The 111,579-nt window shown below is 70.3% G+C and carries 113 protein-coding genes and 1 pseudogene (1 of these 114 only partly in view); 49 read left to right on the plus strand and 65 right to left on the minus strand.

Going from position 1 to position 111,579, the window contains the following annotated elements:
* The 3 genes from FB557_RS11025 to FB557_RS11035 form a co-directional block, all read right to left on the minus strand.
* Positions 1–1,015 (minus strand): DUF222 domain-containing protein (locus FB557_RS11025; protein ID WP_170236278.1); only part of this gene is annotated, 1,015 nt, incomplete at its 3' end.
* A 67-nt stretch (positions 1,016–1,082) separates the two neighbouring features.
* Positions 1,083–1,697 (minus strand): hypothetical protein, encoded by a 615-nt coding sequence (locus FB557_RS11030; RefSeq protein ID WP_144857696.1) that lies wholly within the window; start codon positions 1,695–1,697, stop codon positions 1,083–1,085.
* A gap of 3 nt (positions 1,698–1,700) precedes the next feature.
* Entirely contained in the window at positions 1,701–3,089 is a 1,389-nt protein-coding gene (locus FB557_RS11035) for a dipeptidase (RefSeq protein ID WP_144857697.1), read from the minus strand.
* Between the two features lie 89 nt (positions 3,090–3,178).
* Here FB557_RS11035 and FB557_RS11040 point away from each other — a divergent pair, with 89 nt between their 5' ends.
* Positions 3,179–3,763, plus strand: coding sequence for a DUF3043 domain-containing protein (locus FB557_RS11040; RefSeq protein ID WP_144857698.1), 585 nt, complete (start codon positions 3,179–3,181; stop codon positions 3,761–3,763).
* A gap of 12 nt (positions 3,764–3,775) precedes the next feature.
* Here FB557_RS11040 and gcvT read toward each other — a convergent pair whose 3' ends face one another.
* The gene (gene gcvT / locus FB557_RS11045; protein ID WP_144857699.1) at positions 3,776–4,876 is read right to left on the minus strand and encodes a glycine cleavage system aminomethyltransferase GcvT; all 1,101 of its coding nucleotides are present in this window, start codon (positions 4,874–4,876) and stop codon (positions 3,776–3,778) included.
* 81 nt (positions 4,877–4,957) lie between these two features.
* On the opposite strand from gcvT, the gene FB557_RS11050 reads away from it, so the two are divergent.
* The 4 genes from FB557_RS11050 (at position 4,958) to FB557_RS11065 (ending at position 11,062) form a co-directional block, all read left to right on the plus strand.
* Complete coding sequence (locus FB557_RS11050) at positions 4,958–6,511, plus strand: leucyl aminopeptidase (RefSeq protein WP_144857700.1); 1,554 nt, start codon at positions 4,958–4,960, stop codon at positions 6,509–6,511.
* Between the two features lie 47 nt (positions 6,512–6,558).
* Entirely contained in the window at positions 6,559–7,941 is a 1,383-nt protein-coding gene (lpdA, locus tag FB557_RS11055; protein ID WP_144857701.1) for a dihydrolipoyl dehydrogenase, read from the plus strand.
* A 98-nt stretch (positions 7,942–8,039) separates the two neighbouring features.
* Complete coding sequence (gene sucB / locus FB557_RS11060) at positions 8,040–10,157, plus strand: 2-oxoglutarate dehydrogenase, E2 component, dihydrolipoamide succinyltransferase (protein ID WP_144857702.1); 2,118 nt, start codon at positions 8,040–8,042, stop codon at positions 10,155–10,157.
* A gap of 14 nt (positions 10,158–10,171) precedes the next feature.
* Positions 10,172–11,062, plus strand: coding sequence for a TIGR01777 family oxidoreductase (locus tag FB557_RS11065; RefSeq protein ID WP_246074739.1), 891 nt, complete (start codon positions 10,172–10,174; stop codon positions 11,060–11,062).
* 97 nt (positions 11,063–11,159) lie between these two features.
* Here FB557_RS11065 and FB557_RS11070 read toward each other — a convergent pair whose 3' ends face one another.
* Complete coding sequence (locus FB557_RS11070; RefSeq protein ID WP_144857704.1) at positions 11,160–12,812, minus strand: serine/threonine-protein kinase; 1,653 nt, start codon at positions 12,810–12,812, stop codon at positions 11,160–11,162.
* 119 nt (positions 12,813–12,931) lie between these two features.
* On the opposite strand from FB557_RS11070, the gene lipB reads away from it, so the two are divergent.
* The 5 genes from lipB to FB557_RS11095 are packed head-to-tail and all read left to right on the plus strand — an operon-like array spanning position 12,932 to position 19,193.
* The gene (gene lipB / locus FB557_RS11075; protein WP_144857705.1) at positions 12,932–13,609 is read left to right on the plus strand and encodes a lipoyl(octanoyl) transferase LipB; all 678 of its coding nucleotides are present in this window, start codon (positions 12,932–12,934) and stop codon (positions 13,607–13,609) included.
* On the plus strand, positions 13,606–16,113 hold the full coding sequence (gene treY, locus FB557_RS11080) for a malto-oligosyltrehalose synthase (protein ID WP_144857706.1): 2,508 nt from the start codon (positions 13,606–13,608) through the stop codon (positions 16,111–16,113). The genes lipB and treY overlap by 4 nt, the downstream gene beginning before the upstream one ends.
* Positions 16,100–17,914, plus strand: coding sequence for a malto-oligosyltrehalose trehalohydrolase (gene treZ / locus FB557_RS11085; RefSeq protein ID WP_144857707.1), 1,815 nt, complete (start codon positions 16,100–16,102; stop codon positions 17,912–17,914). The genes treY and treZ overlap by 14 nt, the downstream gene beginning before the upstream one ends.
* On the plus strand, positions 17,911–18,513 hold the full coding sequence (locus tag FB557_RS11090) for a sigma-70 family RNA polymerase sigma factor (RefSeq protein ID WP_144857708.1): 603 nt from the start codon (positions 17,911–17,913) through the stop codon (positions 18,511–18,513). The genes treZ and FB557_RS11090 overlap by 4 nt, the downstream gene beginning before the upstream one ends.
* Positions 18,510–19,193, plus strand: coding sequence for an anti-sigma factor (locus FB557_RS11095; RefSeq protein WP_144857709.1), 684 nt, complete (start codon positions 18,510–18,512; stop codon positions 19,191–19,193). Before FB557_RS11090 ends, FB557_RS11095 begins: the two co-directional genes overlap by 4 nt.
* A 3-nt stretch (positions 19,194–19,196) precedes the next feature.
* On the opposite strand, the gene FB557_RS11100 is transcribed toward FB557_RS11095, so the two are convergent.
* From FB557_RS11100 to FB557_RS11115, 4 genes are all read right to left on the minus strand, one after another.
* Entirely contained in the window at positions 19,197–19,952 is a 756-nt protein-coding gene (locus FB557_RS11100) for a class F sortase (RefSeq protein ID WP_144857710.1), read from the minus strand.
* A 2-nt stretch (positions 19,953–19,954) separates the two neighbouring features.
* The gene (locus tag FB557_RS11105) at positions 19,955–20,719 is read right to left on the minus strand and encodes a CHRD domain-containing protein (protein WP_144857711.1); all 765 of its coding nucleotides are present in this window, start codon (positions 20,717–20,719) and stop codon (positions 19,955–19,957) included.
* 144 nt (positions 20,720–20,863) lie between these two features.
* Complete coding sequence (locus FB557_RS11110; protein ID WP_144857712.1) at positions 20,864–22,390, minus strand: ATP-dependent DNA ligase; 1,527 nt, start codon at positions 22,388–22,390, stop codon at positions 20,864–20,866.
* Positions 22,391–22,419: 29 nt separating this feature from the next.
* Positions 22,420–22,833, minus strand: coding sequence for a pyridoxamine 5'-phosphate oxidase family protein (locus FB557_RS11115; protein ID WP_144857713.1), 414 nt, complete (start codon positions 22,831–22,833; stop codon positions 22,420–22,422).
* Positions 22,834–23,014: 181 nt separating this feature from the next.
* Between FB557_RS11115 and lipA the strand changes: the two genes are divergently transcribed.
* Positions 23,015–24,043, plus strand: coding sequence for a lipoyl synthase (gene lipA, locus FB557_RS11120; RefSeq protein WP_144857714.1), 1,029 nt, complete (start codon positions 23,015–23,017; stop codon positions 24,041–24,043).
* 13 nt (positions 24,044–24,056) lie between these two features.
* Positions 24,057–24,785 carry a DUF4191 domain-containing protein gene (locus tag FB557_RS11125; protein WP_144857715.1) on the plus strand — a complete coding sequence of 243 codons (729 nt, stop codon included), beginning with the start codon at positions 24,057–24,059 and terminating at the stop codon, positions 24,783–24,785.
* Between the two features lie 65 nt (positions 24,786–24,850).
* Here the strand turns inward: FB557_RS11125 and FB557_RS14360 are convergent, their stop codons facing one another.
* Positions 24,851–25,246, minus strand: coding sequence for an RDD family protein (locus FB557_RS14360; protein WP_211356554.1), 396 nt, complete (start codon positions 25,244–25,246; stop codon positions 24,851–24,853).
* A 220-nt stretch (positions 25,247–25,466) separates the two neighbouring features.
* On the opposite strand from FB557_RS14360, the gene glnA reads away from it, so the two are divergent.
* The 6 genes from glnA (at position 25,467) to FB557_RS11160 (ending at position 31,591) form a co-directional block, all read left to right on the plus strand.
* Entirely contained in the window at positions 25,467–26,891 is a 1,425-nt protein-coding gene (gene glnA, locus FB557_RS11135; protein WP_144857982.1) for a type I glutamate--ammonia ligase, read from the plus strand.
* Positions 26,892–27,046: 155 nt separating this feature from the next.
* A complete protein-coding gene (locus tag FB557_RS11140; protein ID WP_144857716.1) occupies positions 27,047–28,015 on the plus strand; it encodes an SdpI family protein in 969 nt (322 codons plus the stop codon).
* Between the two features lie 128 nt (positions 28,016–28,143).
* Positions 28,144–28,794, plus strand: a complete 651-nt coding sequence (locus FB557_RS11145) for a GntR family transcriptional regulator (RefSeq protein ID WP_342778934.1) — start codon at positions 28,144–28,146, stop codon at positions 28,792–28,794.
* A 21-nt stretch (positions 28,795–28,815) separates the two neighbouring features.
* A complete protein-coding gene (locus FB557_RS11150; protein ID WP_144857717.1) occupies positions 28,816–29,871 on the plus strand; it encodes a 1-aminocyclopropane-1-carboxylate deaminase in 1,056 nt (351 codons plus the stop codon).
* Between the two features lie 167 nt (positions 29,872–30,038).
* Positions 30,039–30,668, plus strand: coding sequence for a DUF6318 family protein (locus tag FB557_RS11155; RefSeq protein ID WP_144857718.1), 630 nt, complete (start codon positions 30,039–30,041; stop codon positions 30,666–30,668).
* Complete coding sequence (locus tag FB557_RS11160; RefSeq protein ID WP_246074741.1) at positions 30,665–31,591, plus strand: hypothetical protein; 927 nt, start codon at positions 30,665–30,667, stop codon at positions 31,589–31,591. Before FB557_RS11155 ends, FB557_RS11160 begins: the two co-directional genes overlap by 4 nt.
* Positions 31,592–31,610: 19 nt before the next feature.
* Here FB557_RS11160 and katG read toward each other — a convergent pair whose 3' ends face one another.
* The 3 genes from katG to FB557_RS11175 all read right to left on the minus strand — a co-directional run bounded on the left by katG (position 31,611) and on the right by FB557_RS11175 (position 34,947).
* Positions 31,611–33,878, minus strand: coding sequence for a catalase/peroxidase HPI (gene katG / locus FB557_RS11165; protein WP_144857719.1), 2,268 nt, complete (start codon positions 33,876–33,878; stop codon positions 31,611–31,613).
* Positions 33,879–34,036: 158 nt separating this feature from the next.
* On the minus strand, positions 34,037–34,417 hold the full coding sequence (locus FB557_RS11170) for a hypothetical protein (protein WP_144857720.1): 381 nt from the start codon (positions 34,415–34,417) through the stop codon (positions 34,037–34,039).
* The gene (locus tag FB557_RS11175; protein WP_144857721.1) at positions 34,414–34,947 is read right to left on the minus strand and encodes a hypothetical protein; all 534 of its coding nucleotides are present in this window, start codon (positions 34,945–34,947) and stop codon (positions 34,414–34,416) included. The genes FB557_RS11170 and FB557_RS11175 overlap by 4 nt, the downstream gene beginning before the upstream one ends.
* A gap of 233 nt (positions 34,948–35,180) precedes the next feature.
* Between FB557_RS11175 and FB557_RS11180 the strand changes: the two genes are divergently transcribed.
* Positions 35,181–35,804: a DUF6318 family protein gene (locus FB557_RS11180; RefSeq protein ID WP_144857722.1), complete on the plus strand. Its 624-nt coding sequence runs from the start codon at positions 35,181–35,183 to the stop codon at positions 35,802–35,804.
* Positions 35,805–35,894: 90 nt separating this feature from the next.
* Here the strand turns inward: FB557_RS11180 and FB557_RS11185 are convergent, their stop codons facing one another.
* Both FB557_RS11185 and FB557_RS11190 read right to left on the minus strand, forming a co-directional pair.
* Positions 35,895–36,527 carry an IMPACT family protein gene (locus FB557_RS11185; protein ID WP_144857723.1) on the minus strand — a complete coding sequence of 211 codons (633 nt, stop codon included), beginning with the start codon at positions 36,525–36,527 and terminating at the stop codon, positions 35,895–35,897.
* Between the two features lie 97 nt (positions 36,528–36,624).
* Positions 36,625–37,056 (minus strand): Lrp/AsnC family transcriptional regulator, encoded by a 432-nt coding sequence (locus tag FB557_RS11190; RefSeq protein ID WP_144857724.1) that lies wholly within the window; start codon positions 37,054–37,056, stop codon positions 36,625–36,627.
* Between the two features lie 155 nt (positions 37,057–37,211).
* On the opposite strand from FB557_RS11190, the gene FB557_RS11195 reads away from it, so the two are divergent.
* Positions 37,212–38,252, plus strand: a complete 1,041-nt coding sequence (locus FB557_RS11195; protein ID WP_144857725.1) for an ornithine cyclodeaminase — start codon at positions 37,212–37,214, stop codon at positions 38,250–38,252.
* Between the two features lie 2 nt (positions 38,253–38,254).
* Complete coding sequence (gene ctlX, locus FB557_RS11200; RefSeq protein WP_211356557.1) at positions 38,255–39,220, plus strand: citrulline utilization hydrolase CtlX; 966 nt, start codon at positions 38,255–38,257, stop codon at positions 39,218–39,220.
* On the opposite strand, the gene FB557_RS11205 is transcribed toward ctlX, so the two are convergent.
* The 5 genes from FB557_RS11205 to FB557_RS11220 form a co-directional block, all read right to left on the minus strand.
* Positions 39,171–39,683, minus strand: coding sequence for a type II toxin-antitoxin system VapC family toxin (locus FB557_RS11205; RefSeq protein ID WP_211356558.1), 513 nt, complete (start codon positions 39,681–39,683; stop codon positions 39,171–39,173). The two genes, ctlX and FB557_RS11205, sit on opposite strands and share 50 nt — an antisense overlap.
* 2 nt (positions 39,684–39,685) lie before the next feature.
* A complete protein-coding gene (locus FB557_RS14735; RefSeq protein WP_281290062.1) occupies positions 39,686–39,817 on the minus strand; it encodes an AbrB/MazE/SpoVT family DNA-binding domain-containing protein in 132 nt (43 codons plus the stop codon).
* A gap of 278 nt (positions 39,818–40,095) precedes the next feature.
* Positions 40,096–40,539, minus strand: a complete 444-nt coding sequence (locus FB557_RS11210; RefSeq protein ID WP_144857727.1) for a hypothetical protein — start codon at positions 40,537–40,539, stop codon at positions 40,096–40,098.
* Positions 40,536–41,192, minus strand: a complete 657-nt coding sequence (locus FB557_RS11215; RefSeq protein WP_144857728.1) for a DUF4145 domain-containing protein — start codon at positions 41,190–41,192, stop codon at positions 40,536–40,538. Before FB557_RS11215 ends, FB557_RS11210 begins: the two co-directional genes overlap by 4 nt.
* A gap of 79 nt (positions 41,193–41,271) precedes the next feature.
* Positions 41,272–41,859 carry a hypothetical protein gene (locus FB557_RS11220; RefSeq protein WP_144857729.1) on the minus strand — a complete coding sequence of 196 codons (588 nt, stop codon included), beginning with the start codon at positions 41,857–41,859 and terminating at the stop codon, positions 41,272–41,274.
* Positions 41,860–42,045: 186 nt separating this feature from the next.
* On the opposite strand from FB557_RS11220, the gene FB557_RS11225 reads away from it, so the two are divergent.
* Positions 42,046–42,387, plus strand: coding sequence for an SDR family oxidoreductase (locus tag FB557_RS11225; protein WP_144857730.1), 342 nt, complete (start codon positions 42,046–42,048; stop codon positions 42,385–42,387).
* A 12-nt stretch (positions 42,388–42,399) separates the two neighbouring features.
* Here FB557_RS11225 and FB557_RS11230 read toward each other — a convergent pair whose 3' ends face one another.
* The 11 genes from FB557_RS11230 to FB557_RS14365 all read right to left on the minus strand — a co-directional run bounded on the left by FB557_RS11230 (position 42,400) and on the right by FB557_RS14365 (position 49,370).
* On the minus strand, positions 42,400–43,011 hold the full coding sequence (locus tag FB557_RS11230) for a methyltransferase family protein (RefSeq protein ID WP_144857731.1): 612 nt from the start codon (positions 43,009–43,011) through the stop codon (positions 42,400–42,402).
* Positions 43,008–43,373: an ArsR/SmtB family transcription factor gene (locus tag FB557_RS11235; protein ID WP_144857732.1), complete on the minus strand. Its 366-nt coding sequence runs from the start codon at positions 43,371–43,373 to the stop codon at positions 43,008–43,010. Before FB557_RS11235 ends, FB557_RS11230 begins: the two co-directional genes overlap by 4 nt.
* 964 nt (positions 43,374–44,337) lie before the next feature.
* Positions 44,338–44,979: an alpha/beta hydrolase gene (locus FB557_RS11240; protein WP_144857733.1), complete on the minus strand. Its 642-nt coding sequence runs from the start codon at positions 44,977–44,979 to the stop codon at positions 44,338–44,340.
* Between the two features lie 22 nt (positions 44,980–45,001).
* The gene (locus tag FB557_RS11245; protein WP_144857734.1) at positions 45,002–45,604 is read right to left on the minus strand and encodes a hypothetical protein; all 603 of its coding nucleotides are present in this window, start codon (positions 45,602–45,604) and stop codon (positions 45,002–45,004) included.
* A 127-nt stretch (positions 45,605–45,731) separates the two neighbouring features.
* Positions 45,732–46,010, minus strand: coding sequence for a hypothetical protein (locus tag FB557_RS11250; RefSeq protein ID WP_144857735.1), 279 nt, complete (start codon positions 46,008–46,010; stop codon positions 45,732–45,734).
* Positions 46,007–46,609 carry a recombinase family protein gene (locus FB557_RS11255; RefSeq protein WP_144857736.1) on the minus strand — a complete coding sequence of 201 codons (603 nt, stop codon included), beginning with the start codon at positions 46,607–46,609 and terminating at the stop codon, positions 46,007–46,009. Before FB557_RS11255 ends, FB557_RS11250 begins: the two co-directional genes overlap by 4 nt.
* Positions 46,610–46,644: 35 nt before the next feature.
* Entirely contained in the window at positions 46,645–46,788 is a 144-nt protein-coding gene (locus FB557_RS14225; protein ID WP_170236280.1) for an AbrB/MazE/SpoVT family DNA-binding domain-containing protein, read from the minus strand.
* Positions 46,789–46,855: 67 nt separating this feature from the next.
* The gene (locus tag FB557_RS11260; RefSeq protein ID WP_144857737.1) at positions 46,856–47,650 is read right to left on the minus strand and encodes an SGNH/GDSL hydrolase family protein; all 795 of its coding nucleotides are present in this window, start codon (positions 47,648–47,650) and stop codon (positions 46,856–46,858) included.
* Positions 47,647–48,252, minus strand: a complete 606-nt coding sequence (locus FB557_RS11265) for a pyridoxine/pyridoxamine 5'-phosphate oxidase (protein ID WP_211356559.1) — start codon at positions 48,250–48,252, stop codon at positions 47,647–47,649. Before FB557_RS11265 ends, FB557_RS11260 begins: the two co-directional genes overlap by 4 nt.
* 4 nt (positions 48,253–48,256) lie before the next feature.
* The gene (locus FB557_RS11270; RefSeq protein WP_144857738.1) at positions 48,257–48,649 is read right to left on the minus strand and encodes a hypothetical protein; all 393 of its coding nucleotides are present in this window, start codon (positions 48,647–48,649) and stop codon (positions 48,257–48,259) included.
* A 205-nt stretch (positions 48,650–48,854) separates the two neighbouring features.
* Entirely contained in the window at positions 48,855–49,370 is a 516-nt protein-coding gene (locus FB557_RS14365) for a DUF3320 domain-containing protein (protein WP_211356560.1), read from the minus strand.
* Between the two features lie 160 nt (positions 49,371–49,530).
* Between FB557_RS14365 and FB557_RS14370 the strand changes: the two genes are divergently transcribed.
* On the plus strand, positions 49,531–49,938 hold the full coding sequence (locus FB557_RS14370; protein WP_211356561.1) for a hypothetical protein: 408 nt from the start codon (positions 49,531–49,533) through the stop codon (positions 49,936–49,938).
* A 24-nt stretch (positions 49,939–49,962) separates the two neighbouring features.
* Here FB557_RS14370 and FB557_RS11280 read toward each other — a convergent pair whose 3' ends face one another.
* A complete protein-coding gene (locus FB557_RS11280) occupies positions 49,963–52,551 on the minus strand; it encodes a type ISP restriction/modification enzyme (protein ID WP_170236281.1) in 2,589 nt (862 codons plus the stop codon).
* Positions 52,552–52,587: 36 nt separating this feature from the next.
* On the opposite strand from FB557_RS11280, the gene FB557_RS14230 reads away from it, so the two are divergent.
* Positions 52,588–53,253: a hypothetical protein gene (locus tag FB557_RS14230; protein ID WP_170236282.1), complete on the plus strand. Its 666-nt coding sequence runs from the start codon at positions 52,588–52,590 to the stop codon at positions 53,251–53,253.
* Positions 53,254–53,409: 156 nt separating this feature from the next.
* On the opposite strand, the gene FB557_RS11285 is transcribed toward FB557_RS14230, so the two are convergent.
* The 3 genes from FB557_RS11285 to FB557_RS11295 form a co-directional block, all read right to left on the minus strand.
* The gene (locus FB557_RS11285) at positions 53,410–56,514 is read right to left on the minus strand and encodes a helicase-related protein (protein WP_170236283.1); all 3,105 of its coding nucleotides are present in this window, start codon (positions 56,512–56,514) and stop codon (positions 53,410–53,412) included.
* 93 nt (positions 56,515–56,607) lie between these two features.
* On the minus strand, positions 56,608–57,729 hold the full coding sequence (locus FB557_RS11290; protein ID WP_144857741.1) for a DNA sulfur modification protein DndB: 1,122 nt from the start codon (positions 57,727–57,729) through the stop codon (positions 56,608–56,610).
* Positions 57,730–58,140: 411 nt separating this feature from the next.
* Positions 58,141–58,395, minus strand: coding sequence for a protein-tyrosine phosphatase family protein (locus FB557_RS11295; protein ID WP_211356562.1), 255 nt, complete (start codon positions 58,393–58,395; stop codon positions 58,141–58,143).
* 126 nt (positions 58,396–58,521) lie between these two features.
* Between FB557_RS11295 and FB557_RS11300 the strand changes: the two genes are divergently transcribed.
* From FB557_RS11300 to FB557_RS11320, 5 genes and pseudogenes are all read left to right on the plus strand, one after another.
* Positions 58,522–59,589 (plus strand): EcsC family protein, encoded by a 1,068-nt coding sequence (locus FB557_RS11300; protein WP_144857743.1) that lies wholly within the window; start codon positions 58,522–58,524, stop codon positions 59,587–59,589.
* 454 nt (positions 59,590–60,043) lie between these two features.
* Positions 60,044–60,505, plus strand: a pseudogene (locus FB557_RS14895) (DUF222 domain-containing protein); the annotation flags it as partial.
* A gap of 142 nt (positions 60,506–60,647) precedes the next feature.
* Entirely contained in the window at positions 60,648–61,439 is a 792-nt protein-coding gene (locus FB557_RS14745; protein ID WP_144857744.1) for an HNH endonuclease signature motif containing protein, read from the plus strand.
* A gap of 339 nt (positions 61,440–61,778) precedes the next feature.
* Positions 61,779–62,369 (plus strand): sigma factor-like helix-turn-helix DNA-binding protein, encoded by a 591-nt coding sequence (locus FB557_RS14750; RefSeq protein WP_281290065.1) that lies wholly within the window; start codon positions 61,779–61,781, stop codon positions 62,367–62,369.
* Between the two features lie 62 nt (positions 62,370–62,431).
* Positions 62,432–62,668 (plus strand): DUF1059 domain-containing protein, encoded by a 237-nt coding sequence (locus FB557_RS11320; RefSeq protein WP_144857745.1) that lies wholly within the window; start codon positions 62,432–62,434, stop codon positions 62,666–62,668.
* Between the two features lie 20 nt (positions 62,669–62,688).
* Here FB557_RS11320 and FB557_RS11325 read toward each other — a convergent pair whose 3' ends face one another.
* From FB557_RS11325 to FB557_RS11340, 4 genes are all read right to left on the minus strand, one after another.
* On the minus strand, positions 62,689–63,714 hold the full coding sequence (locus FB557_RS11325; protein ID WP_211356563.1) for an NADP-dependent oxidoreductase: 1,026 nt from the start codon (positions 63,712–63,714) through the stop codon (positions 62,689–62,691).
* A 91-nt stretch (positions 63,715–63,805) separates the two neighbouring features.
* Positions 63,806–64,489 (minus strand): type 1 glutamine amidotransferase domain-containing protein, encoded by a 684-nt coding sequence (locus tag FB557_RS11330; RefSeq protein ID WP_144857746.1) that lies wholly within the window; start codon positions 64,487–64,489, stop codon positions 63,806–63,808.
* Between the two features lie 80 nt (positions 64,490–64,569).
* Complete coding sequence (locus tag FB557_RS11335) at positions 64,570–65,100, minus strand: MarR family winged helix-turn-helix transcriptional regulator (protein ID WP_246074743.1); 531 nt, start codon at positions 65,098–65,100, stop codon at positions 64,570–64,572.
* 3 nt (positions 65,101–65,103) lie between these two features.
* Positions 65,104–65,484, minus strand: coding sequence for a DoxX family protein (locus FB557_RS11340; RefSeq protein WP_144857747.1), 381 nt, complete (start codon positions 65,482–65,484; stop codon positions 65,104–65,106).
* Between the two features lie 167 nt (positions 65,485–65,651).
* Here FB557_RS11340 and FB557_RS11345 point away from each other — a divergent pair, with 167 nt between their 5' ends.
* The 4 genes from FB557_RS11345 (at position 65,652) to FB557_RS11360 (ending at position 70,101) form a co-directional block, all read left to right on the plus strand.
* Positions 65,652–66,446: a hypothetical protein gene (locus FB557_RS11345; protein ID WP_144857748.1), complete on the plus strand. Its 795-nt coding sequence runs from the start codon at positions 65,652–65,654 to the stop codon at positions 66,444–66,446.
* Positions 66,447–66,575: 129 nt separating this feature from the next.
* Positions 66,576–66,893, plus strand: a complete 318-nt coding sequence (locus FB557_RS14820) for an FAD-binding protein (RefSeq protein ID WP_342778935.1) — start codon at positions 66,576–66,578, stop codon at positions 66,891–66,893.
* A gap of 99 nt (positions 66,894–66,992) precedes the next feature.
* Entirely contained in the window at positions 66,993–68,738 is a 1,746-nt protein-coding gene (locus FB557_RS11355) for an HNH endonuclease signature motif containing protein (RefSeq protein ID WP_144857749.1), read from the plus strand.
* Positions 68,739–68,775: 37 nt separating this feature from the next.
* A complete protein-coding gene (locus FB557_RS11360) occupies positions 68,776–70,101 on the plus strand; it encodes a cytochrome P450 (protein ID WP_144857750.1) in 1,326 nt (441 codons plus the stop codon).
* A 115-nt stretch (positions 70,102–70,216) separates the two neighbouring features.
* Here FB557_RS11360 and FB557_RS11365 read toward each other — a convergent pair whose 3' ends face one another.
* Both FB557_RS11365 and FB557_RS11370 read right to left on the minus strand, forming a co-directional pair.
* Positions 70,217–70,699, minus strand: a complete 483-nt coding sequence (locus FB557_RS11365) for a hypothetical protein (RefSeq protein WP_144857751.1) — start codon at positions 70,697–70,699, stop codon at positions 70,217–70,219.
* A gap of 438 nt (positions 70,700–71,137) precedes the next feature.
* Entirely contained in the window at positions 71,138–71,551 is a 414-nt protein-coding gene (locus FB557_RS11370) for a DUF6318 family protein (RefSeq protein WP_144857752.1), read from the minus strand.
* Between FB557_RS11370 and FB557_RS11375 the strand changes: the two genes are divergently transcribed.
* The 5 genes from FB557_RS11375 to FB557_RS11395 all read left to right on the plus strand — a co-directional run bounded on the left by FB557_RS11375 (position 71,535) and on the right by FB557_RS11395 (position 76,815).
* Entirely contained in the window at positions 71,535–71,852 is a 318-nt protein-coding gene (locus FB557_RS11375) for a hypothetical protein (RefSeq protein ID WP_144857753.1), read from the plus strand. The genes FB557_RS11370 and FB557_RS11375 overlap by 17 nt on opposite strands.
* An 83-nt stretch (positions 71,853–71,935) precedes the next feature.
* Entirely contained in the window at positions 71,936–73,348 is a 1,413-nt protein-coding gene (locus tag FB557_RS11380; RefSeq protein ID WP_211356565.1) for an amidase, read from the plus strand.
* A gap of 66 nt (positions 73,349–73,414) precedes the next feature.
* Positions 73,415–74,626, plus strand: coding sequence for an MFS transporter (locus FB557_RS11385; RefSeq protein WP_246074745.1), 1,212 nt, complete (start codon positions 73,415–73,417; stop codon positions 74,624–74,626).
* Positions 74,627–74,677: 51 nt separating this feature from the next.
* Entirely contained in the window at positions 74,678–75,577 is a 900-nt protein-coding gene (locus tag FB557_RS11390) for an ABC transporter substrate-binding protein (RefSeq protein ID WP_144857754.1), read from the plus strand.
* Between the two features lie 71 nt (positions 75,578–75,648).
* Positions 75,649–76,815 carry an MFS transporter gene (locus FB557_RS11395; RefSeq protein ID WP_144857991.1) on the plus strand — a complete coding sequence of 389 codons (1,167 nt, stop codon included), beginning with the start codon at positions 75,649–75,651 and terminating at the stop codon, positions 76,813–76,815.
* 46 nt (positions 76,816–76,861) lie between these two features.
* Here the strand turns inward: FB557_RS11395 and FB557_RS11400 are convergent, their stop codons facing one another.
* From FB557_RS11400 to FB557_RS11435, 8 genes are all read right to left on the minus strand, one after another.
* Positions 76,862–78,523, minus strand: coding sequence for a sodium:solute symporter family transporter (locus FB557_RS11400; protein WP_144857755.1), 1,662 nt, complete (start codon positions 78,521–78,523; stop codon positions 76,862–76,864).
* Positions 78,520–78,969 carry a universal stress protein gene (locus FB557_RS11405; RefSeq protein ID WP_144857756.1) on the minus strand — a complete coding sequence of 150 codons (450 nt, stop codon included), beginning with the start codon at positions 78,967–78,969 and terminating at the stop codon, positions 78,520–78,522. Before FB557_RS11405 ends, FB557_RS11400 begins: the two co-directional genes overlap by 4 nt.
* 208 nt (positions 78,970–79,177) lie before the next feature.
* Positions 79,178–79,474: a helix-turn-helix domain-containing protein gene (locus FB557_RS11410; RefSeq protein ID WP_144857757.1), complete on the minus strand. Its 297-nt coding sequence runs from the start codon at positions 79,472–79,474 to the stop codon at positions 79,178–79,180.
* 84 nt (positions 79,475–79,558) lie between these two features.
* Positions 79,559–80,044, minus strand: a complete 486-nt coding sequence (locus FB557_RS11415) for a CinA family protein (RefSeq protein WP_246074747.1) — start codon at positions 80,042–80,044, stop codon at positions 79,559–79,561.
* A gap of 3 nt (positions 80,045–80,047) precedes the next feature.
* Positions 80,048–80,671, minus strand: coding sequence for a CDP-diacylglycerol--glycerol-3-phosphate 3-phosphatidyltransferase (gene pgsA, locus FB557_RS11420; protein ID WP_144857758.1), 624 nt, complete (start codon positions 80,669–80,671; stop codon positions 80,048–80,050).
* A complete protein-coding gene (gene rimO / locus FB557_RS11425; RefSeq protein ID WP_144857759.1) occupies positions 80,668–82,191 on the minus strand; it encodes a 30S ribosomal protein S12 methylthiotransferase RimO in 1,524 nt (507 codons plus the stop codon). The genes pgsA and rimO overlap by 4 nt, the downstream gene beginning before the upstream one ends.
* Before the next feature lie 41 nt (positions 82,192–82,232).
* Entirely contained in the window at positions 82,233–82,934 is a 702-nt protein-coding gene (locus FB557_RS11430; protein WP_144857760.1) for a two pore domain potassium channel family protein, read from the minus strand.
* A gap of 36 nt (positions 82,935–82,970) precedes the next feature.
* Positions 82,971–85,955 (minus strand): FtsK/SpoIIIE family DNA translocase, encoded by a 2,985-nt coding sequence (locus FB557_RS11435; RefSeq protein ID WP_144857761.1) that lies wholly within the window; start codon positions 85,953–85,955, stop codon positions 82,971–82,973.
* A gap of 145 nt (positions 85,956–86,100) precedes the next feature.
* On the opposite strand from FB557_RS11435, the gene FB557_RS11440 reads away from it, so the two are divergent.
* Complete coding sequence (locus FB557_RS11440) at positions 86,101–86,760, plus strand: prepilin peptidase (protein WP_144857762.1); 660 nt, start codon at positions 86,101–86,103, stop codon at positions 86,758–86,760.
* 95 nt (positions 86,761–86,855) lie between these two features.
* On the opposite strand, the gene FB557_RS11445 is transcribed toward FB557_RS11440, so the two are convergent.
* The gene (locus FB557_RS11445) at positions 86,856–88,544 is read right to left on the minus strand and encodes a ribonuclease J (protein ID WP_144857763.1); all 1,689 of its coding nucleotides are present in this window, start codon (positions 88,542–88,544) and stop codon (positions 86,856–86,858) included.
* The gene (dapA, locus tag FB557_RS11450) at positions 88,541–89,443 is read right to left on the minus strand and encodes a 4-hydroxy-tetrahydrodipicolinate synthase (RefSeq protein WP_144857764.1); all 903 of its coding nucleotides are present in this window, start codon (positions 89,441–89,443) and stop codon (positions 88,541–88,543) included. Before dapA ends, FB557_RS11445 begins: the two co-directional genes overlap by 4 nt.
* A 43-nt stretch (positions 89,444–89,486) precedes the next feature.
* Between dapA and FB557_RS11455 the strand changes: the two genes are divergently transcribed.
* From FB557_RS11455 to FB557_RS11480, 6 genes are all read left to right on the plus strand, one after another.
* Positions 89,487–90,296 carry a thymidylate synthase gene (locus FB557_RS11455; RefSeq protein WP_144857765.1) on the plus strand — a complete coding sequence of 270 codons (810 nt, stop codon included), beginning with the start codon at positions 89,487–89,489 and terminating at the stop codon, positions 90,294–90,296.
* Complete coding sequence (locus FB557_RS11460) at positions 90,293–91,333, plus strand: dihydrofolate reductase (RefSeq protein WP_144857766.1); 1,041 nt, start codon at positions 90,293–90,295, stop codon at positions 91,331–91,333. The genes FB557_RS11455 and FB557_RS11460 overlap by 4 nt, the downstream gene beginning before the upstream one ends.
* Before the next feature lie 98 nt (positions 91,334–91,431).
* Complete coding sequence (locus FB557_RS11465; protein ID WP_144857767.1) at positions 91,432–92,082, plus strand: SatD family protein; 651 nt, start codon at positions 91,432–91,434, stop codon at positions 92,080–92,082.
* Complete coding sequence (locus FB557_RS11470; RefSeq protein ID WP_144857768.1) at positions 92,079–92,837, plus strand: hypothetical protein; 759 nt, start codon at positions 92,079–92,081, stop codon at positions 92,835–92,837. Before FB557_RS11465 ends, FB557_RS11470 begins: the two co-directional genes overlap by 4 nt.
* A gap of 16 nt (positions 92,838–92,853) precedes the next feature.
* Complete coding sequence (locus FB557_RS11475) at positions 92,854–93,579, plus strand: enoyl-CoA hydratase-related protein (protein ID WP_144857769.1); 726 nt, start codon at positions 92,854–92,856, stop codon at positions 93,577–93,579.
* Complete coding sequence (locus FB557_RS11480) at positions 93,579–94,139, plus strand: GNAT family N-acetyltransferase (protein ID WP_144857770.1); 561 nt, start codon at positions 93,579–93,581, stop codon at positions 94,137–94,139. Before FB557_RS11475 ends, FB557_RS11480 begins: the two co-directional genes overlap by 1 nt.
* Before the next feature lie 197 nt (positions 94,140–94,336).
* On the opposite strand, the gene dapB is transcribed toward FB557_RS11480, so the two are convergent.
* Positions 94,337–95,104 (minus strand): 4-hydroxy-tetrahydrodipicolinate reductase, encoded by a 768-nt coding sequence (gene dapB, locus FB557_RS11485; protein WP_144857771.1) that lies wholly within the window; start codon positions 95,102–95,104, stop codon positions 94,337–94,339.
* 176 nt (positions 95,105–95,280) lie between these two features.
* Between dapB and FB557_RS14240 the strand changes: the two genes are divergently transcribed.
* Positions 95,281–95,427 carry a hypothetical protein gene (locus tag FB557_RS14240; protein ID WP_170236277.1) on the plus strand — a complete coding sequence of 49 codons (147 nt, stop codon included), beginning with the start codon at positions 95,281–95,283 and terminating at the stop codon, positions 95,425–95,427.
* Positions 95,428–95,515: 88 nt separating this feature from the next.
* On the opposite strand, the gene FB557_RS11490 is transcribed toward FB557_RS14240, so the two are convergent.
* The 4 genes from FB557_RS11490 to FB557_RS11505 form a co-directional block, all read right to left on the minus strand.
* Positions 95,516–96,880 carry a hypothetical protein gene (locus tag FB557_RS11490; protein ID WP_144857772.1) on the minus strand — a complete coding sequence of 455 codons (1,365 nt, stop codon included), beginning with the start codon at positions 96,878–96,880 and terminating at the stop codon, positions 95,516–95,518.
* Positions 96,881–97,129: 249 nt separating this feature from the next.
* The gene (locus FB557_RS11495) at positions 97,130–99,568 is read right to left on the minus strand and encodes a polyribonucleotide nucleotidyltransferase (protein WP_144857773.1); all 2,439 of its coding nucleotides are present in this window, start codon (positions 99,566–99,568) and stop codon (positions 97,130–97,132) included.
* Positions 99,569–99,728: 160 nt separating this feature from the next.
* Positions 99,729–99,998, minus strand: a complete 270-nt coding sequence (rpsO, locus tag FB557_RS11500) for a 30S ribosomal protein S15 (protein WP_144857774.1) — start codon at positions 99,996–99,998, stop codon at positions 99,729–99,731.
* A 271-nt stretch (positions 99,999–100,269) separates the two neighbouring features.
* The gene (locus tag FB557_RS11505; RefSeq protein WP_144857775.1) at positions 100,270–100,944 is read right to left on the minus strand and encodes a hypothetical protein; all 675 of its coding nucleotides are present in this window, start codon (positions 100,942–100,944) and stop codon (positions 100,270–100,272) included.
* 209 nt (positions 100,945–101,153) lie between these two features.
* On the opposite strand from FB557_RS11505, the gene FB557_RS11510 reads away from it, so the two are divergent.
* On the plus strand, positions 101,154–101,975 hold the full coding sequence (locus FB557_RS11510; RefSeq protein WP_170236285.1) for a universal stress protein: 822 nt from the start codon (positions 101,154–101,156) through the stop codon (positions 101,973–101,975).
* A 25-nt stretch (positions 101,976–102,000) separates the two neighbouring features.
* Here FB557_RS11510 and FB557_RS11515 read toward each other — a convergent pair whose 3' ends face one another.
* From FB557_RS11515 to FB557_RS11550, 8 genes are all read right to left on the minus strand, one after another.
* The gene (locus FB557_RS11515; RefSeq protein WP_144857777.1) at positions 102,001–102,231 is read right to left on the minus strand and encodes a hypothetical protein; all 231 of its coding nucleotides are present in this window, start codon (positions 102,229–102,231) and stop codon (positions 102,001–102,003) included.
* A 321-nt stretch (positions 102,232–102,552) separates the two neighbouring features.
* Positions 102,553–103,944 carry a dihydrolipoyl dehydrogenase gene (gene lpdA, locus FB557_RS11520; RefSeq protein ID WP_144857778.1) on the minus strand — a complete coding sequence of 464 codons (1,392 nt, stop codon included), beginning with the start codon at positions 103,942–103,944 and terminating at the stop codon, positions 102,553–102,555.
* Between the two features lie 119 nt (positions 103,945–104,063).
* Positions 104,064–106,046 carry a penicillin-binding protein 2 gene (gene mrdA, locus FB557_RS11525; protein ID WP_144857779.1) on the minus strand — a complete coding sequence of 661 codons (1,983 nt, stop codon included), beginning with the start codon at positions 106,044–106,046 and terminating at the stop codon, positions 104,064–104,066.
* Positions 106,043–106,534 (minus strand): rod shape-determining protein MreD, encoded by a 492-nt coding sequence (locus tag FB557_RS11530; RefSeq protein WP_144857780.1) that lies wholly within the window; start codon positions 106,532–106,534, stop codon positions 106,043–106,045. The genes mrdA and FB557_RS11530 overlap by 4 nt, the downstream gene beginning before the upstream one ends.
* Entirely contained in the window at positions 106,531–107,301 is a 771-nt protein-coding gene (mreC, locus tag FB557_RS11535; RefSeq protein WP_144857781.1) for a rod shape-determining protein MreC, read from the minus strand. Before mreC ends, FB557_RS11530 begins: the two co-directional genes overlap by 4 nt.
* On the minus strand, positions 107,301–108,338 hold the full coding sequence (gene mreB, locus FB557_RS11540) for a rod shape-determining protein (protein WP_281290066.1): 1,038 nt from the start codon (positions 108,336–108,338) through the stop codon (positions 107,301–107,303). Before mreB ends, mreC begins: the two co-directional genes overlap by 1 nt.
* A gap of 33 nt (positions 108,339–108,371) precedes the next feature.
* Positions 108,372–108,797: a nucleoside-diphosphate kinase gene (ndk, locus tag FB557_RS11545; RefSeq protein WP_144857782.1), complete on the minus strand. Its 426-nt coding sequence runs from the start codon at positions 108,795–108,797 to the stop codon at positions 108,372–108,374.
* A gap of 10 nt (positions 108,798–108,807) precedes the next feature.
* Positions 108,808–109,209 carry a DUF4233 domain-containing protein gene (locus FB557_RS11550; RefSeq protein ID WP_144857783.1) on the minus strand — a complete coding sequence of 134 codons (402 nt, stop codon included), beginning with the start codon at positions 109,207–109,209 and terminating at the stop codon, positions 108,808–108,810.
* 84 nt (positions 109,210–109,293) lie between these two features.
* Here FB557_RS11550 and FB557_RS11555 point away from each other — a divergent pair, with 84 nt between their 5' ends.
* Positions 109,294–109,944, plus strand: a complete 651-nt coding sequence (locus tag FB557_RS11555; protein ID WP_144857784.1) for a cation efflux transmembrane domain-containing protein — start codon at positions 109,294–109,296, stop codon at positions 109,942–109,944.
* Here the strand turns inward: FB557_RS11555 and FB557_RS11560 are convergent.
* Complete coding sequence (locus tag FB557_RS11560; RefSeq protein WP_144857785.1) at positions 109,941–111,335, minus strand: bifunctional folylpolyglutamate synthase/dihydrofolate synthase; 1,395 nt, start codon at positions 111,333–111,335, stop codon at positions 109,941–109,943. The genes FB557_RS11555 and FB557_RS11560 overlap by 4 nt on opposite strands.
* A 161-nt stretch (positions 111,336–111,496) precedes the next feature.
* On the opposite strand from FB557_RS11560, the gene FB557_RS11565 reads away from it, so the two are divergent.
* Positions 111,497–111,579, plus strand: the 5' portion of a protein-coding gene (locus FB557_RS11565; protein WP_144857786.1) for an ArsR/SmtB family transcription factor. 250 nt of this gene lie beyond the right edge of the window; the window shows 83 of its 333 coding nt (coding positions 1–83); its start codon is at positions 111,497–111,499; its stop codon lies beyond the right edge, outside the window.

Here is a 111,579-nt window from a genome sequence, read left to right on the forward strand (position 1 = left end):
GCTCAAGCACCTCACCGGCTCCGCCGAGGGTCACCGGGATCAGCTCGGCGTCGCACGACAGGCGGCGCACCGTCGTCGGGTCGAGCAGCGTGCCCGCGTCGAGGCCACCGAGGGTGCGGCCGGCGCCGAGGCCGGCGCGCAGCTGGTCGAGCCCCATGGTCACGAGCAGCGATGCCTTGGCGCCCCGCCCGGCTCGGGTGTCCATCACCGAGGTCGCGCCCCGGACCAGGTCGATCAACGCGTCCGCCCGGCGCTGGTCGCTGCTGCGCAGGTCACGCTCCACGACCCCGGTCTGCGGGTCCTCGCACGGTGCCGGGCTCGACAGCGCCTCGAGGGCCGCCTCAAGCACGGCGGCACCCTCGGGGTCGAGCACCAGGCGGTACTCGTGCAGGCCGTCGTCGACGACGGGTCGCGAGAGCGCCCGCCCACGCCGTAACCGGTCCTGCTCGCGCTCGAGCTCGCCCGCGATGCCATAGCGGGCCAGCAGCTCGGGTCGGACCCGGCGCACTCCCCGCGCCCCCTCGATCTCGCCCATGGTGATCATCCCGCCGAGGACGGCGTCGCGTGCACCCTCGGCCAGGCGCGACTCGATCTTGGTGATCTCGGCGATGACCACGTTGGCCACCGACACCGAGATGCGTCCCGACTCGACGGCCTCGCGGACGAGCGCGTTGATCTCGCGCTCCAGGCTGGTGACCGCCCGGGCGATGCCGCCTCCACCCGCCTGCCGGGCGCCCATCGACCGATCGATCACCCACGCGGTGAGGGAGGCCACGTCGGACTCGGCGACCAGGCCGCGCTCGTGGGCCTCCCGCACCAGACTGAACCGGGCGGCCTCCGCCCGACGCACCAGCTCGTCGGTGAGGGCCAGCAGCTCGTCGATCTCTGCCGTGCCGGCCTCGAAGAGCCGCTCCTCGACGCCGTCGAGAGCACGCACCGCGCCCTCCATCGCGACCCGGCGGTCTCGCAGCGCGAGCACCGCCGCCGGGGGCGCGAAGGGGGAGGTCGTCTCCATGAAGCAACCCTGCCACTGACCACTGACAACGCTCTGACCTGGGAGAACGCCCGCCGCCTTCCCTCGGTCAGGACGGTACGAGCACCTCACCATCACCGCCGGCAGCCATCGCGGCGGCTACCTGCGCGACCTCGGCCTCCCAGACCTCGATCGGGATCACCGGGAGCAGGTCGTCCCACTCCACGGCGAAGCTGCCGATCACCTGGGCCAGCCGCTCGGGGCGGACCATGAGCAGCACGTGCAGGTGGGCTGAGCCGTCACCCCACTTGCCGATGTGCACCCTCCCGGCATTGGGCAGGGCGAGCATCGCGTTGTGGCAGCGGAGCACCAGCCGACCGAGCTCGCCGGCGAGCTCCTCGGTCATCTCCCCGAAGTCCATGTGCTCCCGGGTCTGCAGCCAGAAGGACAGCAGGCCGCCCCGCCCCTCGCACGAAGAGGCGAGCAACCATCGGTCATCCCGCCAGACCACCCCTTCGTCCGGGTGGGTGCACCGGAAGCACGGCCGCCCCCCTTCGCCGTCCCGGACCCGATCGGTCGCCACGGGCGGGTCGAGCGGTCGTGGAAGGACCTCCCCTTCCCCTGCCACCCATGGGAAGGCCGGCCACGACCGGAAGCCGAGGTCGTCCTCCCCGCGAGGCTCGAGGCGCGCGAGCTCGAAGATCTCCTCCGCCGACTGCGGCACGACTCAGTCCCGACCGGTGGCGCCCATCGCGCCGAGACGCGCGAGGAGCAGCGCCTCGGCGATGCACACCCGCTCGAACTCCCCGAGGTGCAGCGACTCGTTCGCCCCGTGGGCCCGGGTGTCGGGGTCCTCGACCCCGGTGACGAGGATCGCCGCGTCCGGGAACCGCTCGGCGAAGGCCTGGACGAAGGGGATCGACCCGCCGATGCCGACGTCGACCGGCTCGGTCCCCCACGCGTCGGCGAAGGCGGCCCGCGCCTGGTCGTAGACCGGCCCTTCGGCATCGGCCGCGAAGCCCCAGCCCTGCTCGTCCAGCTCGACCTCGACGGTGGCCCCCCACGGGGCGTGGTCGGCGAGGTGCCGCTGCAGCGCAGCCCAGGCGTCCTGCGGGTCCTGGGTGGGGTTGAGCCGCAGGTTGATCTTCGCGCTCGCCGAGGCGTTGAGGACGTTGCCGGCCTCCTCGACGCTCGGGCAGGTGATGCCGATGACCACGGCCGCGGGCTTGGTCCAGAGCCGGGAGAGCAGCGAGCCGGTTCCGATGAGCTCGGTGCCGGGCAGCAGACCGGACTCCTCGCGCAGCCGGGCCTCGTCGAAGCCGAGCTCCTCGTCGCTGCTCGCCGCGTCCTCGTGGACCAGGCCCTCGATCGCGACGTCGCCCTGGTCGTCGTGCAGGGTGGCGAGCAGGCGGGTCAGGCTGGTGATCGCCTCGGGGCAGGCCCCGCCGAACATCCCCGAGTGCACGCCGTGGTCGAGGGTGCGCACGGTGACGACGGCGCGCAGCGACCCGCGCAGCGTCGTCGTCAGGGCCGGGGTGCCGATCGCCCAGTTCAGCGAGTCGGCGAGGACGATCGCGTCGGCCTGCAGCTTCTCGCCGTGGCGCTCCAGGATCCGCGGGAGGGACTCGCTGGCGATCTCCTCCTCCCCCTCGACGAAGACGGTCACCGAGCACGGGAGCCGGCCGGCGTGGGCGCGCAGCGCCGCGACGTGGGCCATGACGCCCGCCTTGTCGTCGGCCGCGCCGCGGCCGTAGAGCCGCCCGTCACGCTCGGTGGGCTCGAAGGGCTCGCTGTCCCAGTCCGCCCGGTCCCCCGGGGGCTGCACGTCGTGGTGGGCGTAGAGCAGCACGGTCGGCGCGCCCTCCGGTCCGGCGAGGTGACCGATGACGGCCGGCCGCCCCCCTTCGCTGACGATCTCGACCTCAAGACCCTCGGCGCGCAGCAGCTCGGCGGTCGCCTCGGCGCTGCGCTGCACCTCGGCCTGGTCGAAGGAGTCCAGGCTCACGCTCGGGATCCGGGTCAGCGCCTCGAGGTCGCTGCGCACCCCGGGCATCAGCCCCTGGACCCGGGTCCGGACGTCGTCGATCTGGTCTGCGGTCAGCACGTCGTCAGTCACGTCCGTGACGGTATCGCGGGCCGGGGTCGAGCGCCTGCCACCGACGACGGCGAAGGGGGATGAGCCGGCGGGCACTAGAGTTGCCTCTCGTGTTCGGACGGAAGAAGCAGAGCGAGAACGAGCGGCAGGCGGCGACCGCCGAGGAGCGACCCCAGCGCGAGGGGGCCAAGAACCGTCCGACGCCCAAGCGCCGGGACCAGGAGGCCGCCCGCAAGCGCCCGCTCGTCGCCGACGACCGCAAGCAGGCGAGGGCCCGCGACAAGGAGAAGCGTCGCGAGTCCAATGCCAAGATGCGCCAGGCGATGGTCAGCGGCGACGACCGTCACCTGCCCGCCCGCGACAAGGGGCCGGTGCGCCGCTTCGTCCGGGACCGCGTCGACTCGACCTTCCAGCTGGGCGAGATCCTGCTCATCGTCATGCTCGCGGTGCTCGTGCTCTCCCTCTTCGCCCCGCGGCAGGCGACGCTGGTCTTCCTGTCGGTCTACATCATCTTCGCGATCGCGCTGGTCCAGGCGATCGCGACGTGGCGCAAGACCAAGCGGCTCATCCTCGAGAAGTTCGGCGAGGACACCGAGCTGCGCGGGCTGGCGCTCTACAGCGTGCTGCGCAGTTTCCAGATGAGGCGCACCCGGCTGCCGCGCCCGCAGGTCGAGCGCGGAGCCGAGGTCACCTGAGCGAGCAGCGCCTCAGGCCTGACGCACCTGGGTCTTGACGAAGGGGGGCTTGGTCACCGTCGCGGTCAGCTCGCGGCCGCGCACGTCGATGACGACCTCGTCGTCGACCTTGACCGAGCGCTCGACCAGCGCGAGGGCGATGCCCTCCTTGCGGGTCGGGCTGAAGGTGCCCGAGGTGACCACCCCGACGACCTGACCCTCGCCGTCCTTGACCTGGCAGCCCTTGCGCGGGATCCCGCGCCCGGTCACCAGCAGGCCCTTCATCACCCGCGAGGACTTGGCGACCCGCTGCGCGACGAGAGCCTCCTTGCCCCAGAACTCCGGCTTGTCCCAGCCCACGGCCCACGCCGAGGCGGCCATGACCGGGGTGATGTCCGGGCTGAGCTCGTTGCCGTGCAGCGGGTATCCCATCTCGGTCCGCAGGGTGTCGCGGGCACCCAGGCCGCACGGCAGGCCGCCGCGCTCGGTGACCTCCGCGAGCAGGCGGTCCCAGACCCCCTTCGCGCTGTCGGCGGGGACGATCAGCTCATACCCGCGCTCGCCGGTGTAGCCGGTGCGGCACACCGAGATCGTCGTGCCCTCGATCTCGGCCTCGTCGTAGGACATGTAGTCGTGGTCCACCGGCAGGTCCAGCGCCGTGAGCACCTCGTCCGAGAGCGGCCCCTGGACGGCGATGACGGCGAAGTCGTCGTGCTGCTCGGTGACGGTGACCCCCTCCGGCGCGGCGTCGCTGAGCATGCCGACCACCTCGGCGGTGTTGGCCGCGTTGGGCATGAGGAAGACGTCGTCGTCGGCGCGCAGGTAGAGGATGAGGTCGTCGACGACACCGCCGGACTCGTTGCAGCACAGGGTGTACTGCGCCTTGCCCGGCTCGATCCGGGTGATGTCGTTGGTCAGGCAGCGGTTGACGAAGTCGGCTGCGCCGGCGCCGGAGACGGTGGCCTTGCCGAGGTGGCTCACGTCGAAGATCCCGACCGCCTCGCGCACCGCCGTGTGCTCGGCGACGACCCCGCCGCCCGGGTACTCGATCGGCATGTCCCAGCCGCCGAAGTCGGCCATCTTCGCGCCGAGGTCGACATGGGCCTGGTGCAGGGGTGATGTGCGCTGCGTCATAGCCCGCAGGCTACTCGTCCACCCGCGGCGGCTAGCCTCGGCCAGGAACGACAACCTCGACCACCGTCGGAAGGATCGCCTGTGCCCACCCTGACCCTCGCAACGCGCTCGCTCGCCAGCTTCTCCGGAGACACCGTGATCATCGGTGTCCAGGCCGCCGGGCAGGAGAGCGGACGCTCCCGCAGCTCGCGCAAGGCCAAGGACGCGAAGGGGGCGGAGCAGCGCGCCGAGGTGGTCGCCTCGGTCGACCTGCCCAAGGACACCGCGAAGGCGCTGGGCGCCGCGGTCGAGGTCCTCTCCCCCAGCACCTCGGTCGGCTCGACCACCGTCGTCCCGGCCGTGGCCGGGCTCAAGGCGCGCAAGGTCCTGCTCGTCGGTGTCGGTGACGCCGACGTGAGCACCGACGACCTGCGCCGTGCTGCGGGTGCCGCCGTGCGGGCCTGCGCGAAGGACACCACGGTGCGCCTCGCCCTGCCGCACGCCGACGAGGCCCAGCTCGCCGCGATCGCCGAGGGCGCGCTGGCTGGCTCGTACAGCTTCACCGCCCACAAGTCGTCGCCGCAGGAGGCCAGCCTGGGCACGATCGAGGTGGCCTCGGCTCTGGGCCGCAAGGCCTCGCCGAAGGACGTGCTCGCCCGCGCCGAGGTCCTCGGCAAGGGCGTCGCCTGGGCGCGCGACCTGGTCAACACCGCGCCGAACCTGCTCTACCCGCAGTCCTTCGCCGACGAGGTCACCCAGGTCGCCAAGGCCTCCTCGGGCAAGCTGACCGTGAAGGTCCTCGACGACAAGGAGCTCGCCGAGGGCGGCTTCGGCGGGATCGTCGGTGTCGGTCAGGGCAGCTCCCGCCCGCCGCGCATCGTCGAGCTGAGCTACAAGCCGGCGCGCAGCCGCGGCGCGAAGAAGATCGGTCTGGTCGGCAAGGGCATCACCTTCGACACCGGTGGCGTGTGCATCAAGCCCGCCTCGGGGATGCTCACGATGAAGTCAGACATGGCCGGCGCCGCCGCGGTCGCCGCGACCGTCGTCGCTGCCGCCGAGCTGGCGCTGCCCGTCGCCGTCACCGGCTACCTCTGCCTCGCCGAGAACATGCCGGGCAGCAACGCCCAGCGTCCCGGTGACGTCGTGACGATGCGCAACGGCACCACCGTCGAGATCATCGACACCGACGCCGAGGGCCGGATGGTGCTTGCCGACGGCATGTGCCTCGCGGCCGAGCAGGGCGCCGAGACGATCATCGACGTCGCGACCCTCACCGGCGCCGCGGTCGTCGCGCTGGGCCCGGACATCTTCGCGGTGATGAGCAACGAGGACGCCCTGCGCGACACCGTTGGCGCCGCGTCGGCCGAGGTCGACGAGCCCTCCTGGCCGCTGCCGCTGCCGGTCGACCTGCGCAAGGGCCTGGACTCCCACGTCGCCGACCTCGCGCACAAGGCCGACCGCTGGGGCGGGACGCTGACGGCCGGGCTCTTCCTCCAGGAGTTCGCGAAGGGGGCCGACGGCGAGTCGATCCCGTGGGCGCACCTCGACATCGCCGGTCCCTCCTTCAACGAAGGGGGAGCCAAGGGCCACCTCGACAAGGGCGGCACCGGGGTCGCCGTGGCGACCCTGATCCGCTACCTCGAGCAGCTGGGCTGACCCCCCCTTCGCCCGCCACCCGATCGCCGGACCCGAAGGAGCGCTCCGTGACTGACAGCGACAGCACCGACACCTACGACCTCGTCATCCTCGGCGCCGGCAGCGGCGGCTACGCCTGCGCGCTGCGCGCCCGCCAGCTCGAGCTGAGCGTGGCGCTCGTCGAGGAGGACAAGGTCGGTGGCACCTGTCTGCACCGCGGCTGCATCCCGACCAAGGCGTGGCTGCACAGCGCCGAGGTGGCCGAGGCCGCGGCCCACGGCGCCACCTTCGGGCTGCGGACGAGCTTCGAGGGGGTCGACCTCGAAGCGCTGCACGGCTACAAGGACAAGGTCGTCGGGCAGCTGTACAAGGGGCTGCAGGGGCTGGTGAAGCAGTCCGGAGCCGAGGTCGTCCCCGGCCGGGGGCGCCTCGTCGACGCCAGCACCGTCGAGGTCGACGGGCGACGGCTCACCGGCCGCACCGTCGTGCTCGCCACCGGCAGTCATCCCAGGGTGCTCCCGGGCATCGAGCTCGGCCCGCGGGTCATGACGAGCGACCAGGCGCTGCGGCTCGAGGAGATGCCCGAGCGGGTCGCGGTGCTCGGCGGCGGGGTGATCGGGGTCGAGTTCGCCTCGATCTTCGCCGGGCTCGGGTGCGAGGTGACCGTCGTCGAGGCGCTCGACCGGCTCGTCGCGGCCGAGGAGCCGAGCATGAGCAAGGCGCTCGAGCGAGCCTTCCGCAAGCGCGGCATCGCGATGCGCACCGGCGCCCGGGTGTCCGGTGTCGAGGCCGAAGACGCCGGCGCGACGGTGCGGCTCGAGGAGGGCGACCCGATCGAGGTCGACCTCGTGCTCGTCGCGGTCGGCCGCGGGCCGAGCAGCGAGGGGCTGGGCTACGAGGAGGCCGGGGTGGCGATGGAGCGCGGCCTGGTCACCACCGACGAGCGGCTGCGCACGTCCGTCGATGGCGTGCGCGCGGTGGGTGACCTCGTGCCGGGGCTGCAGCTGGCGCATCGCGGCTTCGCCCACGGCATCTTCGTCGCCGAGGACGTCGCCGGGCTCGAGCCCGCTCCGGTGCGCGACGCGGTGATCCCGCGCGTGACGTACAGCGACCCCGAGATCGCCTCGGTCGGGCTGACCGCAGAGCAGGCCGGTGCGGCCGGCCACGACGTCGAGACGGTGAGCTATCCGTTGGGCGGCAACGGGCGCAGCCTGATCAAGGCCACGACCGGATCGATCACGATCGTCCGCGAGAAGGACGGAGCGGTGCTCGGGGTGCACATGGTGGGCGCGGGGGTGAGCGAGCTGGTCGGCGAGGCCCAGCTCATGGTCGGCTGGGAGGCCCACCCCGAGGAGGTCGCCTCCCTCGTGCACGCCCACCCGACCCAGGGCGAGGCGCTCGGCGAGGCGGCGATGCTCGCCGCGGGTCGGCCCTTGCACGCGCACGCCTGAGCCAAGCGGGTGTGACCTGCCTCGCCCATCGGCGGGCCGGTCGTGAGAGTCTGTGACCGAGCCCACGAGTGAGTTAAGTCCGAAGGAGATCCAAGCTCATGTCTGAACGCGTGACCATGCCGGCACTGGGGGAATCCGTCACCGAGGGCACCGTGACGCGGTGGCTGAAGAGCGTCGGCGACGAGGTCGAGGTCGACGAGCCGCTGCTCGAGGTCTCGACCGACAAGGTCGACACCGAGATCCCCTCCCCCGTCGCCGGGACGCTGCAGGAGATCCTCGTCGAGGAGGACGACACCGTCGAGGTCGGCGCCGACCTCGCCGTGATCGGCGACGGTGAGGGCTCTGGCGGCTCTGATGAGTCGGAGGACTCCGAGGACTCCGAGGACTCCGAGGACTCGACGGACTCCGACGAGGAGGCGAAGGGGGACGACGACGCCGCGGAGGCGGAGGGCTCCTCGTCCGAGGAGGAGGCCGAGGACTCGCAGGACTCTGAGGACGCGCAGGACTCTGAGGACGCGAAGGACTCTGAGGACGCGAAGGACGCGAAGGAGTCCAAGGGCTCCGGCTCTTCGGGTGGCTCGTCCGGTGGCTCCGACGACGGCGAGAAGGTCACGATGCCGGCCCTCGGCGAGTCGGTCACCGAGGGCACGATCACCCGGTGGCTCAAGGCCGAGGGTGACGAGGTCGAGGTCGACGAGCCGCTGCTCGAGGTCTCCACCGACAAGGTCGACACCGAGATCCCTTCGCCGGCCGCCGGCACCCTGACGAAGATCCTCGCCGACGAGGACGAGACCGTCGAGGTCGGCGCGGACCTAGCCGTCATCGGCGGCTCCGGCGGCGGGTCTGATGACTCCGAGGGCGACGAGTCCGGCTCCGACGAGTCCAAGGGCTCGAGCGACGACTCGAGCGAGGAGTCGGGCACCGACACCCCCGAGACCGAGGAGACCGCGGCCGAGGAGGACACCGACGACAGCGACCAGAAGGACGAGTCGCTGCCCGAGGACGGCGAGGGAGGCGACGTCGAGGACCAGCCGGCGGCCGACCACGACGAGGACGCCACGGACGAGAAGCAGTCCGCCAAGGACGACGACTCGAAGAAGTCCTCGGAGAGCAAGAAGTCCTCCGACAAGGGCGACTCCTCCGACAAGGGCGACAAGGGCGAGGACGACGGTCTGGCCGACTCCCCGACCGACCAGGGCGACGCCCAGGACGCTCGCGGTCCGGCGACGGCCTCGGCGCCCAAGGTCGACGGTCCCCCGCAGGACGCCTCGAAGTACGTCACCCCGCTCGTGCGCAAGCTCGCGGCGGACAACGAGATCGACCTCAGCACGGTCGAGGGCTCGGGCATCGGCGGACGCATCCGCAAGGAGGACGTCCTCGCTGCCGCCAAGGCCAAGAACCAGCCGGAGGAGTCCGCACCGGCCAAGGACTCCGGCAGCGGGTCCGGCGACTCCGCCGGCTCGGCGCCGTCCGGCCCGCCGAAGGGCATGGAGAGCTCGGTCCCGACCTCCAAGCGTGGCTCGCGCGAGAAGATGAGCCGCCTGCGCAAGGTCATCGCCGAGCGGATGGTCGAGTCGCTACAGGTCTCGGCGCAGCTCACCACGGTGGTCGAGGTCGACATGACCAAGGTCGCCCAGGTCCGCGCCCGGAGCAAGGACGACTTCCAGCGGCGCGAGGGCACCAAGCTCTCGTTCCTGCCCTTCATCGCGCTGGCGACCGCCGAGGCGCTCAAGCAGCACCCGGTGATCAACTCCAGCGTCGAGGGTGAGGAGATCGTCTACCACGGCGAGGAGAACCTCGCGATCGCCGTCGACACCGAGCGTGGCCTGCTCACCCCCGTGGTGAAGAAGGCCGGCGACCTCAACGTCGCCGGGCTGGCCCGCGCGATCGCCGATGTCGCCGAGCGGACCCGGGACTCCAAGATCACCCCGGACGACCTCTCCGGCGGCACCTTCACGATCACCAACACGGGTAGTCGAGGAGCCCTCTTCGACACCCCGATCCTCAACCAGCCGCAGGTGGCGATGCTCGGTACCGGTGCGATCGTCAAGCGCCCGGTCGTCGTCGGCGACGAGCTCGGTGGGGAGACGATCGCGATCCGCTCGATGATGTACCTCGCGCTCTCCTATGACCACCGGGTCGTCGACGGGGCCGACGCTGCCCGCTTCCTCGGGACGGTCAAGGCCCGTCTTGAGGAGGGCCACTTCGAGGCATGAGGGTGAGTGCAGGCATGAGCGCAGAGCGCGTTGTCGTCGCAGGCTCGACCGGCCTGATCGGCACCGCGCTCTGCGCGCACCTGCGTGAGCGAGGGACCGAGGTCGTCGAGCTGGTCCGGGGTGAGTCGGGCTCACCGCACCAGGTCCGATGGGATGCGGCGAAGGGGGTCCTCGACCCCGCCGCGCTCGAGGGCAGCGACGTCGTGGTCAACCTCGCCGGTGCCGGCGTCGGCGACAAGCGGTGGAGCCGGGAGTACAAGGAGACGATCCTGCGCTCCCGGGTCGACACGACGCGCCTGCTCGCCGAGCGGGCCGCGCAGGCCGGGGTCGCCCGGATGGTCGCCGGGTCCGCGGTCGGCTTCTACGGCGATCGCGGCGAGGAGGTGCTCACCGAGGCGTCGGCGGGTGGCACCGGCTTCCTTGCCGAGGTGGTCCGGGCCTGGGAGCAGGCGGCGGACCCCGCCCGCGAGGCCGGGATGAGCGTGGCGCATGCCCGCACCGGCATCGTCATGGCCCGCGAGGGCGGGGCGATGGACCAGGTGCTCACCCTCGCCCGGCTCGGGCTCGGCGGCCCGTTGGGCTCGGGTCGGCAGTTCTGGCCGCTCATCTCCCTCGTCGACGAGGTGCGGGCGTTGACCTGGCTGATCGACGGCGAGGTCGAAGGGCCGGTCAACCTCGGCGCGCCGCAGCCGACCCGCCAGGTCGACCTCGCCAAGGAGCTCGGCCGCCAGCTGCACCGGCCGGCGGTCCTGCCCGCGCCCAAGCCCGCGATGTACGCGGTCCTCGGCGAGTTCGCCGGAGAGATCCTCGGCTCGCAGCGGGTCCTGCCCCAGGTGCTCCGCGAGCAGGACTTCACCTGGGAGCACCCCGACCTCCCGGCGATGGTCCGCTGGGTCCTCTCCTGACCCATCCCCTCCTTCGCACCTGCCAAGGCAGGTGCGAGCTGAGCGGAGCGGAAAAGCGCCGGGACAGCGCCGGGACCGCGCTGGACGGCGAAGGGGGTCAGGGCCGGGTGATCGTCGCGATGCGCCACCGGTCGTCGAAGACGAGCTCGAGGTCGAGCGGCTCGCCCTCCACCGCGGGGTGCGGCGTGCCGTCCCCGTCGCCGTCCTCGACCACATAGGCGGACTGGTCGATCGCGGCGCGGACCACGACGGAGTCAGCCCCGTCGGTACGCACCACCTCGGCCGAGGCGACCGTGAAGCGCAGCCCCTCGTAGCTGCTCCCGGAGTCCGCCAGCTCGCGCAGCACCGCGGCATCGGCCCGGCGGGCCGAGGAGTCGCGCTCCGCGAGGTCCTCGAGCAGCTGCCGGTCCCGCTCGAGCAGCATCCGGGCCCGCAGCGAGGCGAGTGCCTGGGTCGTCGCCCTCGGGTCACGGCGCGGCGCCTGCCGGTCGGCGAGCAGTGTCTCGTCCACGCTCGGAGCAGCGGCCACGGCCTCAACCGCGGGTTCGACCGTGGCCGCCACCCCCTCTCCCCCCGGACTGGCCTGCGCGAGCCGCTCCCACGGCACGAGGACCGCGAGCACGAGCCCGACGATGCAGACCAGGGTCACAGGCGCGAGCCAAGGCCGTCCGGCCCGCTCGGCCGGGGCGGCATGGGCCGCCTTCCGCCGCGGGGCTCGCGTACCCCTTCGCCCCTCGGACGCCACCTCGACGGACTCGTCGTCCCGCCGCCGCTGCCACGGCCACCGCCGGCGAGGCGGATCGCCGAGGTCGAGCTCCCACACCGGTGGCTCCTCGAGCTCGCTCCGCTCCTGCTCGGCGGCTGAGCGGATCCGCCGGGTCAGCGAGGTCGCGATGTCCTCCGGCACGGTCATCCGAAGGGGGACCGCCGGGGCCGCGTCGAAGACGTCGGTGGCGAGCGGCTCGGCGTCGGGGCGTGCGGCCGGGTCGGGGTCGAGGCAGGACCGGATCACCTCGACCAGTCCGGCGGGGGCACCCGGGGCGAGCTGGTCAAGGTCGCCGCGGGTCGTCACGTGGCCTGGCGGCTTGCCGGTGAGGCAGAACCAGGCCAGCGCACCGAGCCCGTAGACGTCGGAGGCGGCGCTCGGCTCGCGCCCGAGGAGGACCTCGGGCGCGACGAAGCCGTCGGTCCCCCACGCATCCTCGGCCGCCCGGTCGAAGCCGACGAGGCGCGCGTACCCGAGGTCGCCCCACACCGGGCGCCCGGTGGAGTCGAGGAGGACGTTGCCGGGGGCGACGTCCCCGTGCACCACCCCGATCCGGTGCAGCCGGCCGAGCGCGGTCGCGAGCGGCGCGACGACGGTCACCGTCTCCCCGGCGTTGAGGAAGCCGCGCCCGGCCATGACGTCGCTCAGGCTGCCGCCGGCCATCCAGTCGAGGACGAGGACGGTGACTGGTCCCCCTTCGCCCTGCCCCGCGACGCAGTCGTGCACTCGCACGACGTGCTCACCGGCATCGGACTGCAGCACCGCGTGCTCCCGCAGCGCCTGCTCGTCGGCCTCGGCGTGCAGCACCTTGAGCGCCACGAGCGAGTCGTCGCTCACCCGCCGCGCCCGCCACACCGTCGCGGTGCTGCCCCGGCCAACCTGGGCCATCACCCGGTACCCGGGGACCTGCGGGGCGTCCGGGCGGGGCGCCCCGGCACCGCTCGCGGCCGTCGCGTGGTCTCTCGTGTCCTCGTCGAGCTCCATGCCCTCAAGGATGCCGAGATCCCCGGATTTGCCCGCGGACTTATCCACACCCCCCACGAAAGTGCTGCAGGCTCCCCGCTACCCGTGACCTGGCTCACGAGCGAACTACAGTAGGACCCATGCGTTTCGAGCACGTCGGCTTCGCCTCTGACGACCACGGCACGGTGGACTACATGGACGCGTGGGAGCTGCAGAAGCAGGTCCACGCCGGCGTTGTGTCCGGCGAGCGCGAGGACACCGTCCTGCTGCTCGAGCACACCGCGGTCTACACCGCCGGCAAGCGCACCGAGGCCCACGAGCGGCCCTTCGACGGCACCCCGGTCATCGACGTCGACCGCGGCGGCAAGATCACCTGGCACGGCCCGGGCCAGATCGTCGGCTACCCGATCGTCCACCTGCCCGACCCGATCGACGTCGTCGCCTACGTGCGCCGGCTTGAGGAGATGATGATTCGCGTCGCGCGCGACCTCGGCGTCGAGACGACCCGGGTCGAGGGCCGCTCGGGCATCTGGGTGCTCGGCGAGGACGGTGCGCGCGATCGCAAGCTGGGTCAGATCGGCATCCGGGTGAGCCGCGACGTGGCGATGCACGGCTTCGCGCTGAACTGCGACTGCGACCTCGGCTGGGCCACTTCGATCGTCCCGTGCGGCATCCCGGACGCCGATGTGTCCACGCTGAGCCAGGAGGCCGGCCGCGAGATCACCGTCGCCGAGGTGCTGCCCCTCGTCGAGCGCCACCTCACCGAGCTGCTCGACTTCACCACCCCGCTGCCCGACGAGCTGAGCACCGCCTCGTGAGCCGCCCGGTCACGGGCACCTACCGGCTGCAGCTGCACGAGGGGTTCGCCTTCGCCGACGCGCAGCGCCTCGTGCCGCGCCTCACCGAGCTCGGGGTCTCCCACCTCTACCTCTCGCCGATCCTCCAGGCCGCGCCCGGCAGCGAGCACGGCTACGACGTCGTGGACCACACGCGGGTGAGCGACCAGCTCGGTGGTCTCGACGGCTTCGAGTCGCTGGCGGCGGCGGCGCACGAGCACGGGCTGGGTCTGGTCGTCGACGTCGTGCCCAACCACATGGCCTTCGTCGCTCCGGAGCACCTCAACGCCCCCCTCTGGCGGGTGCTCAAGGAGGGGCGCGACGCCCCGACCGCGCACTGGTTCGACATCGACTGGAAGGCCGCCGGCGGTCGCCTCGCGGTCCCGATCCTCGGCGCGCCGCTGGCCGAGGTGCTCGACTCCGGTGAGATCACCCGCGACGAGGTGGCCGGCGAGCCGGTGATCCGCTACCACGAGCACGTCTTCCCCTTGGCTCTCGGGAGCGAAGGGGTGGATGAGCTGGCCGATCTGCTGGCCCGCCAGCACTACGTGCTGGCGCACTGGCGGGAGAAGGCGTCATGGCTGAACTACCGCCGGTTCTTCGAGGTAGACGAGCTGATCGGGGTGCGGGTCGAGGAGCCTGACGTCTTCGATGCGACGCACGCCGTGCTGCTCGAGCTGCACCATCGGGGGCTGATCGACGGCTTCCGGATCGACCACCCGGACGGCCTGAGCGACCCCACCGGGTATCTCGACCAGCTCGCCGCGGCATGCCGACCGGGCACCCCGATCTGGGTGGAGAAGATCCTCGAGGGCACCGAGCGGCTGCCCGCGGACTGGGCCTGCGCGGGCACGACCGGGTACGACGCGTTGCGGGTGGTCCAGGCGGCGCTGGTCGACCCGGCGTCGACGCCGGTGCTGCAGCAGACCTGGGTCGCGACCGGGGGTGAGCCCGACTACGAGGAGGCGGTGACCGAGGCCAAGCGGCACGTCGTGACGACCGGGCTCGGCCCCGAGGTGGAGCGGCTGACCCGCCGGGCCCGGGAGGCGCTGCCCGAGCTGGATCCCGAGCGGCTGCGCGAAGGGGTGGTCGAGCTCCTCGTCGCCGGCGAGGTCTACCGGGCCTACCTGCGCCCCGGTGAGTCCTTGACCGACCGTGACCGCGGCCGGCTCGAGGCGGCGACCCGCACGGCACAGGAGGCTCGCCCCGACCTCGCCGCCGAGCTCGACGCGCTGCACGAAACTGCTGCATGCAGCACTTCGGCGTCGGACGACCAGATACATGTGCTGCACGGACAAGAAGGTGCTGCACGCAGCAGTTTCGAGGCCGCCGCCGACTTCGCGATCCGGCTGCAGCAGACCTGGGGGCCGGTCATGGCCAAGGGCATCGAGGACACGACCTTCTACCGCTGGCACCGGCTCGTCGCGCTCAACGAGGTCGGCAGCGACCCCAGCGTGCTCGCCGACGCCGGACCGCACCTCATGCACGACTGGGCGGCGCACGCGCAGGCGCACTGGCCGGCGACGATGACGGCCCTGTCGACCCACGACACCAAGCGCAGCGAGGACGTGCGCGCCCGCATCCTCGCCGCCGCGGGCGACCCCGACACCTGGCGCAGCCTCTCCGAGGTCACCGCGCGCGCCGCGGACGACGCCGGCATCGACCGGCCGACCGCGCACCTCGTCTGGCAGACCCTCCTCGGCGTCGGCGAGGTGAGCGATCAGCGCCTGGCGGACTACCTCACCAAGGCGATGCGCGAGGGCAAGGAGCACACCGCCTGGGTCGACGGCGACGCAGACCACGAAGCCGAGGTCATCGCCTTCGCCACCGAGGTCAACCGGTCCGGCCCGGTCCGCGACGCGCTCGACCACGCCCAGCGCGACCTGACCAGCGACATCCGCGCACTGACCCTCTCGGCGAAGCTGCTCCAGCTCGCCCTCGTCGGCGTCCCCGACACCTACCAGGGGTGCGCCGGCCTGGACCGCTCGCTGGTCGACCCGGACAACCGGCGCCCGGTCGACTTCGACGCCCGGCTGGACGACCTCGCCGACCTCGACGCGAGCGAGGCCCACCCCGCCTCCTCGCTGCACCTCGAGAAGCTGCACCTCACCGCGACCACCTTGCGCCTGCGCCGCGAGCGACCCGAGCTCTTCGGCAAGGAAGCGACCTACGAGCCGCTGCCGACCGACACCGAGCACGCCACCGGCTTCGTCCGGTCCGGCCAGGTGGCGGTCGCGGTGACCCGGGCCCCGTCGCGTCTGCGGCGGGCCGGGGGATGGACCGGCGAAGGGGTGACCCTCTCCCCCGGTCGATGGGTGGACCGGCTGACCGGGCGTGCGCACGACGGCGGATCGGTCCGCTGCGCGGACCTCTTCGCGGACTCGCCCGTCGCACTGCTCGTGCGGGAGGACCCGTCGAGGCTCTCTGGCGCTCGTACCTCAGGGACCGAAGAAGCCGACGAAGGGGCCAGCGATGAGCGCGGGTGAGCCGTACCGGGTGTGGGCACCGACCGCGGAGCGGGTCGAGCTGGCTCTCGCCGACGACGAGTCGCCCACGACCGGCGCTGGGCCCACGGACTTCGCCGACGTCGAGACCACCGAGCCGATGACCCGGGGTGAGGACGGATGGTGGACCAGCTCCACCCTGCGCACACCGGGGTGCCGGTACGGCTTCGTCGTCGACGGCGGGGCGCCCCTTCCCGACCCGCGCTCCCTGCGTCAGCCCGACGGCCCCTTCGGGCTCTCCGAGGTCGTCGACCCGGCCGACTTCGTCTGGACCGACGACGACTGGGCGGGGGTCCCCCTTCGCGGTGCGGTCATCTACGAGCTGCACGTCGGGACCTTCACCGACGAGGGAACCCTCGACGCCGCCATCCATCGGCTGGACCATCTCGTCGACCTGGGGGTGACGATGGTCGAGCTGATGCCGGTCGCGACCTACCCGGGCCGGCGTGGCTGGGGCTACGACGGGGTGAACATCTGGGCGGTGCACCCGGCCATCGGCGGCCCGTACGCCCTTGCCCGTTTCGTCGACGCCGCGCACGCCAAGGGCCTGGCTGTCTGCCTCGACGTCGTGCACAACCACATGGGCCCGAGCGGCAACACCCTCATCGACTACGGCCCGTACTTCACCGACGCGCACACCACGCCGTGGGGGCCGGCGCTCAACCTCGACGGGCCCGGCGCGGACGAGGTGCGCCGCTACGTCGTCGACCACGCGCTGATGTGGCTGCGCGACTACCACGTCGACGCGCTGCGCCTCGACGCCGTGCACGCCCTCGTCGACGACAGCGCCGTGCACGTGCTCGAGCAGATGGCGCTCGAGACCGGCGCGCTCGCCGACGAGCTGGGCCGGGAGCTGCTGCTCATCGCCGAGTCCGACCGCAACGACCCGGCCACGGTGCTGCCGCCCGTCGTAGGTGGTGCCGGCGGATTCGGCATGGACGGGCAGTGGGCCGACGACGTGCACCACACCCTGCACGTGCTGCTCACCGGCGAGACCCAGGGCTACTACGCCGACTTCGACGACCCGGCAGCGCTGGCCACCTTGTCCTCCACGCCGTTCTTCCACGCGGGCACGTACTCCACCTTCCGCGGGCGGGTCCACGGTCGCCCGGTCGTGCCCGAGCTGACGCCCGGCTGGCACTTCGTCGCCTCCCTGCAGACCCACGACCAGGTCGGCAACCGGGCCCGCGGTGACCGGCTCAGTCACCTCGTCTCACCCGGCCGGTTGGCCTGCGGCGCGGCGCTGCTGCTGTGCGGACCGTGGACGCCGATGCTCTTCATGGGTGAGGAGTGGGGTGCCTCGACCCGGTGGGCTTACTTCACCGACCACGTCGACGCCGAGCTCGCCGCCGCGGTCTCGCGAGGCCGGGCCCGGGAGTTCGCCGAGCACGGCTGGGGCGACGGGGTGCCCGACCCGCAGGACGAGGCGACCTTCACCGACTCGGTGCTGAGGTGGGACGAGCTGACCCGCCCCGATCACGCGCGCCTGCTCGACTGGTACCGAGAGCTCATCCGGCTGCGCCGGGAGGTCCCCGACCTCGGCGACCCCGACCTCACCGGTCCCCCGGCGCGAAGGGAGGACAGCGGTCTGCTCGTCCTGCCGCGCGGGCGGTGCGAGGTGGTCGTCAACCTCACCGGAGCCCCGGTCACCCGCGCGATGTCGGGCGAGCTGCTCGCCGCCTGGGGCGCGGAGCACAGCGACGTCCGGCTGACCCTCGAGGCCGACGGCTGCGCCGTCGTCGCTGTGGGCATCTCGCGCGATGCTGCAGCGGAGCGAGGATGAGCAAGGGGGAGCTGGCGGGCGAGCAGGGACCCACAGCTGGCTCGCCCGCAGCCGAGCTCGCTTCTCTCCTGCGAGCCGTGGGGCGGGGCGAGGAGTCCGCCCTCGCGACGCTGTACGACCTGACGTCACCGCGTGTCTTCGGGCTGGCTCTGCGGATCGTGCGAGACCGCGGGATCGCCGAGGAGGTGGTCCAGGAGGTCTACATCCAGGTCTGGCGTCAGGCTGCTGGCTTCGACCCGGCACGAGGGTCGGCGTTGGCCTGGCTGCTGACGCTGACGCACCGGCGGGCCGTGGACCGGGTGCGCTCCGAGCAGTCCCAAACCGATCGGCTGCACCGCTACGAACTCCTGGAGAGAGGTCAGCACCACAGCTCCGCCGAAGAGGAGGGTCAGGCCAGGATCGACGCCGCCGCGCTGCGTGCCGCGCTGGACATGATCGGTGAGCCGCACCGGACAGCGGTGGCCCTGGCCTATCTTGAGGGGTTGACCCACCGTGAGGTCGCCGATCACGAGTCGATCCCGCTGGGGACCGCCAAGACCCGGATCCGTGACGGATTGAGCAAGCTGCGCGACAGGATGAGAGGGGGTGACCAGCGATGACCGAGGACGAGCTGCACGACCTGGCACCGCTGTACGTCGTGGATGCCCTCGATGCCGACGAGGTTGTCACCTTCGAGGACCACCTGCGCGGATGCACCTCGTGCGCCGACACCGTGGCCGAGCTGTCCGAGGCGCTCGTCCCCCTGTCCGAGGGCCTTGAGGTGGCTCCCCCACCACAGCTCCGGCAGCGAGTGCTCGCCCAGGCCGCGACGAGCGCGACCGTCACCCCGGCCCACCGCACCCGCCGTCGCGCTCCGGTGTGGCTTGCGGCAGCAGCAGCGGCCGTCGTCGCAGCCGGTGGCGCCTGGGCTGCGGTGCAGTGGCTGGATGAATCACCGACCGAGCAGGTGGTGCAGGCCGAGGATGCGCAGCGCCACAGCGCCCCCACCGATGGCGGCCAGCTAGTCGTCGTGACCTCCGCCGCTCGGGACCGCGCGGTCATCACGCTCCCCGAGGTCGTCGAGAGCCCCGAGCGGGAGCAGGTCTACCAGGCGTGGTTCATCGGCGAGGACGGCTCGGCGCGGTCGGCTGGAGTGCTGTCGCAGGACGCGCTCGAGGGGCGTGAGGCACTGCTCACCGGTTCGCCGCGCGGAGCGAAGGCTGTCGCCCTGACCGTCGAGCCCGCGGGCGGCTCGACCCAGCCGACTCAGGACCCCTTCGCCGTCGTCCCGCTCGGCTGAGGCCTAGTCGCTCCGCACCATGGACGCGAAGACCACCGTGTTGTCGACGTGGTGGCCGGCTGCCTCGTCGAACTCCCCGCCGCAAGTGATGAGGCGGAGCTCCGGCCCGTCGGTCGGTCCGTAGACGCCGACCGTGTCGAAGTCGGTCTTGGCGAACTGCTCGACGCGGTAGACCTCGAAGGTGACGGTCCGACCGTCCTCCCGGTCGACCTCGACCTCATCGCCGGAGCGCAGCTCTCCCAGGGAGAAGAAGACCGATGGGCTCCCGCCCGAGCTCGTCACGTGCCCCTCGATGACCGTTGGCCCGACCTCGCCCGGAGTGGGCGAGCCGTCGTACCAGGCGGCCTGGTCGACACGCTCGCCCGAGGGCACCTCGAGGGTGCCGTCATCGGCCAGCCCGAGGGGGTGGAGGTCGCTCGCGACATCGATCTGCGGTACCCGAAGGCGCGCCGGCTCGGAGGCGGGGAGCGAAGGGGGTGAGCTCGGGGAGCTCTGAGCCGTCGAGGTGCTCGACGGCGGGGTCTGAGACGGGTGGTCCGTGGACGTGCCTGTCGAGGCCGACGACCGGGCACTCGACGGTGCGGCGCTCGAAGGCGTCGTGCTCGAAGGCGTCGTGCTCGACGCCCCGGGCGCTGGCGGATCGCCCTGCTGCGCCAGGAGCGCGACCACCACGGCCGCTACTCCGACGATCACCGCGACGACGGCCAGGGCCATGGTGGCGTTCGCCCCCAGGCCCCGGCCGTCCGTGCCGCGGGTCATGCTCAGCTCTCGGTGCGGCGACGCTGCACGAGGAGGAAGCCGGATCCGACGGCCGCGAGCAGGCCACCGCCGAGGAGGACCGGGGCGTACTCCACGCCCTCCGTGCTGCCACCCCCGGTCTGGACGCCGCCGCTCGGGGCGGACATCTGACCCATCTCGAGAGCCCCGCACAGGGCCGGGTTCGTGGCCTCGGCCGGGAGGCTGTCGTCGAGGTCGGACTTCTGGTCGCCGTCGTAGGTTCCGGAGTCGTTGTGGTCGACGCCGTGCACGACGACCACGCCGTTGCCCTCGTGCAGGTCCTTGGCGACGTCATCGGGCACGTCGAAGGTCCGCTCGTAGGTGTAGCTGCCGTCCGCCGGGAAGTTGTCGACGTCCAGGGCGGCGTCCGCGCTGGTGTCGGCGTCGTTGCCGGTCAGCGAGACCTTGACCATGCCGTAGTCGTCGGCCGCGTCGGTGACGCGGATCGCGCCGTCGACTCCGGTGCCCTTCATGTTGGGGTCGGGGCAGGAGTTGTTGCCGCCGATGTGGATGTGCTGGGCGTGCGGGGCACCCTCGAGCAGTCCCGAGACCGTGAGCTTGGCGGTGACGGTGTTGCCCGAGACCTTGACCCAGGCGTCACCGCTGCCGCCGGAGTCGTTCAGCTCGGTGAGGGTGCTCATCATCTCGACGGTGTCGTGGTTGTCGGCCGCCGCCGGCAGGGCGGAGAGACCGAGCAGGCTGGGCACCGCCAGAGCGGTGAGGGCGGTCTTCGTGGTCGTGCGCTTCATCGACGTCACTCCTTGTGTGGACGGCGCCACGGTCCCGTGGCGCTGGACGAGAAGTGATTCGGGCAGGTGGGCAGATCAGATTGTCGATGTGACCCAGATCACACTAGGGAGGTCGGTGGTCAGGTGTCGCCGACGGGCGGCCGACTAGCCCCGCAGTCCGACGATCGTCTCGAGGGTGTCGGCGGCGGACGCGGGCTTGTCGTCGCGGTAGCGCAGCACCCGGGCGAAGCGCAGGGCGACCCCTCCGGGGTAGCGCCGGGAGGTCTGCACCCCGTCGATCGCGACCTCGACGACCTGCTCGGGACGCACGTGCACGACGTGACCCTCGCGCGCGGTCTCGAGCTCGAGGAAGCGCTCGGTCTGCCAGCGCAGGATCTCGTCGGTCATCCCCTTGAAGGTCTTGCCGACCATGACCAGCTCGCCGTCGGCGCCGCGGGCTCCGAGGTGGATGTTGGACAGCTTGCCCCGCCGCCGCCCGCTGCCCCACTCGACGGCGAGGACGACGAGGTCGAGGGTGTGCCGCGGCTTGACCTTGGTCCACGCCGAGCCGCGCCGACCCGCCGCGTACGGCGCGTCGAGATCCTTGACCACCACCCCTTCGTGCCCCGATGCCACCGCCTCCTCGAAGAACGCCCGCGCCTGCGCCAGGTCACCGGTGAGCAGACCCGGCACTCGCGCCTGCTCCGGGACGAGGTCGAGCAGGACCTGCCGACGGGTCGCGTACGGCTCGTCGAGCAGGTCGCGGCCGTCGAGGTGCAGCACGTCGAAGACGAAGGGGGTGAGCGGGGTCTGCGCGCGCAGCACCTCGACCGAGCGTCGCGAGGCCGTGCGCGCCCCGGTCTCCTGGAACGGCCGCGGTCGGCCGTCCGGGCGAAGGGCGATCGCCTCCCCGTCGAGGACGACGGTCGTGGCCGGCAGCGCCTCGGCCATCTCGACCAGCTCGGGCACCCTCGCGGTGATGTCGTCCAGGCTCCGGGTGAAGACCCGGATCTCGCCGGTGGCAGCGCGGTGGATCTGCACCCGGATCCCGTCGACCTTGGTGTCGAGCGCGACCTCTGTCCCCGCGACGAGCTGAGCCACTTCGTCGATCTCGGCGGCTGACCCGGCGAGCATCGGCTGGATCGCCCGCCCGGGCTCGAGCCGGACGGCCGCCAGTCCCCCTTCGCCCTCGCGAAGGGCGAGCGAGACCATCGCGGGCAGGTCCCCGGCGAGCATCGAGGCCCGGCGCAGCGCCGCCTCGGGCACCTCGGCCGCCTCCGCAGCGGCGGCCAGGAGCACTCCGTCGAGCGAGCCCTGGCGCACCTCTCCGAGGAGCAGCCCCCTCAGGTAGGTCTGCTCCTCCTCGGTCGCCCGGCCGAAGAGGTCGGTGAGGATCGCCTGGCGGGCGGCTCGACCCCCTTCGCCTGCCAGCGCGGTCATGGCCGCGTCGACCTCGACGACGGTCAACGACGCCTCACCCGCCGGAGGAGGCAGCTCGGCCAGCGACCGCCAGCCCACCCCGACCCGACCCTGGGGCAGCGAACCACCCAGCCACGCAGCCACGACGGCGGACTCCTCCGGGACGACGTCGCGCAACAGGTCCGCGATGGCCGCCGCCTTCGCCCGACGTGACGAGGTCGCCGTCACCTCGTGGGAGGTGGCGACGACCTGGGTGAGGGCAGTGGTGAGCACGACGTCACGCTATGCCCGCGGACGGCGGCTCAGCGCATGTGCGTCCAGGGCTTGTCGAGGTCGAAGGAGCGCCCGCTCATCTCGGTCGGGGTGATCTCGACGACGGTGTGCTTCTCGGTCGAGACCCATGGCCGCAGTGGGACGTTGTCGGCCCGGTAGGCCTCCTGCCCCTCGAGCACCCGGGCGGTCCCACGCAGGATCACCGAGGTCGCGTGGTCGTCGCTGTACTCGTCGATCTCGAAGGCGACGTCATCGTTCATCACGACGCCGAGCAGCTTGTTGCCCTCGGACGTGCGGAAGAGCAGCGTCTGCCCGTCGACGGCGTAGTTGATCGGGGTGATGTGCACCTCCCCCGCGAGGTGGAAGGCCAGGCGGCCGAACTCGTGGCGGCGCAGGAACTCCCAGCAGGCATCACGATCAAGTTTGCGGACCGGGTCGCTCATCGTCTTCTCCCTCACCTCGTCGTGCTGCTACCCATCGTAGTACTCCGGGCCCTGGTCCGAGTGGGTCGCAGACCCCCCGGCTGCTCCGCCCCGCGCCCCCTGGCTGGCGGAACACACGGGCGTAGGGTGGTGTTGCAGGCCACATCGACCAACACATCCGAGAAGTGCCAGGAGGGCGTGCGTGACCGTCGCACCCGAGGGCCGTCGACTGCTCCGCGTCGAGGCGAAGAACTCCGAGACCCCGATCGAGCGTAAGCCGTCGTGGATCCGGACCACCGCGAAGATGGGCCCGGAGTACACCGAGCTGAACTCCATGGTGAAGTCCGGCGGGCTGCACACCGTGTGCCAGGAGGCGGGCTGCCCCAACATCTTCGAGTGCTGGGAGGACCGCGAGGCGACCTTCCTCATCGGTGGTGACGTGTGCACGCGGCGCTGCGACTTCTGCGACATCGCCAGTGGCAAGCCGACCGCTCTCGACCTGGACGAGCCGCGCCGGGTCGCCGAGTCGGTGCGTCAGATGGAGCTGCGCTACTCGACGGTGACCGGTGTGGCGCGCGACGACCAGCCAGACGGTGCGGCCGGTCTCTACGCCGAGACGATCCGTCAGATCCACGAGCTCAACCCCACGACCGGTGTCGAGATCCTTCCCCCCGACTTCGGTGCCAAGCCCGAGCTCGTCGGGCAGGTCTTCGACGCCCGGCCCGAGGTCTTCGCCCACAACCTCGAGACGGTGCCGCGGATCTTCCGCCGGATCCGGCCGGCCTTCACCTACGAGAAGTCGCTCAAGGTCCTCTCGATGGCGCGCGAGGCCGAGCTGGTCACCAAGTCCAACCTCATCCTCGGCATGGGTGAGGAGGACCACGAGATCGAGCAGGCGATGCGCGACCTCGTCGATGCCGGCTGCGACATCCTCACGATCACCCAGTACCTGCGTCCCAGCAAGCTGCACCACCCGATCGACCGCTGGGTCAAGCCGGAGGAGTTCGTGCACTGGAGCGAGCTCGGCGAGGAGATGGGCTTCAAGGGCGTCATGGCCGGGCCGCTGGTGCGCTCGAGCTACCGCGCCGGCCGCCTCTACGCGCAGGCGATGCGCCGGTGGGGCCGGGAGATCCCCGAGCACCTCGCCCACCTCGGCGAGGCCGGTGAGGCCGCCCGCCAGGAGGCTTCGACGCTGCTGGCGACGGGTCGGACCGGCGCGGCCTCCGCGTAAGATCGGCTCCACTATGGCTCGCAAGGACACCGCCGCCACCCAGGCACCCAAGGAAACCCGCAACCCCTTCAAGCGGACGTACGACGTCTACAAGACGGTCAAGATGATCGACCCGAAGGTGGGGCTGTGGATGCTCCTCGCCTTCGCCGTGGTCATCGCGGTGGGGCTGCTCATCGGCTGGCTCACGGGACACCCGTGGCTGACGCTGATCGTCGCGATCCCGGCGGCGTTGCTCGCCGCCATGGTCATCCTGGCGCGAAGGGGGGAAGCCGCCGCCTTCGCGCAGATGGAGGGCCAGAAGGGGGCCACCCTCGGTGGCCTGAAGATGATGCGCCGCGGCTGGTACTACGACGAGGAGCCGGTCGCCGCCGACGCGGCGAAGGCCAACGAGATCCACAACGCCGCGGTCGTCTTCCGTGCGGTGGGCAAGCCGGGCGTGGTGCTCTTCGGCGAGGGCCCGCACGGCCGGGCCGCGAAGCTGCTGGAGAAGGAGAAGAAGAAGGTCGCCCGGGTCGCCCCCGGCGTCCCGATCCACACCTTCCACGTCGGCAGCGAGGAGGGCGAGCTCACCCCGAAGAAGATGCGGTGGACCCTCACCCGGCTCAAGCCCGCGCTGTCGAAGGAGGAGATGTCGGTCGTGCTCAAGCGCCTGCGCTCCCTCCCCGGCATCCGCCAGGGCGTCCCCGCCGGCGTCGACCCCACCTCGGTGCGGATGAACCGAAAGGCCCTGCGCGGCAAGTAAGCCGTCGCGGTTCGAGGTATTCACGCCCGGCCCAACACCCCGGTCCTACCTCAAACCGATCAGGGTCAGACGCGGACGATGCGAGTTCCGGCTGCCTTGTCGTGCAGCCCGACCCCGTCGGCGTCGGTGATGACCGCCGGGATGACGAGGCACAGCAAGGCGGCCCGGATGGCACCCTGCAGGATCGTCGTCGTCGGGCGGGTCACCGGGACGACGGCCATGCGCAGCAACCGGTGGCCGAGGCTGCCGGCGGCGAAGGGGACGAGGATCGCGTGCTCGAGGAAAAGGATGGCCAGGGGGTAGAAGCTCTGCGCCGTCGGGCCGATGTCGGTCACCTGGCCGATCAGCCCGAAGGTGATCGCCAGACACGCGGCCCAGTCGATGGCGATGCCGAGGAGGCGTCTGCCGAAGCCAGGCGTCGGCGGCTGCGTCGGCTGCGTTGGCTGGGCGGGAGAGCTCACGGCAGGTGAGCCTAGTTGCCTCGCGTCCACACGGCGGGCCGACTCACCCCCTTCGCCCCCGTCGGTCGATAAGGTGGACGTCTCACGAGTCGGGATCGCCGTCTCATGTAACACCGCCGAAACATGCGAGTCATGACCGAGCAACGCGGCGGCCCTAGCCTCGGGAGCGATACAGCCGGTCGACGCCGGAAGTCGACCGCCCCACCCCAGGAGGATGGAATTGTTCAGCAGCGCTGACGAGGTCGTCGCATACATCAGGGAGCAGGACGTCAAGTTCGTCGACATCCGCTTCTGCGACCTGCCCGGTGTGATGCAGCACTTCAACGTGCCGGCGGAGTCCGTCGACGAGGACTTCTTCACCGAGGGCCAGATGTTCGACGGCAGCTCCATCCGGGGTTTCCAGGCGATCCACGAGTCCGACATGAAGCTCATCCCGGACGTCAAGACCGCCTACCTCGACCCATTCCGCGCGGAGAAGACGCTCATCATGAACTTCTCCATCGTCGACCCCTTCACCGGGGAGCCGTACAGCCGCGACCCGCGCAACATCGCGGCCAAGGCCGAGGCCTACCTGAAGTCGACCGGCATCGCCGACACCGCCTTCTTCGGTGCCGAGGCCGAGTTCTACGTCTTCGACGACGTGCGCTTCGAGACCAAGGCCAACGCCAGCTACTACTACCTCGACTCGATCGAGGCGGCGTGGAACTCCGGGCGTGAGGAGGAGGGCGGCAACCGCGGGTACAAGACCCGCTTCAAGGGTGGCTACTTCCCTGTCCCGCCGGTCGACCACTTCGCTGACGTGCGCGACAAGATGTGCCTCAACATGGCCAAGGTCGGCCTCGAGGTCGAGCGCGCGCACCACGAGGTCGGCACCGCTGGGCAGCAGGAGATCAACTACAAGTTCAACGAGCTGCTCCAGTCCGGCGACGACATCATGAAGTTCAAGTACATCGTCAAGAACACGGCCTGGGCCGAGGGCAAGACCGCGACCTTCATGCCCAAGCCGATCTTCGGTGACAACGGCTCGGGCATGCACACCCACCAGTCGCTGTGGAAGGACGGGGAGCCGCTCTTCTACGACGAGCAGGGCTACGGCGGCCTGTCCGACATCGCCCGCTGGTACATCGGCGGCCTGCTCAAGCACGCCCCGGCGCTGCTCGCCTTCACCAACCCGACGGCGAACAGCTACCACCGCCTCGTGCCCGGCTTCGAGGCGCCGATCAACCTCGTCTACTCGGCGCGCAACCGCTCGGCGTGCATCCGGATCCCGATCGCGGGCAACTCCCCCAAGGCCAAGCGCATCGAGTTCCGCATCCCGGACCCGTCGGCGAACCCGTACCTGTGCTTCGCCGCGCAGCTCATGGCCGGCCTGGACGGGATCAAGAACCGGATCGAGCCGCCGGAGCCGGTGGACAAGGACCTCTACGAGCTGCCGCCGGAGGAGCACGACGCGATCGAGCAGGTCCCGACCACCCTGCCCGCGGTGCTCGAGGCCCTCGAGGCCGACCACGAGTTCCTGCTCGAGGGTGACGTCTTCACCGAGGACCTCATCCAGATGTGGGTGGAGTGGAAGCGCGAGAACGAGGTGCTGCCGCTGCAGGTGCGCCCGCACCCGCACGAGTTCGAGATGTACTTCGACATCTGATCCTTGAGGGCATCGACGCAACCCCGTAGGCGAGGGGGGGTCCAGACCGGCCGGAAGAATCGGCCGAATCCGGACCCCCCCTCGTCGCCCAAGCGTCCTGGCCGCACTATCCTGATCGCCCGAAGGACCGGTCACCGGCTGACGGAAGGTGCGACGTGACGGAGCAGCGGAAGGCGTGGTGGGCGGTCTTGCTGTGGCCGCTCGTCATCACCGCTGCGGGCGTCCTCGCCTACCTGAGCTTCATGGACCAGCTGCCCGAGCAGGTGGCCACGCACTGGAGCTCACGCCAGCCCGACGGCTTCACCGCGCGGGAGGACGTGCCGTGGCTCGGGCTCATCGGCCTGGTCACGGCGTGGTTCACCGGCGGAGTCGTGCTCGCCGTCGGCGGGCGGGACGGCACGGCGCGGCGGCTGGCCGTGGGGCTCACCGCAGGTTTGGCGATCTTCACCTCCGGCGTCCTCCTGCTCGGCACGTACGGCCAGCGCGGACTCGATCACGGGCGCGGCGCCGACGGCCCCGAGTGGCCGCTGGTGCTCTCCTTGCTCGGCGCCCTGCTCGTCGGTGGCCTCGCCGCGCTCACGGTCAGGGGGCGGGTAGCGGGCGACGCGCGAGCCGCTCATCCCGTCCCGGCCGCCGCTCCCCGCGCCGAGCTCGCCCCCGACGAGAAGCCGGAGTGGTCACGCACGGCCCGCCCGGGTCGGTCGTTCGGGGTGCTGTTCGCCGTCGTGCTGGTCCTGATCGCCGGGACAGGTCTGCTCACCTCGGCATGGCTCTTCACGCTGCTGCTACTGGTGCTCGTCGGCGGGCTGCTCCTCGCGCTCAGCGCCTTCCGGGTCCAGGTGGACGCCACCGGTCTGCACATCACGAGCGTGCTGGGTCTCCCCCGCTGGCACCTGCCTCCCGAGGACGTGGCAGAGGCGCGGGTGGTCCAGGTCGACCCGCTGACCGACTTCGGCGGCTGGGGCTACCGCCTCGGCCTGCACGGTCGGACCGGCTTCGTCGTGCGCAAGGGCGCGGCTCTAGAGGTCGAGCGCGGAGACGGCACCGCATGGGTCGTCACGGTCGACGACCCGGAGCAGGGCGCGGGGCTGCTGAACTCCTTGGCCGATCGCGCACGACACTGACCGACGCGCGTCGCTGACCGAGGAAGGGGGCATCGCCCCCTTCGTCCAACCGGTTCCAGGATTCTCTTGATGACAGGTCGAGTCCGTCATCAATATATTGCATGCCCATCCCGAGTACGGTCGCCGGAGTGCCCCGCTCCCTCCTGCGCGACGAGGTCTTCACCCGCCTTCGTGACGCGATCACCGATGGCTCGCTCACACCGGGTGAGCAGCTGCGCGACCTCGACCTTGCCCAACAGCTCGGGGTGAGCCGCACCCCCGTCCGGGAGGCGCTGCTCCGCCTCGCCGAGGTCGGTCTCGTCATTGCCCGGCCGGGCTCGTCGACGACGGTCAGTCCCCTCGAGGTCAAGGCCGTCCAGGACGCCCGCGACGTCGTCGCCGCCATGCACGAGACCGCGGTCCGGGTTGCCGTCGACCGGCTGACCGAGGCCGACCTCGCGGAGATGAGCGAGGCCAACGCGCGCTTCGAGGCGGCGCTGCGCGACGGTGACCTCGAGGCAGCCCTCGCCGCAGATGACGACCTGCACGCCGTCCCGGTCCGGGCCGCCAACAACGACGCCGTGGCCGCGGTGCTCGACCAGTACTCCCCCGTGCTGCGCCGCGCCGAGCGGCTGCGCTTCTCCACCCTCACCGGCGGCGGCTCGGTCGCCCGGCACGCCGAGCTCATCAAGCTGTGCCGATCCGGCGACTCCTACGGCGCCGCAGCAAACGCCTTCGACACCTTCCACTCCCTGCCCGCCGCTCGCGGCACCACAGATCCGTCAGTCAACGAGGACTGACACCACCGAAAGGCGCCTCACATGGCACTGTCCGACTTCCCCCGCCAGCAGCTCACCTTCGGCCCGAGCCCGGTCCACACGCTCGACCGCCTCACCGAGCACCTCTCCCAGCGCGGCGGTGGCGCCACCACGATCTGGGCCAAGCGCGAGGACTGCAACGCCGGCCTGGCCTACGGCGGCAACAAGACTCGCAAGCTCGAGTACCTCATCCCCGACGCGGTCGCCTCCGGCGCCGACATGCTCGTGTCCATCGGCGGGTACCAGTCCAACCACACCCGCCAGGTCGCGGCCGTCGCGGCGAAGATGGGGATGCAGGCCGTGCTCGTCCAGGAGAACTGGGTGGACTGGCCGGACTCGGTCAACGACCGCGTCGGCAACATCCTGCTCAGCCGCGTCATGGGTGCCGAGGTCCGCCTGGACTCCGCCGGCTTCGACATCGGCTTCCGCGACTCCTGGAAGCAGGCGATCGAGGACGTCAAGCGCCGCGGCGGCACCCCGTACGCCATCCCGGCCGGCGCGAGCGACCACAAGCTCGGCGGTCTCGGCTTCGCGGGCTGGGCGCACGAGGTCGCCCAGCAGGAGGAGGAGCTCGGCGTCTTCTTCGACACCATCGTCGTGTGCACCGTCACCGGCTCCACGCACGCCGGGATGATCGCCGGCTTCGCCGACCTCGAGGCGGCCGGCGGACGCAAGCGGACCGTGCTCGGCATCGACGCCAGCGCCACCCTGGAGAAAACCCGCGACCAGGTCGAGCGGATCGCCCGCAGCACCGCAGAGCTCATCGGCGTGCCCCGCGACCTGCGCGACGACGAGATCACCGTGCTCGAAGGGTGGGCCGGCGACCTCTACGGCATCCCCGTCCAGTCGACCCTCGACGCGATCCGCCTGACCGGTCAGCTTGAAGGAATGATCATCGACCCGGTCTACGAAGGGAAGTCGATGGCTGGCCTGATCGACCTCGTCACCTCGGGACGCATCGAGCCCGGCAGCAACGTCCTCTACGCCCACCTCGGCGGGCAGCCGGCGCTCAACGCGTACAGCGCGCTCTTCACCCACACCGACCCGGTCGAGGTCTGAGCACCAGCTCGGGTCGGGGCTCTTGGTCGAGCAGCGCCGCTGGACGGCGGCGACCGCTCGCGCCGGTGAAGCCTGTGGACAAGTCAAGATGCGGATCTGGCGAAGTTGACTAGCCTCGTGTCCCAGGGGCGCCGCCAGGCGTCAGGTCTGAGGAATGGGAGCGCAGGGTGCGCAGGACAGGCATCGGGATCGTCGCGGCTGCCGCGTTGCTCGTCGCTGGGTGTAGTGGCGAGGGAGGCGAAGGGGGTGAGTCCAGCTCGACCTCGACCGTGAAGCCGACCGTGGTCAAGCCGGACGAGAGCGCTTCGAGCAGCTCGGGATCGTCGTCGGAGTCCTCCGGCTCTGAGTCGTCTGGGTCCGGCACGGCCTCCGCCTCCGGCGCCGCCACCGAGCCTCCTCCCGAGGCGCAGAAGAACACGAAGGCGGGAGCCGAGGCGTTCGCGAAGTGGTACTACGAGCAGGTTGGTGAAGCGACAGTTACGGGAGACGTCTCGGTGCTCAGAGAGGTCTCGGAACAGGGATGCAAGATCTGTCAAGCGACGGCTGACAAGACAGCGCAGGGCGCCGAGAAGTACGGACGAGTCAAGAGCAACCCATACACAGTGACACTTGTCGACGCTCGGAAAGACTCGGGTCGTCACGTCGTTCGCGTGAAGGTCAAGTACGACGACTACTACTTCGTCGATGAACGCGGTGAGGAAGCTGCGAGGGTCAAGGGCAACGAGTACGGCGTGACCCTGTTTCCGCGGTGGCACTCAAACCACTGGCAAATGTCCGACTGGGTAATCGTTCTATGAGTTCGCTGCTCACATCCATCCTGGCGCTACTGGTCGTCGCTAGCAGCGCCAGTCCCGCTGGCGCGACGCCGATCGACAACGACCCTCCGGCCACGATCATCACCGACCAGGCTTTGCATGTAGCCACCGGGCAGAGTCAAGTCATCGACTCCCACAAGGAGAAGCAGCAGCAGCGAGCACACTCGGCTGCCAGAGCGTCATCGGGAGGTCAGGACAAGGCGCCCGAGGTGCGCTGGGAGTCGATGACCCGCCCGTGCGCCTCCTCCGCTGCGGACGCACTGTGCGGCGCGGTCCGTGCCGAGTGCGGGATGCGTGGCGAGACCGCGACGCTGACCTTCTGGCGTCGCGAGGGCACGACCGACTGGGGCGTCGGGCGACCCAGCTGCAACGGCGACACCCCACCCCCACCACCGGAGGTCCCGGCCGGCGCGGTCATCGCCCAAGCTCCGCCGACCCCTTCCTTCGCCCAGATCCAGAGCGCCTTCGAGGAGCTGCCCTTCTGCATGCCCAAGCCCTCGATGGAGCCCGTGGGCGGACGCACCCTGGTCAACCTGCCGACCTTCTACCGGGTCACCTGGCCCGATGACGCCGGCTGCCTGCGCCCGGGCAAGACGAGCGAACCCGTCCAGCTCCTCTCCTGGAGCATCGACTTCAAGGTCGAACCCCACGCCTACCTCTACTGGTACGGCGACGGGCAGACCTCCGGGTGGACGACCAGCCCCGGCGGGACCCACCCCGACGGCGACATCACCCACACCTACGAGACCACCGGCGACAAGCTGGTCAAGGTCGACGCCCGCCTCACCGGCTCCTACCGCGTCAACGGCGGCGACTGGCAGGACATCGACACCATCGCCAACCTCCAGGATGAGCCCAACGTCCCCTACGAGGTCGTCGAGGCCAAGAACCGTCTCGTGAGCTGACGCCCCCTTCGCGAGTCGCTCAGGTGCGCACGTCGAACCGGTCGGCGTCCATCACCTTGGCCCAGGCGGCGACGAAGTCGTGGACGAACGTCTCGGCCGCGTCGTCGCAGGCGTACACCTCGGCGAGCGCCCGCAGCTCGGAGTTCGACCCGAAGACGAGGTCGGCGCGGGTACCGGTCCAGCTCTGGCCGTCACCGCCGGTCCCGTCGAAGCTGTCGCCACCCTCGCTGGGCGTCCAGCTGGTGGCGAGGTCGAGCAGGTTGACGAAGAAGTCGTTGCTCAGCTCCCCGACCCGGTCGGTCAGCACCCCGGCCTGCGAGCCGCCGCTGTTGGCGCCGAGGACCCGCAGACCACCGACGAGCACGGTCATCTCCGGGGCGGAGACGCCGAGCAGGTTGGCCCGGTCGATCAGGTGGTACTCGGCCGGCAGGAGGTTGTCGCGCCGCTCGTAGTTACGGAAGCCGTCGGACGTCGGCTCGAGGTAGGCGAAGGACTCGACATCGGTCTGCTCCTGCGTGGCGTCACCACGGCCGGAAGTGAAGGGCACCTGCACCTCGACCCCGGCTGCCCGGGCGGCCTGCTCCACGCCGACGTTGCCGGCGAGGACGACCAGGTCGGCGAAGGAGAGATTGACCTCGCCCTGGATGTCCTCGAGCGTGGCAATGACCTCGGCAAGCTCCTCGGGGTCGTTGACCTCCCAGCTGCGCTGCGGCTCGAGCCGGATCCGCCCGCCGTTGGCCCCGCCGCGCATGTCGCTGCTGCGGTAGCTCGACGCCGCCGCCCAGGCGGTCTTGACCAGCTGCTGCACGGTGAGCCCGGAGCCGGCGATCTTGTCCTTGGCCTCGGCCACGTCGGCCTCGCTCGTCCCGAGGTCGTTGGCCGGGATCGGGTCCTGCCAGAGCAGCTCCTCGGTCGGCACCTCGGGCCCGAGATACCGGGCCACGGGGCCCATGTCTCGGTGGGTCAGCTTGTACCAGGCCCGGGCGAAGGCGTCGGCGAACTGCTCGGGGTCGTCGTGGAAGCGACGGCTGATCTTGTCGTACTCCGGGTCCATTCGCAGGGCCAGGTCGGAGGTGAGCATCCGCGGCTCGCGCCGACCGCTGCCGAAGGCTTCGGGCACCATGTCCGAGCCGCCGCCGTTCTTCGGCCGCCACTGGCTGGCACCGGCGGGGCTCTTGGTCAGCTCCCATTCGTAGGCGTAGAGGATGTGGAAGAACTCGTTGTCCCAGCGCGTCGGGTGGTAGGTCCAGGTGACCTCCAGGCCCGAGGTGATGGTGTCCGCTCCCTTGCCTGACTCGTAGGTGCTCAGCCAGCCCAGTCCCTGCGCCTCCAACGGCGCGGCCTCGGGCTCTGCGCCGACGCTGGGCATCGGGTCGCTCGCGCCGTGGGTCTTGCCGAAGGTGTGCCCGCCGGCGATGAGGGCGACGGTCTCCTCGTCGTTCATCGCCATCCGACCGAAGGTGTCGCGGATGTCCTTGGCCGAGGCGACCGGGTCGGGGTTGGCCTCCGGCCCCTCGGGGTTGACGTAGATCAGACCCATCTGGACCGCGGCCAGCGGGTTCTCCAGGTCGCGCTCGCCGGAGTAGCGCTTCGATCCCCCTTCGTCACCGCCGAGCCACTCGCTCTCCGGCCCCCAGTAGACGTCGTCGTCCGGTTCCCAGGCATCGACCCGGCCACCCGCGAAGCCGAAGGTGGTGAAGCCCATCGACTCCAGGGAGACGTTGCCGGCCAGGACGATCAGGTCGGCCCAGGACAGGGAGCGTCCGTACTTCTTCTTCACCGGCCACAGCAGGCGGCGGGCCTTGTCGAGGTTCGCGTTGTCCGGCCAGGAGTTCAGCGGGGCGAAGCGCTGCTGGCCGGTGCCCGCGCCACCACGGCCGTCCTGCACCCGGTAGGTGCCGGCGCTGTGCCAGGCCATGCGGATCATGAAGGGGCCGTAGTGCCCGAAGTCTGCCGGCCACCAGTCCTGGGAGGTGGTCAGCACCTGCTCGATGTCGTGCTTGACCTCGGCCAGATCGAGGGAGTTGAAGGCCGCGGCGTAGTCGAAGTCCTCGCCGAGCGGGTTGGCCACTGCGGGGTTCTTGGCGAGGATCTTCAGGTTGAGGCGGTTGGGCCACCAGCCGCGGTTCGCATCTCCCTGGGTGGGATGGGTGATCGCGTCGTGCATCACCGGGCAGCCGGCGGCCTCGCCAGGTCCCGGCTCGTTCATCTCCTTGACCTGGGCGTCGTCGGTGGGCTGCTTCACGGCGCCCGCCTCGTTGGTCTCGGTCTCGTCATGCACGGACATGGCGGCTTCCTCTCTCGGGTGTCGGCACACGCTGGCCGTCGCCCCGAGGGCGAGGTGTGTGCTCGTCATTGACCACGAGAGACACGGTGCTCGCCTGTCTGGAATCTGTCAATACATTGACTCGTTCTCGTCCCCCCTTCGACCGCGCGACTCGGCACCTACCAGCCCAGGTCCGCCCGCAACGCCATCGGGTCCTCCACGGTCATCGTGGCGCCGGGGTGGGTGATCCGGCCGGTGGGGTCGATGCCCTTGACCGGCGTCGCGAAGGTCACGCACAGCGCCTCGCGCCCGTTGGTGGCGAAGGAGATGCCCCGGTCGGCGAAGGACAGGTGCGGCGGGCCGGCCGTCTTGACGAAGGCGAAGCCGCCGGTCAGCTGGGTGCCGGTGATGTTGCTCAGCGGGGTGCGCAGCGACCAGGGCCCGTAGCGCACGCGCAGCTCGTCGTCGGCGACGTCGACCCATGCCGTGCGCGGGGTGATGGCGAAGGCGAGGGCGGGCAGCCGGTAGGCCGGGTCGAAGGCGAAGGGGTGACGGCTCACCTGCTGCGCACCCAGTCGAGCAGACCGGCCGGTCCTCGCTGCTGCTCGCCGAGATAGGCGTCGAGGACGAGCAACCCACCGGTCGTGGCGGGGACCGCCCACTGGAGCCACTGGATGCGTCGCTCGAGCTCGGGAGCCGGGGTGTCGACCGGCTCGCCGGAGTCGTTGCTGCCGGTGCGAACGTCGCCGAGCTGCTGGCCGGTCGTATAGGCGCCGTACGACGCGGCGAGCGCGGCGCCGGTGAGCGCAGTCTTGAGGACGACCGCGGTGGTGGTCGGGGGGTGGGCGAGGGTGCGGCGGCGGTTGTCGGCGACGATGCCGAGCCCGCTGAGCAGGTGCAGTGCGATCGCGCCACCCTGCACCGGCCCCCACGCCTCCCAGCCAGCGCCGGAGATGTCGGCCTCGCCCGACTTGGTGCGGGCGCGCTCGGCTGCGGTGTTCAGGCCCACCGCGCCCATGAGGGAGCCGCCGAACCAGGCGGCGTTGGTCAGCAGATGGGTGGCCCGGATTGCGGTGCTGGTGATGGTCATATCTCGACAGTAGGTGACGAGGGGTCTCCGCTCGCTGTCTAGCGGTCCCCCATGAATCTGGTCTTGACCAGGAACGACAGCCTCGTCCCGGCGAGGAACTGCGGGGGCGGCATCGCCTGGAGGCTGCGCGCCCCCCTGTTGATATCTCGAGATGCGGATCGGGGTGGTTTCACTACCGTGGACCGGGTTGAGGACCCCGCACCGGAGCAGGGCGAGCATCGAGGAGCCGAGTTGTGCGCAGGACCACCACCGCTGCCGTCGTAGCCGTCGTACTTGCCGCCAGCGGGTGCGCCAGCGGCGAGGGCGAAGGTGGTGAATCCAGTTCGACCTCGACGGCACCTCCCAGCGTCGTCCCGACCGAAGAGAGCCCGTCGACCTCGTCGTCCGGGTCGGAGTCGTCCGGGCAATCGAGCACGAGTTCCGCCGGAGGCAACACCGAGCCTCCGCCCGAGGCGCAGAAGAACACCAAGGCCGGAGCCGAGGCCTTCGCGAAGTGGTACTACCTCCAGGCGGGCGCCGCGTTGGTCACCGGCGACGCCTCCACGTTTCGCAAGTACTCCTCCACCAGCTGTCGAGTCTGTCAGCGCACCGCGGACGAGACGGAGACGGGCGCCAAGAGGGACGGCCTCGTTCAGAGCAACCCCTACCGCGCCTCCGTCCTCGATTCCACCAAAGAGGGCAACAGCCGCCGTGTGAGAGTCAAGGTGAACTACGACGACTACTCCTTCGTGCGAGAGGACGGCTCGAAGACGACAGTCGAAGGCAACCAGTACTGGATTACCTCCACCACCACGTTCAATGGAGACCATTGGCAGGTCCAGGACTGGGTGGTGGTCATGACCGACGAGACACCCTGAGTCCTCGCCTCCGCACTCGCGCGGAACCGGCGGATCGCCTGCTGCCGATCCATCCGCACGCGAAGGGGTCGGCGACGCACCGATCTCCGGTCATCCGACGTCGACCCACCGCTGCAGACCGGGGCGGGTCGCCCCTTCGCCACTGGTGGCGGCGGCGACCACGGCAGCGAGGTGCTCGTTCCCGCCGGCGGGAACGGCGAGGTGCAGGGTTACGCGGGCGGCGTAGTCGGTGCCGGTGACATCGATGCCGGAGGCGCGCAGCTCGTGCTCGACCCGCCCCGCATCGGCGTGGTCGACGAGCAGGGTGTGCTCCTCGACCAGCCGACGTTCGAGAGGTTGCGCGTCGTCCAGGGCGGCACGGACGGCGTCGCCGTAGGCGCGGACCAGTCCCCCTGCCCCGAGCAGCGTGCCCCCGAACCATCGGGTGACCACGGCGGTGACATCGCGATACCCCGAGCCGCGCAGGACGTCGAGCATCGGCGTACCGGCCGTCCCGGCAGGCTCGCCGTCGTCGTTGGAGCGCTCGGTGCGCCCGTCCGGCCCGAGGATGAAGGCGCTGCAGGTGTGCCGGGCGTCGTGGTGAGCGCGGCGCTGCTCCTCGACGATCGAGCGGGCCTGATCTTCGCTGCCGGTGCGGGCGAGGCGGCAGAGGAAACGCGACCCGCGATCCTCGACCTCTCCCCAGGCGTCGTCGGCGATCGTGCGATAGCTCGTGACGTCCACGGACCGCAGGCTAGTCCGGCGATCGCCGGAGCATCGGGGACCGTTCGTCTGAGGTTCCCCGGGGATCTGCGGACGCAAGGCAGGCAGTGCGCGGCGATCAGAGCTGGACCGAGCGCAGGAGCAGGCTGGTCTCGCTGTTGACCACCCCGTCGACGGAGCGGATCTGCCCCATCACCCGGTCGAAGTCGGCCAGGCTCGCGGTGCGCAGCTCGGCGACGAGGTCCCACGCGCCGTTCGTCGTGTGCAGGGCGACGATCTCGGGCAGGCCGCGCAGCTGGCTGATCGCCTGCGTCGTCGAGCGGCTGCCGACCTCGATGAGGGTGACCGCACGGATGGTGTCCGGGTCGTCCTCGGTGCGCACCCGCGCGGAGAAGCCGAGGATCGTGCCCGAGTCGACGAGCCGACGCAGCCGCGCGTTCACCGTCGCCCGGGTGACGCCGAGCCGCTGCGCCAGCGAGGTCACCGACTCCCGGCCGTCGGCGCGCAGCGCCGAGATGAGTCGGCGATCCAGGTCGTCCAGGGCAGTCATGCGCATACTGTGCACCGCCACTGACCAGATCGTCTACTCCACTGACCACAATCGCGCATCACGCCCATTGTCGGTTCATTCTGACCTCTCCTACGGTGACGGCGTCCCCTTCGCACCCCTTCGCACCCCCTTCGCACCCCAAGGAGCCACCACCCATGGTCCGTTTCGTCGACGTCGAGCACATCGCCCGCTGGGCGGCCGAGGGCGACCTCGAGCACATCCTGCGCGAGCTCGCCGGGTACATCGAGGAGGACTTCCGCCGGTGGGAGCGCTTCGACCTCGTCCCCCGGATCGCGTCGCACTCCACCGACGGCGTCATCGAGCTCATGCCGACCAGCGACGGCGAGACCTACACCTTCAAGTACGTCAACGGGCACCCGAGCAACCCCGCCCGCGGCTACCAGACGGTGACCGCCATGGGCATGCTCTCCGAGGTGCACAACGGCTACCCCGCCTTCCTCTCCGAGATGACGCTGCTCACCGCCCTTCGCACCGCCGCGACCTCGGCCGCCGTCGCGCGCCAGCTGGCCCGCCCTGACTCCTCGGTGATGACCCTCATCGGCACCGGCTGCCAGGCCGAGTTCCAGGCCCTGGCCTTCCGCGCGCTGCTCCGGGTCAACCGGCTGCGGGTGTGGGACGTCGACCAGGCCGCGATGGCCAAGCTGGCCGCCAACGTCGAGCCGCTCGGCTTCGAAGTCGTCGTGTGCAGCAGCGGCGCCGAAGCGGTCCAGGGCGCCGACATCATCACCACGTGCACGGCGGACAAGGCCTACGCGACCGTCCTCACCGACGACATGGTCGCCGACGGGGTGCACATCAACGCGATCGGCGGCGACTGCCCCGGCAAGACCGAGCTCGACGCGCGAATCCTTGAGCGCGGCGACGTCTTCGTCGAGCTGCCCGAGCAGACCCGCATCGAGGGCGAGATCCAGCAGATGCCGGCCGACTTCCCGGTCACCGAGCTGTGGCAGGTCTTCGTCGGCGACGCCGCCGGGCGCCGCGACGCCGAGCAGATCACGATCTTCGACTCGGTGGGCTTCGCGATCGAGGACTTCTCCGCCCTTCGCTACCTGCGTGACGCGGTCGCCAAGAGCGGTCACTTCACCGAGATCGACCTCATCGCCGACCCGCAGAACCCCAAGGACCTCTTCTCTCTCGTCCGTGCCGCCACCCCGGCGCTGACCTCGGTGGGCTGAGGGTGTCGGTCCAGGCACCGGGGGCGGTCGTCATGGTCCGCCCGCACCACTTCACGCCCAACCCCGCGACCGCCGCGGACAACCGCTTCCAGTCCCTCGACCCGAGCCGGGAGGACGCGCGGATCGCCGCCGACGCCTACGACGAGGTGAGCGCGGCTGCCGCCGCGTTGATGGGCGAAGGGGTGAGAGTCCACCTCTTCGATGACGAGGACCCGGCGCGCTGCGACAGCGTCTTCCCGAACAACTGGTTCTCGACGCATGCCGGGGGCCGCGTCGCGGTCTACCCGATGTACTCCCCCAGCCGGCGGACCGAGCGGCGCGGGGACATCCTCGAGATGCTCAAGGGCGCCTACCGGGTGCACGAGGTCGTCGACTACTCCGGGCTCGAGCACGACGACGCCTACCTCGAGGGGACCGGCGCCATGGTGCTCGACCACGTCGGCCGGGTCGCCTACGCGGCGCGCTCGCACCGGACCAACCCGATGGTCCTCGAGCGCTTCTGCGCCCAGTTCGGGTACGACCCGATGGTCTTCGACGCGTGCGACGAGAGCGGCGAGGCGATCTACCACACCAACGTCATGATGGCGATCGGCACCGGGTACGCGCTCGTCGCGCTGGAGCTGGTGCGCAGCCCGACGCGAAGGGGGCAGGTGCGTGACGCGCTCGCGGCGACCGGGCGGGAGGTGCTGGAGCTGACCGCCGAGCAGGTGCGCGAGTTCGCCGGCAACGCGATCGAGCTCACCACGCCGACCGGCCGGGTGCTTGCGCTCTCCGAGCGCGCGGCGGCCTCGCTCACGCCGCAGCAGCGCGAGGTGGTCGAGGACAGCTGCCGGCTGCTGCCGCTGCGGGTGCCGACGATCGAGCTCGCTGGTGGGTCGGTGCGGTGCATGCTCGCCGGGGTGCACCTGACGCCTCGGGCTACCACCCCGGTCCCCGAGGTGCGACGAGCTCTGCGGGCGGTGCCCTGAGGCGCGAGGAGCCTCGACGGGACTGACGGGACCCGACGGGACCGCTCCACCCGCCGCCTTGAGCGTTGCCCCAGCATCTGGGGCAACGTCCAAGCGCACGTCGCCGCACCGCCCGCGATCCCGGGCGGTGCGGCGACGCTTCAAGCCGGGCGACACCCGCGATGAGCAGGTCATAGCCGTCGATCGGCGTACCGGTCGTTGCGAGAGAGGCCCGGATCTCGCCCGCGTGCTCGGCGGCGTCGGCATCGAGGTCGAGGACAACGACGAAGGGGGTGAACTCGCGGATCGCCCGTCGGTTGCGCGCCGGATCAGTCGACTGCGCGGCGCCGTAGACCAGCTCGCTCAGGGTGACGGTCGTGATGGCGAGGCGACCGGCCTCCTCCGTCATCTTGCGGCGCAGAGTCGGGCTGGCCCGGCCACGGAGGACGTCGATGACGACATCGGTGTCGAGCAGGTACGCCACGGTCACAGCGCGGCCCGCTCCTGCGCCTCGGGCTGCTCGCGCTCGCTCATGAAGTCTGCTGTCACGGTCACTCCGTGCTCGAACCAGAAGTCGATGCCGCGACCGACCGGGACGATGACTCGGGCATCACCCACGGCGACTATGTCGACCTCGCGGACGTCGTGGTCACCGAGACGACCCGCCGAACAGCCGCTCGAGCGGCGCCGGCCAGTCCGGCCAGCGCCCGAGAAATGCCGCCTTGGTCAGCGGCAGCTGATCTGATGCAGACGCCTGGCACTCACACCCGGTCTCAGCGCACGCCAAGAGCGTGGTCCCAGGGGCGGGTGAGCGGTGCAGCGCCCCTGGGTGGCCGCACAGCCGGCACACAGTGCCGTAGGGCCGTTGAGTCGTCATCTCGTACCCTTCGTGGTGGTCACTGAGACGCCTCCGTTCGCGGTCGACGGCGTGGCGCCAAGTGCGCGACGAGGAGCGTACGGAGCTCTTCACCGCGTCTGGTGAACTCGCTCGGCTCCATCTCACCAAACGGCTCCAGCCCATCGAAGTAGGCCGATGCCTCCGCAACGGCCAGCCTCGCGCTAGCAATCGATTCAAAGTAGACGCGCAGGCCCTTGAGGGTCACCTCCCGGCTCAAGTCACGAAGGTCCCCAGTCGTCAAAGCGTCCAGCCCCGTCGCACCGACTCTCGCATCAGTGGCGAATTGTGTGCTGACCTGCATCGCCGCTACCGCCGCGATCGCAGCGCGCAGGACGTCCTGCGCCTTGTCATGGCTCCGCTGACGGACGTTGAGCCAGTAGGTCAAGGCCGCGCCTGCAAGCACCGAGACGAACGGAAGTAGGGCCGCAACAGCCGTGGTCACTGAGACTCCTCATCACTAACGGGTACACCTTGCTCTCGCATCATGTTGTCGAGGGCGTAGGCGAGGGTCAGGAGCTGCTGGGTGAACGCACCTACCGCTTCGGCGTCGCCCTTCGTAAGTGGGTTGATCTCGTGGGTCGCTTCGTTCCCGACGTCCTTGATGCGGTCGACCCAGCTGAGCATCGACCTGGTGATGACACCTTCGCTCTCTAGGTGATCGACGCACTCCTTGAAGCTAGGTGCGCGCCCCTTGTCGTTGCGGGGGGAAAGACCCTTGTCGACGGCGACATGTAAAAGGAGTTTGCGGCAGAGCATCACCGCGGCGGTGTAAGCGGACGCGCCGAAACAGGTTCGCGCCTCATCCCAGATGCGCTCGTCCGCCTCGGGAAGTCCCTCGACCCGCGCGAATGGGCGGACGGGGGGATACACCGCGCTCCCCCTAGCCAACGCCCCATCGCCACAAGCAGCGCATCTCAGCCACCGCACGCTGTCGGTGTCCACGACTGACCTTCCCTGCACCGCCTTCGTGAGCGCCGCTACACGAACCATCCTGGCTGCCCCGCAGTGCGGGCATCTGACGTCATCCCAAGCCTGCGAGCTGGAGGCGTCCCAGCTTCTCCCCAGCTGCCCCAGGCCGTCGCTGATCCCGCTCACTTGCCCTCTGCCTCCTGCGCCCGAGCGCGCTTGATCGTGCGGTACACGGTGGTCACTGCGACACCTCGTTTGATTTCCCTCAGCAGAATGTCCATGTGTGGTCACCCACCGACTCGGGCGTCGCGGGGAACCCGTCCGGCCCCTGCCTCTCGTAGGTCATCCTGACCTCGTCAGGGAACAGGGCAAGCAGCCGTTCGTGCGTAGAGCGCACGAGACTGGCAGGCGCGTCGGGGGCAAGGACCAACGTCCAAGCCTCCAGCCCGAACTGCTCCACACCCGTGATGTAGAACGCAACGTCGAGGTGCGTCGTGGTGCCCGCCGCCCGGGCCTCGTTCGCGAGCTGGAGGATCCCCGTGGTTGGCCACTCGTCATCGAGGGCGGTGAGGTCATCCCGGGTAGCCAGGGCGTGCGACCACGCGGTATCAGCTGAGTACTCCCGGAAGACCTGCTCCCGGTAATCGGCCGACGGTGCCTCGGGCCCGGAGACGTCTCGATCCCCCACAAGATCCTGAACCCACTGGGGCAGGTCCCCACCACGGACCGTGTAATGCGCGCCGTGGCAATGGACGCGAGAGCATGCTCCGGTCTCGCGGAGGCCTCTCTGCTCGATCCGCTCCAAGTAGTCCGGCCAGCCCTCGCGCCGCCACCTCTTGATGAAGTCGAACATTGTCGTGGTCACTGAGACTCATCCTCCCGATGCCCTTGCTTCGCAGCGGCAATGTCCTCGTCGGTGTGAGTGGCAGTCATCTGCTTCATGCCCGGGCGGTATCCCGGTTGCGAGTGAAGCCACTCCCGCGCTTCCTCGGTGAGGCGAGCCTCGTCTGCCGCGCCGCGGCTCTCGCTGCCCTGCCCCATGCCCTCTCCCTTCGTCGTCGTCGGCGTCACCCCCGGGTGGTTGCGATCAGAGGCGGTGCTCGAGGCCTTCGAGGTGACCGAGGCGACGTGGACCGAGGCGGCCGAGCGCATCCCCGGCTTCGGCGCCTCGGAGACGCCGGCCTATGTGGCACGCGGGGTCGCCGCCCTCGCGGCCGACCCCGGGGTCGCTCGACACCACGGCGCGGTGCTCACCGCGCGCCAGCTCTCCGACGAGTACGGGGTGACGGACGTCGACGGGTCGCGACCTGACTGCTGGGGCCTCATTCGCGACCTCGGCTGGGAGGACCAGCCCCTCGGCGTCATCGACGACTACCGCTGAGCCCGGGGCGACCTACAGGGTGCCCAGCCCCGGCACGAACCGCCCCACCCGCTCGGCGTAGTCGCGGAAGTCCTGACCGTGGACCCGGAGCAGGTAGGGCTCCTCGACGAACCGGACCTGCAACTCCACGCCGATGGTCAGAGCGATGACCGCGGCCAGCGTCACCGGGTTGGGGACCATGACGAGGACGCCGATCATCGCCAACCCCATGGCGGTGAAGATCGGGTTGCGCACGAGGGCGAAGGGACCGCGAGTCACCAGGGCCGTCTCCTCGCTGGGGTCGACACCGATCCGCCACGAGGCGCCCATCGCCTGCTGGGACGCGATGACCAGCGCGAGACCGGCGAGGGCCACGACGAGCCCAACCCACCAGGCCACCCCCGGTTCGAGCGTCGACGCGGGTGCCACCAACGCGAGGACAGGCCCGACGAGGCCGAGGAGCACCGCGACGGCGAAGAGTGCGCCACCCCACCGTCCGGCACCGGCCTCGGAGGCGACGCGACGGATCCCGGTGTCGCCGGTCCTGCGGTACTGCTGCCAGGTTCGCGCGCCGAAGGCCAGGAGCAGGCCGACGACGTAGACGCCGAGCGCGACGATGGCACCGACCTCGACAGAGGGGGTCACGACGCGCCCTCGCGGTCGAGGTGGTCGTCGAGCGTCAGGGTCGCCCCCGCAGCCGCGAGGAGCGCATCAGCACTGCCGAGCAGCTCAGCGAGGCGCTCAGGATCAGCGAGCGCGAACCACGAGGACCTCCCTTCGGGTCGGACCGTGACCAGACCACAGTCCCGCAGGCAGGCCAGATGCACGCTGACGGTCGACTGGGCGAGGTGCATGTGGTCGACGAGGTCGCGGACCCGGTGCTCGCCCGTCGCCAGGTGATCGAGCAGCGCCAGCCGGGTCGGCTCGGACAACGCGTGGAAGAGCGCAGCGAAGGCCCCCCGTGCCTCGGCGCCGGCCAGCGCGCCACCTTCTTCATTGATCGTCATTTAACGATGATATCCCACTGTCACGATGAAAGTTGGGTTGGGGCACGACGAAGGCCCCGCCACGCGATGCGTGACGGGGCCTTCGGGTTTCGAGGCATCGGCCGCTGACGGCCTCTCTCCTCAACCCACGGTGGTACTGGCGACGTCACATATTCGAACTGCACGAATAGCTCGTGCTCGCGAGCATCCGAGGCCGTTAAGCCCTGCCAGTTCCGCTCCCCACAAGTCCAGTGACCGCGAGGCCGAAGTAGGTCATGCCAGCCGCCCAACGGCCGACCACTCGAGGCCGTCGCTGGACCCGCCGCAGTCACCGAGACCCTCCCTCATCTTCTTCGCTCCGGTCGATGGTGCGGTACATCGTTGCTCGGTGGTCAATTGAGACGCCTCTCCTGTCATCGCCGGAGTTCTCCTACATGCTGGCTAAGGGTCCGGATCGCTCGATCAATGTTGTTCAGTTCATTCCCATCCTCGGACGCACCCTTCCGCGGGCCACCCCAAGCTGCCGGTGAGACCTTCCCAAGGATCCCGACGTCAAACGCGAACGACTCGTTGAAGGGCTTCCCGCGGTCGTCTTGGTATGCCACAGTGACCGTCACTACTGACGGGGCGCCCGAAAGTTGGCCCGTGCCCTTGTGCGCGTACTGCCACATGACGCGATGTCTCGTTCCCGGCGGAAACTCGTGCTCGCGCGCAAGGTAAGCCAACAGCGGTTCGGAGATGTGATCGTCAGGGTCACGAGCGGTCCACGACTTCGGATCAGTTGTGATGCGAACTCGGCGCGCTGCGGAACGCCCGGTGCTGTGGAGGGTGAGGTCCCAAGCTCCGGGGCCATGAAGACTGGGAACGATGTCCGCCACCACGTAGGGCCGAGCGTCATCGCGCATCTGCCGGCGCAGAAGGTAAACCTGATATGCAGCGATGAGTGCGGTCATCAGCGCTGCCAGGGAGGTGGCGCCTGCGGTGGTCACTGAGACACCGCCTCGGGACGGGTGATCGATGTCCGACGCAGCCACGCAATAGCCAGACGCTCGTCGCGGTCCGTGAGCGCATGCGTCGCGGGCACCACGTGGTGGGTCACGTCGGCCCCCATTGCTGCCAGCCCCTGAGCACAGCGGAACCCATCACCGGGCGACCGCCGCTCGTCATGCGCACCGTCGAGGACCAGCACCGGGAGGCCGTCAAGATTGGAGAGGGGCGGGGTGACGAAGGGAGACAGCGGCCGGAAGAGCACCGCGCCGCTGAGCAGATCTGCGTGCAACATCAGCAGGGCTGCCGCCGTGATCGCTCCGTTGGAGAACCCCACGGCGACCGGCCGGACACAGCCAAGGTCATCGTGGATGACCCGGATGAACGCCTCCAGCCCGGGAATCCTGGCCCTGAGATCGTCCTCGTCGATGCGGCGGTCTGGGTGGCGACGAAAGAACGCGTGCCCGTCGGGCAGTCGGACCGTCCCACGCACACCGAGGTGCGCGCCGCTAGGCGTGAGCCGCTGAGCCAGTGGGAGCAGGTCGACCTCGCTGCCGTTCGAACCGTGGAACAAGATCAGCGGGACCTGCGACGGGTCCTCGCCCCGCAGCAGAATATATTCGGGCGCCGGCGAACTCACGGAATTCCCTCCCGGAGCGCCGTCACTGAGACACCTCACTGCTCTCCGCATTTGCTTCGATCACCGCAGGAAGCGCAGCAACCGTGACGGGGCCCTGTGCGTGCTGAGCCAGCCAAGTCAAGGAAATCGAGCGTCCGTCTTGCCGGATGATGGCGCGACGTGGCAGGACATAGAAGTCCCACTGTCGTGTGTCCAAGACGTCGTAGTTGTCGTGTTCTTGGGCCGTGTGCAGGCAGAAGACGTAGACGTCGGCGTGCCAGCCTTTGCCCACCGTGGCGCCTTGGGCGTGATCCCAGCCATTGGTCTGCGGGACCCGAAAAGTCGGTCTCGACACCCCGTTGGGCTGCCGCCACGCCTGAAGGTAGCCGCTCGCCTTGACCTCGACCTTCACGCCCGACGACGTGACGAGGTCATATGCGTCCCACTCCACGCGTCGGCCGGTGGCTCCCACCGCGCGAGCGACCACGAACTCCGCGAGGTACCCGCGGACGTTGTTCATCCGCAGGTCCGACATCGCCCACCGCCAGAAATCGAGAACCGTGGCGTCAATCCCCGTGAGCTGTTCGTCCCCAGACAATTCGGTGACCGCCGTGGGGTGGAGCTCGCTTCCCCCCGCGGTGCTCATTGAGACCCCTGACCGGCAGAGGCCGTAGGGCTGAACGGGTGGTGCCAGACCTTCCTAGGGCCTTCCGGCTTCGACGACCAGGACACCTTGAGCACGCGCGGTCCAAGGCCCCAGGCGGATACAGCGGTCACGACGCACGCGCTGCGCCCGGCAATCGTGCAACCGTCATCGAAGGAGAGTTTGACCGCGTTCTCACACTCGACTGAGACGCATGGGCAATGTCCGTGCCCAGGTTGGTCAGCAACAGATCGTTTCGGTCGCCTACCCCGGCATGGCTCAACCCCCACCGGACCTCGGCGGCCGCGTCGCGAAGGCTCCTGATCTGGCGTCGGTTCAGCCAAAAGCCGAGGGCCGAGCCCAGCAGTGCAATTACGGCGACGATGTTCGCCCAGCCCTCGGCGCTCATGTTTGCTCCGCAGCTTTTGCGCGCTTGACGGTCCGGTACACAGTCGCTCTGGACACGTTGTAGTCCTCGGCGAGCTGACCGACGGTCGCGGTGCCGGCCTCGTAGTCCTGGAGCAGCTTCTTCGTGCGCCGCTCGTTGAGCTTGGGCGGCTTCCCGTTGAGCCGGCCCTGCGCCCGCGCGATCGCCAAGCCCTCCATGGTGCGCTGCCGATTCAGGTCGGATTCGAACTCCGCGACCATCGCCAGTGCGTTGAACAGGAACTTTCCCACCGGGTCCTCCGGGTCGTGCAGCGACGGCCCCAGCTGCAACGCCGCTCCCTTGGCGTACACCTGACCCACGAGGTCGCGAGCATCTGGCACCGATCGGGCTAGCCGGTCGAGCTTGGTCACCGCGAGCACATCCCCAGGACGAAGGGCGGCGATCGCTTGTGTGAGCCCGGGCCGGTTCTTCATCGACCGCCCCGTGCGCTTGTCCGTGTAGATCCGCTCCCGGTCCACACCGAGGTCAGCCAGGCCCTTCAGCTGCGCAGCGAGGTCTTGGCGCTCAGTCGAGACCCGCGCGTATCCAATCAGCACGCCGCCCGCACCCTCCTGTGTCATTTGGGGTTCGTTGCTGCGATTCTACGACGTGCAGGTCAAATGCGACGGGCTCGCCGCGATCGGCGCGCTGAGCGGTCGACGCGATCGCGGTGTCGCATTTGACGATCGGGCAGGGCGACGTCCTTGGGCAGTCGCACCGCCTGGGTGGTGTTGTTCTTGAAGACCGTGGTGCGCGTCATCACAACCTCCTGTATATACGGCCAGGGCATACCCGGGATCGGACACCGGGGTGCCGACGGCGAACCGTCAAGCGGTGAGCCGGTGCAGCTCGACCTGCTTGGCGACCCGCCCGTCCCCGGATGACCGCCCGCGCAGGCGACGCCCGATCCACGGCCCGGCGAAGGTCCGCGCCCAGGTGACATGGCCGCGCAGGGTGTGCGGTGGAGCGGGCCCGTCGGGTGGGGTGAGCCAGTCGGTGTCGTTGGGCACGCCGAGCAGGTGCGCCGCGCCGACGGCGAGGCGCTCGTGCCCGAGGGCGGAGAGGTGCAGCCGGTCGTCGGCCCAGGCGCGCCGGTCCTCGAAGACGCTGCCGGTCGTCACGGTGGGCTCGAGCATGCCGTGGTGCTCAGCGAGGTAGCGGTACATGCCGTTGAGCTCGCGGCGTCGCGACTCGAAGACCCGGCTGACCGGCAGCACGGAGCGGATGTCCGGGATCGGCACGACGAGCACCCGCGCGCCGCGCTCGGTGCAGGGCGCGACGATGTCGACGAGGGCCTGCAGCAGCGCCTCGCGGTCGAACCGGGGGCGGAGCAGGTCGTTCATCCCCGCGGTGAAGGTGACGACGTCCGGCTCCATCGCCAGCGCTGCGTCGAGCTGGGTGTCGCGGATCTGCGCGGTGCGGTATCCGCGCACGGCGAGGTTGGCGTAGTCGATCGCCCCGTGGTGGTGGGCGAGGATCTCGGCGAGCCGGTCGGCCCACCCGCGGGGCGTGCCGTCGGGCCACGGGTCGTCACCGACCCCTTCGGTGAGGCTGTCCCCGATCGCGACATAGCGAAGGGGGCGAGCCGCCCCCTGGTCGGTGGGGCTGGAGTCGGGCGTCATGCCTGCGAGTCGTGGCCGGGCGAAGGGGTGGGATGTCCCCCTTCGCCTCGGGTCACCGACAGGGCCCACGGACCGCTCGCGTCGGCGCGGGTGTAGACGATGCGGAGGTGCTGGCGGTCCGGGGAGCCCTGCCACAGCTCGATCCGGGTGGGCTGGATCCGCCAGAGCCGCCAGTCCCCCGGCGCGACGGCGGCCTGGGCGGCGGGACTGCGGGCGGCGAGGTCGGCCTCGCACTCCTGCGGTGAGGCGAGCTCGACCGGCCCACGGACGCGGATGGCACGGGCCTGCGGCTGCCACCAGAGGTTGAGCGCGGCGGCCGGGTTGTCGGCGAGGTGGGCGGCCTTGCGGGAGGAGCCGGTGCCGGCGAACGCCCAGCCGCGCTCGTCGACATCCTTGAGCAGCAGGGTGCGCGCGTCCGGCACGCCGTCGGCGTCGACCGTGGCGAGGGTGACGGCGATCGGCTCGGGGACGTCGCCGTCGATGGCCGCGTCGAGCCAGGCGAGGGCGAGTTCGTGCGGGTCCGAAGGGAGGTCGTCCAGGTCGAGGCGCGGCGGCGTCCCCGTGAGGGTCGGGACGGTGCGGAGGCGGTCGGAGATGCTCACGTGGTCACCTTTGCACGCTCGAGAGTGTCAGCTGATGATGGTGGTGACGCCGGAGGCGCCATTCGCTTGTGGTGACGCGGCAGGCCTGCCCCAGACGTGAGCCCTGAGTGACGCAGAAGACCTCGTCGCCGATGACGAGCACGTCGTGCTCAAGCAGCTGGATCGGTCGGTCGCCAAGGGCCTCGACAGCACGGGCGAGCCGGGCCGGGTCGTGGTTGGCAAAGTTCATCGGCGTCCCGTCGGAGGTGAGGGCGCGAAGGGATCGTCCGCGCAGCGAGTCGACTGTCAGGACGACGACGGGCGCCCGGTCGCGGGCCTTCCCGAGCTGGATCCAGTGGATCTGGTGGCCGGGCCGGTAGCGGAGGTATACCTCCTTTCGACGGGCAGCCTGACGCACGCGTTGTCTCGCCGCCTGAACGCGGTGATAGGGTTTGAGCGGAGTTGGTCTGGTGTACCCACCAGGCCAACGCGAGACGGATGGCGCCTGCACCTCCACCCTTCGCTTCGTCTGCATCGAGGGCGAGCGGCAACGGAGGACCAGCGGTGGGCGACGACCTCCTCTCGGGGGTCGCCCGAAGCGGTCGGGTGGCCTCGCGTCCCGCTCACAAGGTCTCCATTGCCTTGGCGAGATGGGCGGACAGTCGCTTCGTGCGCCTCTGGCGCCCGAAGGTCCGGAGCAGGGCAGGCTGTAGTTCGACATCAGGGGTGTGCGGGTTTTTCGACCGGATGAGGCGCGCGGCGTTGCGGATTTCGGCGGGGCTGATATGGATGAAGGGTCGGTCGGCGGAGCTGTCGTTGGGCCGGAACTCGACCCAAGTCGCAGGGTCGATTTCGCGGGGCCAGACGAACCTGTCATCGTCAGCAAGCAGCCCGGCCTGCTGGATCTGGTAGGCGACCCTCTTCGCCCGGTTGGACCGGACGCGCTGAAGGCCGAACGACTGTGTTGTCTTGTCGGTGAGGCGGTCGAGGTGGATCGGACCCTCATAGGTCGCGATCTCGACAGCGACGTCGCGGACCTTCTCCTTCGCTCCCTTCTTCGGCAAGTCGTCGAGCACGTCGACGCCGCCAACCTGGACGACGGTCCAAGGCTCGAACTCAAGGCGCTTGTCACCGATCACGCTGGGCTCTCGCACGAGCACATCTGGGTCAGGTGCGACAGTCTCGGTCTTCTTCGCGGAGACCACGGATGGCGGCGCCTCGGAGGGACGAGGGAAATTTCGATGCGGTCTCGGCGACGACTACTTGCTCCGTCATGCCCTCCTGCGTTGCGAGTGCCTCATGCCGTATGCGCTTAGCCTCCTCCAGACCTTCGGTATCGCCAAAGTGCCCCAGAAGTCGCACGGCGAAGTCGTTGGCCCGGAAGGCCTCGTCGACCGTGAAGTCGTGCATGTGCGCCATCCGTTTGCGGACGATACGAAGCTCGTTGCCGATCGTGCTGACAGTCCGGTGCTAGTCGTCGAATGGGTAGCCGAAGTCGCCGAGGCGTTCGGTGAGCATGCGGAGCTGGGCCTGGAGGTCGTAAGTCCAGTACTCGTACCCGCTCGAGAACCCCTTCTTCTGGTCGAGGATTTCCAGGACCACGGTCCACGGGTGGCCGCCCAGGCTCGATGCGAGTCGATCGCCGATGATCGGGTCGAGCCGCTTGGCGAGGTAATCGAGTCCTTCCTTGACCGAGTCCTTCCTTGACGGAAAGGTTGGGCTTGAAGGTCATCAGAGTTGTCCGTTCTCGTTGATACCAGGGAGCACGCCATCGTCGAAGGTGAGCGCGTCCTGACCCGCGACGGCCTTATCGCTCGGAGGCTTGCGGAGTGCTGCAGGTACCCCGGGAAGCTCGTCGGCGGCTATGAACGGCCCCGCCATGATTTGCTCCAGTAGCGCGACGCCGTGGGGAACGAGTGCAACCGTCTCCTTGATGGCAGCGACTATCTCGATGAGCTCGACGCTCCATTCGTGCAACCAAGAGGTCGGACGGATGTGGTCAAGCGGAGAGGTACTGGAGGCGGCACGGCCAGCAGGCTTGGACATGCGATAGCCGAGCCACTTGGGGATCACATCCATCCCGCTCACCTCGAAGTTCCAAACGTCCGTGGGAACTCCTGTCAGGATGCCGTCGGCAACCTGCAAGGCCTCGGTGGCTGCGTGGTACTTGATGTCGGCCCTCCCGTCAGGGAGACGTGACGGCTCGGTCGTCCAGGTGATTCCACTTGTAGGAAGGGGACCGGTGCCGAACCGCTCGCCGAACGTCTGTAGCCAGATCAACCTCTGACCGTGCTTCACCATCTGCGCGAAAAGCTCCGGGTCGGACGTAAGCGGCACACGGGGCCCGGGAGTCTCTAGCGCCTCGTGGAATCGGTCGGTGTAGTCGGTGCCAGCGAGCACGCCGAAGGTGTAGGCGAAGAGCTGCTCGACGGTGACCTTGACCCCCAGCTTGTCGCTAAGAACCCTGAACGCCGCCGGGTCCGCGTTGGGTGTGCCATTGGCGTCGCGGTACAGCGGAACGATGTCCTTGCCGCCGTAGGAGCCGCGGAAGTGATGCTTGTCCGGCACGGCTGTCGTCAGCGTCGCCGCTGGTCCGCCGCCGAGACTCGTCGTGTTCATGGTCGTGAGGAACACCTGCTTGCTTGACAGGGATGCCCAGAGCGACGGACTCTCGGTCTTGGCGAGGCGAGGGTCATGGAAGGTCCACTGACGATCGAACGAGCGCATTCCGAAGCGGACGACGGGTTGGTGAGCGTCACCCGACTTGAGGTCGACGAGCTTCGTCATGCCGGGCACCTTGGTGGTGATGCTGCGCCCGGTCTTCGAAGGCGCGAAGTACTTCAGACGCTCGTCGGGCACACTCGTCGCAAGGAACTGCTCCCATCGCTCCTCTAGCAGTTCTTTGGTCGGGGCGACCGGCCACGTGCGACTGATCATCGACCCTGGCTGCTGCCACGGAAACAGGTCGGTCACTTTGGGGCACGCCGCCCAGTCGGCACCGCCTGCGGTCGGGATCAGGGGCGAGTGCCAGTCGGTACTCGCCTCAAGGGTGGTGAGCGTTGTCTTGCCCAAGGCGAGGTCGGTGAGGGCGGCGAGCTTGTCGGCACGGGTGCCCCAGTAGCTGGCGTAGCGGACGAGCGCGGGCTTGCTCCGGTCGCTCTTGCCGTGGCGGATGAGCGTGACGATGGCGACGGGTGACTCGATGTCGAAAACGTTCTCGTCCTTGCGGGTGCCCTTGTTGTCGCCGTGGAGATCGATGACAGTGATCTCGTCAGCAACCTCGCGGGCGAGTCGGCGAAGGCCCAGGAATCCGGGACCGTCGAGCCACGACGAGGCGGTGATCATGGACACGACGGCCGGACCCGTGTTCTCCTCGAAGACCTTCCAGATCGCCCAGCGCCAGAAGTAGACGTAGAGGTTGTAGAGGCTCGCGTGTGCGCTGAAGATGACGTGCTTCTTGGCGTCGTCGAAGATGTCGTCGAAGAGCGACCTCTCGCCGACGGCCTTGATGCCCTTGGTCTTCGCGGTGATGAACCCTCCCGTGCCTTGGCTCTCAACGCGGTCGTAGGGCGGGTTGCCGATCAGCACGTTGTGGTGCCAGTCGTACTTCACGCGGTCAGCCTGGACGCCTTCGGCGCCGATCGGGTCGTCGAGGCCACTGATGCGGGCGACGCGCTTCTCGGACAGAGTGTCGCCGAGGAAGACGGGGATGCGCTCCTGCTCTCGGAGGTCTTCGGGGAGGTCGAGCGAGACCTTCAGGTGGCTGACTGCGTAGGACGCGAGCGAGATCTCCAGGGCCGAGGCGTGGCTCAGCGCGGTCTTGACGCCGATCTCGCCCGCGTTGCGCTTTGCCTGCTCCAGCCACTCGACCAGGAAAGTGCCGGTGCCGTTTGCGGGGTCGAACATCGAGACCATCGAGTCCTCGGCGAGAGCGCCTTTCGGGATGTCGATGTCGGGGTGGGACTTGACGTACTCGCCCCAGGTCGTCGGGTCCGCGACGCCCAAGGGCAGACCGAACGACTTGAGCGCGTCGTCGACGGTCTTGACGATGTAGCGCACGACTGGTTTGGGCGTGTAGAAGGCACCGAGGTCCTTGCGCTGCTCCGGGTCGTACTGGGCGAGGAACTCCTCGTAGAAGTAGACGACGGGGTCGTCGCGCTGGTTGTCGGCTCCGAAGTCGGCGAGGAGCTCATCGACGTTGGTCCGGGCGAGCTGCTCGGCGAGGTCGGCGAGGCCGAGTTCGTCGACGTCGATGATGCCGTCAGAGCCCTCGCGGAAGCGGGCGTAGATCGCGTCCAGGAACTCGTTGTCGAACTTCATCACCGCGAGCGACTGCTCGGACTCGAACTGCTCCGGGTGCGCGATGCGCGCGGTGAGCAGGCCATAGACCATCGTCTGCGCGTAGACGTCGGCGAAACGTTCCTCGGTGATGTCGCCGAGGAGCTGCTCGCGGACGTCGCGGTACAGGCTACGGATCGGCCCGGTCTTGGTCTCGACGGTAAGCAGGTCGGCGACCTCGTCGCGGACGTCCTGGGCCACCTCCGCCATTCGGCGAGAGAGCTGCTTCGCGGTTCTGAGGCCTTCTCGGTAGCCGGCGAGCGCACGCCCGCCTACAGGGTCGACGACAAGTCGTGGCGCATCGTCAGCGGTCCACGACAGCTCAGGGACGGCCTTGCGGACCAGCAGGTCGAGGCGGGTCTCGGTGGGCTTGTCCGACCACGACAAGACCCGCAGGACACGCTTGCCGTCCTTCTCGCGGAAGTTCACGACATGGATGACCTTCTGGTCGCCGTTGGCGAAGCAGAAGAACAGCAGGTCGTCGAGTTCCCACGTGGGATGCGTGCCTGCGCCGCGCCCACGCTTGTTGCTCACGAGCCGGTGGACCAGACGCCGAACGGCAGTGATCGGGAGATTGCGGCCGTCGAAGTTGAGGAAGAAGACTCCGAAGTTCTGTTTGGCGGTGAGCGGCGGGAGCTGGGTGATATCGATGAGCTTGGCGACCTTGGCGGGGTCGAGGTGTAGTTCTTCCGGCTTCCAGTCGATGAGGATGTCGTCGGACTGGAGATGGGTGACGTCCGGCAGGGGCCAGGAGAGACCGTCGCGAAGGAAGTCGATGAGTGCCCAGGTGTCCTTTGGGGCATTGCGGATCAGCTCGCGCAGCTTGGCGTCGGCGACCATTCACTGCACCTCGATCCAGCAGAGCGTCTTGGGTGAAGGCGCATCGAGGGGCATCTGGGTCTCCTTGCGAAGCTGTTTGGTCTGGTCCCGTTCGAACTCGCGAAGCGCGGAGTGCACCTTTGAGTGGTCGCTGAAACCCTTGGCCTTGTCGGTCGGCTCGGCGGCGATGGCGGCCTCGACGGCATGGAGCCCGTGCTCGTCGCCGTCCGGTGTGCGCACCGACCACTGGATCTCGCCCGGTTCGATGCTCCACTTTGCCTCGGCACCGTCAGTGGCCTTTGTGAGCAAGGGGATGCGGCGACAGACGAACACACCTGTGGGCTTGCCGTCCTTGGCGGTGGAGATGCCGTCGGGGAGGCGGTCGACGAGCTCTTCGAGCCCGGGGTTGTCCTTGACGAGCGTCAGCCACTTGAGGCGGAGCTCCTCGATGGGCGCGATGTCGCCGTTGTACTCGTCCTTGAAGGCCTGGAATACCTTCACGTCGTCGTACAGGTCGGACTCGTCGATGAGCTTGCCGCCTGGGATGCCGAGCGTGCTGGATATCATCAGGGTCTTGCCGTGGACGCGGTTGTAGAGCTTGATGAGGTCCTCGATCTCGGTCGGCGGCAGGAAGTTGCGGATCTGGATGTGGCCGCGCGACTTCTTGGCCGACGGCCGCTCCTTGACCAGCTCCTTCTCGATCGCTGGGTTCATCCGGCGGTCCACACGGCCGATGCGCTGCATGAGGCGCACGGGGTTCCAGTGGATGTCGTAGTTGACCAGCAGCGTGCCGTCCTGAAGGTTGACACCCTCGCTGAGCACGTCGGTGGAGACCAGCACGCGGAGAGGGGCGAGCTTCGTGCGGTCGGCAGCCGACACCTTGTTGTAGAAGGGGGCGAACCGCTTGATCATCTCGTAGCGCGACGAGCCGGCGGTGCGCGAACCGTCGATCCGGTCGACGTCGGCGAGCCCGTCCTTCCGGAGGCTCTCTTCGAGGTAGCGGGCGGTGTCGGCGAACTCGGTGAACACGATCACCTGCTCGGTGCGGAACTCCGGCGTGAAGACGTCAGGGTCGAGCACCTCCTCTCCCTTCTTAGCCTTCACTTTGGTTCGTCCGATCAACAGGTCGCGGAGGCGGAGGTACTTGTCGTCCACCCCCGCACCGCCCAAGATCAGGTCCATGAACCGCTGGAGCTGATCAAGGTCCTCAAACGCTGCGTCGATCATGTCCTGAAGCTTGTAGTCGCCGCCCACCAGGTTGTAGTCGAGCTCGCTGAGCGCCTCCTCGGTGAGGTCTTCTTCGTGCCAGACCTCCTCCAACGTGGCGCGATAGCGGTCGTGGATTGCTTCCAGGGTGGGCTCGTTAGCTGTACGCCAATCGGCCAGGCGGATCTCCTGGTCGGGGTCGACCTTGGTGTTCACGTCGAGCCAGTGCAGCACCTTCGCCGACAAATCGAGGCAGGAGCCCGCGAAGGCAGCCAGGCTCGACTCGAAACGCTTGAGGAAGATCGTCCGGATCAGGGCGACGACCTGCTTCTGGCGGTTCTCGGCCTTCGTGTCGACGTCCTTCTTCGTCGAGAACGCCAAGGGGTAGTACATCGGCAGGACGAAGAGCGGGGTTGATCGGCTGAACGCGTTCTGCAGCTCGGTGAAGAGAGGGGTGTACAGCGTGCCGAAGTCGTAGGGAATGACGCGCGGCACCTGGGTGTCGGGGAAGATCACCTCCGAGCCGCCGACCACCTTCGAGCTCTCGACGGCGTACTTGCGGCTGTTCTGATGAATGATCGACTGGAAGAGCTTGTCCTTGGCCATCAGGTCTGCGATTGCGGCGGCATCTGGGACTGTGGCCTTGAACGGCTTCTCTAGCGCAATGAAGTACTTGCGCAGGCTCTTGATGCCGATGCTGGCGAAGTGGTCGTCCTCATCGACCCCGGTGAACAGCTCGGCCTGGTGGACGAGATCGAAGAGTGAGTTGTTGATTGGCGTGGCGGTCAGGTTGAATACGATCTTGCCCTGGCAGATCTTCTCCATGCGCCACCAGCGGGAGCCCCAGGGGTTCTCTTCAGTGGGCACCGTGCCGTGGTTCCGAAAGTTGTGGGCCTCGTCGATGATCACCACGTCGGCCCGCTTGGCGAGGTGCTCGATCTCCTCGGCACCGGCCTTCGTGGTGAGGTCCGTGTGAGCCTTTACGATCACGTTGGAGAACTGCCCGCCGTACAACTCAGGCAGTCTTTCCTTGATCTCTGGATTCCACACGGCGTCCTGGCCGGTCTTGGTCGCCATGATCAGCACGTTCTTGCGTTGCCGCACCGCGTAGTACTCGGTCAGCATCAGGCCCACGAAAGTCTTCCCGAGACCCACGCCGTCGGTCAGGAAGCCGCCACCCCAGCGGCGCGACATCTCGACGAGCGAGTGGAAGGCCTCCTGCTGGTAGGGGGCGAGCATCGGATAGATGACCGACTCCGACTCCTCCCAGGACTTGTCGGTGGGGTCGACGTTGGCCGTGAGAGCTTGGAGCGCCTTGGCATAGACCTCGAAGGGCGTGAATTCTCGAACGTTGTGCTCCACTACGGCCAGCAGCTCGGGATTGACCGGTGTCGCGTCGGCCCAGTGCTCTTCGTACCACGCCTGGAGATCGGCGACCTCTGGTCCCTGGAACTTCACGTTGAGCTCGACGTTCTGGGTGAGTCCAGGGCGGGTGAAGTTGGAGGAGCCGACCAGGGCCGCCGAGCCCACCACCTTCAGCTTGCTGTGTGTGATGTAGGCCTTGGCGTGGAACTTCTTGGGCTTGTAGACGCGGATCTCGATCTTGCCGGTCCGGACGCCGTCGACCACGGCGTCTACGCCTGTCAGGAAGGTGTCACCGTTCTGGCGTTCGATGTCGATCGAGGTGTCGAGCGCCGCTGCGATGGCGTCGGCTGTGGTCCTGCCCGTCTCGCCACCGATAAGGAGACGAATCTTGTCGACCTTCTGCCAGGCACCATCGAGTGCCAGGAAGGCACCGATCTCGAAGTGACCCGTGGCGATGTCGATTGCCGAGCTGATATCGCACCACTCACGAACGTACTGGAGAGCCTTCCACTCCTGCGCGGTGTTGTCGACGATGAACTGCTCTGAAGTGGCCAATGCTTGTCTCCTCGATGGTTCCTCGCTCCGAACTCTATGGGTCACGCTTGCCTCAGCCACCTCCTCTACTGATGGTTGACGCCTCACCCATGATCAGATGAGCCCTACCTTCGCGACGAACGCGTCTGCAACTGCCTTCCGCGTCTGGAACGACGAGCGGATGGTCAGGCGCGCTTCGCCGCTGGCCGTCACCGACGAGACCAACACACCCATGCTCTGCCAGTCCGGGTTGCTGTAAGCGAAGTAGTCGACTGGCTGACCGTTGCCAGCTGCGGCTGGCTCTGCCAGACGCTCGAGGCAATGCAAGTCTCTCTCGCGCGTACGCCAGATTTCGGCCGCGACCGCGACCACACCGTGGACCGACAGGGCGCTGCCGGCGATCGAGGAGCCTCGCAACGCCCGACGCTCGTCGATCGTCACCCGCCCGAACTCCGGTCGGACCTCTACGAGCTTGTCCCAGAATCGAACGAGGAAGGCCACCTGCTCGTCGCGTGCCTCAGTCGTGAAGGGGACATCGCTCCAGTGGTTCTCCAGCGCCTTGGAGAGCGTATTGAAAGCGAAGAGTTTCGCCGAGGATGCGGAGACGGAGTTCTTGAGCACTTCGACGTTGTTGAACGTCAAGTGGGGCGACCCGTGCACGAGCCGATTCGCGAGGTCGTCCGTGGTGAAGTCGTCACTGTAGGCGGACTTCGCCGCGCTCTCGTTCACCTTGTCGCCCTCGGTGTTGAAGCTGCGACCCACCCGGCTGGCGGTCCTTCGGTCGGCCACCCAGATGCGTACGGCGAACCGACGGTCGAAGAGGTGCAACGCGTCTGGGTTCATGGCTGCGATGTTGTCCGCAGCCTGCTGGATGGCCGTGATGCGGGACTGCGAGTCAACAGCGGTGTCGAAATAGCCAGTGAAGAGGATGAGGTTGTCGTCCTCCAGCTCGAAGTCGGTCCTGCCGGGATCGGGGTCGATCCGGATCGAGAGGTTGCCGATCACGCCGTTCCCAGCGAGGAGGTCGTGCGACCAGTTGCCCACCTTGCGCTTCGTCTTGGCGGACATCTTGTTCGTGCGCCAATCGGGGCGGATGTTCCCCTCAAGGCGAAGCAGGTCCGCATTGATGAGCTCGATGATCTGCCTCCCGGTGAGGACGGTCTCGAAGTGGACCCCGCCGGCATCATCCACCTCGCGAACGTCTTCAAGGATCAGGATGGGGTCGTGCTTGGCCATGGTGCTGCTCCTTTAGTACGGGTCTACGTATGCAACACCTGTCACTCTAGGACACGTAGGCCCGTATGACAAGCGAATAGGCGTAGACGCGCTCCCCCGCCGGCAACCACTGGCCCCTGGGCGTTTGGGGCTAGCCGAAGAGCCCTCCCCCGACGACGCCGCCAGCAAGCTCCCCGAACATCCGCGGTAGGTGTCACTCGACCAAGGACAGCGATGCACCCGACAATGTTGGGGCCTGGGTGGGGACGTCGACCTTGTCGCCCTGAGGGTCGGGTCATGCGGTCACCAGTTCTTGCTCCAGCAGTGACGCTGGCCTCCACCCTGGGGATTCGTACCCATCGACGACGATCGCGACTCGGGCCAATCGCAGTCGCCAGGCCCTCCCGACCTAGTCGCAGAGCTCGGCGCCCCTCATCCCCGGGTCCACTGAGCGGGCACTGCTCCGCGCTCAAGCACTTGCAGGAACCTGCGATTCGGCGACGCGCTCGGCAGAGCCGAGCACACCACCTTCGTCGCAGTCTCGTGATCCACACCCCGCAGCATGGCGTACGCGATGCCCACCGAAGGCGTCCGTGATTCAGCAGCCACGCAGTTGACGAGCACGACGGGCCCCTCGTCGCGCAGCGCGGCGACGGTCTCGGGCGCGTCGCGCAGCACGAAGGCCACGTTGCGGTCTCGCGCGCAACCACCGCTCGCCGGCGCGACGTGTCCGCCATCAATCTATGTGCGCCTGTCGAAGCGTGTGTTGCCTCTTCGCTTCCGCTCTGAGATCCCTGTGTTAAGCATCTCCTCATGGGCATCGAGGAGATGAGTGCGTACGACCAGGCCGCCTGGCAGGCGAGCATGGATGCCGTATACGAGTCACGCACTAAGCGTCGTGTTCCCGCTCAAGCACGGGAGTTCGCAGAAAGAGTGAGTCAAGCAGCATCGTCCGGTTACGACGCAATGCCTATGCGCGACCAAGCGGAATGGGTGATGGAGAAGGCATTCGACGGTGCGATGGCGGTCACATTCCGTCCGGCGCTTCGCTCGGTGAGGCCTACGGCCATGATCAACCGTGCGCAGGAGCGACACCCCGAGATCGGTGAGCTCAGCGACCTGCGCTCTCTGTCGCTGGCCGATTGCGACAAGCTTCGACGATCGCGCGCCGGCTTGACGGTTGCCACTGCGGCGGAGGGTGGAGGCAGTTCCTTGGCCGTCACGGGCGCCGAGATCGCCACAACGGTGTCGGGCGGAACAACGGCAGCCGTAGCGTTCGCTGCTATAGCTGCCGACACGACGGCGACCATGGCTGCGATGGGGCGAGCGATCGGGACCGTCGCTTCCACATACGGCTACGACGTCCGCGACCCTGAGGAAGAGTTGTTTGCCCTCGGCGTCATGTCCCTGGCATCAGCGGGGACACTCACGGGCAAGACCTCCGCCATGGCGTCCCTCTCTCGGCTAACTCAGCAAATGATGCGCCAGGCCACGTGGCGGCAGATGCGGCGGAACGTCCTGGTGAAAGCCATCGACAGCACATACAAAGCCCTCGGATTCAAGCTAACCCGAAGGAAGCTCGCCCAGACAGTCCCAGTCGCGGGCGTCCTGCTGAACGCAAGCGTAAATGCTGGTTTGGTCAACCAGACATTCAAGCAGGCAGAAGCGGTATATAGGCTGCGGTTCCTCTCGCAGAAGTACGGCATCGACCCCGCCGAGTGGCGGCGTGAGCAGGCGGAGGACCCCTCTGATAACGAGGGGGTCGTGAGGGCCGACGAAGAGCTTGAGCGGGTCATGGAAATGACGAGATCCGAGGAGGCCTCGCGTATCAGTGGATCCAGGCCTCCTGGGCCAGTGCGCGAGAGCTTAGAATCGTCATGACCGACCACCACGGCTCGCGCGATCACCCAGATTCTGAGCACAACAGAGTTGACAGGCACCCGCAGACGTGGCAATCGAGGTCGAGGAGACCGTCCTCGGCCGGCCGGCGCCGTGATCACCCACCATGTCGAGGACGTCGTCCCGCGCGCCCGACGAACCGGGTGAGCCGGTCCGATTACGCTCTCCACGAACACCCCTTGCGCTCGAACATATGTTCGAATAACGTACACACATGGAGACGTTGGCATGGCGACCGGCACCCGGGGTCGAGGGCGTCTTCGACGTGCCCGTCGCCCTCGTCAACGGTCCCTTCGTCAAGCTGAGCGACGACGAGGTCGACAACGGGCTGCTAGCCATTGACCGGTGGATGGACCACCTCCTCGAGGCGATCGACGCCGAAACCGACGACGAAGGGGGATCCCCGAGCGATCAGGTGCGCGACCGCATCCGCTCGATGGAGCGGCTTGGGAGGCGGCTCGACGCGGCGAGGCTGCGTCTCCTGGCTCGCGCGGAGCGGTCGCAGGTGGCCGAGCGGGCCGGGCACGTCGACACCGGCTCCTGGGTGGCACGCACCACCAACGACGACCGGCGCACCGCAGCACGCGATGTGGGCCTGGCCTTGTCCTTGGGCTCGCCTACCCGAGACGAGGGCGAAGGGGGTGACCCCGCGGCCGAGTCCGGCGGGCAGGGCGGCCAGGCAGAGACGGGCGAAGGGGGTGCCGTCGCCGACGACGGCGCGGTCACCTTGTCGAGGACACGGGTGGCCCTCGACGCCGGCGACATCAGCACCGCCCACGCCCGGGTCATCGCCCAGGCCATGGCCGACCTGCCCGACGGCCTCGACCCCGACCAGCGAGCCGCGTGCGAGGCCGAGCTCGTCCGCATGGCCCTGACCCGCTCCCCCAGCACCCTGCGCATCGCCGGACGCCGCATCATCGAAGCCGTCCAACCCGACCCCGACCAGGTCGACGCCCACGAAGACACCATCGTCGCCACCGAAGAAGAACGCGCCTACCAAGCCTCCGCGTTCTGGATCAAGGACAACCGGCGACGGCACCATGACCGGACACTTCACCGTCCCCTGGGCCTCCGGCGCCCTGCTCAAGAAGGTCATCGACGCCATGACCGCACCCCGCCGCCACCACCCCGACCCCACCAGCAGCCACACCGGCGACGACACCCACACCGGTGCTGCATTCGGCGCCGGCGCCGATGCGCCTCGCCCGGCCGCGACCGTCAGCGACGCCACCACCCCCAGCGACAGCCCCACCGGAGCCGACCCCTTCACCGGTACCGGCCGCGGCGCCCTGACCACCCGCTGGGACGAGATCGACTGGCAGCAACGCCGAGGCATGGCCCTGGCCGACCTCCTCCTGGACATCCCCACCGACCACCTCAGCCCCAAGATCGCCGCCACCCTCATCGTCACCACCCGCCTGCACGACCTCCGCGACGACCTCCGCAAGGTCTCCACCACCGACCTCCACGACACCATCAGCGCCGGCACCACCCGCCGCCTCGCCTGCAACGCCGGGATCATCCCCGCCGTCCTCGACGGCGACACCCTCCCCCTCGACCTCGGCCGCCAAAAACGCCTCCACACCCAAGCCCAACGAGTCGCCCTAGCCACCCGATACACCGAATGCGCCGCCGACGGCTGCGACCGCCCCTTCGCCTGGTGCGAAGCCCACCACCTCCAAGCATGGGAAGCAGGCGGAAACACCGACCTCGCCAACGCCGCACCCCTATGCGGTCAACACCACCGAATGATCGACGCACCCCACTGGACCCACCACATCACCCACCTCCCCGACGGCACCGTCACCATCACCTTCCACCGCAGGACGTAGATCGGCGCCTCCGCTGATTACCCGACAGCGCCGCTCGCCCTGTCACATCCCTTCGTGATCGCCCGTCATCACCACATGAGACGCGACACTGACGCTGTGGAACTCCACGGCCGCGTTCGCGACCGAGCGCCCCCGGCTGCTGCGCGTCGCCACGCACATCCTCGGCGATGCCGGTGAGGCCGAGGACGTCGTCCAGCAGGCATGGATCCGGTTGCACACCTCCGGGGCCGACATCGACAACCTCGCCGGCCGGCTCACGACGGTCCCACTCGCCTCTGCCTGGACCGGCTACGCGCCCGCACCCCCGTCCCCACCGAGGACATCGACACCGCCGCGATCGTGGCTGACCCAGCCGATGACGTCGTCCTTGCCGACACGGTGGGCGTCGCACTCCAGGCCGGGCTGGACCGGCTCTCCCCCAAGGAGCGGGTCGCCTTCGTGCTGCACGACAGCTTCGGCGTCGAGTTCTCCACGATCGCCTCGATTCTCGACACCAACCCAGCAGCCGCCCGTCAGCTGGCGAGCCGATCCCGCGCCAAGGTCCGTCAGCCGCAGCCGCAGGACGCCCTCGACGACTGGCAGGTCGTCGACGCCTTCATGGCCGCGGCCCGTGAGGGTGAGTTCGCCCGGCTCCTCGAGCTGCTGGCACCCGACGCGATCGTCGAAGGGGATGCCACGGCCGTCCTCATCGGCACCCCGGCGCGGATGGCCGGACAGGGCGAGATCGCCGAGTTCTTCAACGGGAGTGCCCACGCAGCCCTGCCGGTCTTCGTCGGGGGGCGGGCGGGGTACGCATGGTTCCACCAGGGCCAGGCCAAGGTCGCCTTCGACTTCACCGTCGACGAGAGCGCAGTGACCCGGATCGACTTCCGGGCCGACCCAGAGATCCTGGCGACCGTCGTGCGGCGGCGGGATCAGAGCGTGCGCTGATGTCACACTCCCGCGTCGCCAGTCGTCAACGACGCACAGACCCACCCACGAGAGGACACACGATGAAGACCATCACGTGCCGCCAGCTCGGCGGCCCCTGCGACCTGCAGCACCGAGGCGAGACCGGCGACGAGGTCATCCAGGCCCAGGACAAGCACCTCAAGGAGATGGAGGCCGCCGGCGATGCCGCGCACCAGCCGGCCCGCGACGACATGAAGGCGCGCTGGCTCCATCCGAAGAGGTCGCTCGGGTGGTACCGGGACACCAAGCGAGCCTTCGACGAGCTGCCCGAGGACTGACCGGCCACTCCCCCCTTCGCCTACAACCGCACGAGCATCTTGCCGGTGTTGGCGCCGGTGAGCATGTCCATGAAGGCCTGGGGCGCGGCGTCCAGACCCTCGCGCACCGTCTCGTCCCAGCGGATCTCGTCGGCGGCGATCCAGCCAGTCATCCGCTGCTGGAACTCCTCACGCACCTGGTCGGCGTACTTGCCGACGATGAAGCCGCGCAGGGTGAGCCGCTTGCCGATCGCCAGGGCGAGGTTGCGCGGCGCGCACGGCGGCTCAGTCGAGTTGTACTGCGCGATCGCCCCGCACATCGCGACCCGGCCATCGGTGTTGAGGTTGGCGATCGCGGCCTCGAGGTGGTCACCGCCGACGTTGTCGAAGTAGACGTCGATCCCGTCCGGCGCGGCCGCCGCGAGCTGCTCGGTCACCGAGCCGTCGTGGTAGTCGAAGGCCGCGTCGAATCCCAGCTCACCGAGCCGGGCGACCTTCTCCGCCGACCCGGCCGACCCGATCACCCTGGCCGCGCCGCTCAGCCGGGCAATCTGCCCGACGAGCGAGCCGACCGCGCCGGCCGCCCCGGAGACGAAGACGGTGTCCCCTTCGCGCATCTCACCCGCGACGAGCAACCCGGCATACGCGGTGATCCCCGGCATCCCGAGCACGCCGAGGTAGGCGCTGTCCGCAGCCGCGGAGGTGTCGACCGCCGTCGCCGAGCTCGCCTCGAGCACCGCGTGCTCGCGCCAGCCCAGCCGGTGCAGCACCGAGGTCCCGACGGCCAGGTCATCGCTGCGCGAGGCGATGACCGTGCCGACCGCGCCGCCGTCGAGCGGAGCGTCGATGGCGAAGGGAGGGACGTAGGACTTCACGTCGTTCATCCGGCCGCGCATGTACGGGTCGACCGACATCACCGAGTTCGCCACGAGCACCTCGCCGTCGGCGAGCTCGGGGATCTCGGTCTCGACGATCCGGAAGTTCTCCGGCGTCGGCGCGCCCTGCGGGCGCGAGGCGAGGTGCACCTCGCGGGTGGTCGTCGGGATGCTCTGGTCTGGGGTGCTCACGAGAGGTCCTCCTGGACGGTGCAGCGGGTACGAGATGTCGGGTTTGCGGTGATGGTGGTCGGCGGGCGAACGGCTGCCGGGACGGGCCGGCTCAGCGCTCGAGCAGCCGCAGCAGCGCCTGCGCCGCGCCGGCGGAGGACGCCGGGTTCTGCCCGGTGACGAGCAGACCGTCCTCGACGACGTGCTCCTGCCCGTCGGTGCCCTTGCGGTAGTCGGCGCCGGCCGCGATCAGCGCGTCCTCGACGAGGAAGGGGACGACCTCGGTCAGGCCCGCGGCCTGCTCCTCACCGTTGGTGAACCCGGTGACCCGGCGACCAGTGACGAGGAGGCTCCCCCCTTCGTCGGTGGCCTCGCGCAGGATCCCCGGGGCGTGGCAGACCAGGCCGAGCGGGCGCTCTGCGGCCAGGGTCTCGCGCAGCACCCGCTGGCTGTCGGCGTCACCGACGAGGTCCCACAGCGGGCCGTGCCCACCGGGGTAGAAGACGGCGTCGAAGTCGGCCGGGTCGATCTCGGACAGCACGGTCGTGCTCCCCAGCGCGGCCTGCGCCTGCTCGTCCTGCTCGAAGCGGCGGGTCGCGTCGGTCTGCGCCTGCGGGCTGGCGCTGTTCGGGTCGACCGGCGACTGCCCGCCCTTCGGCGAGGCGAGGGTGACCTCGTGGCCGGCGTCGACGAAGACGTAGTACGGCGCGGCGAGCTCCTCGAGCCAGAAGCCGGTCTTGTTGCCGGTGTCGCCGAGCTCGTCGTGGGAGGTGAGGATCATCAGGATGCGGGACATGAGATGCCTTTCGTGAGGTGTGTTCGGTCGGTGTGTGGGAAGGGGGTGCCGGGCGAAGGGGGTGACCCGGCCCGGTCTGGTCAGTCCAGGTCGACGGTGTCGTAGCTGTCGATGAGCCGCTGCCCGAGCGAGCGCAGCAGGTCGGCCTCCTCGGGGGTCAGGTCGAGCCGGTTGCCGACCTCGTGGCGCACCTGCGTGGCCGGGCCGGTCAGCTCGCGGCCGGCGTCGGTGAGCGAGACGCTGACCCGACGCTCATCCGCCGCCGAGCGGGTGCGCCGGACCAGGCCCATCGTCTCCATCCGCTTGAGCAGCGGCGAGATCGTGCTGGCGTCGAGGTGCAGCTGCTGGGCCAGGTCGGCGACGCCGAGGCCGTCCTCGTCCTTGAGCAGCAGCAGGGTGGCGAACTGCGGGTAGGTCAGCCCGAGCCGGGCCAGCCCGGGCCGGTAGGCGTTGGTCACCGAGCGTGAGGCCGCGTAGAGGATGAAGCACAGCTGCTCGCGCATGTGCGGCATCTCCTCGCCAGCCACGGCGGCAGAGAGCGAAGGGGGCGACGAGGGCGCTGCGCGCTCCGTCGGCACGGGTGCGGTCGTGCCCGCCATCGAGGTCGCCACCGGTCAGTCCCGGGTCGAGCCGAGCGCCCAGGCGACGAGCGCGGGCTGGAAGGCCAGCCGGACGGCCCGCTTGCGGTCGCTGTCCAGGCCGAAGGCGTCGAGGCCGGCCCGGTACTGGTGGACGTTGCCCGGGGTGACCGCGACGAAGAACGCGGCGACGATGTCACCGACGAGACGCTGGTGGTGCTTGGGCAGCGCGATGAGGGCCGCGCCCTGCGCGATCTCGACGACACCGGAGGCGAGGACGACGGCGTCCTTGGACCCGGGCACCCAGTCGGGCACCTGCGCCTGGAACTCCTCGCGCTCGGTCGTGAGGTGGCCGACGCCGGCGCGGACCAGGAAGGCGCCGAGGGCGAGGCGAGCCACGGTGCGGGCGGTGCTCATGGGAACTCCCTCCGGGGTTGCGGGTGCAGCGACCTCCTCAGGTTTGCACACCATTAGTTGGTGCACAAATCACTGATGACATCCCGTGGTGCTCAGCTGGGGGTGCGTCGATGCCCTAGCGTGGTGAGCAAAGAGCGGGCACCGCTCCCGAACCCAAAAGGACGACGATGACCCCACCACTGAGCACCCAGCACTCCCCCCTTCGCCGCACCACGCTGCGCGCCACCGCCACCGCCTCACTCGCAGCCCTCGCCCTCACCAGCTGCTCGATGGGTTCCTCCGACGAGGAGGAGCAGTCCCCCACCGAGACCCAGACCGAGTCCACCGAGACGGCGAGCGAGACCCCCAGCGAGACCCCGACCGAGACCGAGACCAGCACGACCAGCGAGACCTCGGAGGAGTCCGAGCAGAGCTCCTCGGCGGCCGCGCCCGCCTCCGGAGACGTCGCCGAGCCCGGGACCGAGGTCTCCGTCGGTGACTCGGTGGTCACCCACGTCCAGACCAGCGGGGAGAAGTCGGACGAGTACTTCGGGTACGCGACGCTCTCCACCACGGTCACCTCGGCGGAGCAGGGCGATCCTGCCCTCTTCGAGGAGGCGGAGAACTCCGGCGACTTCGCGGGCATGACGCCGTGGTTCGTCAAAGCCGAGCACGAGTGGCTGACCTACGAGGGCGAGCCGAACTCCAACATGATCCCCAACCTTGTCGCCTTCAACAGCGAAGGGGGCGAGGTGAGCCCGGTGATGAACTCCACCTGGAGCGGGGGCATCGACGGCTGCGAAATCTCGATGCCCGACGAGAAGGGTGTCGGTGAGAAGGCCACCAACTGTCACGTCTTCGCCGTCCCGGACGGGCAGCAGGTCGCGGCCGTCGGCTGGCGCGGCGACGACTACGCCGACGGCGGTGGCAGCGCCTCGGACAACCCGTACTACGACGACCCGGTGGTGTGGACGGTCGACTGACCGGCGGGCCGTCCGCGGCCGCGCGGCTCAGCCGATCGGGCTGGGGGTACGGTGACTGAAACCGTAAATGCGATTTATTCTCATTCGCCCCTTGGCTGCTGGATCGGACTCGTGACGCACACTTCACCCGTGACGGCCTCGCACACCCTCCCTTCGCCCGATCACGACGGGACCCACGACCACGGCGCGATGCACGACCACCACGACCACGGCGCGATGCCTGCGCTGGAGCGCCGCTGCGACGTCGCCGTCATCGGCGGATCCGCCGCCGGCCTGGCCGCCGCGCTGCAGCTCTCGCGGCAGCGCTGCCAAGTGGTCATCGTCGACGGCGGCACCCCGCGCAACGCCCCGGCCGCGGCCGGCCGGTGCCGTGAGCACGCACCACGTCGACGACGTCGTCCTGCGGGCGCGTGTGGTGAGGTGCGCGGGGTGAGGTGCGTGGGGTGATGTGCCCCGGGTGAGGTGCGCGGGGTGAGCCGCGCGGGTCAGTTCCGCTCTCGGCGAACACCTCTTGTCGTCGAACACCTGTTCGACTAGTGTTCCTCTATGACGACGTTGGCGCGACGACCCGCACCCGGTATCCCCGGTGTGGTCGACGTGCCCGTCGCGCTGGTTCGGGGTGGGCTGCTCGAGCTGACCGGCGACGACGTGGCTGACGACCTCGCAGCGATCGACCGGTGGGTGGACCACCTCCTCGGCGCGATCGACGCCGAGGCGCTCGGCGGCCAGACCGCCGGCCTCGACAGCGCGACCTCTACCAGCGACGGCGGCGACGCTCGCGACGGCTGCGACGCTCGCGACGGCGGTGGCGCTCGCGACGCTCGCGTCGGTAGTCGGATGTCTAGCGCACGCACACAAGAGCGCATCCGCGCGATCGAGCGCCTCGGCCGACGGCTGGACGCGGTCCGGCTGCGGATGCTCGAGCGCGCCGAGCGCGCACAGGTCGCGGAGCGGGCCGGGCACGTCGACACCGGCTCCTGGGTGGCGCGCACCACCAACGACGACCGGCGCACCGCAGCACGCGATGTCGGCCTGGCCCTGTCCTTGGGCTCGCCACGTCAAGACCCGGGCCGAGAGGGTTGCCCAGGCGCGGGCGGGCCGAGCGACGAGGCCGGGACGCAGCAAGGCGGCACCGCGACCGGCGGGGTGGGTGCCGCCACCGACCCGCGGTGCCCCGGGGACGGCGACGCGGGCGGACCGGGGCCGTTGTCGCGGACCCGGGTCGCCCTCGACGCCGGCGACATCAGCACCGCCCACGCCCGAGTCATCGCCCAGGCCATGGCCGACCTGCCCGACGGCCTCGACCCCGACCAGCGAGCCGCGTGCGAGGTCGAGCTCGTCCGCATGGCCCTGACCCGCTCCCCCAGCACCCTGCGCATCGCCGGACGCCGCATCATCGAAGCCGTCCAACCCGACCCCGACCAGGTCGACGCCCACGAAGACACCATCGTCGCCACCGAAGAAGAACGCGCCTACCAAGCCTCCGCGTTCTGGATCAAGGACAACCACGACGGCACCATGACCGGGCACTTCACCGTCCCCTGGGCCTCCGGCGCCCTGCTCAAGAAGGTCATCGACGCCATGACCGCACCCCGCCGCCACCACCCAGAGCGCACCGACACCCACACCGGAGCTGCATTCGGCGCCGGCGCCGATGCGCCTCGCCCGGCCGCGACCGTCAGCGACGCCACCACCCCCAGCGACAGCCCCACCGGAGCCGACCCCTTCACCGGTACCGGCCGCGGCGCCCTGACCACCCGCTGGGACGAGATCGACTGGCAGCAACGCCGAGGCATGGCCCTGGCCGACCTCCTCCTGCACATCCCCACCGACCACCTCAGCCCTAAGATCGCCGCCACCCTCATCGTCACCACCCGCCTGCACGACCTCCGCGACGACCTCCGCAAGGTCTCCACCACCGACCTCCACGACACCATCAGCGCCGGCACCACCCGACGCCTCGCCTGCAGCGCCGGGATCATCCCCGCCGTCCTCGACGGCGACGCCCTCCCCCTCGACCTCGGCCGCCAGAAACGCCTCCACACCCAAGCCCAACGAGTCGCCCTGGCCACCCGATACACCGAATGCGCAGCCGACGGCTGCGACCGCCCCTTCGCCTGGTGCGAAGCCCACCACCTCCAAGCATGGGAAGCAGGCGGCAACACCGACCTCGCCAACGCCGCACCCCTATGCGGTCAACACCACCGAATGATCGACGCACCCCACTGGACCCACCACATCACCCACCTCCCCGACGGCACCGTCACCATCACCTTCCACCGCAGGACGTAGAGGATCCCTGGCGGTTACCCATCGGTAGGATGTGAACGTGCAGACCCCGGTTGATCTCGCCCAGCAGCTGACCCGATGGGGGTTCGGTCAGGCCCTCCCGAGCCTGGTCTTCACCAGTCGAGCCCGCAACGGTGACCTGCAGGGGCAGGTCGTCAAGCGGACGACCCGGTCCCAGGACCTGCCCCTCGACCTCTTCGACCAGATCCGCGCTGCCGGACCGTTCGCGGTCGAGAAGATCGCGCACACCACGGCCCGACTCGACGTCGTGCGTGAGGTGCTCGCCAGCCCCGACGTCGCGGTCGGGCAGTTCACCCCCGACCAGTCCCCCTTCGTGCGCGCCGCAAGCTGGGCCGCCCGCAGCGCCCCGGTCGGGCCGATCACTCCCCCTTCGCTCCTCGCCGTCGAGCCGCCCGACCACACCCGCATGCGCAAGCTCGTCACCCGGGTCTTCACAGTGCGGGCCGTCGAGCGGCTGCGCGGGCGGACCGAGCAGATCGCCGGCGAGCTGCTCGACGAGATGGAGCGACGACGCCGCGCAGGGCAGCCGGTCGACCTCATCGAGTCCTATGCGGCGCCGCTGCCTGTCACCGTCATCTGCGAGATCCTCGGGGTGCCGCAGCGCCACCAGGCCGACGTCCTGCGGTTCGGCAACCTTGCCGCACCCAGCCTCGACTTCGGGCTGCCGCTGCGGCGGTTCCGCCAGGTCGAGGGGGCGCTGCGCGAGTTCGAGCAGTGGCTCACCGAGCACATTGAGCGCCTGCGACGCGAGCCAGGTGACGACCTCTTCAGCCAGCTCGTCGCCGCCCGCGATGACGACGGGCAGCCGCTCACCGATGTCGAGCTGCGGTCCACGGCCGGCCTCGTGCTCGCCGCCGGCTTCGAGACGACGGTCAACCTCATCGGCAACGCGACGGCGCTGCTCGACCAGCACCGGGAGCAACGAGAGGCGCTGCTTGCCGGCGACGCTCAGTGGTCCGTGGCGGTCGACGAGGCGCTCCGCCACGACCCGCCCGTGCTGCTCACCGCACGCACGACGATCCGGGACACCGAGATCGCCGGGGTCCCGATCCGGCGCAACCGGCCGATCGTCACCCTCCTGGCCGCAGCCAACCGCGACCCCGAGGTCTTCACCGACCCAGATCGGTTCGACGTGCACCGGGACAACGCCGCCGACCACATCTCCTTCTCGTCGGGCCGGCACTACTGCCTCGGCGCCGCCCTGGCCCGGATGGAGGGTGACGTCGCCCTGCGAGCCCTGCGCGAGCGCTACCCCGGGCTGCGCGTCGACCACGAACGCGCGCGCCGACGCAACACGCGGATCCTGCGCGGCTACGCCGCGCTTCCGGTCGTGCTCGAGCCGTAGAACGACCGAACGCGCACCTCGGGCGGCGATCGGCGCGGCACTCCGTACCGCTCCTGACGTCGCTCGACCCGCATGCGCAGACCCGGTGCAGCCAGGCCGGATGCGCGTGCAGTCGCTACTCCTGGACGAGGCGGTTGCGGGCCTGGAGTACCTCGAGCTCAGCGACCGGCTCGTCCTGCAGGTCCGCGACGGTGTTGATGTCCTGCCAAGCGCCGCCGTTGACCCGGAACTCACCCGCCAGCTTCGCGTCGACCTTGATGTCGTAGGTCCCAATGTCCTCGTAGCTGTGGATCACGTCCCCGTCGGGGTACTCACCCCCCGCACTGGCAACCCACTTCGAAGACTCGCCATCGCCGTAGTCATACCAGTACCCCGCACTGTCGACCCGGAACTCCACGCTCCACGACAGCAACTGCACCGGCTCACTGACGTCCCCTGGCCCCAAGCCCTTGCTCGGCCACTCCGCCCGGAAGTACGTCGGAAGCCGGATCAACGTCTTGTAGCCGGGAGGATCCACGAGGACCTTCGGCTGCGCGAACGGCAGCTCACGAAACGCCTGCTGCACCTGACCGAACGTCGGCGTCGGCGGCGTGACCACCTCAGCACCCGGCTCAGCCTCCGGACGACCGCACGTGGTCCCCGTGCTGCTCCACTCGCCGCCACCGACCCGACGCCAAGAGACATACCGGAAGTCCTGCTCACCGTCACCGTTCGTGCAGATGCTCGACAAGCTCTGCTCACGACGCCGCGACCCCCGGCGCGGAATTTCCCTCCGCACACCAACCCCGGAGCTGCACCTCGACCTTCGGCTTAGCCGATGCAGATTCAGCATGTGCCCCGGTGGAACCACTCGAGTCTTCACCCCCGCTTGGATCACCCGGCCCTGGAACCCAGCGACAGACACCTTCTCCTTGCATGCCCGCCGTGGTGGTGCTTGCCGCCGAGTCGCAGACCCAGCGTCCATCAGCACTCCCGGCCTGAGTGGGGGAGACCATCGCGACGAGACAGTTGACAACCGCCCAGACCTTCAACGCGTTCACCGCTCGTCGAATGTGAAGCCGTCGACGCGCCAGGCCCCGTCGGACCACACCAGGAATGCGTTGTACTGAAGGTCTGACTCCTCGATGACCTCCAGTGTGCTGCCTTCTCGGTCCACCAACTCGTGCTTCGGGGTACTCAACTCGGCTGAGTATGTAAGGACGTCGGGATCGCTGCCTAGCACCTTTTCGTTGCGCGGCTCAAGATAGGGATTGATGCTCTCTCTCTGGTCGTCCTCGTCCCACTGCTCGATCAGGGCGGCGAATCTGTCACATTCGACGCACTCATCAGTCCTGAACGGTTCGAGGTATGACATGTCGAGCGTCTTGGCTGCCTCGCCGAGGTTGATCACGTACTGCCGACCAAAGGCCTTCGCCCCCGCCTTCGAGTGCTGCTTGGCCGCGGAGGGCATCTCCTTCGACGCCTCGGTGATCTCCCCCGCCCCTGAGCTGGACGTAGAGCTCGACCCCGAGTCAGACGACGTACCCGACCCGGACTCAGACCCAGACGACGCAGAACCCGACGAGCTCTCCGAGGGCTTGACCACCGTCGGCTTCACCGTTGAGGTGCTCGAGGTCGCTTCACCCCCTTCGTCACCACCGCACGCAGTCAGTGCCAGCGCCACCGCTGCCACCCCGAGCACACCCCACCGACGGCTCTTCTGCACGAGCTCATCCCTTCGCCTGGCCAACACCTGCTGCGGTCGAGGCTAGCCACCCCAGCCCGATCCGCATCTTGAGCTATCCACAACCTGGTCGGGCCACGCGGCAGGGAGGGTGCCGATACCGTGCGCAGGGTGAGCGAGATCCACGACCTGACCGCCCTCGAGCAGGGAGCCGCCATCGCGCGAGGGGAGCTGACCCCCGCCGACCTGGCCGAGCACTACGCCAGCCGCACCGACGACGTCGGCGCGTACATCACCCCGACCCCGGAGCTGGGTATCGAGCACGCCCACCGGCTCACGTCGCAGGGCCGACCCGAGGGAGCGGGTCCGCTGTGGGGCGTCCCGACCGGCATCAAGGACCTCCACCCGACGAAGGGGGTGCGCACCACCTTCGGCAGCGCCGCCTTCGCCGATCACGTGCCCTCCTTCTCCGACAACATCGCCCTGACCCTCGAGGCGGCGGGCATGCCGAGCCTGGGCAAGACGAACACCCCCGAGTTCGGCACCCCCTGCTACACCGAGCCCGACGTCGCACCCCCGGCCGTCACCCCGTGGGATCGCAGCCGGATCGCGGGCGGGTCCAGCGGCGGAGCGGCCGCCGCCGTCGCCGCAGGTGTGCTCCCGATCGCCCCCGGGTCCGACGGTGGCGGCTCGATCCGTATCCCCGCCTCGTGCTGCGGGCTCGTCGGGCTCAAGCCGAGCCGCGGCCGGATCAGCCCCGCCCCCCTCTACGGCGACACCGCGGGTCTGTCTACCGCGGGACCGATCGCCCGCACCGTCCGCGACGCCGCCGCCCTGCTCGACGTCCTCGCCGGACGCCGGGTCGGCGACCCTTACTGGGCGCCCCCGCCGAGCGCCCCCTTCGTCGACGCCTGCGAGCGGACCCCCGGTCGGCTGCGGATCGCCCGGTTCATCGAGCCGGTGATCGTCGAGACCAAGATCCACGAGAGCAGCCGCACCGCGTGGGAGCGCGCCAGCCAGGTGCTCACCGACCTGGGCCACGAGGTCGAGGACATCGAGGTGCCCCTGCCCCGGGAGGCGATGCGCACCTTCTCGGTCGCGTGGTCCGCGCTCGCGGCGATCTCTGCTCCGGGCGACGAGCGGGCGGAGCAGCTGCGCCCGATCACCCGCTGGCTCGTCGCGCGTGGCTCGCAGACCTCGGGCCCGGAACTCGCCCAAGCCATCGGGCACCTGCGGCGGCACGCCGCCGACGCGCTGACCCGGCTCGCCCCCTTCGATGCGGTCCTCACCCCCACCCTCGCGCAGCTGCCGCCGCCGGTCGGGGCGCTGCGCGACGACGAGGACCCGGCCCGTGACTTCGCCCAGCAGAGCGCCTTCACCCCGTACACCAGCGCCTGGAACGTCACCGGCATGCCCGCCATCTCCCTCCCCCTGCACCGGCACGACGGACTGCCGGTCGGGGTGATGCTCGCCGGCCGCCCCGCCGAGGAGGAGCTCCTCCTCTCGCTCGCCGCGCAGGTCGAGGACAGCCTCCCGCCCACGCCCGTGGCCTGGGCGAAGGGGGTGAGCGGGCGAAGCGAGTAGCCGGGTCGAACGGGTGAGCCGCGCGAAGGGGTGAGCCGTCCCCCCTTCGGCCGTAGGCTCACGCTGGTGCTGCGCTCCGAACCGACTCCGTCGCGCGCCCGGCTGGGCGTGTCGGCGATGTTCTTCACCAACGGGGTGATCTTCAGCGCCCTGCTGCCCCGCTACCCGGAGATCAAGGACACCTTCGAGCTGAGCAACAGCGCGTTCGGCCTGCTCGTCGTCGCCTTCCCGGTCGGCGCGGCGCTCGGGGCGCTCTTCGCCGGCCGGGCGATCCGCGCGCTCAGCGCCCCCACGGTGACCGCCCTCGGCACCCTGCTCGTCGCGCTCGCCCTCACCGCTGCGGGATTCAGCCCGGTCGTCTGGCTCTTCGCGGGCGCGCTCGTCCTCGCCGGCGCTCTCGACGCGATCGTCGACGCCGCGCAGAACGTCCAAGGCGTCCTCGTCGAGCAGTGGCGCGAGCGGTCGGTCATCAACTCGCTCCACGCGCTGTGGAGCATCGGCGCGGCGACCGGCGGGCTGATCGGCGCCGCCGCAGTCGCTGTCGACCTGAGCATCGGCCTGCAGATGGCGATCAACGGCGCGCTGTGGTCCGTCGTGGCCGCCGTGAGCAGCTATCTCTCGGTGGTGCCCGACGAGGTGCGGGCGCGCATCCGGTCCGACTCCGCGCAGGAAAGCTCGGTCGCGGTGGGCAGCCCCGGCGCCCGGCGGCACGCGTGGCGGCTGCTCGCGCCGCTGGTGGTCCTCGCCTTCTGCGGAACCCTCATCGAGGACGTGGCGAACAACTGGGTGGTGCTCTTCCTCGCCCGTGAGGCCGGCGCTCCCGCGGCGGTGGCCGGGCTGGGTCTGACGGTCGTGCTGGGGGCACAGTTCGTCGGTCGGCTGCTCGGGGATCCGATGACCGACCGGTGGGGGCGGGAGGCGGTGGCCCGCAGCGGTGGCGTGATCATCGCGGTCGGGGCACTCCTGGCGATGTTCTCCCCGGCCTACCCGGTCGCGGTGCTCGGCTTCGCGCTCACCGGGCTCGGCTGCGCGACGCTCGTCCCGGCGGCGTTCGCGGCCGCAGGTCGGGTGCCGGGTCTGCCAGAGGGCACCGGGATCGCCGTCATCGGATGGCTGATGCGCCTGGGCTTCCTCGTGACCTCCCCCGCGATCGGGCGACTGTCCGACGCGACGAGCCTGTCCACCGCCATGGTCATCCCGGTGGCCGCCGGGCTGCTCGCGGCACTCGTCGCGAGCGTGGTCGGACGGCGCGCAGCGGCACGCCCCCGGACCGCCTGAGCTGGGCGCACCGCCGGACGCCCTGTCGTCGCCGGCACCTACGATCGTCCGGTGCGTGTCGTCTCCTTGCTGCCGTCGACGACCGAGATCCTCTTCGCCATCGGCGCCGGCGAGGACGTCGTCGGCGTGACCTTCGAGTGCGACCACCCCGAGGAGGCGCGCACCCGGCGCATCGTCTCGACCTCGGCGATCCCGCCCGGCCTGACCCCCCGGCAGATCGACGACGTCGTCGCGGCCGCCCTGCGCCGCGGCGAGGACCTCTACCACCTCGAGGCCGGCGCGCTGACCGACCTCGACCCCGACCTCGTCGTCACCCAGGACCTCTGCGCCGTCTGTGCCGTCGACGTGTCGGTCGTCGACGACGCGCTGGAACATCTCGGGTGCCGGGCCGAGGTCGTGACCATCGACCCGTACACCCTCGAGGACGTGCTCACCTCGATCGGCACCCTCGGCGCCGCCGCCGGCCGGGAGCGGGCGGCGGACCAGCTCGTCGCGTCCCTGCGGGCGCGCCTCGCCGCGGTCCGTGGCACGGTCGACGGCGAAGGGGGTAACCCACCTCCTCGGCGGCCCCGGGTTCTCGTCCTGGAGTGGCTCGATCCCCCCTTCGCCCCGGGGCACTGGATCCCGGAGATGGTCGAGGTCGCCGGCGGCACGCCCGCCCTCGGTGTGCGCGGGACGCCGTCCCGCCGGGTCACCTGGGCCGAGGTCGCCTCCTGCGGGCCCGATGTCGTCGTCTGCGCCCCGTGCGGTTACGGCCTCGACGAGGCGAGTGAGCAGGGCGCGCGAGTCACCGGCCGGTTCCCCGGTGTGCCGGTGTGGGCGGTCGACGCGGACGCTTCCTTCGCCCGGCCCGGTCCGCGGCTCGTCGACGGGGTCGAGTGCCTGGCCGGGATCTTCCACCCGGACCTTGCCGGGCCGCCCGACCCTGCCTTCGCGCGGCGGCTCGCGTGAACACCCCGAAGCGGGCCACCCCTGGCCCCGCCGCTCCCGAACGGGAGGGCGGGGTGTTTCGCGTACCGGGCATGCCGGCGCTGCTGCTGGCGACCCTGGCCGGGTTCACCGGGTACGGGCTGCTGCTGCCGGTGGCACCGTTGTGGGCGGTGCAGGGGGGTGCCGGCGAAGGGGGGTCCGGCCTGGTCAACGGCGTGGTCCTGCTCTGCACCGTCCTCACCCAACCGTTCGTCCCGGGGCTGCTGCGCCGGCGCGGGTGGGGTGTCGTGCTCGCCGTCGGGCTCACCCTGCTCGGGCTGCCCGCCCTCGCCCATCCGCTGTCCTCAGACCTTGGCGTGCTCCTCGCCCTGTCGGCGGTGCGTGGCGTCGGCTTCGGTGTGATCACCGTGACCGGCAGCGCTGCCGTCGCCGAGCTCGTCGACGCGTCGCGACGCGGCTCGGCGGTCGGCGCCTATGGGCTGGCCATCGCGGTGCCGCAGGTCCTCGTGCTGCCCTTCGGCCCGGTGGCGGCCGAGCACCTCGGCTTCGGTGCCGTCTTCGTCGCCGCGGCCTGCCCGTTGCTCGGTGTGCCGGCGGCGCTCGCGCTCGGCCGCTCCATCGCCTCGGCGCCGACCGCCGATGGTGGGAGTACCGGCGACGCGCCCGGCAGCTCCCCCGACGACCGCTCGCCCGCCAGGATCCGAGCGACCCTGCCGCCGCTCCTGCCGCCGATGCTGATCCTCCTCGGGGTGACCCTGGCGGGCGGCGCGGTCCTCACCTTCGCGCCCCAGATGACCGAGGGCCCCGTCCTGGCGATGGCAGCGCTCGCCGCGCTCGGAGGCACCGCGGCGGTGACGCGGTGGCGGATCGGAGGCCTGGCCGACCGCCACGGCGCGCGCCCGTTCGTGTGGCCGCTCGTCGTCCTCGGCGCCGCGAGCACCGCACTGCTCGCCCACGCGGTCCGGGCCGAGCAGTCCTGGCTGCTCCTGCTCGCCGCGGCGGCGCTCGGCGTTGCCTATGGCGGCCTGCAGAACCTCACCCTCGTGCTGTCCTTCGACTCCGTCACCCGGGAGCGGTACGGCATGGCCAGCGCGGTGTGGAACATCGGCTTCGACCTTGGCACCGGCCTGGGGTCGGTGCTCGTCGGTGCGATCGCCGCGCTGCTCGGCTTCCCGGCCGCGCTGCTCGTCGCTGCAGCAGTAACGGCCCTGACCCTCCCGCTCAGCCTGCTCGGCCGCCACCCCGCGCGCCGCGCCTGACGGCGAGCGAGCCCCCGCTCGGGAAGCGCCCGCCGTCAGGACCCGGTCACCAGAAGGCGATGACCAGTACCGCGGTCGCGGCCAGCATGACCCCGGTGAGCACGCGGTAGTTGGCCCAGATCGGGGTGCCCTCCAGCGCCTCGGACTCCTCGTGCCAGTACTTGCTCTTCCACGTGAGCTCGTCGGTCTTCTCCAGGTCCGGTGTCTTCCCCAGGAGCGAGACGACGACGATGAGCAGCAGGGAGAGTGCGAGGTTCAGCCCCGCGGCGTAGAGGAACTGGACCGTCGGCTCGTCGGGGAGGACCTGGGTGAAGATGAAAGCGAGCAGCCCGAGCGGCTGCATGATCACCAGGGTGAGGAAGGCGGCGTTCGCAGTCATCCGGTTCCACAGGATGCCGACGAGGAAGACCGCGACGACCGGCGGGACGAGGTAGCTCAGCACCGACTGGAGGTAGTTGTAGAGGGTGTCGAACTGGGCGATGAACGGCGCCCAGATGATCGCCACGACGAGCGCGACGATCGTCGCCACCCGCCCGATGAGCACCAGCTGACGCTGCGAGGTCTGCGGCTTGAGCGTCTTGACGAAGTCCATCGTGACGATCGTCGAGGCGGAGTTGAGGATCGAGTCCACCGTCGAGGTGATTGCCGCGATGACCGCCGCGAGGATCAGGCCGCGCACCCCGACCGGCAGCAGGTCGAAGACCAGCGTCGGGAAGACGGTGTCGGGGTTGTCCAGGTTCGGGTAGAGGCTCAGCGCCATGACGCCGGGCAGGATGAAGAGGAAGAGGAAGAGCAGCTTGATGAAGCCGGCGAGGAGCGCGCCCCAGCGGCCGTGGTCGAGGCTCTTCGCGCCGAGGGTCCGCTGGACGACGAGCTGGTTGGTCGTCCAGTAGTACAGGCCGATGACGAGCACACCGGTGAGCAGTCCCGGCCACGGCAGGTCGGGGTTGTCGGTCGGCAGGATGAGGCTCATCTTCTCCTCGCCCGCGGTCTGGGTCATCGAGTCCCACGACTCGATGGCGCCCAGGGTCGCGATGAAGACGATGACCCCGCCGATCAGGGTGACCGTCGCCTGGATCGAGTCCGAGACCATCACCGCGCCGAGCCCGCCGATGACGGTGTAGACCGCGGCGAGGAGGGCCAGCGCCGCCACCGAGACCCAGATCGGGATCTCCGGGTAGAGGGTCTTGACCACGACCGCACCGGCGAAGAGTGCCGCCGCCATGTCGATGAACATGTTGGCGAAGAGGTTGAAGCCGGCGAACGCCATCCGGGGCCGCCGGTCGAAGCGCTTCTCGAGGAACTCCGGCAGCGTGAAGGCCTTGCTGCGCAGGTAGAACGGGAGGATGAAGAAGATGAAGATCGCGAGGATGACGGTCGTCATCCACTCGTAGGCGAAGATCGAGATGCCCTGGTTGTAGGCGCCGCCGGCGAGCCCGACGAAGGTGGCACCGGACATGTTCGTCGCGACGAGCGAGAGCCCGACGAACGGCCAGATGAAGCTCCGGCCGCCGAGGAAGTAGTCCTCGGACTCGCTGGCCGCCTCACCTCCGGAGGCCTCGCGCTCGGCGGCCGCCTTCTTCTTCATCCGGCTGCCGACGACGAGCGGGATGATCCGGGAGAGGACGAGGTAGACGATGATGACGGTGAGGTCGATCGGCCCGACCTCGAAGTTGGGGGCTGCCGGTGCGGTGAGTGCGACGCTCATGACTGGGTGTCCCTCCGGACGACGAGGACCGGGCAGGGGGCGTGCCGCACGATGCCTTCGGCGTCGCTGCCCAGCAGGATCCGGGTGAACGCGTGATGCCCGCGGTTGCCCAGGACGATGAGATCGGCACTCAGCTCGTCGCGCAGGCGGAGCACCTCGTCGACCGCCCGCCCGAGACGCAGGTGCGGGATCGGACTCTGGCACCCGGCCTGCTTGAGCTCGGCGACCTGGGTGTCGAGGACCGCCTGCGCCTCCTCACGGGTCCGCTCGGCCTGTCCAGCGCTCGGCGTTTTTGACTGGGTCCACGGGCTGACCAGCCCGACGAAGACGACGTGCACCTCCGACCCGGCCTGATCGGCTAGGTCGACGACATGCTCTCTGGCGTAGTCGGACTCCTTCGACCCGTCTGCGGCGAAGAGGATCCGGCGTGGGAATCGTGAGGCCATGGCGTTGCACTCCCCGTTGAGTCGGCTGTGGCGTCCTCGTGACGCTACCCCTCACGCCCAGGTCAGGTCTCGGTCGGAACCTTGCGATGTGATTACGGCGCCGCGCCGTTGCGAAATAGGCAGACCCACCTGCGCGAAGGGGGCGTCGGCCAGGTCGACGAAGATTGCCGGCTGCGTCGGGCCGGGTCGACGAACAGTGTCGGCTGCGTCAGGCAGCCGACGCGGAGACCCGCTTGCCCTGCGGGACCAGGACGACGGGCGCCGTGGCCGCCTCGGCCAGGGCGACCCGGGCGGCGACCTCGGCGAGCACCTCCGACATCGGCACCTCCAGCGCCCCGCAGACGGCGGCGAGCAGCTCCGAGCTCGCTTCCTTCTCGCCCCGCTCGATCTCGCTGAGGTAGCCGAGCGAGATCGCCGCGTCCTGGCTCACGTCGCGCAGGGTGCGTCCCTGGGCAGCACGAGTGGACCGCAGCACCTCACCGAGCTCTGCGCGCAGCACGATCATCCGTGCCTCCTCCTCGCGGTCCGCCTCATGTCGAGATCCACCGTACCCCCGGGCGCCGACACTGTCTGCACACCTCTCCTCGCCTCACCGCTCGGCAAGGACCGTCAGCGCGAGATCCAGCGCCTCCCCCACCGCAGCGCGCCGCACCCCGTACCGGTCGCCCTCGAGGTCGCGCCGCCGTACCGTGCAGTCCCCGCGCGTGGCGCAGGCGAGGTACACCGTGCCCGCCGGGTGCCCCTCATTGGACCCGGGGCCGGCCACCCCGGTGGTTGCGAGCCCGATGTCGCAGCCGAGCTCACGCAGCGCGCCGCGGGCCATCTGCTCGGCGACCGCCGGGTGCACGGTGCCCACCCGGGCGATGAGGTCGTGCTCGACGCCGAGCAGGTCGGTCTTGACCTCGGGCGCGTAGGCGATGACACCGCCCCGGAAGACGTCCGAGGCCCCGGGCACCCCGACGACGGTCGTCGCGAGGAGGCCTCCGGTGAGCGACTCGGCACAGCCGAGGGTCGCCCCCTTCGCCCGGAGCTGCGCCAGCAGCTCGGCTGCCATCTCGGCGGGGTCGCGGCGCACCGGTCAGCCCGTCGCCTTGCGCTCGCGCTTCATCCGCGCCCGGTCGCTCGTCTCGCGCAGGGTGAGCGCCTTGATGACGTAGTCGACCGCGGTGACCACGGTGACGAGCACCGCCGCGGCGAGGACGAGCCACCCGATCGCGGTCCACAAGCCGGAGAGCGGGAGCGTCCACAGCGGCGCCATGAGGATCGCCAGCGCGAGTGCCTGGAGGAAGGTCTTGAGCTTGCCGCCGCGGCTGGCCGGCATGACCCCGTGCCGGATGACGAAGAAGCGCATGAGGGTGATCCCGAGCTCGCGGGCGATGACGACGACGGTGATCCACCACGGGATGACCTCGATGATCGAGAGCCCGATGAAGCCGGCACCGGTGAGCGCCTTGTCGGCGATCGGGTCGGCGACCCGCCCGAAGTCGGTCTCGAGCCCCCGGGAGCGGGCGAGGTCGCCGTCGATCCGGTCGGTGATGATCGCGACGCTGAAGACGCCCAGGGCCCACCAGCGCGAGGCAGCGTCGTCTCCTCCTTCGCGCAGCAGCAGCCACGCGAAGACCGGGACGAGCAGGATCCGCAGGACCGTGAGCGCGTTGGGCAGGTTCCACGGGCTGGGGGCGGCGGGTGCGGGCGTGCTCACTGGACCACCCGGGCCACGAGGTCGATGCCCTCGGTGGACTCGACGACCGCGTCGATGAGGTCGCCGACGGCGAGGCGGGCGAGGACGTCCGGCTCGCCGACGAGGATCGTCTCACCGTCGACATCCGGGCCTTGGTGGTCGGCACGACCGACGGCGAAGGGGGTGCCCCCCGCCTTCGCGGCGGGGTTGTCGGCGTCGGCGAAGGGGGTGCCGCCTGTCTCCGCGTCGAGGTCGGCGTCGCGAGCGTCGTCGGCGAAGGGCGACTCGAGAGACTCGACGAGGACCCGGACCGGCTGCCCGATCCGGTCCTCGGCGCGCTGCGCCGCGAGCTCGTCGGCGAGGGAGCGGATCCGCTCCACCCGCTCGTCGATGACGTGGGGGTCGAGCTTGTCGCCCAGTCGCTCGCCCTCGGTGCCATCCTCGTCGGAGTAGCCAAAGACGCCGACGACGTCGAGCCGGGCCTCGGTGAGGAAGCGCTCGAGCTCGGCGAGGTCGTCATCGGTCTCACCGGGGAAGCCGACGATGACGTTGCTGCGGATCGCGGCGTCGGGCTGGCGCTCCCGGACCCCGGCGATCAGCTCGAGGAAGGACTCGGTGGACCCGAAGCGGCGCATCCGGCGCAGCAGGCCGGCCGCCGAGTGCTGGAAGGAGATGTCGTACCAGGGCGAGACCTTCTCGGTCGCCGCCATCGCCTCGAGCAGTCCGGGGCGGATCTCGGCGGGCTGGAGGTAGGAGACCCGGACGCGCTCGACGCCCTCGATCGCGGCGAGCTGGGGCAGCAGGGCCTGGAGCAGGTCGAGCTCGCCGAGGTCCTTGCCGTAGGAGGTGGAGTTCTCCGAGACGAGGAAGAGCTCGCGTACGCCGCGCTCGGCCAGCCACCGCGCCTCGGCGATGACGTCGGTGGGCCGCCTCGAGACGAAGGACCCGCGGAAGGTGGGGATCGCGCAGAAGGCGCAGCGCCGGTCGCAGCCCGAAGCGATCTTCAGCGGTGCCCACGGACGGTCGTCCAGGCGGGCCCGGGGCAGGTCACGCGTGGCCGCGCTGGCGCCGCCGTGGCCGGGAATCGCCACCTCGCCGGCGGCGTCGGCGCGCTCCAGCGGCGCGAGCGGCAGCAGGGTGCGCCGGTCCCCCGGGACGTGTGCCTCCGGGGCGTGCCCGGCAAGCACCGCCTGCAGGTGCGCGGACATGTCGCGGTAGGAGTCGAAGCCGAGCACCGCGTCGGCCTCTGGCAGCTCGTCGGCCAGCTCGCGGCCGTACCGCTCGGCGAGGCAGCCGACGGCGACGACGGCCTGGGTGCGTCCACTCTCGCGCAGCTCGCCGGCCTCGAGGATCGCGTCGATCGAGTCCTTCTTGGCCTGCTCGATGAACCCGCAGGTGTTGACCACCGCGACGTCGGCCTCGGCCGCGTCCTCGACGAGCTCCCAGCCCTGCGACGCCAGCCGCCCGGCCAGCTCCTCGCTGTCGACCTCGTTGCGGGTGCAGCCAAGGGTCACCAGGGCCACGCTGCGAGCAGGGGTCATGGGCTCCACTGTAGGTGCAGGAGCGGCCCCGAACCGCGCGGTCACTTGCTGCGCATCGCGGCCATGGCGACGAGCCGGCTGATCACCATGGCGATGTAGAAGACGCCGGAGATCTGCTCGACCATGACCGCGGCCCGAGCGTGCGGGCGCACGCCGATGATGTCGGTCGAGCCGACGCCGGTGAAGTTGGCGACCGAGCCGTAGAGCAGCTCCTGGAAGGACACCCGGCTGTCACCGCCGAGGTTGGTGAAGGAGCCCGGGTAGGCCTCCTGGATCGCGACGAAGAGATAGGTGAAGGCGAAGACGCCGACGGTGAACGCGGCACCGACGGCGAAGAGCTCGTCCTTGGTCACGAAGCGGTCGGCGAAGATGTACCCCAGCAGCGCGTACCCGGTGTAGAAGTAGAACGACGCGAGCAGGAGGTGGGCGGTGACGAGCACCCAGGTCTCGGCGTCGAAGACGGTCCACAGCTCGAGCCCCAGCGCCGGCACCCCGATGAGCAGCGCGACCCAGGTCAGGCTGGAGGTCGCCCGCACCGTCCACACCGCCAGGGTGAGGGCGACCAGGCTGAGCACGACGAGGGCGACCCGGTAGTTGGGCACCTCGTCGACCCACGGCATCGCGACGATCGCGAAGATCTGCACCGCCAGCAGCACCGCGGAGGGCTGCTTGCGGATCAGGGCACTCCAGTACTCCCGGCCGCTGAGTGGCTCCGGCGGTGCGTACCAGTCGCTCTGCGTCATGCGCTCAGGTTAGGCCGTGCCCGGCGGGCAGCGGCCTCACTCCCGACCCGTCAGCGACCACGCGTCGAGGTCCTCGTCCTCGTCGGCCGGGATGTCGGTGCCGATCGGGTCCTCCGCGTAGCGGGCCGAGCTCGCGCCGACCGACGGCGAAGGGGGCGCCGCCGCGCCGGGATCCTCGACCCGGATCACCTCGGTGTCGTGCTCGTAGGCGCGCGGGCCGCTCTCGCCGGCTCCTCCCCCTTCGCCCTCGTCCTCGGGTGCCGCGTCATCGCCGAACCCGTCGTAGGGCTCGCCCTCGTCCCCGGCGGGCTCGGGCACGTCCTCACCCTTGATCAGGGCGAGGGTGGTCGCGAGATCGTCGGGCTTGACGAGGACGTCGCGGGCCTTGGAGCCCTCGGAGGGGCCGACGACGCCGCGGGACTCGAGGAGGTCCATCAGCCGCCCGGCCTTCGCGAAGCCGACGCGCAGCTTGCGCTGGAGCATCGAGGTCGAGCCGAACTGGGTGTTGACGACGAGCTCGGTGGCCTGGAGCAGCACATCGAGGTCGTCGCCGATGTCCTCGTCGATCTGCTTCTTCGGCGTGTCGGGGACGACGTCCTCGCGGTAGCTCGGCTTGAGCTGGCCGGTGACGTGGGCGACGACGTCGTGGATCTCGGACTCGGTGACCCAGGCGCCCTGGACGCGCATCGGCTTGTTCTTGCCCATGGGCAGGAAGAGCGCGTCGCCCTGGCCGAGGAGCTTCTCGGCGCCGGGCTGGTCCAGGACCACCCGGCTGTCGGCGAGCGAGGAGGTCGCGAAGGCCATCCGCGAGGGCACGTTGGCCTTGATCAGGCCAGTGACGACGTCGACGGAGGGGCGCTGCGTGGCGAGCACCAGGTGGATGCCGGCGGCCCGGGCGAGCTGGGTGATCCGCACGATGGAGTCCTCGACGTCGCGAGGGGCGACCATCATCAGGTCGGCGAGCTCGTCGACGATGACGAGGAGGTACGGGTAGGGCTGGTGCACCCGCTCCGAGCCGGGGACGTCCTTGATCGTGCCGGCGCGGACCGCCTTGTTGTAGTCGTCGACGTGCTTGTAGCCGGTGCGCGCCAGGTCGTCGTAGCGCAGGTCCATCTCCTTGACGACCCACTGCAGCGCCTCGGCGGCCTTCTTGGCGTTGGTGATGATCGGGGTGATGAGGTGCGGGATGCCCTCGTATGCGGTCAGCTCGACCCGCTTGGGGTCGACGAGCACCATCCGGACCTCGTCGGGCGTGGCCCGCATGAGGATCGAGGTGATCATCGAGTTCACGAAGCTCGACTTGCCCGAGCCGGTGGCGCCGGCGACGAGGATGTGCGGCATCTTCGCGAGGTTGGCGATGACGTAGCCGCCCTCGACGTCCTTGCCGACCCCCATGACCATCGGGTGCTCGTTGTGCCGGGCGACGTCGGAGCGCAGCACGTCGCCGAGGCAGACCATCTCCTTGTCGGCGTTGGGGATCTCGATGCCGATCGCGGACTTGCCGGGGATCGGGCTGAGGATGCGCACGTCGGCGCTGGCGACCGCGTAGGCGATGTTCTTGCTCAGCGCGGTGACCCGCTCGACCTTGACGCCCGGGCCGAGCTCGACGACGTAGCGGGTGACGGTCGGGCCGCGGTGGAAGCCGGTGACCTGGGCGTCGATGCCGAACTCGTCGAGGGTGCTGGTCAGCGCCTCGACCACCTGGTCGTTGGCCGCCGAGCGCTCCTTGTGCGGCGAGCCCTGCTTGAGGAAGGTGCTCTCCGGCAGGGTGTAGGCGATGTCGCCGGCCAGGGCGAGCTGCTCGACCCGCTGAGGCAGCTGGGTCGTCGGCGGCGCCTGCGGGGAGGACTCGGCGGCCTTGTCCGAGCTCTTGTCCCCGCCCTTGCCGCCCGCGGGGGCGAGCACTCCGGGGCTGGTGGGCCGCTTCTCGCCGGGGCGCGGCCCCCCCTTCGCCTCGGTCTGCTCGGGCGAAGGGGTGTCGCCCGCCTGCTCGGCGGAGGCCGCCTTGCGGCGGCCGCGCTTGCCGGCCCGGGAGACCTCGGCGGCCTGGTCGTAGGCGACGTCGCCGTCACGCTCGTCGAGGTCGGCGGTGGCGCGGCGCTTGCGGGCGTTGCTCACCGCGGCGGTGGCGGCGGGGGTGCCCTCGTGCGGCTGGAGGTCTGCCGGGAGGTCGCCGGTCACCGCGGCCCGCAGGTAGGCCCCGCGGGTGGGCAGCTCGCGCAGCTCGGTGCCGGTGATGACGAGCAGGGAGTACAGGCCGAGGATGACGAGCAGGATCGTCGCAGGCCACACGGTCAGGCCCGCGGCGAGCGGGTCGGAGCCGAGGAAGCCGACGATTCCGCCTGCCTCACGCATCCCACCCGCACCGTCCGGGGGCTGCGGGATGCCGCGGCTGATGTGCACCAGGCCGCACGCGGAGAGGGCGAGCATGCCCAGGCCGAGGCCGACCCGTGACATGACGCCCTCCTCGACCCCGGTGAGGATCCGCCAGGCGAGGGCGACGAAGACGACCGGGACGGCGAGGGCGATGACGCCGAAGGCGCCGGCGAAGACGGCGTGGGTGAGGTCACCGAGCCAACCGCCGAGGCCCCACCACTCGCGGGCGGCGACGACGACGGCGAGGGCGAGCAGGCCGAGGCCGAGGCCGTCGCGCTTGTGCTCGGGGTCGAGGTTCTGGGCGGAGCGGCTCACGCTGCGCACGCCCGCACCGGTGGCACCCGCCAGGCCGCTGACGGTGCCGCGGACGGCGCGCACGGGCAGGGAGTCACCGGCCCGGTTGGCGGTGCGGGCGGACCCGCTGCGGGCAGCGGGCTTGCGGGTCGAGCCCTTGGCCTTCGGCGAGGTCTTGCGCCCGCCCGTGGTCGAGCTCTTGCGGCTGGCGCTGGCCTGCTGCTTGCGCACGGTCTCGCGCGCCTTCGCGCCGCGCTCGGTGCTGCGGCCGGGCCCGCTGGACCCGCCGGAGCGGCCTGGAGCTCGGGTGGAGCCGCCGGGGCGCGCAGTACTGCCGTTGCGTGTCGCCATGGCGCAAGCCTAGGGCAGAGTCACACCCATCACTTGGAGCACACGCGCACCAGGAGTGCCGCCCCCGGTTCGCGACGAGGGGGCGACGGGGCGGGGTGTGGACAGCCGGCGCGCGGGATCGGCGCCTTCGCTCTAGTCTCGCGGGGTGCTGCCGCTCGCCCTCGCCTGCCTCGTGCTGACGGTGGGGACGTGGCTGGCCTGGCGGTGGGTGGCGGCGGGGTCCTACCGCCGGGAGGGCGAAGGGGGTGAGCCCGCCTCCGCGACGCCGCCTCGACTGCGGCATCTCGTGCTCGCGGCTCCGGCGCTCGGCGGCGCGCTCGTGTGGGCCCACCGGGACGAGCCGGCCGCCGTCGTCGTCCTGCTCGCCGCCCTCGCCCCGTTCACGCTCGCCCTGACCGTGGCCGACCTCGACGTGCACCGCCTGCCCAACGCGCTGACCCTGCCGGCGGTCCCCGGCACGCTCGCGCTGCTTGCGCTCGCGGCCGCGACGTCCGGACGTTGGGAGGACCTGGTGCGCAGTATCTGGGCCGCCGGGCTGGTGGGCGGAGCCTTCGTCGTGGTCTCCCTCGCCCTCGGGTCGCGCGGCTTGGGGATGGGCGACGCCAAGCTCATGCTCAGCCTCGCTCCCCTGCTCGCCTGGCACGGGTGGGCCGTGCTCGCCACCGGGGTCTACCTGGGGTTCCTCTTCGGCGGCCTCGCCGCGCTCGTCCTGCTCCTGGCCCGCCGCGCCACCCGCGGCAGCCACCTCGCCTTCGGCCCCTACCTGCTCGCGGGAGCGGTGTGCGCCCTGCTGGCGGCGCGCTGAGCAGACCCAGCGACTCCAGTAGCACCGGCGACCAGCAGCTGCGCAGACGAGATCGACCGTGCCGGCAGCCCCAGGCGCGGCAAGCGCGCCGGCGGTCAGGCCTCGACGACTACGGGGATGATCATCGGCCGACGCCGGATCTTGCCGCCGACCCAGCCGCCGACGGCCCGCCGCACCACCTGCTGCAGCTGACCGGTGTCGGTCGTACCCTTCGCGAGCGCCTCTGCCAGCGCCGCCTCGATCTTGGGCCGCACGGAGGAGAAGATCTCGTCGCCCTCGGCGAAGCCGCGCGCGGTGATCTCCGGCCCGGCGATGACCTTGCCCTCGGTGACGTCGACCGCGACGACGACGGAGATGAATCCCTCGTCCCGCAGGATCCGCCGGTCCTTGAGCAGGTCCTCGTCGGCCTCGCCGACGCTCGAGCCGTCGACGTAGACGTAGCCGCAGGGCACCGCGCCGACCACCCGGGCCCGCCCGTCGACGAGGTCGATGACCACGCCGTCCTCGGCGAGCGGCACGTGGTCGGGGCGTACCCCGGTGGCGATCGCGAGGTCACGGTTGGCCACGAGGTGACGCCACTCGCCGTGGACGGGGAGCACGTTGGCCGGCTTGACGATGTTGTAGACGTAGAGCAGCTCGCCCGCGCTCGCGTGCCCGGAGACGTGAACCCGGTCGGGGCCCCCGCTGTGCACGACGTGCGCCCCGAGCCGCATCAGCCCGTTGATCACCCGCCACACCGAGCCCTCGTTGCCGGGGATCGGCGAGGACAGCAGCATGATCGTGTCGTCCTCGCCGACGTCGATGCGGTGGTCGCGCCCCGCCATCCGCGCCAGCGCGGCCATCGGCTCTCCCTGGCTGCCGGTGCAGATGAGCACGACCTTGTCGTCGGGCAGCCGGTCGAGCGCCTTGACGTCGACGAGCACGCCGTCGGGCACGTGGAGGTGGCCGAGGTCTGCGGCGATCCCCATGTTGCGCACCATCGAGCGACCGACGAGTGCGACCTTGCGCCCGGCCTTCTCGGCCGCGTCGAGGACCTGCTGCACCCGGTGGACGTGGCTGGAGAAGCAGGCAGCGATGATCCGCCGCTCGGCGTGCCGGAAGACCTTGTCGATCGCGCTGGAGATGTCCCGCTCCGGCGCGGTGAATCCGGGGACGACCGCGTTGGTGCTGTCGGTGAGGAAGAGGTCGACCCCCTCCTCCCCCGCCCGCGCGAACGCACGCAGGTCGGTGATCCGTCCGTCCAGCGGCAGCTGGTCCATCTTGAAGTCCCCGGTGTGCAGCAGGTTGCCGCCCGGGGTGCGGATGAAGACCGCGAGCGCGTCGGGGATCGAGTGGTTGACCGCGATGAACTCGCAGTCGAAGTCGCCGAAGACCTCGCGCATCCCCTCGCTCACCCCGAGGGTGTACGGGGTGATCTTGTGCTCCTTGAGCTTGGCCTCGACCAGGGCCAGGGTGAGCTGCGACCCGACGACCGGGATGTCCGGCGCCAGTCGCAGCAGGTAGGGCACGCCCCCGATGTGATCCTCGTGCCCGTGGGTGAGCACGATCGCAACGACGTCGTCCATCCGGTCGGCGATGTACTCGAAGTCGGGGAGGATGAGGTCGACGCCGGGCTGGTGGTCGTCGGGGAAGAGCACCCCGCAGTCGACGATGAGCAGCTTGCCGTCGTACTCGATGACCGTCATGTTGCGGCCGATCTCACCGAGCCCACCGAGCGGGACGACGCGCACTCCCCCCTTCGCCAACGGCTTGGGGAACTCCAGGTCGGGATGCGGGTGGCTCACGCGGCGCCCCCCGTCAGTCCGGAGGCAGCCAGGCCGCGGCGCAGGATCTCGAGGTGCTCCGGTGGTCCCTCGACCAGCGGCAGCCGCACGGTCGGGTGCTCGATGACGCCCAGCTCGACCATCGCCGCCTTGGCCATGATCGCGCCCTGCGAAGTCGTCATGATCGCGTCGACCGCGGGGACGAGCCGGTTCTGGATCTCGCGCGCCCGGGCAAGGTCGCCGGCGTCGACCGCGGCAACCAGCTCGGCGTGCTCACGCCCGCACACGTGCCCGACGACCGAGACGACGCCGGTCGCGCCGAGCGCGAGAAGGGGCAGGTTGAGCGCGTCCTCGCCGGAGTACCAGAGGTAGTCGGTCTCGCGCATGACCCGGACCGAGGCGGCCAGGTCCCCCTTCGCGTCCTTGACCGCGCGGATGCGCGGGTGCTTCGCCAGCTCGATCAGGGTGTCGGTGGCGAAGGGGGTCGCGGTGCGCCCCGGGATGTCGTAGAGCATGATCGGCAGCTCGGTCGCGTCGGCGATCGCGTGGCAGTGGGCGATGAGGCCCGGCTGGGTCGGCTTGTTGTAGTACGGCGAGACGACGAGCAGACCGGTCGCGCCCGCGTCGGCCGCGGCCTGCAGCATGGCGATGCTGTGGGCGGTGTTGTTCGAGCCGACGCCGGCGATGACGGCCGCCCGGTCCCCCACCTCGTCGGCGACGAGGCGCACCGCCTCGATGCTCTCGGCGGAGGTCAGCGTCGCGGACTCACCGGTCGTGCCGTTGACGACGATCCCGTCGTGGCCGGTGTCGACGAGGTGCCGGGCCACGGCCCGCACCCCCGCCTCGTCGATGGCCCCGTCGGGGGTCATCGGCGTCACCATCGCGGTCAGGACTCGGCCGAAGGGGTTCTGCGCAGGCATGGCGCGAGCCTATCCCCGATGGGGTGCCGGTAGATTCCCCGGCATGCGTCAGTACCTCGACCTGCTTCAGCACGTGATGGACGAAGGGGTCGAGAAGTCCGACCGCACCGGCACCGGGACCCGCTCGGTCTTCGGCTACCAGATGCGCTTCGACCTCACCGAGGGCTTCCCGGTCCTCACGACGAAGAAGCTGCACCTGCGCTCGATCATCGGCGAGCTGCTGTGGTTCCTGCGCGGCGAGACCAACGTGGCCTGGTTGCACGAGCGTGGCATCTCGATCTGGGACGAGTGGGCCGATACGAAGGGGGATCTCGGCCCGGTCTACGGGCACCAGTGGCGCAGCTGGCCGACGCCGGACGGCGGGTCGGTCGACCAGATCGCGCGGGTGGTCGCGTCCATCCGGACCACCCCCGACAGCCGGCGTCACATCGTCTCGGCGTGGAACGTCGCCGATGTCGACGAGATGGCCCTCCCGCCGTGCCACACGATGTTCCAGTTCTACGTCGCGCCGGGCGTCGACGGCGGGCGCGGGCGCCTCTCCTGCCAGCTGTACCAGCGCAGCGCCGACATCTTCCTCGGGGTTCCGTTCAACATCGCCAGCTATGCCCTGCTGACGATGATGGTCGCCCAGCAAACCGATCTCGGGGTGGGCCACTTCGTGCACACCCTCGGCGACGCCCACCTCTACCTCAACCACCTCGAGCAGGCCGCCACCCAGCTCGGCCGCGAGCCCGGACCGCTGCCGACGATGCGGATCACCCCACGCAACTCGATCGACGCCTATGAGCTGGAGGACTTCGAGCTGATCGGGTACGAGGCACAGCCCGGAATCAAAGCGCCGGTCGCCGTATGAGCCGGCCGACCCCCCTTCGCCCGGGCGAGCCGACCCCCCTTCGCCCGGGCGGGCCGGCTCCCCTTCGCCCTGGTCGTCCCGTCCATCCCGATCTGCGGGGGCGGATCCCGCTGCTCGCCGCCGCGTACGCCGTCATCACCCGGGACGCCCCGGGCGGCCGCGAGGTGCTGCTCCAGCTGCGCGAGGGCACCGGCTTCATGGACCAGTGGTGGGCGTGCGGTGCCGCCGGCCACGTCGAGGACGCCCAGGCTCCGTCGGTGGCGCTCGCGCGTGAGGTGCGCGAGGAGCTCGGGGTCGACGTGGTCTCGGCGCACCCGTTGACCACGATGCAGCGCGGCGGACTGGTGGGTCGGCGCGAGCAGCGGGCCGACTTCTTCTTCCAGGTCGACGCGATCGAGGGCGAGCCGCGGATCGTCGAGCCGGACAAGACCGCCGACCTGCGCTGGTGGCCGCTGACCGAGCTGCCCGATCGGGTCGTCCCCCACGAGCGCGTCGTGCTCGAGGCGCTCGCCGCCCAGCTGACCCAGGGCGTCCCCGTGCCGGCGCTGATCGAGCACGGCTTCGCCCAGCGGCTCACCCTCGTCGCCGCGATCGGGGCCAACCGGGCCATCGGGGTCGACGGCGGGATGCCCTGGCACCTGCCCGAGGACCTGCGTCACTTCAAGGAGGTGACGATGGGCGGGGTGATGGTCATGGGCCGGCGGACGTGGGACTCGATCGGCCGGGCGCTGCCGGGCCGGCGCACCGTCGTCATCACCTCGGACCGGTCCTGGTCCGCACCCGGCGCCGAGGTGGCTCACTCCCTGGCCGAGGCGCTGCTCGTCGCGGGCGACGGCGAGGTCTTCGTCGTCGGGGGCGGTGAGATCTACGCGCAGACGATCGAGCTCGCGAGCCGGCTCGAGATCACCCACGTCGAGGTGTCGCCGGAGGCGGAGGTGTTCTTCCCCGAGATCGATCCCGAGGCGTGGCGTGAGGTACGGCGCGACGAACGGGAGGGGTACACCTTCGTCAGCTACGCGCGGGTCGGCGAGCTCTGAGACGGGGACCCGCCGATCTCGTCGGTGGTGACCGTCCTGAGCGCCGGCCCTCTTAAGCATTGAACTTCTTTTGCATCAGATGAAGCTATGATCTTCATATGTCACATCTGAAGGGTCGCACTGTCGCCACGCTCATCGGCGACGTCGTCGGGTCACGGGACTCCGACGACCGACGAGGGCTGCACCGGCGCCTCCTCGCGGCACTGGCCGACGAGACCGCTCGGTCCGTGGCCCTCGAGCCGCCTGCGGTGACGGTGGGCGACGAGTTCCAGGGCTGCTACCCCACCGTCGGGGCCGCGATCGCCGCCGGCTGGCGGCTGCGGACCACCCTCCTGCCGGAGGTCGACGTGCGGGTCGGCATCGGGTGGGGGCCGGTCACCCGGCTCGACGACACCGTCCAGGACGGCCCCGGATGGTGGGCCGCCCGCGAGGCGATCGACTGGGTCGCCGAGGCCCAGACGAAGGCGGGGACCCGCGCCGTGCGCACCGCCTACCGCAGCGAGGAGCCCGGCGGCCCCGACCCGGCCGCGGTCGACGCGGCCCTGCGTTGTCGGGACCATCTGCTGGGATCACTGGACGAGAGGTCGCAGCGCATCCTAGGAGGACTCATGGCCGGTCGCACCCAGGCCGAGATCGCCGACAGCGAGGACATCAGCGCCTCGGCGGTGTCGCAGCGGGTTCGCGGTGACGGCCTGGCGCTGCTGCTGCAGGTCGCCGACCAGCTCGCCGAGGTCGGGGCCCGCCGATGATCACCCTCGCGACCTTCCTCGTCGGCATCGGCGTCATCGACCTGACGTCCAGCATCCTGCGCGCCGGGCCCAGGGGTGGCTCGCGCCCGGTGCTCGCCTCGCTCGCCTCGGGCTGGGTCGCCCTGCTGGTGAGCGCCGGGCTCACCGGTCAGCTGACCGGATGGTCGGGGTGGCTGCTCACGGCGCTCGCCGGCGGCTTCGCCACCGCCTGGGCCCTCATCACCCGCCGCGCCCTCGACCGCGGGGCGCCGCACCTGCTGCCGTTGCTCGTCCTGGCGCTCGGGGTGCTCGTGCTCGTAGTGCTGGCCGGCTTCGCGCCACCGAGCGAGGGGGGGCTCTCCCGCTGGATCGGATGGGCCGGCCTGCCCTGGCAGCCCACGCCGGAGCGGGCGGCACTGCTCGCCGGCCTCGCCCTGGTGCAGCTGAGCACCGGCAACGTCGTCGTCCGCCTCGTCCTCGTGAGCACCGGGGCGATGCAGGCCGATCCTCGGGGGGTCGAGCCGGCGGAGGAGCTCAAGGGCGGGCGCGTCCTCGGCCCGCTCGAGCGGCTCTTCATCCTCGGGCTCGGGCTCGCCGGCGAGGTGACCGCGGCGGGTCTGGTCATCGCCGCGAAGGGGCTGATTCGCTGGCCCGAGCTCAAGGCGCACTCCGAGGACGCCGAGCACCCGATCGACAAGGTGACCGAGTACTTCCTCGTCGGGTCCTTCGTCTCGTGGCTCGTCGCCCTGGTGGCGCTCGTCCTCGCCTCGGGCTGACCCCTATCCTGCTCCGGTGCCCATCCGCAGCGAGTCCGACGACACCGTCCACGTCCTGACGATCGAGCGCCCGGAGCGTCGGGGTGCGCTCGACCTCGACCACCTCGAGGAGCTCGACGCCGCGATCGCGGCGGCCGCCGGCGCCGGGGCACGCGCCCTCGTGCTCACCGGCAGCGACGGCCACTTCTGCGCGGGCGCCGACCTCACCCAGCTCGAGGACGTCAGCTTCACCCACCGGCTGGCAGAGGTCCTCGACCGGCTCGCCACGCTGCCCATCACGACGATTGCCGCGATCTCCGGGTCCTGCATGGGTCTGGGGATGCAGCTGGCGATCTCGTGCGACATCCGCGTGGCCGACGAGACGGCACGCTTCGCCGTCCCGGCCGCCAAGCTCGGTCTCATGGTCGACGCGTGGACGATCGACCGCCTGCGCCGGTTCTGGGGCGAGGGCGCCACCCGCTCGATGCTGCTCACGGCCGCCGTCCACGACATCGACGACGCCTGGCGCCTCGGCTTCGTCCAGCACCATGGCGACCTCGCGAGCGCTCGCGAGCTGGCGTCGGGCGCCGCCAGGCTGGCACCGTTGTCCCAGGCGTGCGCCAAGCTCGGGCTCGAGGTCGGCGACGGAGTCGGCTCGGCCGACTTCGAGCGGGCCTACGAGCGAGCCTGGTCCAGCGCCGACCTGCAGGAGGGGCGCCGAGCTTTCGCGCAGCGCCGTGCCCCCGAGTTCGAAGGAGCCTGATGAGCCAGCCCGGTGCGGACGCCTCGGTCCGCCAGGCCCGGTCCAACGACCTCCCAGCCCTCGGTGTGGTGCAGGCGCTGGTGTGGCAGCAGGCCTACGACGGGGTCGTCCCGCCCGAGGTCCACGCGCAGTTCCAGCCGTCCGCCTTCGCCACCGCCTGGCGGGAGTCACTGGCCCACCCGCCCGAAGGGGTGCACCGCCTCCTCGTCGCCCTGGCCGGCGACCAGGTGGTCGGCTTCGCCGCTCTCGGACCGAGCCAGGACCCGGACACCGGTCAGGCCACCGGCGAGCTCACCGCGATCGGCGTCCATCCCCAGGCGCGTCGTCAGGGCCACGGGTCGCGCCTGCTCAACGCCGTGGTCGACATGCTTCGCGAGCTGGGCGCCGACGCCGTCACGGCGTGGGCGCTCGCGACGCAGGAGGAGACCCGCGCCTTCCTCGCCGGCGCCGGGCTCGCTCCCGACGGCGCCTACCGCGACCGGGTGGTCGGCCCGGACGGGCAGACCGCGCGCGAGGTGCGCCTCGTCGCCGCCCTGGGTGAGGGCCAGAGCACCGACTGAGCGCGCAGTCATCGAGCGCCGTCCGCGACGACCTGAGCGCGCACCTGCCCTGGCAGATGCGGACAACCGGGCCAGTGAGCGCGCACCTGCCTTGGCAGGTGCGACGGGCGGAGTCAGGTGAGCGGGTACCTGCCTTGGCAGGTGCGAGGGCAGGTTCAGATGAGCGGGTACCCGCCTTGGCAGGTGCGAAGGCAGAGTTAGGTGAGCTCGAGGTAGTGCTCGAGGCCGACGGTGACGCCGGGTCGGCCGGCGACGGTACGGACGCCGGTCAGCACGCCGGGCATGAAGGACACCCGGTCGAAGGAGTCGTGGCGGATCGTCAGCTGCTCTCCCTCGCCGCCGAGCAGGACCTCCTGGTGGGCGACGAGGCCACGCAGGCGCACCGAGTGCACGGGGATCCCGTGCACGCTCGCGCCACGTGCGCCGTCCGGATCCTCCGTCGTCGCGTCGGGGGCCGCGCCGAGGCCGGCGTGCTCACGCGCGGCACCGATGAGGTCGGCGGTGCGGGCAGCGGTGCCGCTCGGCGCGTCGACCTTGCCGGGGTGGTGCAGCTCGATCACCTCGACCGACTCGTAGAACCGTGCCGCCTGCTGCGCGAAGCGCATCATGAGCACCGCGCCGATCGCGAAGTTGGGCGCGATGAGGACCCCCACTCCCCCCTTCGCCTCGACCTGAGCCCGCAGGGTCTCCAGGCGCTCCGCTGACCACCCCGTCGTGCCGACGACCACGTGCACGCCCCGCTCGACGCAGTGCGCGACGTTGGCCGGGCTCGCGCTCGGCACCGAGAACTCGACGACCACCTCGGCACCGCCCAGGTCGCCGAGGTCGTCGCCGTCGTCGAACCGGGCGACGAGGTCGAGGTCCGGGGCCGCCTCGACCGCATCGCAGACCGTCGCGCCCATCCGACCGGCCGCGCCGATCACCGCCACCGTCGTCCGGGTCGTCGTCGTGGGAGAGGTCGTCATGGCCTCACCCTATCGACGCCCCCACCTCGGCCTCGCCGCTCCCGATCAGCTCGCCTGCGAGGACGTTGCGCGGGGACGGGTCGATCGGGCTCACACCGTCCCGCTGCCGCTCGTTCACCTTCCGTTCATCTTCTGCTACCCTTCTGGTTAACACCCGATGAACAGGAGGTGTCCAGATGACCGTCTCTCCCCTCACCGTCCGGCGACCCGGCGCTCGCCTGACCTGCACGTGGGTCAAGGTCACGGACGCTGACGGCCGCACGCGGATGGAGATGCGTTGGATCGACGACGCCGGCCAGCGTTCGCGTCGCGCAGCCGCCTGACGACCGGTCCCCACGACAGACGCGAAGGGCTGCTCACCCACTCGGGTGAGCAGCCTTTCGTCATGCCTTCGGGGCCATCCGCGCCAGATCAGGCCGGCGGCAGCTCACGAATGCGAGACGCGTCCATGCCCAGCATCTGCGCGGGCCCTTCGTCGGGCACGAAGACGAGCGACGACGCCGCGCCGTGCGCCTCGAGATAGCCCTCACTGCCGTCTTCCCCGTAGATCGCGCGGTATCGCTCATCGGGCAGGTAGCGCCAGCCTGACTTGAGGTCACCCCGCAGGGTCAGGCCCTGGACGAGGTGCACGAGCAAGCCGCCCTCGACCCGCAGCGCCCGGAGCGAGCCGCCCGGAGCGGCCTTGCCTCCGTCGGGCCAGCTGGTGATGAATGCCGCCGTGCTGCGCTGGTTCTTCCCGGGCTCGAGCATCGCCCCCCGCCGCTCCTGGATCGAGCCGGGCACCTCGAGGTCTGCCTTGCCGGTCTCGAACCACTTCTCGACCTGGCCGGAGACCGCCGCCGCTCGCTTAAGGTCCGCCTCGTCCGCGGTCGCCTCGTCCGGCGAGAGGGGTTCGGGGAGCGCGTCGTCTCCCAGCTCGGCGCCGGCGAACTGACGCCACCCCCCTTCGGCCCCGGTGCGGACCATCACCCAGGCGTTCGGGGAGACCACGTCGTCCTCTCCCTCGGCCGACCACGTCTCGGTCCCGTGGACGATCGCCCAGAGCGGGTAGTCACCCTGCTCTGCCACGTACACCCCGTCAACCGAGTGCGTCCCGGTCCAGTCCGTGCCCTGGTCCTCGGTGTGCTGTGCGGCTCGCGTTGCCAGTTCGTCGACGAGCAGGGTGGGCCCGACATCCACCGTCGACCACGTGCTCCCGTCCCCGGCGTCGGACGCATCGCCCGGCTTCTCGTTCTCCACGCTGTACCGCTCCATGACCGCCACCGACTCGTCCTTGGTGAGCGGGACGACGCTCGGCTCGCCATGATCGACCGTGTGCGGCACCGCGCCGCACCCGGTCAGGACGGCAGCGGACCCGAGCGCGACCACTCGCCGAGCGGTGCGAGCAGAGGCAGCCTTCCGGCCCTCCCCGACCTCCCGCTCCTGCTCCTGCTCCACCGAGCGGTCCTCGCTCGTGGGGTCGGCCGCTGCGCCCCGCGGCGTGCGTCGCCGCCCCCAGCGCAGGCACACCAAGGCGAGGAGCAGCCCGATGCCTGCGGCCACCAGTCCAGCGAGGAAGCCACCCGGCACCTGGTAGCCCACGCCGACCTCGGGACGCTCACCGTCCGGGGAGGCCGGCATCGCGACGATCTGCATCTGCTCATCACCCAACGGCACGTCCAGGGCGACCCGGTCCTCGCCCTTCGCCTCAACGGACCAGACGTCGGTCTCCTCCGGTCGGCCCCGCGGGTAGTCCCGCTCACCGTCGCGCTGGTCGACATCGCCGATCCCGCTCATCCCGAGCGAGGCGATCTCGGTGTGCGCGACGTCCCGCAGATAGCTACGCCGACCACTCGAACCACACGCACCTGCACGCCCTGCCTCCCCTGGCCGGCACCCCTGCGGTTTCGACGCCCGGCCGTGACGCTAACAAGAACCCGCCCGGTCGGCAGGTCGAGTTTCCACAGGCTTAAGGCACAGGCACAGGCGAAGGGGGCTGCCCGGCCGGGCAGCCCCCTTCGCCTTCAGGGTGCGGTGAGGTCACCGTCAGCCGGCGGTGTCCTCCGAGGAGGCCGCGTCGCGGGCGTCGTCGGCGGGACCGGAGTCACCGTCGGTGCGCTGGTCGCCACCACCGTCGCCGCCTCGACCACGACCGCCGCGCCGACGACGGCGGCCGCCGTCGCGCTCGCCGCGCTCGTCGTCCCGGTCCTCACGCTCGGGACGCTCGCCGCCCTCGCGGGAGCCGCCCCGGTCGCCGCCCGACTGCTCGAGCTCGGCCTGCTGCTCGCCGTTGAGGACGGCGGCGAGGCTCAGCTTGCCGCGCGGGTCGATCTCCTTGAGCTCGACCTGGACCTTCTGGCCGACGCCGAGGACGTCCTCGACGGCGTCGATCCGCTTGCCGCCGACGAGCTTGCGCACCTCGGAGATGTGCAGCAGACCGTCCTTGCCGGGCAGCAGCGAGACGAACGCCCCGAAGGTCGTCGTCTTGACCACCGTGCCGAGGAAGCGCTCGCCGATCTCCGGCATCTGCGGGTTGGCGATCGCGTTGACCGCGTTGCGCGCAGCGTCGGCCGAGGGGCCGTCGGCGGAGGCGATGAAGACCGTGCCGTCGTCCTCGATCGAGATGTCGGCGCCGGTGTCGTCCTGGATCTGGTTGATCATCTTGCCCTTCGGGCCGATGACCTCACCGATCTTGTCGACCGGGACCTGGACGGTGATGATCCGCGGCGCGGTCGGGGCCATCTCGTCCGGCCCGTCGATCGCCTCGTTCATCACGTCGAGGATGTGCAGGCGAGCGTCGCGCGCCTGGGTGAGGGCGCCCGCCAGCACCGAGGCGGGGATGCCGTCGAGCTTGGTGTCGAGCTGGATCGCCGTGACGAACTCGCGGGTGCCGGCGACCTTGAAGTCCATGTCGCCGAAGGCGTCCTCGGCGCCGAGGATGTCGGTCAGCGCGGCGTAGGACGTCTCGCCGTCGACCTCGTCGGAGACCAGACCCATGGCGATGCCGGCGACCGGGGCGCGCAGCGGCACACCGGCGTTGAGCAGCGACAGCGTCGAGGCGCAGACCGAGCCCATCGAGGTCGAGCCGTTCGAGCCCAGGGCCTCGGAGACCTGCCGGATCGCGTACGGGAACTCCTCGCGCGTGGGCAGCACCGGCATGATCGCCCGCTCGGCGAGCGCACCGTGCCCGATCTCGCGCCGCTTGGGCGAGCCCACCCGGCCGGTCTCACCGGTCGAGTACGGCGGGAAGTTGTAGTTGTGCATGTAGCGCTTCTTGGTGACCGGGCTCAGCGAGTCGATCTGCTGCTCGAGCTTGAGCATGTTCAGCGTCGTCACGCCCATGATCTGGGTCTCGCCGCGCTCGAAGAGCGCCGAGCCGTGCACCCGCGGGAGCACCTCGACCTCGGCGGAGAGCGCACGGATGTCAGCCAGACCACGCCCGTCGATGCGGACCTTGTCGCGCAGGATGCGCTGGCGGACCAGCTGCTTCTGCAGCGAGCGGAAGGCAGCGGAGAGCTCCTTCTCGCGGCCGGCGAACTCACCGGGGGCGTCCTGGGTGCCCGCGAGGTCGGCCTTCATGGCCTCCTTGATCTCGTCCAGGCGGTCCTCACGCTCGGCCTTGCCGGCGATCGTCAGCGCCTCGGCGGTCTGCTGCGAGGCAGCCTTCTCGACCGCGGCGTAGGCGTCGTCCTGGTAGTCCAGGAAGACCGGGAACTCCTCGACGGGCTTCGCGGCGGTCTGGGCCAGCTCGGCCTGGGCCTCGCAGAGCACGCGGATGAACTTCTTCGACGCCTCGAGGCCCTCGGCGACGACCTCCTCGGTCGGCGCGGTCTTGCCCTGGTGGTTGACCAGGTCCCAGGTCGACTCGGTCGACTCGGCCTCGACCATCATCACGGCGACGTCATCGTCGACGACGCGGCCGGCGACGACCATGTCGAAGGTCGAGCGCTCGATGTCGCTGAAGTTCGGGAAGGCCACCCACTGGCCGTCGATGAGGGAGACCCGCACACCGCCGATCGGGCCCGAGAAGGGCAGACCGGAGATCTGGGTCGACGCCGACGCCGCGTTGATCGCGAGCACGTCGTACTGGTGGTCGGGGTGGATGGACAGCACCGTGATGACGACCTGGACCTCGTTGCGCAGGCCCTTGACGAAGGACGGGCGCAGCGGGCGGTCGATGAGACGGCAGGTGAGGATGGCGTCGGTGCCGGGTCGGCCCTCGCGCCGGAAGAAGCTGCCGGGGATGCGTCCGGCGGCGTACATCCGCTCCTCGACGTCCACGGTCAGCGGGAAGAAGTCGAACTGGTCCTTGGGGTTCTTGCCGGCCGTCGTGGTCGACAGCAGCATCGTCTCGTCGTCGAGGTAGGCGCTCACGGCGCCGCCGGCCTGCTTGGCGAGACGTCCGGTCTCGAACCGGACGGTACGGGTGCCGAAGGCGCCGTTGTCGATGACGGCTTCGGCGGATGTGATCTCTGGACCCTCCATTGGGCCCTCCATTTCTGTGCTTGCGTCACTCACCGGAGATCGTCGTCGTTGCGCCCCCGGCGTCCTGCATCACCGGCGGCTGCCGGTGCGGTGGGGACGTCTGCGCCCCCACAACGCGAAGGAGCGGCCCCGCATCAGTGGGACCGCTCTTCGCGTGGTCTTATCGACGGAGACCGAGGCGCTTGATCAGCGACCGGTAGCGCTCGATGTCCGTGGTCTCGAGGTAGCGCAGCAGACGGCGGCGACGACCGACGAGCAGCAGCAGCCCGCGGCGGCTGTGGTGGTCGTGCTTGTGCTCACGCGAGTGCTCGGTGAGGTCCTTGATGCGCTGGGTGAGGAGGGCGATCTGCACCTCCGGGGAGCCGGTGTCGCCCTCACCGGTGCCGTACTCGGCCATGATCTGCTTCTTCACGTCAGCGGTCAGCGGCATGCTTGGGGTCACTGCTCCTTCACTTGGTCGTTGCGCGGCGCGCCCGGGCAGGTCCACCGAGGCTCTACGGGTCCGCGGCCGTCTTGACGGCGACGCCCAGGCTACCGGGGCCCGGGCGTCGCCACCTAATCGACGAAGGGAGGGTCAGCAGGGGCTGTAGGTGAAGCTGAGATGAGGTAGACCTTCTGGCCCCCGTCGCCATACCTCGTGCACCCCGTAGAGAAGTTCCAGTAGGTGAGGTCGAAGGACGTCACGCTCGGCAACGTGATCCTCACGTTGCCGTTGGGGTCGTCGTGACCATGAGGTACCCGTAGCTGGTCAACGAGAACGGGGTGGCCAGCGTGCCGTTGCGCGTCACATACGTCCGGTTGACGATCTGGTAGCTGTAGGGAGAAGCGCTGGTGATCGACACCCCGTCATCGAAGTCGCAGGCTGCGTAGTCGATGTCGGTGATGGTGAAGCTGAGGTTGGTCACCGGCTCGCTGAAGGTGAAGGTCGTCGTCGAGCGGTTCGCAGTTTCACCGGGGTCTCCAAAGTCGTTTGACCTTCGCGAGTTGTAGATCGGCGACTGGTGGAAGATCAGACCGGTATCGCCGGTCGCTCCGACCTGGTGGCTTGTCACCTCGAGGTTGTCGTCGTCCGCGTCGCCCGGTGTTCCGGTCTGCAGGCCGGTCCTGGTGTTCGCCCCGATGGCCGTCTGCCTGATCGATAGGCTGATCGGCTGCCGGGGTCCCGCTCCGTCGGGATCGGGGATCGTGTAGGTGCCGCTGGTGTTACTGGTCCGCGTGTACCGCGTGCTCGACCAGTCGATCCTGCCTGCTACCGGATCGCACGACGCCGCGAAGGCTGGTGCCGCGGACATGACGGTGAGTGTCGGCGCCGCCCAGGCCACACCCTTGGCAACGGTACGGCGGTCGACGGTGTGCGATGACTGCGTGTCGTTCATCTCGAGGATTCGCCCTTCGTGGAGTCGAAGAACGATCTCGCCCCAGGGAGCGAGATCGCTCCCCCCCTCCGCGACGGAGGCGGACTGGACGAACGGCGTTGTCGGCCAATCCGATTCCTCAGGCCGTCGACACTACTGAGCAGCGCGCCGATACAGTGAGGATCTCAGGCCGATCGGCAGGCCATCACCTACACCGAGGAGCGGTACGGATGACTGCACACATCGTCGTCGGGACCGATGGGTCACCCCGAGCCCAGCGCGCCACCGACTGGGCACTCTCCTGGGCTGCCGCCGTCGACGGGCGGGTCACGCTCGTCTCCTCTGCGCCGATCCCGCCGGGGCGCGGTCCGGACTCGCCCGGCCTCGGGGAGAAGGCCCAGGCGGTCATCGAGGCCGAGCTCGACCGTGTCTCCGGCGGTCCGGTGGAGGTCGACGGCCGCGCGGAGATCGCCCACCCGGTGACCGCGCTGGTCCGCGCCAGCGAGGAGGCCGACGCCGTCGTCGTCGGGACGAAGGGGGACAGTGGCTGGCGTGGCGGGATCGTCGGCAGCACGTCGAGCAATGTCGCGGCCGCGGCACACTGCCCGACGGTCGTCGTCCCGAACACGGCGACGACTGAGTTCGACACGACCGGCCCGCTCGTCGTCGGGTTCGACGGATCCGAGGCGGCCACGCACGTCGCCCGGCTGGCGATCGAGGCGGCCGAGCAGCGCGGGCGGACGGTGCGGATGATCCAGGCAGGCGCCGGCGACTCCTCACCGCCCGAGCCGCTCCAGGAGCAGGTCGATGCGCTGCGCGCCGAGTTCCCCGGCGTCACCATCGAGTTCCAGACCGTCCAGGCCGACCCGGTGCAGGCTCTCACCGAGAGCGCGAAGGATGCGGCGTTCCTCGTCGTCGCCAGCCAGGGCCACCGTGGGGTACCCGGATTCCTCCTCGGCTCGACCACCCGAGAGGTGCTTCGCGTGAGCGAAGGCCCGGTCATCGTCATGACGGAGCGCTCGAAGCGGCTCTGGCCGCACGCCACCGCCTGACCCCGCAGGGGGCGACGCTCCGCGCTCAGCAGGGACGGTACGAGAAGGTGAAGTCGGTGAAGAAGATGGCCTGGTCGCCGTCAACAGGCTGGCCCGTGGGTGGCACGGAGTCGGTCTGGTTCCAGTAGGTGACGTCGAAGGAGGTCACCGCGCCGGTGAAGCTGAGGCGAACGTTACCGGTGTCGCGCCAGTCGTCGACCGGCGACTCGAGCACGTAGGGCCTGAACGGATCGGCCACGGTCCCGTTGCCCTTCATGTGGGTCGTACTCCTGATGGCGTAGCTGTACGTCGTCGAGCTGGTGACCGCTACGGCGTCGGCGTAGTCATACGTCTTCGCGTCGATGTCGGTGATCGGGTCGCAGGGCGATGCCGCGTAGGCCGACGCGCCCCGGCGACGAGGACGGTCGGGACCGTCCAGCCCACCCCCTTCGCCAGAGTGCGTCGACTGATGGCGCTCTGACTGCTGCTCACCCCCGGGTTTGCCCTCCGTCGATCTGGCCCCCGCTCGCCCGAACTCGGGCGAGCCGAGAGGGGACCTTACCCGGAAGGGCGACCTGATGTCAGATTCAACTACCGATCACAGGTTGATCATGTGCCCGGCGATGCCCTCGATCGCTTCCTTCACCGACTCCGAGAGGGTCGGGTGGGCGAAGACATTGCGGGCCACCTCGTCGGCGGTGAGGTCCCACTTCTGAGCGAGGGTGAGCACGGGCAGCAGCTCGGTGACGTCGGGGCCGATCATGTGAGCGCCGATGATCTCGTTGTGCTCGGCGTCGGCGACGACCTTGACGAAGCCGACGGCGTCGCCCAGGCCCATCGCCTTACCGTTGGCGCTGAAAGGGAAGGTCGAGGTCTTGACGTTGTAGCCCTTCTCCTTCGCCTGCTCCTCGGAGTAGCCGAAGGACCCGATCTGCGGGTGGCAGTAGGTGGCCCGGGGCACGAAGTCGTACTCCACCGGCATCGTCTCCGCGCCGGCGATGGTCTCGGCCGCGACGACACCCTGCGCCTCGGCGACGTGGGCGAGCATGAGCTTGGCGGTGCAGTCACCGATGGCGTAGACGTTCTCGACGTTGGTGCGCATGTAGTCGTCGATCGCGACGGCGCCCTTCTCGGTCAGCTCGACCCCGATGTCCTCGAGCCCGAAGCCTTCGACGCGCGGAGCGAAGCCGATCGCCGACAGCAGCCGGTCGGCCTCGAGGGTCTCCTCCTCGCCGTCCTTGGAGACGGTGACCTTCACGCCCGAGCCGGTGTCTTCCACCCCTTCGACCTTGGTGGAGAGCATGACCTTGACGCCGAGCTTCTTGTAGTGCTTGAGCAGCTCCTTGGACACCTCGGCGTCCTCGGTGGGCACCATCCGGTCGAGGAACTCGACGATCGTCACGTCGACCCCGAAGTTCTTCATCACGTAGGCGAACTCGACGCCGATGGCGCCCGAGCCGGCGATGATGATCGAGTCCGGCAGCTCCTCGTCGAGGATCTGCTCCTCGTAGGTGACGACGTTCTCGCTCAGCTCGACCCCGGGGATCATCCGGGTCACCGCGCCGGTGGCGATGATGAGGTGCTCGAAGCTGACCGTCTTGGTCTCGCCGTCGTTCAGCTCGACGCTCATCTCCGTCGGCGAGGTGAGGGTGCCCCAGCCGTCGATCTCGGTGATCTTGTTCTTCTTCATGAGGTAGTGGACGCCCTTGACGATGCCCTCGCTCACCTTGCGCGAGCGCTGGTGCGTCGGGCCGTAGGACATCGTCGCGTCACCCTCGATGCCGAACTTCTTCTTGTCATGGGTCAGCAGGTGCGAGAGCTCGGCGTTGCGGATCAGCGCCTTGGACGGGATGCAGCCGACGTTGAGGCAGACCCCACCCCAGTACTTCTTCTCCACCACCGCGACCTTCTTGCCCAGCTGAGCCGCGCGGATCGCCGCGACATACCCGCCAGGACCGGCACCAAGAACAACGACGTCGAAGTCAGCCATGGCCCCACCCTATGACCTCAGACACGTCCGAGCCGTCCTCGGGTCCGCCGTCCCACGACGACTCGAGGTGGATCTGGGGCCTCGGGGCGCGCGTGTCTACCTCGAACCGGATCGCGAGCTCAGTCCTCGAGCCGGCGCAGCTCCTCGTGGATCTCCCGCGCCGCGCCGGCCGCGGAGCCGCCGCCGGTCCCCCCTTCGCCGATGACGACCGCGACGACGTAGCGGGGCTCGTCGGCCGGCGCGTAGCTGACGAACCACGCGGTGTCCTCCTCGCCGAAGACCTCGGCCGTCCCGGTCTTGCCCGCCACGGGCCACCGATCGGTGTCGAAGCCGGCGAAGGCGCCCGCCGCGGTGCCCTGCCGCACGACATCCTCGAGCGCCGGGCGAAGGGTGTCCACGACCGCCTCGTCGAGATCCACGCGCGTCCGCTCGCCCGAGGCGATGGGGGTGCGCTCCCCCTCCGGCGACCGGGTCTCGCTGACGATCCGCGGCGCCCGGACCTCGCCTCCGGTCGCGATCGCGCCGTACACCTGGGCCATCTGCACCGGTGTCGCGAGCATGTCTCCCTGGCCGATCGAGAGGTTGACCTCGTCGCCCGGCCGGAACTGGTGCCCGCGCTCGCAGGACTCCTCGGCGACTTCCTTGAGGTAGTCGGCCCGCGCCCGGCTCGAGACCTCGGGGTAGCCCTCCCGGGCCCGCCGGCAGGTCTCGTCCTTGGTCTCCTCCCAGTACGCCTGCTTCCACCCCCGGTCCGGCACCCGCCCCGAGACCTCACCGGGCAGGTCGATCCCGGTCCGCTCCCCCAGCCCGAAGGCCCGCGCGCTGCGGACGAGGACATCATCGGCGTCGTCACCGGAGAGACCGCCCGCCTCGTCCCAGATCGACGCCGCCGCCTCGTAGAAGACCGTGTCGCAGGAGACCTCGATCGCCTTGCGCCAGCTGATCGTGCCGTACGCGCGCGACTCGAAGTTGCGGAAGGTGCGGTCACCGATGCGCACGCTCGAGCTGCAGCGCACCGGCTCGTCGAGGTCGACCCCAGACCGGGCTGCCGCGGGCAGGGAGACCACCTTGAACGTCGACGCCGGTGGGTAGCTCGCCGCGACGACCCGGTCGGTCAGCGGCGAGGACTCCGGCTCGGCGGTGAGGCGCCGGTACTCGGCCTGGCTGATCCCACCGGTCCACACCGACGGGTCGTAGGTCGGCAGGCTGGCCGAGGCGAGCACCCCACCGTCGCGCAGGTCGAGGACGACGGCGGCGGCTTCGTCGGCGGCGAGGCCGCGGGCCCGGGCGTCGGTGACGGCGCCGGCCAGGACGTCCTCGGTGGCGCGTTGCAGGTCGGCGTCGAGGGTCGTCACGACGTCTTCGCCGGGCACCGCCTCCTGCGAGCTGAGGGTCTTGATGACGATGCCGCGCGCGTCGACCCGCACCTCGGCCCGACCGGCCGTGCCGCGCAGCTGCTCGTCGTACTGCTGCTCGAGACCGGCCCGCCCGACCACGGCGCCGGCCTGGATCTCGCCGTCGGAGGTCTGCACGTCCTCCTCACCGGCTCGGGTGAGGTACCCGAGCACCTGCGGTGCGAGCGGCCGGTCCCGGTCGCGCCGGACCGCGGTGGTCGTCACCGCGACACCGGGGAAGCGCTCGGCCCGCTCCCCGAGCCCGAGGGCCACCTCGGCGTCCACCCCTTCGGCGACGGTCACCGGCTCGTAGGGCGAGCCCGCCCAGCACCGCGGCGGCGGTGCGGCCCCCGGCGCGCCGCAGAGGGTCATCCGGTCACGAAGGGAGGTCCGCTCGGTCCCGAGGGCCGCGGCCAGGCGGCGGATCACCCCTTCGCCGCCGTCGTCGAGATCGGCCAGGGCGGCCCGGTCGAGGGTGACGTCGACCCGGACGGCGTTGTCCGCCAGCGGCGTTCCGTGACGGTCGAGGATGCGTCCGCGCGGGGCGGGCCGGTAGACGGTCTTCGTGCTCGAGACCGGGGCCGATGCTGCGAGCTCGGCGCGGTCGGTCAGCTGCAGCTGCCCGAGCCGCCCGACGAGGGTGGTGAGCAGGACTGCGAAGACGGCGAAGATCGCGAGCAGGCGCCCGTGCAGGTGCGGCCCCCTCATCGCGGGCGCCGTCCGGAGAGGCGTCGGTCGACCGCGATGACGGCGGGCACGGCGACCAGCGCCACCGACGCGGTCAGCACGAGGTCGACCAGCAGCCCGACGAGGTCGAGCGGTGCGCCCGTGGTGAGCGCCCGCAGGACCGGGACGACGGCCACCACTGCCCACCCCGCAGCGGCTACCGCCGCCGGCCACCACAGCGGCCAGCCCGACACCCGGGTCGCCCGGCCGCTCACCCATCCCGCCCCGGCGTGGGTGAGCGCCGAGATCCCGAGCAGGTCCGTGCCGGGAGGGGTGAGGTCGACCAGCCAGCCGCCGGCCAGCCCGAGCAGCGCCCCGGGCAGCGGCCCGGCCGCCAGACCGACCGCGAGGACCACCACGAGGAGCAGGGAGGACGGGACCGGCACCCCGCGCGCTCCGAGCACGCTGGACAGCACGACCGCGAGCAGCGCCAGGGCCGCGCGCCAGAGCCAGACCCGGCGCCGGCTCATCGCTGGCCGTCGGAGACGACGACACCGACCACGTCGACGGCGGCGAGGTCGGCTGACGGCTCGACGGTCGCCGAGGCGGTCAGTCGTCCGGGCGCGTCGGCGACCTCGGCGACTGACCCGACGGGCAGGCCCGCCGGGTAGGGCACGCCGCCCGCGCTGCCGAGGGTGCGAACCGCGTCGCCCGCGGTGATCCGCCCCTCCTGCAGTGCCGTCACCGCGAGCTGTCCTGGCGCCTGGTCGAGCAGCGGGTCGCTGGCGCTGAGCCGGCCGAGCACCCCGGGAGACTGTCCGACCCGCACCCCGACGCTCGTGCCGGCGGCGCCGAGCAGCTCGACGTCGCTCGTCCAGCGACCCACCGAGACCACCCGCCCCACGAGGCCGTCGCCGTCGAGCACCGCGCGGTCGGCCTGGATGCCGTCCTCGGCGCCGACGTCGATCGTCAGCCGCACCGTGCCGCGCGGATCGGGGGTACCCACCCCCACCACCCGCGCGGGCGCCACCTCGAGGTCGTGCTCGGCGGCCGAGGCCACCAGGGCCGACTCCCTCTTCGCCGTCTGCGCCTGGCCCTCGAGCTCGGCCACCCGGGCCCGCAGGCGGATCAGCTCCGCCGACTCTGCCTCGACCTCTCCCGGCGACGCAGCGCGCAGCAGCGGCCCCAGCGCCGCCGACCCCGCCGAGCGGATCGGCCCGGTCGGTCCGCCCGCGAGGTCGGCGAGTAGCACGAGGACCGTGAGGGCGAGCAGGGCGAGGACGACGCGGCGCAACATCAGAACCGGCGCCCGTCGACGAGGACCGGCTCGAGCGTGGCGAAGTCGTCGACGCAGCGTCCCGCGCCCCGGATCACCGCGCGCAGCGGGTCGTCGGCCACCCGAACGGGAACCCCGAGCTCGTGCTCCATGCGCGCGTCCAGACCGCGCAGCAGCGCGCCACCGCCGGTGAGGACCACCCCGCGGGTGAGGACGTCTCCGGCCAGCTCGGGCGGGCAGGCGTCGAGCAGGCCGCGGACGAGGTCGACCACCTGCCGCACCGGGCCGTCCAGGGCGCGCCGGACCTCGTCCGAGCCGACCTCGACCGTCCGGGGCAGCCCGGTCACGAGGTCACGTCCTCGCACCCGGGTCCGGGTGGGCCGCGCCAGGGGGAAGGCGGATCCGCCTTCGACCTTGATGTGCTCGGCAGAGCGCTCCCCGAGCACCAACGAGTAGTGCTCCTGGACGTGCGCGCCGATCGCCTCGTCCATCGCCTCCCCGCCGACCCGGGTCGAGCGGGAGGCGACGACCCCGCCCAGCGCGAGGATCGCCGCGTCGGTCGACCCTCCACCGATGTCGACGACCGTCGAGGCCTCGGTATGGGTGACCGGCAGTCCGGCCCCGATCGCCGCCACGACCGGCTCCTCGACGACGAAGACCCGCCGGGCGCCGACCCGGATCGCGACGTCCTCGACCGCTCGACGCTCCAGCGGGGAGACGGTGCTCGGGACGCAGACGACGACGCGTGGCCGCAGCACCGTCGAGACCTTGAGCGAGTCGGTGAAGACCCTCAGCATCTGCTCGGTGACGTCCGGGTCGTGCACCGCGCCGCCGCGCAGCGGTCGCTCGGCGCGGATCGAGCCGGGGGTGCGGCCGAGCATCTCGCGGGCCGAGGTGCCGGCGGCGACGACCTCGCCGGTGTCTGCGGCGACGGCCACGACCGACGGCTCGTCGAGGACGACCCCCCGACCCTGGCGATGGATCAGGGTGCTCGTCGTGCCGAGGTCGATCGCCAGGTCACGGCCGGGCCGCAGGAAGAAGGACGACCGCGTGCTCACGCTGGGCAGGGTGCGCGAAGGGGTACGGCCGGGTCAGGAGGACAGGCCGGGGAACCAGATGCCGATCTCGCGCGCGGCGGACTCGGGCGAGTCCGAGCCGTGCACGACGTTCTGCTGCACCGCCTCGCCCCAGTCGCGGCCGAGGTCACCGCGGATGCTCCCGGGCGCGGCGGCGGTCGGGTCGGTCGCCCCGGCGAGGGAGCGGAAGCCCTTGATGCACTCCTCGCCCTCGATGACCACGGCGGTGACGGGCCCGGAGGACATGAACTCGACAAGCGGCTCGTAGAACGGCTTGCCCTCGTGCTCGGCGTAGTGCGCCGCGAGCTGCTCACGCGTGGGGGTGGTGACGGCCAGGGCGGCGAGGGTGTACCCCTTCGCCTCGATCCGGCGCAGCACCTCTCCGGTGAGGCCGCGGCGGTAGCCGTCGGGCTTGACGAGGATGAGAGAACGTTCGGTCACGCGGGCCAGCCTACTGGGGCTCGGGCTGGGCCTGGCTGGCGGCGCGCGCCTCCTGGGCGTCGATGCGCCGACCCACCCGCAGGCAGAGCACCCACAGCGCGAGGAAGATCAGCGCGACGCCGAACATCGCGGTGACGAGCAGGCCGCTGGCCACGGTGAGCGCCTGGACCACCCAGCCGATCGCCACACCCCCCGGCCGGCGGACGAGCCCGGCCGCGACGAGGCAGGCCAGGGCGAGGAGCGACAGGGCGACGAAGGGGGTGGACGAGCTGTCGTTGCCGGCGAACCCGCGCCCGACGAGGGCCCCGAAGAAGATGACGATCGACTGGCCGCCGAGGACGGCGGCCAGCATCCGCCAGGTGAAGCGGCCCGACCGGATGGCCGGGGCGGAGGCGGCGTCAGCGGTGCTCATGGCAGACCAGCGTAATGAGGTGGCTGGGGCGGGTTCATCGCCTGTCGCGCCGGTCGACCACTCGGAGCATGGTTCGCTGCTGCCATGAGCGAGCCGTCCCCCTCCCCAGGTGTCGCCGACCTCTCCCCGCTGGTCGAGCGGCTGCGCCGGGTGGTGCTGGTCGTCGCCGCCCTGAACTTCGCCTACTTCTTCGTGGAGGGCTCGATCGCCCTGCTCGTCGGCTCGGTCAGCCTGGCCGCCGACAGCGTCGACTTCCTCGAGGACACGGCGATCAACCTGCTGATCTTCCTCGCCTTCGGGTGGTCGCTGCGCGCACGCTCCCTGGTCGGCAAGCTCATGGTCCTCGTGCTCCTCGCGCCGGCCGCAGCCGCTGGATGGCAGGCCTGGCAGAAGCTGTCCAGCGCGGACCCGGAGGTGCCGGCCGCCCTGCCGATCGTGCTGGTCTCCCTGGGGGCGGTGGCGGTCAACGGCCTGAGCGCCTGGCTGCTGGCCCGGTACCGCGCGCACGGCGGCAGCCTCTCGCGGGCGGCCTTCCTCTCGGCGCGCAACGACGTCCTCGTCAACCTCGCGATCATCGCGATGGCGCTGCTCACCCTGCTCACCGACTCGGCGTGGCCCGACATCGTCCTCGGTCTGGGCATCATGGGCATCGCGCTGCACTCCGCCTGGGAGGTCTGGGAGGTCTCCGAGGAGGAGCGGCTGGCGAGCAAGGCCCTCGCCGGTGACGTGGACTAGCTCGCCTCGTCCTGGCCGAGGAGCATCCGCACCTCGGCGGCGGTGATGACCGAGCCGGTGGCGAGGACGCCGCCGGCCACTCCCCCTTCGTCCGCCAGGCCGGCGGCGGTGTCGAGGGCGTCGGGCAGCGCGTCGACCACGGTGACCCGGTGGCCGCCGAAGACGTCCTCGGCGATCTCACCGAGCTCGCGGGTCGACATCGCCCGCGGCGAGGCGGTACGGCTGATGACGACGTGGTCGAGCACCGGCTCGAGCACCTCGAGCATCGTGGCGGCGTCCTTGTCCTTGAGGACCGCGATCACCCCGACGAGCCGGGCGAAGGTGAAGGAGTCCTCCAGCGCGGCCGCGAGCGCCCGCGCCCCGGCGGGGTTGTGCGCCGCGTCGACGAGCACGGTCGGGCTGCGCCGGACGATCTCGAGCCGGCCCGGTGAGGTCGCGTGCTCCAGCGCCGGGCGCAGCAGGTCGTCGGCGAGGCGCTGCTCCCCGCCGCCGACGAAGGCCTCGACTGCGGAGACGGCGAGCAGGGCGTTGTGGGCCTGGTGCTCGCCGTGCAGGGTGAGCAGGAGGTCATCGTGCTCACCGGCGAGCGAGGTCATCGAGACCTGCTGGCCGCCGACCGCGACGTCGCGCGCGGTGATGCCGAGCTCGAGGCCGTCGAAGAGGATCCGGGCCCCGACCTCGGCGGCGCGGTCGCGCAGGATGCTCGCGACGTCGTCGTGCTGCGCCGCGGAGACGACGATGGCGTCGGCCTTGATGATCCCCGCCTTCTCGTGCGCGATGTCGAGGACCGAGTCGCCGAGGAAGTGCTGGTGGTCGATGTCGATCGGGGTGATGACACTGACCGGGGCGTCGATGACGTTCGTCGCATCCCAGCCACCCCCCATGCCCACCTCGACGACGGCGACGTCGACGGGTGCGGCGGCGAAGGCGGCGTACCCGATCGCGACGAGCACCTCGAAGTACGTCATCGGCGGCCCGCCCTCGGCCGCGGACTTGGCGTCGACCGCCTCGACGAAGGGGGCGACGTCGGCGTAGGCGTCGAGGAACTCCTGCCGTCCGATCGGCTCGCCGCCGATGCTGATCCGCTCCCGGATGTCGTGCAGGTGCGGGCTGGTGAAGCGACCGACGGTCAGGCCCATCTCGGAGAAGATCGCCTCGATGATCCGGGCGGTGCTCGTCTTGCCGTTGGTCCCGGTGATGTGGATCGCCTGGAAGGAGCGCTGCGGCTCGCCGGCGAGGTCCATCACCGCGGTGATCCGCTCCAGGCTGGGCTGCAGATCATGCTCGGGCGCGCGGGCGAGGATCGCCTCCTCGACGAGGCGCATCTGCTTGCGCAGCTCGAGCTGCTCGGCTGCGTCCTTCTGGGCGGCTTGCGGATCACCACTGGGCATGGCCCTGATTCTCTCAGCGCGCCCCCCAGATCCGAATTCCCCTAGGTTCCTGCCAGCCGCCGAGGAAATCTCCCGGGCGGATTGTCCGGATCCTCGGCGGCTGCGGGGCCCCCTTCGCGAAACCGTTGACAGGTGACCAAAAGGTCACTTAATGTCGAGGCATGGCCGATGACGACCTCGTGTTCAAGGCGCTGGCGGACCCGACCCGCCGGATGCTCCTGGACGCGCTCTTCGAGCGGGACGG

The organism is Marihabitans asiaticum, from assembly GCF_007828725.1.
Classification (GTDB): Bacteria; Actinomycetota; Actinomycetes; order Actinomycetales; family Dermatophilaceae; genus Marihabitans; species Marihabitans asiaticum.

Excerpts from the sequence above, each read along its gene's own strand:
- FB557_RS11505 (WP_144857775.1), bottom strand. The coding sequence starts at position 100,944 with ATGAACGACACGCAGTCATCGCACACCGTCGACCGCCGTACCGTTGCC.
- FB557_RS11320 (WP_144857745.1), top strand. The coding sequence starts at position 62,432 with ATGAAGACCATCACGTGCCGCCAGCTCGGCGGCCCCTGCGACCTGCAG.
- FB557_RS11400 (WP_144857755.1), bottom strand. The coding sequence starts at position 78,523 with ATGAGCGTCGCACTCACCGCACCGGCAGCCCCCAACTTCGAGGTCGGG.
- FB557_RS11430 (WP_144857760.1), bottom strand. The coding sequence starts at position 82,934 with ATGACGCAGAGCGACTGGTACGCACCGCCGGAGCCACTCAGCGGCCGG.
- FB557_RS11355 (WP_144857749.1), top strand. The coding sequence starts at position 66,993 with ATGACGACGTTGGCGCGACGACCCGCACCCGGTATCCCCGGTGTGGTC.
- FB557_RS11395 (WP_144857991.1), top strand. The coding sequence starts at position 75,649 with ATGCCGGCGCTGCTGCTGGCGACCCTGGCCGGGTTCACCGGGTACGGG.
- katG (WP_144857719.1), bottom strand. The coding sequence starts at position 33,878 with ATGTCCGTGCATGACGAGACCGAGACCAACGAGGCGGGCGCCGTGAAG.
- FB557_RS11255 (WP_144857736.1), bottom strand. The coding sequence starts at position 46,609 with ATGACACAGGAGGGTGCGGGCGGCGTGCTGATTGGATACGCGCGGGTC.
- FB557_RS11510 (WP_170236285.1), top strand. The coding sequence starts at position 101,154 with ATGACTGCACACATCGTCGTCGGGACCGATGGGTCACCCCGAGCCCAG.
- FB557_RS11150 (WP_144857717.1), top strand. The coding sequence starts at position 28,816 with ATGGCACTGTCCGACTTCCCCCGCCAGCAGCTCACCTTCGGCCCGAGC.
- rpsO (WP_144857774.1), bottom strand. The coding sequence starts at position 99,998 with ATGCCGCTGACCGCTGACGTGAAGAAGCAGATCATGGCCGAGTACGGC.
- FB557_RS11070 (WP_144857704.1), bottom strand. The coding sequence starts at position 12,812 with ATGGAGCTCGACGAGGACACGAGAGACCACGCGACGGCCGCGAGCGGT.
- FB557_RS11490 (WP_144857772.1), bottom strand. The coding sequence starts at position 96,880 with ATGAGCGGGATCGGCGATGTCGACCAGCGCGACGGTGAGCGGGACTAC.
- FB557_RS11175 (WP_144857721.1), bottom strand. The coding sequence starts at position 34,947 with ATGACCATCACCAGCACCGCAATCCGGGCCACCCATCTGCTGACCAAC.
- FB557_RS11160 (WP_246074741.1), top strand. The coding sequence starts at position 30,665 with ATGAGTTCGCTGCTCACATCCATCCTGGCGCTACTGGTCGTCGCTAGC.
- dapB (WP_144857771.1), bottom strand. The coding sequence starts at position 95,104 with ATGACGACCTCTCCCACGACGACGACCCGGACGACGGTGGCGGTGATC.
- FB557_RS11560 (WP_144857785.1), bottom strand. The coding sequence starts at position 111,335 with ATGCCCAGTGGTGATCCGCAAGCCGCCCAGAAGGACGCAGCCGAGCAG.
- FB557_RS11455 (WP_144857765.1), top strand. The coding sequence starts at position 89,487 with ATGCGTCAGTACCTCGACCTGCTTCAGCACGTGATGGACGAAGGGGTC.
- FB557_RS11100 (WP_144857710.1), bottom strand. The coding sequence starts at position 19,952 with ATGACCCGCGGCACGGACGGCCGGGGCCTGGGGGCGAACGCCACCATG.
- FB557_RS11550 (WP_144857783.1), bottom strand. The coding sequence starts at position 109,209 with ATGAGCACCGCTGACGCCGCCTCCGCCCCGGCCATCCGGTCGGGCCGC.
- FB557_RS11465 (WP_144857767.1), top strand. The coding sequence starts at position 91,432 with ATGTCACATCTGAAGGGTCGCACTGTCGCCACGCTCATCGGCGACGTC.
- lpdA (WP_144857778.1), bottom strand. The coding sequence starts at position 103,944 with ATGGCTGACTTCGACGTCGTTGTTCTTGGTGCCGGTCCTGGCGGGTAT.
- FB557_RS11280 (WP_170236281.1), bottom strand. The coding sequence starts at position 52,551 with ATGAAGTTCGACAACGAGTTCCTGGACGCGATCTACGCCCGCTTCCGC.
- FB557_RS11115 (WP_144857713.1), bottom strand. The coding sequence starts at position 22,833 with ATGAGCGACCCGGTCCGCAAACTTGATCGTGATGCCTGCTGGGAGTTC.
- FB557_RS11290 (WP_144857741.1), bottom strand. The coding sequence starts at position 57,729 with ATGGCCAAGCACGACCCCATCCTGATCCTTGAAGACGTTCGCGAGGTG.
- FB557_RS11300 (WP_144857743.1), top strand. The coding sequence starts at position 58,522 with ATGGGCATCGAGGAGATGAGTGCGTACGACCAGGCCGCCTGGCAGGCG.
- FB557_RS11235 (WP_144857732.1), bottom strand. The coding sequence starts at position 43,373 with ATGACGATCAATGAAGAAGGTGGCGCGCTGGCCGGCGCCGAGGCACGG.
- FB557_RS11245 (WP_144857734.1), bottom strand. The coding sequence starts at position 45,604 with ATGAGCACCGCGGGGGGAAGCGAGCTCCACCCCACGGCGGTCACCGAA.
- FB557_RS11470 (WP_144857768.1), top strand. The coding sequence starts at position 92,079 with ATGATCACCCTCGCGACCTTCCTCGTCGGCATCGGCGTCATCGACCTG.
- FB557_RS11090 (WP_144857708.1), top strand. The coding sequence starts at position 17,911 with ATGAGCAAGGGGGAGCTGGCGGGCGAGCAGGGACCCACAGCTGGCTCG.
- FB557_RS14225 (WP_170236280.1), bottom strand. The coding sequence starts at position 46,788 with ATGACGCGCACCACGGTCTTCAAGAACAACACCACCCAGGCGGTGCGA.
- FB557_RS11410 (WP_144857757.1), bottom strand. The coding sequence starts at position 79,474 with ATGATCGTGCTGCGCGCAGAGCTCGGTGAGGTGCTGCGGTCCACTCGT.
- FB557_RS11340 (WP_144857747.1), bottom strand. The coding sequence starts at position 65,484 with ATGAGCACCGCCCGCACCGTGGCTCGCCTCGCCCTCGGCGCCTTCCTG.
- FB557_RS11250 (WP_144857735.1), bottom strand. The coding sequence starts at position 46,010 with ATGAGCGCCGAGGGCTGGGCGAACATCGTCGCCGTAATTGCACTGCTG.
- lipB (WP_144857705.1), top strand. The coding sequence starts at position 12,932 with ATGCGTTTCGAGCACGTCGGCTTCGCCTCTGACGACCACGGCACGGTG.
- sucB (WP_144857702.1), top strand. The coding sequence starts at position 8,040 with ATGTCTGAACGCGTGACCATGCCGGCACTGGGGGAATCCGTCACCGAG.
- FB557_RS11555 (WP_144857784.1), top strand. The coding sequence starts at position 109,294 with ATGAGCGAGCCGTCCCCCTCCCCAGGTGTCGCCGACCTCTCCCCGCTG.
- FB557_RS11330 (WP_144857746.1), bottom strand. The coding sequence starts at position 64,489 with ATGTCCCGCATCCTGATGATCCTCACCTCCCACGACGAGCTCGGCGAC.
- treZ (WP_144857707.1), top strand. The coding sequence starts at position 16,100 with ATGAGCGCGGGTGAGCCGTACCGGGTGTGGGCACCGACCGCGGAGCGG.
- rimO (WP_144857759.1), bottom strand. The coding sequence starts at position 82,191 with ATGACCCCTGCTCGCAGCGTGGCCCTGGTGACCCTTGGCTGCACCCGC.
- FB557_RS11195 (WP_144857725.1), top strand. The coding sequence starts at position 37,212 with ATGGTCCGTTTCGTCGACGTCGAGCACATCGCCCGCTGGGCGGCCGAG.
- mreC (WP_144857781.1), bottom strand. The coding sequence starts at position 107,301 with ATGTTGCGCCGCGTCGTCCTCGCCCTGCTCGCCCTCACGGTCCTCGTG.
- FB557_RS11345 (WP_144857748.1), top strand. The coding sequence starts at position 65,652 with ATGACCCCACCACTGAGCACCCAGCACTCCCCCCTTCGCCGCACCACG.
- FB557_RS14370 (WP_211356561.1), top strand. The coding sequence starts at position 49,531 with ATGCCGTATGCGCTTAGCCTCCTCCAGACCTTCGGTATCGCCAAAGTG.
- FB557_RS11370 (WP_144857752.1), bottom strand. The coding sequence starts at position 71,551 with ATGCCCTCCGCGGCCAAGCAGCACTCGAAGGCGGGGGCGAAGGCCTTT.
- FB557_RS11480 (WP_144857770.1), top strand. The coding sequence starts at position 93,579 with ATGAGCCAGCCCGGTGCGGACGCCTCGGTCCGCCAGGCCCGGTCCAAC.
- FB557_RS11190 (WP_144857724.1), bottom strand. The coding sequence starts at position 37,056 with ATGACTGCCCTGGACGACCTGGATCGCCGACTCATCTCGGCGCTGCGC.
- FB557_RS11105 (WP_144857711.1), bottom strand. The coding sequence starts at position 20,719 with ATGAAGCGCACGACCACGAAGACCGCCCTCACCGCTCTGGCGGTGCCC.
- mrdA (WP_144857779.1), bottom strand. The coding sequence starts at position 106,046 with ATGAGGGGGCCGCACCTGCACGGGCGCCTGCTCGCGATCTTCGCCGTC.
- FB557_RS14745 (WP_144857744.1), top strand. The coding sequence starts at position 60,648 with ATGACCGGACACTTCACCGTCCCCTGGGCCTCCGGCGCCCTGCTCAAG.
- FB557_RS11530 (WP_144857780.1), bottom strand. The coding sequence starts at position 106,534 with ATGAGCCGGCGCCGGGTCTGGCTCTGGCGCGCGGCCCTGGCGCTGCTC.
- dapA (WP_144857764.1), bottom strand. The coding sequence starts at position 89,443 with ATGCCTGCGCAGAACCCCTTCGGCCGAGTCCTGACCGCGATGGTGACG.
- FB557_RS11225 (WP_144857730.1), top strand. The coding sequence starts at position 42,046 with ATGCCCTCTCCCTTCGTCGTCGTCGGCGTCACCCCCGGGTGGTTGCGA.
- FB557_RS11435 (WP_144857761.1), bottom strand. The coding sequence starts at position 85,955 with ATGGCGACACGCAACGGCAGTACTGCGCGCCCCGGCGGCTCCACCCGA.
- FB557_RS11260 (WP_144857737.1), bottom strand. The coding sequence starts at position 47,650 with ATGACGCCCGACTCCAGCCCCACCGACCAGGGGGCGGCTCGCCCCCTT.
- FB557_RS11065 (WP_246074739.1), top strand. The coding sequence starts at position 10,172 with ATGAGCGCAGAGCGCGTTGTCGTCGCAGGCTCGACCGGCCTGATCGGC.
- FB557_RS11495 (WP_144857773.1), bottom strand. The coding sequence starts at position 99,568 with ATGGAGGGTCCAGAGATCACATCCGCCGAAGCCGTCATCGACAACGGC.
- gcvT (WP_144857699.1), bottom strand. The coding sequence starts at position 4,876 with ATGACGCAGCGCACATCACCCCTGCACCAGGCCCATGTCGACCTCGGC.
- FB557_RS11515 (WP_144857777.1), bottom strand. The coding sequence starts at position 102,231 with ATGAAGGGCAACGGGACCGTGGCCGATCCGTTCAGGCCCTACGTGCTC.
- FB557_RS11405 (WP_144857756.1), bottom strand. The coding sequence starts at position 78,969 with ATGGCCTCACGATTCCCACGCCGGATCCTCTTCGCCGCAGACGGGTCG.
- FB557_RS11460 (WP_144857766.1), top strand. The coding sequence starts at position 90,293 with ATGAGCCGGCCGACCCCCCTTCGCCCGGGCGAGCCGACCCCCCTTCGC.
- FB557_RS11125 (WP_144857715.1), top strand. The coding sequence starts at position 24,057 with ATGGCTCGCAAGGACACCGCCGCCACCCAGGCACCCAAGGAAACCCGC.
- FB557_RS14240 (WP_170236277.1), top strand. The coding sequence starts at position 95,281 with ATGACCGTCTCTCCCCTCACCGTCCGGCGACCCGGCGCTCGCCTGACC.
- FB557_RS11220 (WP_144857729.1), bottom strand. The coding sequence starts at position 41,859 with ATGTTCGACTTCATCAAGAGGTGGCGGCGCGAGGGCTGGCCGGACTAC.
- FB557_RS11095 (WP_144857709.1), top strand. The coding sequence starts at position 18,510 with ATGACCGAGGACGAGCTGCACGACCTGGCACCGCTGTACGTCGTGGAT.